Source organism: Scandinavium manionii (assembly GCF_024764775.1).
Taxonomy (GTDB): Bacteria; Pseudomonadota; Gammaproteobacteria; order Enterobacterales; family Enterobacteriaceae; genus Scandinavium; species Scandinavium manionii.
Genome location: NZ_JALIGC010000036.1, coordinates 171487 through 286829 on the forward strand (window position 1 = coordinate 171487; position 115343 = coordinate 286829).

112 protein-coding genes, 1 tRNA gene, 1 other RNA gene and 2 pseudogenes (2 of these 116 only partly in view) are annotated in these 115343 nt (G+C 54.1%); 56 read left to right on the forward strand and 60 right to left on the reverse strand.

Annotated elements, in window-relative coordinates; genetic code table 11:
• The 8 genes from plsY to ureG form a co-directional block, all read left to right on the forward strand.
• A protein-coding gene (plsY, locus tag MUU51_RS08675; protein ID WP_159771817.1) for a glycerol-3-phosphate 1-O-acyltransferase PlsY crosses the window boundary here: on the forward strand, nt 1-6 show its 3' end. The gene continues 609 nt to the left of window position 1, outside the view; only the last 6 of its 615 coding nucleotides appear in the window; its start codon lies beyond the left edge, outside the window; its stop codon occupies nt 4-6.
• Nucleotides 7-148: 142 nt separating this feature from the next.
• Nucleotides 149-973, forward strand: a complete 825-nt coding sequence (locus MUU51_RS08680; RefSeq protein WP_258967603.1) for an urease accessory protein UreD — start codon at nt 149-151, stop codon at nt 971-973.
• A gap of 9 nt (nt 974-982) precedes the next feature.
• Nucleotides 983-1285, forward strand: coding sequence for an urease subunit gamma (locus MUU51_RS08685; RefSeq protein ID WP_159771821.1), 303 nt, complete (start codon nt 983-985; stop codon nt 1283-1285).
• Between the two features lie 10 nt (nt 1286-1295).
• A complete protein-coding gene (locus MUU51_RS08690; RefSeq protein WP_159771835.1) occupies nt 1296-1613 on the forward strand; it encodes an urease subunit beta in 318 nt (105 codons plus the stop codon).
• Nucleotides 1610-3313 carry an urease subunit alpha gene (gene ureC / locus MUU51_RS08695; RefSeq protein WP_258967604.1) on the forward strand — a complete coding sequence of 568 codons (1704 nt, stop codon included), beginning with the start codon at nt 1610-1612 and terminating at the stop codon, nt 3311-3313. The genes MUU51_RS08690 and ureC overlap by 4 nt, the downstream gene beginning before the upstream one ends.
• A gap of 9 nt (nt 3314-3322) precedes the next feature.
• The gene (gene ureE / locus MUU51_RS08700; protein ID WP_258967605.1) at nt 3323-3796 is read left to right on the forward strand and encodes an urease accessory protein UreE; all 474 of its coding nucleotides are present in this window, start codon (nt 3323-3325) and stop codon (nt 3794-3796) included.
• The gene (locus MUU51_RS08705) at nt 3796-4470 is read left to right on the forward strand and encodes an urease accessory protein UreF (RefSeq protein ID WP_258967606.1); all 675 of its coding nucleotides are present in this window, start codon (nt 3796-3798) and stop codon (nt 4468-4470) included. Before ureE ends, MUU51_RS08705 begins: the two co-directional genes overlap by 1 nt.
• Nucleotides 4471-4479: 9 nt before the next feature.
• The gene (ureG, locus tag MUU51_RS08710; protein WP_159771847.1) at nt 4480-5097 is read left to right on the forward strand and encodes an urease accessory protein UreG; all 618 of its coding nucleotides are present in this window, start codon (nt 4480-4482) and stop codon (nt 5095-5097) included.
• Between the two features lie 71 nt (nt 5098-5168).
• Here ureG and tsaD read toward each other — a convergent pair whose 3' ends face one another.
• On the reverse strand, nt 5169-6182 hold the full coding sequence (gene tsaD, locus MUU51_RS08715) for a tRNA (adenosine(37)-N6)-threonylcarbamoyltransferase complex transferase subunit TsaD (RefSeq protein WP_258967607.1): 1014 nt from the start codon (nt 6180-6182) through the stop codon (nt 5169-5171).
• A gap of 227 nt (nt 6183-6409) precedes the next feature.
• Here tsaD and rpsU point away from each other — a divergent pair, with 227 nt between their 5' ends.
• The 3 genes from rpsU (at nt 6410) to rpoD (ending at nt 10532) form a co-directional block, all read left to right on the forward strand.
• Nucleotides 6410-6625, forward strand: coding sequence for a 30S ribosomal protein S21 (gene rpsU, locus MUU51_RS08720; RefSeq protein ID WP_001144069.1), 216 nt, complete (start codon nt 6410-6412; stop codon nt 6623-6625).
• A 161-nt stretch (nt 6626-6786) separates the two neighbouring features.
• Nucleotides 6787-8532, forward strand: a complete 1746-nt coding sequence (dnaG, locus tag MUU51_RS08725; protein WP_258967608.1) for a DNA primase — start codon at nt 6787-6789, stop codon at nt 8530-8532.
• Between the two features lie 155 nt (nt 8533-8687).
• A complete protein-coding gene (gene rpoD, locus MUU51_RS08730) occupies nt 8688-10532 on the forward strand; it encodes an RNA polymerase sigma factor RpoD (RefSeq protein WP_159771853.1) in 1845 nt (614 codons plus the stop codon).
• Between the two features lie 103 nt (nt 10533-10635).
• Here rpoD and mug read toward each other — a convergent pair whose 3' ends face one another.
• Nucleotides 10636-11142 carry a G/U mismatch-specific DNA glycosylase gene (gene mug, locus MUU51_RS08735; protein WP_258967609.1) on the reverse strand — a complete coding sequence of 169 codons (507 nt, stop codon included), beginning with the start codon at nt 11140-11142 and terminating at the stop codon, nt 10636-10638.
• A 126-nt stretch (nt 11143-11268) separates the two neighbouring features.
• Between mug and MUU51_RS08740 the strand changes: the two genes are divergently transcribed.
• Nucleotides 11269-11344, forward strand: a tRNA-Ile gene (locus MUU51_RS08740).
• A gap of 485 nt (nt 11345-11829) precedes the next feature.
• Here MUU51_RS08740 and MUU51_RS08745 read toward each other — a convergent pair.
• The gene (locus MUU51_RS08745; protein ID WP_258967610.1) at nt 11830-12777 is read right to left on the reverse strand and encodes a LysR family transcriptional regulator; all 948 of its coding nucleotides are present in this window, start codon (nt 12775-12777) and stop codon (nt 11830-11832) included.
• Nucleotides 12778-12903: 126 nt separating this feature from the next.
• Here MUU51_RS08745 and MUU51_RS08750 point away from each other — a divergent pair, with 126 nt between their 5' ends.
• From MUU51_RS08750 to MUU51_RS08760, 3 genes are read left to right on the forward strand one after another with little or no spacing between them, the layout of a single operon-like run.
• Nucleotides 12904-14076: a cytochrome P450 gene (locus MUU51_RS08750; RefSeq protein WP_159772416.1), complete on the forward strand. Its 1173-nt coding sequence runs from the start codon at nt 12904-12906 to the stop codon at nt 14074-14076.
• Nucleotides 14077-14081: 5 nt separating this feature from the next.
• Complete coding sequence (locus MUU51_RS08755; RefSeq protein WP_200849682.1) at nt 14082-14405, forward strand: 2Fe-2S iron-sulfur cluster-binding protein; 324 nt, start codon at nt 14082-14084, stop codon at nt 14403-14405.
• A gap of 2 nt (nt 14406-14407) precedes the next feature.
• Nucleotides 14408-15676: an NAD(P)/FAD-dependent oxidoreductase gene (locus MUU51_RS08760; RefSeq protein WP_258967611.1), complete on the forward strand. Its 1269-nt coding sequence runs from the start codon at nt 14408-14410 to the stop codon at nt 15674-15676.
• 57 nt (nt 15677-15733) lie between these two features.
• Here the strand turns inward: MUU51_RS08760 and MUU51_RS08765 are convergent, their stop codons facing one another.
• The 11 genes from MUU51_RS08765 to MUU51_RS08815 all read right to left on the reverse strand — a co-directional run bounded on the left by MUU51_RS08765 (nt 15734) and on the right by MUU51_RS08815 (nt 26939).
• Nucleotides 15734-17170, reverse strand: a complete 1437-nt coding sequence (locus MUU51_RS08765; RefSeq protein WP_159771865.1) for an efflux transporter outer membrane subunit — start codon at nt 17168-17170, stop codon at nt 15734-15736.
• 2 nt (nt 17171-17172) lie between these two features.
• The gene (locus MUU51_RS08770; RefSeq protein ID WP_258967612.1) at nt 17173-19143 is read right to left on the reverse strand and encodes an FUSC family protein; all 1971 of its coding nucleotides are present in this window, start codon (nt 19141-19143) and stop codon (nt 17173-17175) included.
• Between the two features lie 11 nt (nt 19144-19154).
• Nucleotides 19155-20171 carry a multidrug transporter subunit MdtN gene (mdtN, locus tag MUU51_RS08775; RefSeq protein WP_258967613.1) on the reverse strand — a complete coding sequence of 339 codons (1017 nt, stop codon included), beginning with the start codon at nt 20169-20171 and terminating at the stop codon, nt 19155-19157.
• Between the two features lie 16 nt (nt 20172-20187).
• Complete coding sequence (locus tag MUU51_RS08780; RefSeq protein WP_200849683.1) at nt 20188-20439, reverse strand: YtcA family lipoprotein; 252 nt, start codon at nt 20437-20439, stop codon at nt 20188-20190.
• 261 nt (nt 20440-20700) lie between these two features.
• The gene (locus MUU51_RS08785; RefSeq protein WP_159771876.1) at nt 20701-21204 is read right to left on the reverse strand and encodes a protein disulfide oxidoreductase; all 504 of its coding nucleotides are present in this window, start codon (nt 21202-21204) and stop codon (nt 20701-20703) included.
• Nucleotides 21194-21778, reverse strand: coding sequence for a DsbA family protein (locus tag MUU51_RS08790; protein ID WP_159771879.1), 585 nt, complete (start codon nt 21776-21778; stop codon nt 21194-21196). Before MUU51_RS08790 ends, MUU51_RS08785 begins: the two co-directional genes overlap by 11 nt.
• Nucleotides 21779-21780: 2 nt before the next feature.
• A complete protein-coding gene (locus MUU51_RS08795) occupies nt 21781-23793 on the reverse strand; it encodes a protein-disulfide reductase DsbD family protein (protein ID WP_159771882.1) in 2013 nt (670 codons plus the stop codon).
• 48 nt (nt 23794-23841) lie between these two features.
• Entirely contained in the window at nt 23842-24201 is a 360-nt protein-coding gene (locus MUU51_RS08800; RefSeq protein WP_159771885.1) for a copper resistance protein, read from the reverse strand.
• Between the two features lie 207 nt (nt 24202-24408).
• The gene (locus MUU51_RS08805) at nt 24409-25221 is read right to left on the reverse strand and encodes a MetQ/NlpA family ABC transporter substrate-binding protein (RefSeq protein WP_133461266.1); all 813 of its coding nucleotides are present in this window, start codon (nt 25219-25221) and stop codon (nt 24409-24411) included.
• 19 nt (nt 25222-25240) lie between these two features.
• Nucleotides 25241-25909 carry a methionine ABC transporter permease gene (locus tag MUU51_RS08810; RefSeq protein WP_258967672.1) on the reverse strand — a complete coding sequence of 223 codons (669 nt, stop codon included), beginning with the start codon at nt 25907-25909 and terminating at the stop codon, nt 25241-25243.
• Nucleotides 25910-25916: 7 nt separating this feature from the next.
• Nucleotides 25917-26939, reverse strand: a complete 1023-nt coding sequence (locus MUU51_RS08815) for a methionine ABC transporter ATP-binding protein (protein ID WP_159771890.1) — start codon at nt 26937-26939, stop codon at nt 25917-25919.
• 274 nt (nt 26940-27213) lie between these two features.
• On the opposite strand from MUU51_RS08815, the gene MUU51_RS08820 reads away from it, so the two are divergent.
• Nucleotides 27214-28194: a DNA repair protein gene (locus MUU51_RS08820; protein WP_258967614.1), complete on the forward strand. Its 981-nt coding sequence runs from the start codon at nt 27214-27216 to the stop codon at nt 28192-28194.
• Between the two features lie 62 nt (nt 28195-28256).
• On the opposite strand, the gene MUU51_RS08825 is transcribed toward MUU51_RS08820, so the two are convergent.
• Nucleotides 28257-29042 (reverse strand): siderophore-interacting protein, encoded by a 786-nt coding sequence (locus MUU51_RS08825; RefSeq protein ID WP_159771896.1) that lies wholly within the window; start codon nt 29040-29042, stop codon nt 28257-28259.
• Nucleotides 29043-29143: 101 nt separating this feature from the next.
• Nucleotides 29144-30664, reverse strand: coding sequence for a methyl-accepting chemotaxis protein (locus MUU51_RS08830; protein ID WP_159771899.1), 1521 nt, complete (start codon nt 30662-30664; stop codon nt 29144-29146).
• A 370-nt stretch (nt 30665-31034) separates the two neighbouring features.
• Between MUU51_RS08830 and ygjG the strand changes: the two genes are divergently transcribed.
• Nucleotides 31035-32414, forward strand: coding sequence for a putrescine aminotransferase (gene ygjG, locus MUU51_RS08835; protein WP_200849684.1), 1380 nt, complete (start codon nt 31035-31037; stop codon nt 32412-32414).
• Nucleotides 32415-32505: 91 nt separating this feature from the next.
• Here ygjG and lsrG read toward each other — a convergent pair whose 3' ends face one another.
• Genes lsrG through lsrA form a run of 6 tightly spaced genes read right to left on the reverse strand, consistent with a single transcriptional unit; the run spans nt 32506 to nt 38224 of the window.
• Complete coding sequence (gene lsrG, locus MUU51_RS08840; protein ID WP_159771947.1) at nt 32506-32802, reverse strand: (4S)-4-hydroxy-5-phosphonooxypentane-2,3-dione isomerase; 297 nt, start codon at nt 32800-32802, stop codon at nt 32506-32508.
• Nucleotides 32799-33686, reverse strand: coding sequence for a 3-hydroxy-5-phosphonooxypentane-2,4-dione thiolase (lsrF, locus tag MUU51_RS08845; protein WP_159771950.1), 888 nt, complete (start codon nt 33684-33686; stop codon nt 32799-32801). The genes lsrG and lsrF overlap by 4 nt, the downstream gene beginning before the upstream one ends.
• 11 nt (nt 33687-33697) lie before the next feature.
• On the reverse strand, nt 33698-34711 hold the full coding sequence (gene lsrB, locus MUU51_RS08850; protein ID WP_159760056.1) for an autoinducer 2 ABC transporter substrate-binding protein LsrB: 1014 nt from the start codon (nt 34709-34711) through the stop codon (nt 33698-33700).
• Between the two features lies 1 nt (nt 34712).
• Nucleotides 34713-35705, reverse strand: a complete 993-nt coding sequence (gene lsrD, locus MUU51_RS08855) for an autoinducer 2 ABC transporter permease LsrD (protein ID WP_159771953.1) — start codon at nt 35703-35705, stop codon at nt 34713-34715.
• Nucleotides 35706-36740, reverse strand: a complete 1035-nt coding sequence (gene lsrC, locus MUU51_RS08860) for an autoinducer 2 ABC transporter permease LsrC (protein ID WP_159771955.1) — start codon at nt 36738-36740, stop codon at nt 35706-35708.
• Entirely contained in the window at nt 36737-38224 is a 1488-nt protein-coding gene (gene lsrA / locus MUU51_RS08865) for an autoinducer 2 ABC transporter ATP-binding protein LsrA (RefSeq protein WP_159772424.1), read from the reverse strand. Before lsrA ends, lsrC begins: the two co-directional genes overlap by 4 nt.
• Nucleotides 38225-38441: 217 nt before the next feature.
• On the opposite strand from lsrA, the gene lsrR reads away from it, so the two are divergent.
• Together lsrR and lsrK are read left to right on the forward strand one after the other, a co-directional pair.
• Entirely contained in the window at nt 38442-39413 is a 972-nt protein-coding gene (gene lsrR, locus MUU51_RS08870; RefSeq protein ID WP_258967615.1) for a transcriptional regulator LsrR, read from the forward strand.
• Nucleotides 39414-39450: 37 nt separating this feature from the next.
• Nucleotides 39451-41037: an autoinducer-2 kinase gene (gene lsrK / locus MUU51_RS08875; protein ID WP_258967616.1), complete on the forward strand. Its 1587-nt coding sequence runs from the start codon at nt 39451-39453 to the stop codon at nt 41035-41037.
• Here lsrK and MUU51_RS08880 read toward each other — a convergent pair.
• From MUU51_RS08880 to MUU51_RS08905, 6 genes are read right to left on the reverse strand one after another with little or no spacing between them, the layout of a single operon-like run.
• Entirely contained in the window at nt 41034-41939 is a 906-nt protein-coding gene (locus MUU51_RS08880) for a DUF1861 family protein (protein ID WP_258967617.1), read from the reverse strand. The two genes, lsrK and MUU51_RS08880, sit on opposite strands and share 4 nt — an antisense overlap.
• Nucleotides 41940-42998 carry a glycoside hydrolase family 130 protein gene (locus MUU51_RS08885; protein ID WP_258967618.1) on the reverse strand — a complete coding sequence of 353 codons (1059 nt, stop codon included), beginning with the start codon at nt 42996-42998 and terminating at the stop codon, nt 41940-41942.
• Nucleotides 42982-44565 carry an alpha-amylase family glycosyl hydrolase gene (locus MUU51_RS08890; RefSeq protein WP_258967619.1) on the reverse strand — a complete coding sequence of 528 codons (1584 nt, stop codon included), beginning with the start codon at nt 44563-44565 and terminating at the stop codon, nt 42982-42984. Before MUU51_RS08890 ends, MUU51_RS08885 begins: the two co-directional genes overlap by 17 nt.
• A 10-nt stretch (nt 44566-44575) precedes the next feature.
• Nucleotides 44576-45403 carry a carbohydrate ABC transporter permease gene (locus MUU51_RS08895; protein WP_258967620.1) on the reverse strand — a complete coding sequence of 276 codons (828 nt, stop codon included), beginning with the start codon at nt 45401-45403 and terminating at the stop codon, nt 44576-44578.
• Entirely contained in the window at nt 45404-46270 is an 867-nt protein-coding gene (locus tag MUU51_RS08900; RefSeq protein WP_159771973.1) for a carbohydrate ABC transporter permease, read from the reverse strand.
• Nucleotides 46271-46276: 6 nt separating this feature from the next.
• Nucleotides 46277-47563, reverse strand: coding sequence for an ABC transporter substrate-binding protein (locus MUU51_RS08905; protein WP_309582919.1), 1287 nt, complete (start codon nt 47561-47563; stop codon nt 46277-46279).
• 235 nt (nt 47564-47798) lie between these two features.
• On the opposite strand from MUU51_RS08905, the gene MUU51_RS08910 reads away from it, so the two are divergent.
• The 3 genes from MUU51_RS08910 to MUU51_RS08920 are packed head-to-tail and all read left to right on the forward strand — an operon-like array spanning nt 47799 to nt 51264.
• Nucleotides 47799-48797, forward strand: a complete 999-nt coding sequence (locus MUU51_RS08910) for a LacI family DNA-binding transcriptional regulator (protein ID WP_235033645.1) — start codon at nt 47799-47801, stop codon at nt 48795-48797.
• Between the two features lie 15 nt (nt 48798-48812).
• Entirely contained in the window at nt 48813-50219 is a 1407-nt protein-coding gene (locus MUU51_RS08915) for a phosphohexomutase domain-containing protein (RefSeq protein WP_258967622.1), read from the forward strand.
• On the forward strand, nt 50197-51264 hold the full coding sequence (locus MUU51_RS08920; RefSeq protein WP_258967623.1) for an ABC transporter ATP-binding protein: 1068 nt from the start codon (nt 50197-50199) through the stop codon (nt 51262-51264). The genes MUU51_RS08915 and MUU51_RS08920 overlap by 23 nt, the downstream gene beginning before the upstream one ends.
• Before the next feature lie 108 nt (nt 51265-51372).
• On the opposite strand, the gene MUU51_RS08925 is transcribed toward MUU51_RS08920, so the two are convergent.
• Together MUU51_RS08925 and MUU51_RS08930 are read right to left on the reverse strand one after the other, a co-directional pair.
• Complete coding sequence (locus tag MUU51_RS08925) at nt 51373-51834, reverse strand: DUF943 family protein (protein WP_258967624.1); 462 nt, start codon at nt 51832-51834, stop codon at nt 51373-51375.
• The gene (locus tag MUU51_RS08930) at nt 51831-52688 is read right to left on the reverse strand and encodes a YPO3983 family protein (protein WP_374684790.1); all 858 of its coding nucleotides are present in this window, start codon (nt 52686-52688) and stop codon (nt 51831-51833) included. The genes MUU51_RS08925 and MUU51_RS08930 overlap by 4 nt, the downstream gene beginning before the upstream one ends.
• A gap of 258 nt (nt 52689-52946) precedes the next feature.
• Here MUU51_RS08930 and MUU51_RS08935 point away from each other — a divergent pair, with 258 nt between their 5' ends.
• Nucleotides 52947-54968, forward strand: coding sequence for an NADPH-dependent 2,4-dienoyl-CoA reductase (locus tag MUU51_RS08935; protein WP_258967625.1), 2022 nt, complete (start codon nt 52947-52949; stop codon nt 54966-54968).
• Nucleotides 54969-55000: 32 nt separating this feature from the next.
• On the opposite strand, the gene MUU51_RS08940 is transcribed toward MUU51_RS08935, so the two are convergent.
• The 3 genes from MUU51_RS08940 to rlmG form a co-directional block, all read right to left on the reverse strand.
• Nucleotides 55001-55417, reverse strand: coding sequence for a helix-turn-helix domain-containing protein (locus tag MUU51_RS08940; RefSeq protein WP_125355289.1), 417 nt, complete (start codon nt 55415-55417; stop codon nt 55001-55003).
• Nucleotides 55414-55728: a type II toxin-antitoxin system HigB family toxin gene (locus MUU51_RS08945; protein WP_125355288.1), complete on the reverse strand. Its 315-nt coding sequence runs from the start codon at nt 55726-55728 to the stop codon at nt 55414-55416. The genes MUU51_RS08940 and MUU51_RS08945 overlap by 4 nt, the downstream gene beginning before the upstream one ends.
• Nucleotides 55729-55944: 216 nt before the next feature.
• Nucleotides 55945-57081, reverse strand: a complete 1137-nt coding sequence (gene rlmG / locus MUU51_RS08950; RefSeq protein ID WP_258967626.1) for a 23S rRNA (guanine(1835)-N(2))-methyltransferase RlmG — start codon at nt 57079-57081, stop codon at nt 55945-55947.
• 84 nt (nt 57082-57165) lie between these two features.
• Here rlmG and MUU51_RS08955 point away from each other — a divergent pair, with 84 nt between their 5' ends.
• The 4 genes from MUU51_RS08955 to sstT all read left to right on the forward strand — a co-directional run bounded on the left by MUU51_RS08955 (nt 57166) and on the right by sstT (nt 61452).
• A complete protein-coding gene (locus tag MUU51_RS08955; protein WP_159772003.1) occupies nt 57166-57666 on the forward strand; it encodes a M48 metallopeptidase family protein in 501 nt (166 codons plus the stop codon).
• Between the two features lie 72 nt (nt 57667-57738).
• Nucleotides 57739-58737, forward strand: coding sequence for a Gfo/Idh/MocA family protein (locus MUU51_RS08960; RefSeq protein ID WP_258967627.1), 999 nt, complete (start codon nt 57739-57741; stop codon nt 58735-58737).
• 268 nt (nt 58738-59005) lie between these two features.
• Nucleotides 59006-59974: a TerC family protein gene (locus MUU51_RS08965; RefSeq protein WP_159772026.1), complete on the forward strand. Its 969-nt coding sequence runs from the start codon at nt 59006-59008 to the stop codon at nt 59972-59974.
• 233 nt (nt 59975-60207) lie between these two features.
• Nucleotides 60208-61452, forward strand: coding sequence for a serine/threonine transporter SstT (gene sstT / locus MUU51_RS08970; protein ID WP_159772029.1), 1245 nt, complete (start codon nt 60208-60210; stop codon nt 61450-61452).
• Nucleotides 61453-61476: 24 nt separating this feature from the next.
• Here the strand turns inward: sstT and MUU51_RS08975 are convergent, their stop codons facing one another.
• The 3 genes from MUU51_RS08975 to uxaC all read right to left on the reverse strand — a co-directional run bounded on the left by MUU51_RS08975 (nt 61477) and on the right by uxaC (nt 65035).
• Nucleotides 61477-62043, reverse strand: coding sequence for a YgjV family protein (locus tag MUU51_RS08975; RefSeq protein WP_159772032.1), 567 nt, complete (start codon nt 62041-62043; stop codon nt 61477-61479).
• A 73-nt stretch (nt 62044-62116) separates the two neighbouring features.
• On the reverse strand, nt 62117-63604 hold the full coding sequence (locus tag MUU51_RS08980; RefSeq protein WP_159772035.1) for a UxaA family hydrolase: 1488 nt from the start codon (nt 63602-63604) through the stop codon (nt 62117-62119).
• 18 nt (nt 63605-63622) lie between these two features.
• A complete protein-coding gene (gene uxaC, locus MUU51_RS08985) occupies nt 63623-65035 on the reverse strand; it encodes a glucuronate isomerase (protein ID WP_159772038.1) in 1413 nt (470 codons plus the stop codon).
• A gap of 466 nt (nt 65036-65501) precedes the next feature.
• On the opposite strand from uxaC, the gene MUU51_RS08990 reads away from it, so the two are divergent.
• From MUU51_RS08990 to MUU51_RS09040, 11 genes are all read left to right on the forward strand, one after another.
• Nucleotides 65502-66797: an MFS transporter gene (locus tag MUU51_RS08990; RefSeq protein WP_258967628.1), complete on the forward strand. Its 1296-nt coding sequence runs from the start codon at nt 65502-65504 to the stop codon at nt 66795-66797.
• Nucleotides 66798-66916: 119 nt separating this feature from the next.
• A complete protein-coding gene (gene exuR, locus MUU51_RS08995; protein ID WP_159760108.1) occupies nt 66917-67693 on the forward strand; it encodes a transcriptional regulator ExuR in 777 nt (258 codons plus the stop codon).
• Between the two features lie 317 nt (nt 67694-68010).
• Complete coding sequence (gene yqjA, locus MUU51_RS09000; RefSeq protein ID WP_159760110.1) at nt 68011-68673, forward strand: DedA family general envelope maintenance protein YqjA; 663 nt, start codon at nt 68011-68013, stop codon at nt 68671-68673.
• Between the two features lie 2 nt (nt 68674-68675).
• Nucleotides 68676-69062, forward strand: coding sequence for an EnvZ/OmpR regulon moderator MzrA (gene mzrA / locus MUU51_RS09005; protein ID WP_159772044.1), 387 nt, complete (start codon nt 68676-68678; stop codon nt 69060-69062).
• A 149-nt stretch (nt 69063-69211) separates the two neighbouring features.
• The gene (locus MUU51_RS09010; protein ID WP_159772047.1) at nt 69212-69580 is read left to right on the forward strand and encodes a DUF1090 domain-containing protein; all 369 of its coding nucleotides are present in this window, start codon (nt 69212-69214) and stop codon (nt 69578-69580) included.
• 40 nt (nt 69581-69620) lie between these two features.
• Nucleotides 69621-69926 carry an ElaB/YgaM/YqjD family protein gene (locus tag MUU51_RS09015; RefSeq protein ID WP_125355032.1) on the forward strand — a complete coding sequence of 102 codons (306 nt, stop codon included), beginning with the start codon at nt 69621-69623 and terminating at the stop codon, nt 69924-69926.
• Nucleotides 69927-69928: 2 nt separating this feature from the next.
• Nucleotides 69929-70330, forward strand: coding sequence for a phage holin family protein (locus tag MUU51_RS09020; protein ID WP_110510502.1), 402 nt, complete (start codon nt 69929-69931; stop codon nt 70328-70330).
• Entirely contained in the window at nt 70323-70622 is a 300-nt protein-coding gene (locus tag MUU51_RS09025; protein ID WP_159772050.1) for a YqjK-like family protein, read from the forward strand. The genes MUU51_RS09020 and MUU51_RS09025 overlap by 8 nt, the downstream gene beginning before the upstream one ends.
• 221 nt (nt 70623-70843) lie before the next feature.
• Nucleotides 70844-71236: a DoxX family protein gene (locus tag MUU51_RS09030; protein ID WP_159772053.1), complete on the forward strand. Its 393-nt coding sequence runs from the start codon at nt 70844-70846 to the stop codon at nt 71234-71236.
• Between the two features lie 72 nt (nt 71237-71308).
• On the forward strand, nt 71309-72295 hold the full coding sequence (locus tag MUU51_RS09035) for a glutathione S-transferase family protein (protein ID WP_159772056.1): 987 nt from the start codon (nt 71309-71311) through the stop codon (nt 72293-72295).
• Nucleotides 72296-72401: 106 nt separating this feature from the next.
• The gene (locus tag MUU51_RS09040) at nt 72402-72767 is read left to right on the forward strand and encodes a DUF805 domain-containing protein (RefSeq protein ID WP_159772059.1); all 366 of its coding nucleotides are present in this window, start codon (nt 72402-72404) and stop codon (nt 72765-72767) included.
• A gap of 114 nt (nt 72768-72881) precedes the next feature.
• Here MUU51_RS09040 and MUU51_RS09045 read toward each other — a convergent pair whose 3' ends face one another.
• A complete protein-coding gene (locus MUU51_RS09045; RefSeq protein WP_110510506.1) occupies nt 72882-73778 on the reverse strand; it encodes a LysR family transcriptional regulator in 897 nt (298 codons plus the stop codon).
• Between the two features lie 103 nt (nt 73779-73881).
• Between MUU51_RS09045 and MUU51_RS09050 the strand changes: the two genes are divergently transcribed.
• Nucleotides 73882-74583: a pirin family protein gene (locus tag MUU51_RS09050; RefSeq protein WP_159772062.1), complete on the forward strand. Its 702-nt coding sequence runs from the start codon at nt 73882-73884 to the stop codon at nt 74581-74583.
• A gap of 59 nt (nt 74584-74642) precedes the next feature.
• On the opposite strand, the gene MUU51_RS09055 is transcribed toward MUU51_RS09050, so the two are convergent.
• The 11 genes and pseudogenes from MUU51_RS09055 to blaBUT form a co-directional block, all read right to left on the reverse strand.
• The gene (locus MUU51_RS09055; RefSeq protein WP_258967629.1) at nt 74643-75971 is read right to left on the reverse strand and encodes an L-cysteine desulfidase family protein; all 1329 of its coding nucleotides are present in this window, start codon (nt 75969-75971) and stop codon (nt 74643-74645) included.
• Nucleotides 75972-76014: 43 nt separating this feature from the next.
• Nucleotides 76015-77343, reverse strand: coding sequence for an SLC5/6 family protein (locus tag MUU51_RS09060; RefSeq protein ID WP_159772068.1), 1329 nt, complete (start codon nt 77341-77343; stop codon nt 76015-76017).
• Nucleotides 77344-77625: 282 nt separating this feature from the next.
• Nucleotides 77626-78036, reverse strand: a complete 411-nt coding sequence (locus MUU51_RS09065) for a Spy/CpxP family protein refolding chaperone (RefSeq protein WP_159772071.1) — start codon at nt 78034-78036, stop codon at nt 77626-77628.
• A gap of 135 nt (nt 78037-78171) precedes the next feature.
• Nucleotides 78172-78447 carry a YdgH/BhsA/McbA-like domain containing protein gene (locus tag MUU51_RS09070; protein WP_159772074.1) on the reverse strand — a complete coding sequence of 92 codons (276 nt, stop codon included), beginning with the start codon at nt 78445-78447 and terminating at the stop codon, nt 78172-78174.
• 226 nt (nt 78448-78673) lie between these two features.
• Entirely contained in the window at nt 78674-80152 is a 1479-nt protein-coding gene (locus MUU51_RS09075; RefSeq protein WP_258967630.1) for a GGDEF domain-containing protein, read from the reverse strand.
• On the reverse strand, nt 80149-82719 hold the full coding sequence (locus MUU51_RS09080; RefSeq protein WP_258967631.1) for an EAL domain-containing protein: 2571 nt from the start codon (nt 82717-82719) through the stop codon (nt 80149-80151). The genes MUU51_RS09075 and MUU51_RS09080 overlap by 4 nt, the downstream gene beginning before the upstream one ends.
• Nucleotides 82719-85244 carry an EAL domain-containing protein gene (locus MUU51_RS09085; protein ID WP_258967632.1) on the reverse strand — a complete coding sequence of 842 codons (2526 nt, stop codon included), beginning with the start codon at nt 85242-85244 and terminating at the stop codon, nt 82719-82721. The genes MUU51_RS09080 and MUU51_RS09085 overlap by 1 nt, the downstream gene beginning before the upstream one ends.
• Before the next feature lie 546 nt (nt 85245-85790).
• Nucleotides 85791-87806 (reverse strand): alkyl/aryl-sulfatase, encoded by a 2016-nt coding sequence (locus MUU51_RS09090; protein ID WP_159772106.1) that lies wholly within the window; start codon nt 87804-87806, stop codon nt 85791-85793.
• 491 nt (nt 87807-88297) lie between these two features.
• Nucleotides 88298-88676: RNase P RNA component class A (rnpB, locus tag MUU51_RS09095), an RNA gene on the reverse strand.
• Nucleotides 88669-88845 (reverse strand): annotated as a pseudogene (locus MUU51_RS09100) (hypothetical protein); the annotation flags it as partial. The gene rnpB and the pseudogene MUU51_RS09100, both read right to left, overlap by 8 nt.
• A 142-nt stretch (nt 88846-88987) precedes the next feature.
• Nucleotides 88988-90139, reverse strand: coding sequence for a BUT family class C beta-lactamase (blaBUT, locus tag MUU51_RS09105; protein ID WP_258967633.1), 1152 nt, complete (start codon nt 90137-90139; stop codon nt 88988-88990).
• 128 nt (nt 90140-90267) lie between these two features.
• Between blaBUT and ampR the strand changes: the two genes are divergently transcribed.
• The 8 genes from ampR to MUU51_RS09145 all read left to right on the forward strand — a co-directional run bounded on the left by ampR (nt 90268) and on the right by MUU51_RS09145 (nt 97641).
• Nucleotides 90268-91140, forward strand: a complete 873-nt coding sequence (gene ampR / locus MUU51_RS09110; RefSeq protein WP_258967634.1) for a LysR family transcriptional regulator AmpR — start codon at nt 90268-90270, stop codon at nt 91138-91140.
• Between the two features lie 177 nt (nt 91141-91317).
• Entirely contained in the window at nt 91318-92172 is an 855-nt protein-coding gene (locus tag MUU51_RS09115; RefSeq protein WP_258967635.1) for a tagatose bisphosphate family class II aldolase, read from the forward strand.
• Between the two features lie 53 nt (nt 92173-92225).
• Entirely contained in the window at nt 92226-93497 is a 1272-nt protein-coding gene (gene gatZ, locus MUU51_RS09120) for a tagatose-bisphosphate aldolase subunit GatZ (protein WP_258967636.1), read from the forward strand.
• A 13-nt stretch (nt 93498-93510) separates the two neighbouring features.
• The gene (gatA, locus tag MUU51_RS09125) at nt 93511-93975 is read left to right on the forward strand and encodes a PTS galactitol transporter subunit IIA (RefSeq protein WP_159772124.1); all 465 of its coding nucleotides are present in this window, start codon (nt 93511-93513) and stop codon (nt 93973-93975) included.
• A 29-nt stretch (nt 93976-94004) separates the two neighbouring features.
• Entirely contained in the window at nt 94005-94289 is a 285-nt protein-coding gene (gene gatB, locus MUU51_RS09130; RefSeq protein WP_159772127.1) for a PTS galactitol transporter subunit IIB, read from the forward strand.
• A 4-nt stretch (nt 94290-94293) separates the two neighbouring features.
• Entirely contained in the window at nt 94294-95667 is a 1374-nt protein-coding gene (locus tag MUU51_RS09135; RefSeq protein ID WP_159772130.1) for a galactitol-specific PTS transporter subunit IIC, read from the forward strand.
• A gap of 46 nt (nt 95668-95713) precedes the next feature.
• On the forward strand, nt 95714-96757 hold the full coding sequence (gene gatD / locus MUU51_RS09140; RefSeq protein WP_258967637.1) for a galactitol-1-phosphate 5-dehydrogenase: 1044 nt from the start codon (nt 95714-95716) through the stop codon (nt 96755-96757).
• A gap of 110 nt (nt 96758-96867) precedes the next feature.
• Nucleotides 96868-97641, forward strand: coding sequence for a DeoR/GlpR family DNA-binding transcription regulator (locus MUU51_RS09145; RefSeq protein WP_159772135.1), 774 nt, complete (start codon nt 96868-96870; stop codon nt 97639-97641).
• Between the two features lie 212 nt (nt 97642-97853).
• On the opposite strand, the gene MUU51_RS09150 is transcribed toward MUU51_RS09145, so the two are convergent.
• The 3 genes and pseudogenes from MUU51_RS09150 to rsmI all read right to left on the reverse strand — a co-directional run bounded on the left by MUU51_RS09150 (nt 97854) and on the right by rsmI (nt 100245).
• On the reverse strand, nt 97854-98741 hold the full coding sequence (locus tag MUU51_RS09150; protein ID WP_258967638.1) for an RsiV family protein: 888 nt from the start codon (nt 98739-98741) through the stop codon (nt 97854-97856).
• A gap of 198 nt (nt 98742-98939) precedes the next feature.
• A pseudogene (locus MUU51_RS09155) lies at nt 98940-99083 on the reverse strand (LEM-3-like GIY-YIG domain-containing protein); the annotation flags it as partial.
• Between the two features lie 295 nt (nt 99084-99378).
• Entirely contained in the window at nt 99379-100245 is an 867-nt protein-coding gene (gene rsmI / locus MUU51_RS09160) for a 16S rRNA (cytidine(1402)-2'-O)-methyltransferase (RefSeq protein WP_159772144.1), read from the reverse strand.
• A 63-nt stretch (nt 100246-100308) separates the two neighbouring features.
• Between rsmI and MUU51_RS09165 the strand changes: the two genes are divergently transcribed.
• From MUU51_RS09165 to dolP, 4 genes are read left to right on the forward strand one after another with little or no spacing between them, the layout of a single operon-like run.
• Nucleotides 100309-102531: a penicillin-binding protein activator gene (locus MUU51_RS09165; protein WP_258967639.1), complete on the forward strand. Its 2223-nt coding sequence runs from the start codon at nt 100309-100311 to the stop codon at nt 102529-102531.
• Nucleotides 102489-102878, forward strand: coding sequence for a YraN family protein (locus MUU51_RS09170; protein WP_258967640.1), 390 nt, complete (start codon nt 102489-102491; stop codon nt 102876-102878). Before MUU51_RS09165 ends, MUU51_RS09170 begins: the two co-directional genes overlap by 43 nt.
• 26 nt (nt 102879-102904) lie before the next feature.
• The gene (diaA, locus tag MUU51_RS09175; protein WP_110510535.1) at nt 102905-103495 is read left to right on the forward strand and encodes a DnaA initiator-associating protein DiaA; all 591 of its coding nucleotides are present in this window, start codon (nt 102905-102907) and stop codon (nt 103493-103495) included.
• A gap of 9 nt (nt 103496-103504) precedes the next feature.
• A complete protein-coding gene (gene dolP / locus MUU51_RS09180; RefSeq protein ID WP_159760174.1) occupies nt 103505-104080 on the forward strand; it encodes a division/outer membrane stress-associated lipid-binding lipoprotein in 576 nt (191 codons plus the stop codon).
• Nucleotides 104081-104109: 29 nt separating this feature from the next.
• Here dolP and MUU51_RS09185 read toward each other — a convergent pair whose 3' ends face one another.
• The gene (locus tag MUU51_RS09185) at nt 104110-105150 is read right to left on the reverse strand and encodes a permease (protein WP_258967641.1); all 1041 of its coding nucleotides are present in this window, start codon (nt 105148-105150) and stop codon (nt 104110-104112) included.
• A 39-nt stretch (nt 105151-105189) separates the two neighbouring features.
• On the reverse strand, nt 105190-105837 hold the full coding sequence (locus MUU51_RS09190) for an NAD(P)H-binding protein (protein ID WP_258967642.1): 648 nt from the start codon (nt 105835-105837) through the stop codon (nt 105190-105192).
• Nucleotides 105838-105962: 125 nt separating this feature from the next.
• Between MUU51_RS09190 and MUU51_RS09195 the strand changes: the two genes are divergently transcribed.
• Complete coding sequence (locus tag MUU51_RS09195; RefSeq protein WP_258967643.1) at nt 105963-106481, forward strand: type 1 glutamine amidotransferase domain-containing protein; 519 nt, start codon at nt 105963-105965, stop codon at nt 106479-106481.
• Here MUU51_RS09195 and MUU51_RS09200 read toward each other — a convergent pair.
• The gene (locus MUU51_RS09200) at nt 106461-106904 is read right to left on the reverse strand and encodes a YhbP family protein (protein WP_258967644.1); all 444 of its coding nucleotides are present in this window, start codon (nt 106902-106904) and stop codon (nt 106461-106463) included. The genes MUU51_RS09195 and MUU51_RS09200 overlap by 21 nt on opposite strands.
• A 52-nt stretch (nt 106905-106956) precedes the next feature.
• On the opposite strand from MUU51_RS09200, the gene MUU51_RS09205 reads away from it, so the two are divergent.
• Entirely contained in the window at nt 106957-107241 is a 285-nt protein-coding gene (locus MUU51_RS09205; protein ID WP_258967645.1) for a GIY-YIG nuclease family protein, read from the forward strand.
• On the opposite strand, the gene MUU51_RS09210 is transcribed toward MUU51_RS09205, so the two are convergent.
• Nucleotides 107228-107731, reverse strand: a complete 504-nt coding sequence (locus MUU51_RS09210) for a GNAT family N-acetyltransferase (RefSeq protein WP_159772163.1) — start codon at nt 107729-107731, stop codon at nt 107228-107230. The genes MUU51_RS09205 and MUU51_RS09210 overlap by 14 nt on opposite strands.
• Nucleotides 107725-108249 (reverse strand): ubiquinone anaerobic biosynthesis accessory factor UbiT, encoded by a 525-nt coding sequence (ubiT, locus tag MUU51_RS09215; RefSeq protein ID WP_159772166.1) that lies wholly within the window; start codon nt 108247-108249, stop codon nt 107725-107727. Before ubiT ends, MUU51_RS09210 begins: the two co-directional genes overlap by 7 nt.
• 218 nt (nt 108250-108467) lie before the next feature.
• Between ubiT and ubiU the strand changes: the two genes are divergently transcribed.
• From ubiU to MUU51_RS09230, 3 genes are all read left to right on the forward strand, one after another.
• Entirely contained in the window at nt 108468-109463 is a 996-nt protein-coding gene (gene ubiU, locus MUU51_RS09220) for a ubiquinone anaerobic biosynthesis protein UbiU (RefSeq protein WP_258967646.1), read from the forward strand.
• A gap of 8 nt (nt 109464-109471) precedes the next feature.
• Nucleotides 109472-110350, forward strand: coding sequence for a U32 family peptidase (locus MUU51_RS09225; protein WP_445326610.1), 879 nt, complete (start codon nt 109472-109474; stop codon nt 110348-110350).
• 142 nt (nt 110351-110492) lie between these two features.
• Nucleotides 110493-111500, forward strand: coding sequence for a luciferase-like monooxygenase (locus MUU51_RS09230; RefSeq protein WP_258967647.1), 1008 nt, complete (start codon nt 110493-110495; stop codon nt 111498-111500).
• A 94-nt stretch (nt 111501-111594) separates the two neighbouring features.
• Here MUU51_RS09230 and mtr read toward each other — a convergent pair whose 3' ends face one another.
• The 4 genes from mtr to nlpI all read right to left on the reverse strand — a co-directional run.
• Nucleotides 111595-112839: a tryptophan permease gene (mtr, locus tag MUU51_RS09235; protein WP_258967648.1), complete on the reverse strand. Its 1245-nt coding sequence runs from the start codon at nt 112837-112839 to the stop codon at nt 111595-111597.
• Between the two features lie 155 nt (nt 112840-112994).
• A complete protein-coding gene (locus tag MUU51_RS09240; protein ID WP_159772181.1) occupies nt 112995-114953 on the reverse strand; it encodes a DEAD/DEAH family ATP-dependent RNA helicase in 1959 nt (652 codons plus the stop codon).
• On the reverse strand, nt 114946-115023 hold the full coding sequence (gene yrbN, locus MUU51_RS09245; protein WP_110510645.1) for a protein YrbN: 78 nt from the start codon (nt 115021-115023) through the stop codon (nt 114946-114948). Before yrbN ends, MUU51_RS09240 begins: the two co-directional genes overlap by 8 nt.
• A gap of 110 nt (nt 115024-115133) precedes the next feature.
• Nucleotides 115134-115343, reverse strand: the 3' portion of a protein-coding gene (nlpI, locus tag MUU51_RS09250; protein WP_125352435.1) for a lipoprotein NlpI. It continues 678 nt past the right edge of the window; only the last 210 of its 888 coding nucleotides appear in the window; its start codon lies beyond the right edge, outside the window; its stop codon occupies nt 115134-115136.

Below are 115343 nucleotides of genomic sequence, written 5' to 3' on the forward strand. Positions count from 1 at the left end.
AATTAGCACTTCCCTCGCCGCCGTTCGGGTGGCGACATCCATGATTATAATTCCTTAACATCATAAGCGTTTCCTATGACCGCGAAGTACCCCAGTTGATCCATACTCATTAGCGTCTGATTAATCACGCAATTGCAGGGGTGCCACTGTGTCTGGCGCGGAACGGGAGAGTGAAAAAACGGGCTGGCACGCCACGCTTGCCCTGCGGTTTTGCCACACGCCGGAGAAAACGGTACTGGCCTCTGCACGTCATTTCGGTCCATTGACCGTACAACGCCCTTTCTATCCTGAAGGCACCACCTGCCATCTTTATCTGCTGCACCCGCCCGGTGGTATTGTCGGCGGCGATACCCTGGATATCAGCGTCACCCTCGAACCCGACACCCATACACTTATCACCATGCCCGGTGCCAGCAAGTTTTATCGCAGCCACGGCCCACAGGCGCGGCTGAATCAGCGTTTTGAGTTGGCGGAAAACGCCATTCTGGAGTGGCTGCCGCAGGACACCCTCTTTTTTCCCGGGGCGAACGCCACGTTACACAGCGTGTTTCATTTGCAGGAAGGCGCGCGCCTGCTGGCCTGGGAGCTATATTGCCTGGGGCGGCCGGTTATCGGCGAAACGTTCAGTCATGGTGAGATAACCAACCGGCTTGAAGTGTGGAAGAACGGTTCGCCGCTGCTGATTGAGCGCCTGCATCTTACTGATGGTGACCTGAGCGCCGTGGCAGAAAAGCCGTGGATTGGCAGCCTGCTGTTTTATCCCGCCAATGAAACCATGCTCGATGGGGTGCGCGAGTCCCTCACGCCGCTCGACGCTTTTGCCGGCGCCACGCTGGTCGACGGCCTGCTGGCGATACGTTTTTTATCGCACGATAACCTGATTTGCCAGCGCGCGATGCGTGAAATCTGGCAGGCACTGCGCCCGCAGCTGCTGAACAAATCCCCTTTATTCCCCCGAATCTGGCTGACCTGAGAGAACGCTATGGAACTGACGCCCAGAGAAAAAGACAAGCTGCTGCTGTTTACCGCGGCTCTGGTGGCGGAACGCCGCCTCGCCCGCGGCGTGAAGCTCAATTATCCCGAATCGGTGGCGCTGATTAGCGCTTTCATAATGGAAGGTGCGCGCGACGGCAAAACCGTGGCATCGCTAATGGAAGACGGCCGCCACGTGCTGACCCGCTCCCAGGTGATGGAAGGCGTACCGGAGATGATCCCCGATATTCAGGTGGAAGCGACATTTCCGGACGGCTCCAAACTGGTCACCGTCCATAACCCGATACTCTGAGGACACCGCGATGATCCCCGGTGAATACAAGATCCAGAGCGGCAACATCGCCCTGAACGTAGGCCGTGAAACGCGTAAAACCGTCGTCGAAAACCACGGCGACCGCCCGATCCAGGTCGGATCGCACTACCACTTTTACGAAGTGAACCCTGCGCTGAAATTCGACCGGGAAGTGTGTAAAGGCTTTCGGCTGAACATCGCGGCGGGCACCGCTGTACGCTTTGAGCCGGGCCAAAAACGTGAAGTCGAACTGGTGGCTGTCGCTGGCGATAAGCGCATCTTCGGCTTTCGTGGCGAGGTGATGGGCGAACTGGAGACAAAATCATGACCGAAATTTCCCGTCAGGCGTATGCCGACATGTTTGGCCCCACCACCGGCGACAAAGTACGACTGGCCGATACCGAGCTGTGGATTGAAGTTGAAGACGACTTCACCACCTACGGCGAAGAGGTCAAATTCGGCGGCGGCAAAGTCATTCGCGATGGCATGGGCCAGGGGCAAATGGTCGGCGAAGATTGCGTCGATCTGGTACTGACCAACGCGCTGATCGTCGATCACTGGGGGATCGTTAAAGCCGATATCGGCGTGAAAAACGGGAGGATCTTCGCCGTCGGCAAAGCCGGTAACCCGGATATTCAGCCCAACGTTACGATCCCGATTGGCGTGGGCACCGAAGTGATCGCCGCCGAAGGTAAAATCGTCACCGCAGGCGGCGTCGACACCCATATTCACTGGATTTGCCCACAGCAGGCGGAAGAAGCGCTGGTCTCCGGCGTGACCACCATGATCGGCGGCGGCACCGGCCCGGCTGCGGGTACCAACGCCACAACCTGCACACCGGGACCGTGGTATATCAGCCGCATGTTGCAAGCTATTGACAGCCTGCCGGTAAATATCGGCCTGCTCGGCAAAGGCAACGGCTCGACCCCGGAGACGCTGCGCGAGCAGGTTGCGGCAGGCGTTATCGGCCTGAAAATTCACGAAGACTGGGGTGCAACTCCCGCCGCTATCGACTGTTCGCTGACTGTTGCCGAGGAGATGGATATTCAGGTGGCGCTGCATAGCGATACGCTGAACGAATCCGGTTTTGTCGAAGATACTCTGGCGGCGATTGGCGACCGCACCATCCACACATTTCATACCGAAGGCGCGGGCGGCGGCCATGCGCCGGACATCATCACCGCCTGCGCGCATCCGAACATTCTGCCCTCGTCCACCAACCCGACGCTGCCGTTCACCGTTAACACCATCGACGAGCATCTGGATATGCTGATGGTTTGCCATCACCTGTCGCCGGATATCGCCGAAGATGTGGCCTTTGCCGAATCGCGCATTCGCCAAGAAACCATTGCCGCCGAAGACGTGCTGCACGACCTCGGCGCCTTTTCCCTGACCTCATCCGACTCTCAGGCGATGGGCCGCGTGGGCGAAGTGATCTTACGCACATGGCAGGTGGCGCACCGGATGAAGGTGCAGCGCGGCGCGCTGGAAGAGGAACGGGGCGATAACGATAACGTCCGCGTGAAGCGCTATATCGCCAAGTACACCATCAACCCGGCGCTGACCCACGGCATTGCACATGAAGTCGGATCCATCGAAGCCGGAAAAATGGCAGATCTGGTGCTGTGGTCACCGGCTTTCTTTGGCGTGAAACCCGCCGCTATCGTTAAAGGCGGGATGATTGTGATGGCCCCGATGGGCGACATCAACGCCTCAATTCCCACGCCGCAGCCGGTGCATTACCGCCCGATGTTTGGCTCGCTCGGCGCGGCTCGCCATCACTGTCGCCTGACGTTTCTTTCCCAGGCGGCACTCGATAACAACGTGCCGCAGCTGCTGGGCTTAAAAAGCCAGACCGCAGTGGTGAAAGGCTGCCGAACGGTGAAGAAAGCCGACATGGTCCACAACAGCCTGCAGCCCAATATCACCGTCGATGCCCAGACTTATGAAGTGCGGATCGACGGGAAACTTATCACCAGCGAGCCAGCGGACGTGCTGCCGATGGCACAACGCTATTTTCTGTTTTAAGGAGTAACGATGCTGTATCTGACTCAGCGTGTCGATCACGCTCATCAACTGACTGCCAGCGTTACGCTGCCGATTGATGTGCGGGTCAAAAGCCGCGCCAAAGTGACGCTCTGCGACGGACGTGAAGCCGGGTTGATGCTGCCTCGCGGCCTGCTGCTGCGTGGCGGCGATATCCTGGCCAGCGAAGACGGCAGCGAATGTATCGAAGTGATTGCCGCCGATGAGGGCGTATCAGTGGTGCGCTGCGATGATTCATTCCAGCTCGCTAAAGCCTGTTATCACCTCGGTAACCGTCACGTTCCGCTGCAAATCATGCCCGGCGAACTGCGTTTTCATCACGACCACGTACTCGACGACATGCTGCGCCAGTTTGGCCTGTCCGTGACCTTTGCCCATCTGCCGTTCGAACCGGAAGCCGGGGCGTATACCAGCGAAGCGCAAGGTCATCACCACCATACCCACGCGCATTCGCACAGCCACTGATGACTGATACCACGCAGCGACTGCGTTTATTACAACTGGCGAGCAGCAACCTGCCGGTGGGCGGTTACAGCTGGTCGCAAGGGCTGGAATGGGCGGTAGAGGCGGGCTGGATTGCCGATACCGCCGCCTTTGCCCACTGGCAAACGCAGCAAATGGAGCAGAGCTTTTTTCACGTCGACCTGCCGCTGTTCGCCCGGCTGTATCACGCCTGGGAACAGGATGACGTTGAGGCCGCCACGCGATGGACCGCATGGCTGCTGGCGTGTCGGGAAACGCGCGAACTGCGCGAAGAAGAACGTAATCGCGGCCAGGCGTTTTCTCGCCTGCTGTACGACTGGCAGCCGGATTGCTCCGCCGAATGGCGTGGGCTGTTTAACCAAAGTCAGTTGTGCGGCATGGCGTGGCTGGGAGTGCGTTGGGGTATCGAACTGCGAGAGCTGGCGCTGACGCTCGGCTACAGCTGGATTGAAAGCGCGGTGATGGCGGGCGTGAAGCTGGTGCCTTTCGGCCAGCAGGCCGCACAAAAATTGATTATGTCGCTCTGCGAGCAGTACGCCGCAGGCATTGAACGCGGGCTGAACTGCCCTGACGAATTTATGGGTTCGGCGACGCCGCTGTCGGCCATCGCCTCGGCGCGTCATGAAACCCAGTATTCCCGCATATTCCGTTCCTGAGGAGAAGATATGGCAAGTTATAAACACCCTCTGCGTGTTGGCGTCGGCGGCCCGGTCGGTTCCGGTAAAACCGCCCTGCTGGAAGCGCTGTGTAAAGCGATGCGTGACACGTACCATCTGGCGGTGGTCACTAACGATATCTACACCAAAGAAGACCAGCGCATTCTCACCGAGGCGGGCGCACTGGAGCCGGACCGCATTGTCGGCGTCGAAACCGGCGGATGCCCACACACGGCGATCCGCGAAGACGCGTCGATGAATCTTGCGGCAGTGGAAGCGTTAAGCGAGAAATTCGGCAATCTTGAGATTATTTTCGTCGAAAGTGGCGGAGATAACCTCAGCGCGACCTTCAGCCCAGAACTGGCAGACCTGACGATTTACGTGATCGACGTCGCCGAAGGGGAAAAAATCCCGCGCAAAGGCGGACCGGGGATCACCAAATCCGATTTTCTGGTGATCAATAAAACCGATCTTGCGCCGTACGTCGGGGCATCGCTAGAGGTAATGGAGCGTGATACCAACCGGATGCGCGGCGAGCGTCCGTGGACGTTCACCAACCTGAAAGCCGGGGATGGACTCGCGACGATCATCGCGTTTTTGGAAGATAAAGGAATGTTGAAAGCGTAACGGATGTTGGTTGCCCGGCGGCGCTCGGGGAGTTGCAGGCCCGGTAAGCATTGCGCCACCGGGCATCGCAATTACGCCGCAGGCAATTCCGCCAGCGGCCAGCGCGGACGGACGGTAACGCCTAAATCAGCAGTCGCTCCGCTGTTCAGTCGGACCATACCGGCGTAGGCGATCATCGCGCCGTTATCGGTACAAAACTCCGGACGTGCGTAAAACACTTCGCCCTTACGCTTATGCATCATTTCCGCAAGCTTCGTGCGCAGCGTGCGATTAGCGCTCACGCCACCCGCCATCACCAGGCGCTTAAAGCCGGTCTGATCCAGCGCACGACGGCATTTGATCATCAGCGTATCCACCACCGCATCTTCAAACGCACGCGCGATGTCAGCGCGGGTCTGATCGTCGTTTTCATTCGCCCTAATCGTGTTGGCCGCAAAGGTCTTCAGGCCGGAAAAGCTGAAATCAAGCCCAGGACGGTCAGTCATCGGACGCGGGAACACAAAGCGCCCTTCGGTGCCCTGCGCCGCCATTTTCGACAGCATTGGGCCGCCTGGATAATCAAGACCCAGCAGTTTCGCGGTTTTGTCGAACGCTTCACCCGCGGCATCATCAATGGATTCGCCGAGCAGAGCGTACTCGCCAATACCGGTCACGCTGATCAGCTGCGTGTGGCCGCCGGAGACCAGCAGCGCCACAAACGGGTATTCAGGCGGGTTATCTTCCAGCATTGGTGCCAGCAGATGGCCTTCCATATGGTGCACAGGAATGGCCGGCACGTTCCAGGCAAACGCCAGTGAACGACCGATGGTTGCACCCACTAACAGCGCACCGACCAGTCCAGGACCGGCGGTGTAAGCCACTGCATCAATATCTTTTGCCGTCAGATTCGCTTCTTTCAGCGCCGCCTGGATCAGCGGAACGGTTTTACGTACGTGGTCGCGGGAGGCCAGCTCCGGCACCACGCCGCCGTAGTCAGCGTGCAGTTTCACCTGACTATACAATTGGTTGGCTAACAGCCCCTGAACATCGTCATAAATGGCAATGCCGGTTTCATCGCAGGATGTTTCGATTCCCAGTACGCGCATGGTTCGTTTTACCTCATTTCAATACCGCGCAGTTTAGGGTGAATGCGGGTCGATGTATACCCTGGGGGGCGAGTTCGTGTATACTCACACCCCTTACAAAAGTCCCGTTCAAAAACGGCATTGGTGCTTTACAAAGCAGCAGCAGTTGCAGTAAAATTCCGCACCATTTTGAAATAAGCTGGCGTTGATGCCAGCGGCAAACCGAATTTATCAAAGGTGAGAGTTACATGCCGGTAATTAAAGTACGTGAAAACGAGCCGTTCGACGTAGCACTGCGTCGCTTCAAGCGTTCCTGTGAAAAAGCGGGTGTTCTGGCGGAAGTTCGTCGTCGTGAGTTCTATGAAAAACCGACTACCGAACGTAAGCGCGCTAAAGCTTCTGCTGTGAAACGTCACGCGAAGAAACTGGCTCGCGAAAACGCACGCCGCACTCGTCTGTACTAATCTGTTGAGAGCGCACGCTCTCATTCCAGACTGAGTTCAAGCTGTAAAGGCCGTGCTTCCGGAAGGAATGCGCGGCTTATTTTCGTTTATACATCTGCATACGCTATAGCATTCAGGTTGCATCTAAGCTGAAGGATGACGCGTATGAAAATGCGAGGCTTATGGCTGGACGTATCCCACGTGTCTTTATCAATGACCTGCTGGCAAGAACCGACATCGTCGATCTCATCGACGCGCGGGTAAAGCTGAAAAAACAGGGCAAAAATTTTCACGCGTGTTGTCCCTTCCATAACGAAAAAACGCCTTCGTTCACCGTCAACGGTGAGAAACAGTTTTATCACTGCTTCGGCTGTGGTGCGCACGGAAACGCCGTCGACTTTCTGATGAACTACGACAAGCTCGAGTTCGTAGAAACCGTCGAAGAACTGGCGGCCATGCACAACCTTGAAGTCCCGTACGAAGCTGGCTCCGGCCCGACCCAGATAGAACGCCATCAGCGGCAAAGTCTCTATCAATTAATGGAAGGTCTGAGCGCGTTTTATCAGCAATCCCTGAATCAGCCCACCGCCGAACCTGCAAGTCAGTATCTGACGCAGCGTGGTTTAAGCAGCGAAGTCATCGCCCGATTTGCGATTGGCTATGCGCCGCCAGGCTGGGACAACGTGTTAAAGCGTTTTGGCAACAACCGAGAAAATCAGCAATCGCTGACCGATGCGGGCATGTTGGTGACCAATGATAAAGGGCGCAGTTACGATCGCTTCCGCGAACGGGTGATGTTCCCGATCCGCGACAAGCGTGGCCGGGTGATTGGTTTTGGCGGTCGTGTGCTGGGCGATGGCACGCCGAAATACCTCAACTCCCCGGAAACCGATATATTCCATAAAGGCCGCCAGCTGTATGGCCTTTATGAAGCGCAGCAAACTGAAGCTGAACCGCAGCGTCTGCTGGTGGTCGAAGGCTATATGGACGTGGTCGCGCTGGCGCAATACGACATTAATTATGCCGTTGCGTCACTGGGCACCTCCACCACCGCCGACCATATCCAACTGCTGTTCAGGGTGACGAATAACGTCGTCTGCTGTTACGACGGCGACCGCGCAGGACGCGATGCTGCCTGGCGTGCCCTGGAAACGGCACTGCCGTACATGACCGACGGCCGTCAGCTAAGATTTATGTTTCTGCCTGACGGCGAAGACCCGGATACGCTGGTGCGTAAAGAGGGTAAAGCGGCGTTTGAAGCGCGGATGGAGCAGGCTCAGCCGCTCTCCACGTTTCTGTTTAACAGCCTGATGCCGCAGGTCGATTTGAGTACCCCGGATGGGCGCGCGCAGTTGAGTACGCTGGCGCTACCCCTAATCACTCAGGTTCCGGGCGAAACGCTGCGCATTTATTTGCGCCAGGAGTTGGGGAAAAAGCTGGGCATTCTCGAAGACGCCCAGCTTGAGCGCTTAATGCCAAAACAAGCAGAAAGTGGCACAGCTCGCCCCACTCCCCAGCTAAAACGCACGACCATGCGTATACTGATAGGGTTACTGGTGCAAAACCCGGAACTGGCAGGCCTGGTGCCGCCATTAACCGGGCTTGATCCGAAAAAGCTGCCAGGACTTGGCTTATTTTCTGAACTGGTCAACACTTGTGTGTCACAGCCAGGACTGACTACCGGCCAATTGCTTGAGCAGTATCGCGGCACAAATGAAGCCGCCACCCTTGAAAAACTGTCGATGTGGGACGATATAGCAGATAAGGAAATCGCTGAGAATACGTTCACCGACTCACTAAACCATATGTTTGATTCACTGCTGGTCCAGCGGCAAGAAGAGTTGATAGCTCGCGACCGCACACACGGTTTAAGCAGTGAAGAACGCCGGGAACTCTGGACGTTGAACCAGGAACTGGCAAAAAAATGAATTTAACGGCTTAAGTGCCGAATATCAATCGGGACGATCCCGAAGGCCGCACCGAGGCGCAGCGGCAATAATATAAGCAGGCCCTCGCTTTAAAAGTCGGTAACTCGTTTTCGCCGACCGACACCAATCAATGAATTAAGTGTGGATACCGTCTTATGGAGCAAAACCCGCAGTCACAGCTTAAACTTCTTGTTACCAAGGGCAAGGAGCAAGGCTATCTGACCTATGCCGAGGTCAATGACCATCTGCCGGAAGATATCGTCGACTCCGACCAGATCGAAGACATCATCCAAATGATCAATGACATGGGCATTCAGGTGATGGAAGAAGCACCGGATGCCGATGATCTCCTGCTGGCTGAAAACTCGAACAACACCGACGAAGACGCGGAAGAAGCTGCCGCGCAGGTGCTGTCCAGCGTAGAATCTGAAATCGGACGTACTACCGATCCGGTGCGCATGTATATGCGTGAAATGGGTACCGTTGAACTGCTGACCCGCGAAGGCGAAATCGACATCGCCAAGCGTATTGAAGACGGTATCAACCAGGTACAGTGCTCCGTTGCGGAGTACCCGGAAGCCATCACCTATCTGCTTGAGCAGTACGATCGCGTTGAAGCCGCGGAAGCACGTCTGTCTGACCTGATAACCGGCTTCGTCGATCCCAATGCTGAAGAAGATCTGGCCCCTACTGCCACTCACGTCGGTTCTGAACTCTCTCAGGAAGAGATGGACGACGACGAAGAGAAAGACGAAGAAGAAGACGACGATTCCAGCGACGATGACAACAGCATCGACCCTGAACTCGCACGTGAAAAATTCGGCGAACTGCGCACCCAGTACGAACTGGCGCGTGACACCATCAAGGCCAAGGGACGCACCCATGCGGCATCCCAGGAAGAGATCAAGAAACTGTCTGAAGTCTTCAAACAGTTCCGTCTGGTGCCAAAACAGTTCGATTATCTGGTCAACAGCATGCGTGTCATGATGGAACGCGTTCGTATTCAAGAACGTATCATCATGAAGCTGTGCGTTGAGCAGTGCAAAATGCCGAAGAAAAACTTCATTACACTGTTCACCAGCAACGAAACCAGCGAAACCTGGTTCAATGCAGCGGTAGCAATGAACAAGCCGTGGTCTGAAAAACTGAACGACGTCAAAGACGACGTACAGCGCGGCCTGCAGAAACTGCAACAGATTGAAGAAGAAACCGGCCTGACCATCGAGCAGGTTAAAGATATCAACCGTCGGATGTCCATCGGTGAAGCGAAAGCTCGTCGTGCGAAGAAAGAGATGGTGGAAGCAAACTTACGTCTGGTTATTTCGATCGCCAAGAAATACACCAACCGTGGTCTGCAGTTCCTCGACCTGATTCAGGAAGGTAACATCGGCCTGATGAAAGCGGTTGATAAGTTCGAATACCGTCGTGGTTACAAGTTCTCCACCTACGCAACCTGGTGGATCCGTCAGGCTATCACCCGCTCCATCGCGGATCAGGCGCGCACCATCCGTATTCCGGTGCATATGATTGAGACTATCAACAAACTCAACCGTATCTCCCGCCAGATGCTGCAGGAAATGGGTCGTGAACCGACGCCAGAAGAACTGGCTGAGCGTATGCTGATGCCGGAAGACAAAATCCGTAAAGTGCTGAAAATTGCCAAAGAGCCAATCTCCATGGAAACGCCAATCGGCGACGATGAAGATTCGCATCTGGGTGATTTCATCGAGGATACCACCCTCGAGCTGCCGCTGGATTCTGCGACCACTGAAAGCCTGCGTGCTGCAACGCACGACGTGCTGGCGGGTCTTACCGCGCGTGAAGCGAAAGTCCTGCGTATGCGTTTCGGTATCGATATGAACACCGACCACACGCTGGAAGAAGTGGGCAAACAGTTCGACGTTACCCGCGAACGTATCCGTCAGATTGAAGCGAAGGCTCTGCGCAAACTGCGCCACCCAAGCCGCTCTGAAGTGCTTCGTAGCTTCCTGGACGATTAATTCCAGGTAAACGTAAAAAGCTCCCGACCGGGAGCTTTTTTTATGCCTGAAATTTGTATAATTTCTCGCTCTCCTTGAGGGAAGGCATCATAGCGAAGAAGATTTACCGTCCTCTCACCACCAGCGCCTGGTCCAACTCGCGATACGCCTCAACCAGCTTATCCAGCGTAATTCGGCTTAAACCGCTCGGGTTCGGCAAAATCCACACTTCGGTGTCCCCTATCGTCACCTCTTGCTTGCCCCATTTCGCACCGCGCTGGCTGAACGCCTGTTCAAACGCCTGCTTACCCAAAATGGCCAACGCCCTCGGCTGATAATCCTGCATTTTCGTAATCAGCCCACGCCCGCCCTCACGCAGCTCGTGCAGTCCTACCTCGCTAGCCTGAACCGTTGGCCGGTCTACGAGTTTGGTCACGCCACAGCCGTAATCAAGCATCTGCAGCGCTTCCTCAGGTTTGAGCTGCCTGTCGGTAAACCCAGCCAAATGAAGAACCTTCCAAAAGCGATTGGCGGGGTGCGCAAAGGGCATCCCCAGGTGCGCAGAGGACTTGCCCGGATTAATGCCGCAGAACACAACCCGCAGCCCCGGCTGAAGAATATCGCTAACCATGACATGACTCGCCTAAATGGATCATGCGTGAAGTATAAGAGATTGATTAGCCATTGTTTATAAAAACAGCACCCGTAGCACATTTACTGGATTGGCACCCGGAGTTCCATTATAATTCCCGCCCACGGCCCCTTAGCTCAGTGGTTAGAGCAGGCGACTCATAATCGCTTGGTCGTTGGTTCAAACCCAACAGGGGCCACCAGACAAAACAAGGAGTTAGATGAGAAATCATCTGACTCCTTTTTCATTTGATACGAATCGGGTCAGGTAAGGAATTGCCTCCCTGCCCTCTTCATCTCGCTGCCACATCACTAACTGGCAACACAGCCCGGCTTTAGGTATTTGAGTCGCTCATTGTGCACTACGGGAACTTGTCGTTCATTAGCAACCACGGTCGTCCATAGCACCTTGCACCAGCCTACGACATTCTGCCTATGTGGTTCGCTCCCAGAACGGGTGGCGCAATCGTGAACGCGCTGCGACCGGCATCACTACCGGAAGTCATTAGCAGGATATCTGGCTGGGCCTGGCTGAGTACGTCTTTGTTATAGCCAGCTGTTGTGAGCGTTTCTACGCCAATTTCGCCCCATGCCTGACGACATTACGCCATCATCTTGATTGAAGCCAGATAGCGTATCGCCCGTATGGGATAAAAAGCGATCTCAACTTTACTGGCCCGCTCATATTTTAAAATCCATCTTGCGGAATCAGCGTATTTTCAGCTTGCCGTTGAAAACAGTTAATAATAAATTCACGAAGGATCCTGCTTCGCCGGGAGCCCTGTAACGAGGAGGACTGCGCCAGTACAACATCATATTGCCGCTGGACGCCTTTTATTTCTCTGACGACCAGTTGGCGGCCGGTATAACTTTGCTGCATGGCCGAGGGGTGAAGTAAAACAGAGTAGCCAACGCCCTGGGCGACTAATGAGCGGACGGTTTCAATATTTTTTATCTTTGGCCCATAGCGTGGTGTTAAACCTAAATCAGAGAATATGCTGGCGGTATTTTTTGCAGAGGGCTCAACGGAAAATGAGATAAAATTCTCAGTGATTAAATTCGCGAGATCGATTTCCTTTTCCGCAGCGAGTGGATGATCGGAAGATAATAAAACTTTAGGTCGAACGCAATACAGAACATCATATTCCAGGACAGGATTAATATTGTAGGAATACATCACCGCAAGCTCACACTCTCCCGTCTGTAGCAGAGCATCCAGCTCTATACCTGATCCCTCTTTCAGTTCGATTTCAGCTTCGGGGTGCTGCTGCATTAATGCTTCGACCAGTCCAGGTAAAACAAAGGGGGCCAGGGTGCTGTAACAACCCAGAGTGATCTTGCCTGTTAATTGTTGATCACAGCGGCCATTAGCAAGGTTTTGAATGTCTTGTGCGGCTTCCAGCAGTGAACGGCAGTAAATCAACAAATCTTTGCCGCTATCGGTCAGCGTGATGCCCTGCGCTCGTTTGCGCACAATTAACCGAACATTCAGCTGCTCCTCAAGTGTATCAATCGCCTCACTCAGTGCACTTTGCGAGATCCCGGCTTTACTGGCGGCGTCACTTAAAGAACTGGTTTCAGAAAGGGTAACAAAGTAGTTGATCTGCTTGATGGAGAATCGTGGGTTGTATTTCATCGTAGCCCTTTAGCGGAAAAACCTGACATCAAGCCGGAAATTCACGTTTTACAACTTAATCCCTCTATCGGTACTCTGCCTTGCAACCTGCAATATATTATTGTACGTGGAGGAATATCTGTGGATATGTTAGCACGCCCGTTAGGTGAAAACGTTAAACTCAATGAGTTACTCAGCGATCCTTATCCCATTTATGCGCGTTTACGTGAAGCAGAGCCAATAAGCTGGGTGCCCGCCGCGCAACGTTATTTAGTGACCCGTTATGACGATATTGTGACGCTAGAACGAGATAAAGAAAATTTCAAGGCGGATGAAGACGGCTCATTAATGAAACGTGTGATGGGTCACACAATGATTCGTAAAGATGGCGCGCAGCACATGCGTGAGAGAATGGCTTGCGAACCCTCTTTAAAACCACTGGTGATTAAAAATTACTGGCTGCCACAATTTCATCAGATTGTTGCGGAGACGATAGCCGAAATAAAAGAAAAGGAGTCGGCTGATTTATTTTCTGAATTCGCCTCGCCGGTTGCTTCGCGTGTGCTGGCGGTACTGCTGGGGCTGACGAATGTCGCGGCGGAAAATCTGGCGATATGGTCGCAGGCAATGATGGACGGCACCGGAAATTACGCCAACGATCCGCAGGTCTGGCAACGCGCACAGGCGGCATCCCATGCGGTGGATGAGGCCGTCGATGCCATCATCCCGTGGCTACGGGCTCACCCTGATCCTTCGTTAATTTCCTCCATGCTGCACGCTGACAACCCGCTCAGCCGGGATGAAATTGTCGCCAACGTCAAGGTTATTATCGGCGGTGGTCTGAATGAACCCCGGGATGCGATGCTCACGGCTGTAGTGGGTTTACTGGAAAACCCGGCTCAGCTTGCGGACGTGAAGGCCAATCCTGAACTGTGGCGCAGCGTATTTGAAGAGACGATCCGTTGGGTTGCACCGATTGGCATGTATCCACGACAGACGATCCGGGAGGTTGAACTGGGGGGAATGCTGTTACCCGCAGGTGCGAAGCTGGGGGTGGTACTGGCTTCCGGGAACCGCGACGAACGCATATTCACCGTGGCCGACCGTTTTGATATTCACCGGGAAAAGAAGCCTCACGTTGCCTTTGGTGGCGGAGCGCATTATTGCCTTGGCGCCTGGGCTGCCCGTGCGCTGGTAGGACAGATAGCCCTTCCGGCGTTGTTCGGGCAATTGCCGCAACTGGCATTTAGCCGCGCGCCGCAGTGGTTCGGCTGGGTCTTCCGTGGGCCGGTGTCGGTCGCAGTAACCTGGAAATTGTGAGGGATATGATGAATACGATTATCTACAAATTAGCCAGCGGGCAAGAAATGCGCGCCAGTGCCGGGGCAGGCGTTTCCCTGATGCAAGCGGCGATCCAACACGGCGTTCCTGGGGTTGTCGGGGAATGCGGCGGTTCAGCGAGCTGCGGGACCTGTCACCTGTACATTGAGCAGGGTGGCGATGGCTTTCCCGCCCCCGATGAAATGGAACTGGGGATGCTGGAGTTCACCGCAGCGGCATTGAAAGCGGAGAGTCGGCTGGGATGTCAATGCATTCTTCAGGAAGAGATGCCATTGATTATCGTTCAGGTACCGGATACGCAGGTGTAACAATGAACAGACAGCACATTATCATCCTCGGCGGTGGTCAGGCTGGGCTACAGGCCGCGCTATCACTACGGGAGTTAGGGTTTTCCGGCACGGTAAGCATCATCACCAATGAACCCGGATTACCCTATCAACGACCGCCGCTGTCGAAAGGCTACCTGCTGGGTAAAATGCGGGCCGGCGATCTCGCTTTGCGCCCGGCGGATGTTCTGGCGCAGCAGAACATCGCCCTGATAGCCGGTGAAGCCATTTCAATTGACCGACGCGCGAGGCAGCTAGCGCTTGCCGATGGCCAGCGGCTGACCTATGACCGGTTGATTATCGCCACCGGCTCTCGCGGGCGAATGTGCCCGCTTCCTGGGGCTGATTTGCCGGGGATTTATACCCTTCGCAGCAAGGCCGACGCCGATGCATTGGGCGCCGGGCTTGCACTGCTGGCTCAGGCCGGACATAAAGCCCCGGTCTTGATTATGGGCGGCGGCTTTATTGGTCTTGAATTTGCCGCTGTCGCCACCGAATCTGGCTTTGCATGTACCGTTGTTGAGAGAGGGACGAGATTGCTCGAACGGGCGCTATCGCCGGAAAGTGCGGGTTATCTCCAGCAGTATCACGAGCAACGCGGCGTGCGCTTTCACTTGGCGACACAGGTTGCCGGGTTCTGCGCCGGGGAGCAGGGTCGGGTAGGCAGCGTGCGGTTGACTGATGGGTCAACGCTTGCGGCTCAGTTGGTACTGGTGGGGATCGGCGGTATTGCTAACGATGAACTTGCGGCCGCAAGTGGGCTGGCCTGCGATAACGGCATCCGGGTTAACGCCTGTCTGCAAACGTCTGATGACGCCATTTTCGCGATTGGCGACTGTGCGCGAGCGCCCCATCCTCTGGCGCCAGCAGGACTTCGGCTGGAGAGCGTCGGCAATGCGATTGACCAGGGGCGCCTGGTGGCGGCAAACGTGCTGGGCGAAGGGAAAGTCTGGCAGGCTACGCCCTGGTTCTGGAGCGATCAAGGGCGCGAAAAAATACAGATGGTCGGCCTGGGGGCCGCCTGTGAACAGTCGGTGATTCGCGGTGAAGTCGGGCAGGGGCGCTTTTCCGTTTTCTGTTTCCAGAATGAACAACTGCGTGCCGTAGAGAGTATCAATCGTCCCGTGGATCATATGATGGCGCGCAAATGGCTGGAGCAGGGTCTTAGCCCAACCCTGGAGCAGCTTGCCGACCCCAACTGGGATCCAAAATCTCTGGGCAAGTCTTCAGCCACACCGCCCGTGCCAGGATGACGCTGCGCCGGCAACCAGACGGCCTGAATGCAGGCGGTCTGGTTGCCGAAGACGCAACTACAGCTTCCCGCCGCCCAGCGCTTTATTCAGCACAATATCTTTGCTGACCAGCTGTCCCTGCATTTCAATCTGCTGGATCTGCGCACTCAACCACTGGCGCTGGGCTTCGTTTGCCATCGCTTCGCTGATAAGTCCACGCTGATAGCGGGCTTTCGCATTGTTCATGCCCGCCGCCGCAGAGCTGACTTTCTCATTTTGCAACGTCTGTTCTTCCTGTAAAGACTGAAGAGCCGACCCCGTCACCACTACGTCTTTCACCGCCGTCAGCACCGCCTGGTTGTATTGCGAAATCAGCATATCACGCTGATGACGGGTCTTATCGAGGTTGGCTTCAAGCTGCCCACCGGAGAAGATAGGCAAATAAAGGCCAGGAACAATATTGGCCTGCTGGCTTGAGTGATCAAAAAGATCGTCCAGATGCAGAGCGTCAAAGCCAAAGAACGCTTTGATATCGAACTTCGGATAGAACGCCGCTTTTGCCGCATCTATTTGTTTCATCGAAGATTGTACATACCAGTGTGCCGCCTGGAGGTCCGGACGACGCGCCAACAATTGATAGTTAAGCGACGACGGTAATTGCGTTTGCGCTACCGGTAACGGCATTGGCGTGATTTCCGCCAGCTCACCGCCGCCAATCAATGCGCGCAGCGACTCACGGAACGCCACACGTTGCTGTTTCGCCATAGAGAGCTGTTGCTCAATAGTCAGCAGCATGGCTTTCGCCATTTCAGCATCCGAATGGGATTCAAGCCCTCGCGCCGCACGCGCTTCGTGGGAATTAAGCACGAATGTTTCGGACTGCTTTAACGCTTCCAGGCGCTGCGTTACCTGGTCAGTAGTTTGAATGCCGTAATAGAGTTGGGCCACGTCAGCGGAGATCTCTAACTCCACCGCTTTCTCTTCGAGCTTGTGCGCATTTTCCACCCCCATCACGGCATCGAGGCGATCGCGATGTTCGCCCCACAGGTCGATATCGAGCGTGGCACCTAAGCCCACGATCCCTTCGGTATACCACGGGCCTGTGGTTCCCAGCCGTGGCCGGTCTTCCGCAAATGGGCCGAGATAACCATTCGACGACACATGCGCCTCGTTGATTTGCGCCATCGCATTCACTTTCAGCTGGGTGCCGGATTCAATCAGCGCCACATCAGAACGTGCCTGAGCAACGCGCGCATGCGCCACGGCTATCGAGGGGGACTGCTTTAAGGCACGGTCGATCAGCGCGTTAAGCTGCGGATCGTTGTAGTGTTTCCACCAGGTCGCGTCAGGCCACTGCTGAGAGGTTAATTTGATATCTTTCGGCAGCACGATTTCCTGCTGCGAAATCGGCTTCACGATTGACGTGTCGTCTTTCATCGGCGCACAGGCCGCGAGCAGCGCACAGCACAGCAGTGCCAGCGGTTTGACTTTATTGACTCTTTTAAGAGAACGCATGGTTATGCCATTCCAGTTGCAGCCTGCCGGGTTCGCAGGCTGAGATTAAGCTGATCGATTTCGTAGAACAGGGTCTGCAAACGCCCTTCATTGACGTTTGTCATCGGGGCCGCGTCATCCGACGGCTCGCCCGACGCTGCCAGCGCCGCACAATTTTGCAATAATTCTGCCGCCTGTTGGCGTTCTGCGGCGAAGTCCGTGTCTCCGTGCTCCGCTCTGAGGTGTTCAAACTGATAGATGATCTCACTGAGATGGCTCAGCACCTGTTGAGCGGCCAGAATATCGCTTTCTGACTGACGATGGTCTGATGACCAGCCCGGCTCCATCGCCACCCTGGCGGCAATCCCCTGACATCCGGCCAACGAACGACGCAGGGCGATTTCCGTCCCCGCCCCTTCGGCGTGCGTTTTCACGCGCTGGGCCAGAGCGTTGATTAAGCCGCTGACGCTACTCCAGAACAGTTTGCCTTCACGTTCAGGCCATAAAAAGAGATGGAAACAGGTTGCTATCAGCACCCCGAGCAAAATACCGATGATCCTGTCGCGTATTTCCACCAGTTCAAAGGTTGGGCCAAAGCTTTCCAGCAGAGCCAGCGCGAAAGTGAACATCATCTGAATACCGGCGTAGCTGATCTTCTCGGAGCCAGCATAGATCCAGGCGCCAAGGCCAATAACCGGCAGCGACATCGCCAGCAAACCGACCACGCTTTCGATATGCGGCATGACCAGAATCACCATCAGCAACGCCGCCAGGCTACCGAGCACCGCGCCAATCACACGCAGCAATCCTCGCTGGGCGGTCGATCCCAGGCTCGACTGCGCCACAATGATGCAGCTAAGCATAATGGTATGAATCCCCTGCCAGTCTGCGGCGATATAGATGAGATAGCAGACATAGGTTGAAAGCAGGGTTTTGAACGCGAAAGTACACCAGCTCTGGTTCATTACCAGCCCATTGCTACGGACTCTTTCTTTCGATTCTGCCTCAGACTCCACCGCGACATGTTGGTAGTGCGAAAATGCCGTAACTGATTCCATCATCCGCACCAGCGTTCCCGATGTCGCGCCCTGGAAGACGTCGGTCTCATCGACCGCAAACAGTTTGTCTTCTGCAATGGCGGCGGAAAATCGCTTGCAGGCTTCGAGCAGTTTCTGCGCCAGCACAATATCAGCCGCATCGGGGTTAAGGGGCAGTTGTTGCACCATCAAATATAATCCCGACACCGTACTGATTCGCGCCAGATGCCAGGCTTCATCCTGGCGATAACGCTTATCGCGCATTACCGAAAAGGCCAGCATGTGCTGGAGCATCAGCGTTTTTTCCTGAATGACCGCCGCCGGTAAAGGCTCAGGTAACGTTTCTCCGTGAATAAAGCGCTCTGTGCGTTCGATAATGTCGGCTAATTGCGCCCGCAACGCCCCACGAAGTTGGGCGACCGGCTCCTGAGGAAGAAACAGCAGATTCACAATAAGCGTCAGAATGATGGCGTAATTGATAGCCACCCACAGCCACAGAATCAGGCGTACCACGCTGTCTGCCTGATCGGTCAGGTCCGCGAAGGTTTGGGTATAAAAAATAACCAGACCGCTCAGGAAGAAGATAACGCCATATTTGGTGGCCCGCATCAGATAGACGCAACCGAAAAACAGCCCGCCCGCCATCATCAGGCGCAGCATAGGATATTCCCAGGTCAGTTTTAAGGTCAGAATCGACAGCCCTACCGCCAGCGTCGTCCCGAGAAGAAACAAGGTACCGGTCAGTTTTGACAGCACAATATTCTTTTGCGTGACATAAAAAACGGCTATCAGAGACAGTGCCAGAAAAGGGATCTGTAGCGTCAATGAGATAACCATCACCAGCGAACAGGTTATCAGACAACGCAGCATCAGGTTGCCGCGCCCTGGATAAGGTCGCAGCAAATTGGCTAACTGTTGCAACCTGTTGGGGGTCGCGGTAATCGTTCGTGAAACCATACGGCCTCCGCTTAGCGAGGTTGCAGCGTTGCTACCGCAGAGGCGCCGACGCGGAACAGGTGCGGATCAGGATTCGTGACCCGAATTTTGACCGGGAAGCGTTGTGAAACATGCACCCAGTTAATGTTCCTTTTCACCGACGGTAAGCCTGCAATAATGCTGCCGCCATCGTCTGGCAACACCCCGTAGCTAATGGAATCAACCTGACCGTCAAAGGTTTTGCCGGTGTCGCTCATCAACCAGACACGTGCCGGTGTGCCTTCCTGAATATTCTTCAGCTCGGTTTCACGGAAATTAGCGATGACATACCAGTGCGTGGTGTCAATCAGGGTAAATACCGGTTTTCCTGCCGAGACAAATTCACCAATACTGGTTTTCAGAGATGCCACGCGCCCGGTAAACGGCGCACGCACTTCGGTATGTTCGAGATTCAGTTTAGCGATATCAATCTGCGCTTCGATTTCTGCTCGTTGCGCCACCAGCGCATCGACACCGCTGACAGCGGCTTCGGCCTGTTTCGCCTGTAATTGCAGACTTTGCAGACGTGATTGCGCGCTGGCATTCGCCGCACGCGCCTGGTCAACTTCTTCTGCCGAAGCAAAGCCCTGAGAAAGCAGCGGTGCAAGACGGCGTAAGGTATCAGCGGCTTTTTTCGCATCGGCCTGCGCGCTGGCGATAGAGGCTTTTGCCGATCCAGCACTGAATTTCTGGGCATTGACCGAGCGCTGGGTCAGCTCAATCTGACGATTCAGTCCTGCAAGTTTCGCCTGTGCCTGCTTCAGCGCGGCTTCGTAAGTGGCGGGATCAATCCGGAATAGGAGGGCATCTTTTTGCACCAACTGGTTATCACGCACCGGTTGTACAAGGATCCGGCCGCTCACTTCGGGTGATACGGTGATGGTGTCCGCGTAGGCATAGGCATCATCGGTCCGGGGCCGGGCATCAATGCGCCAGACAACCAGAGCGAGGATAATCAGCGCCGCAACCGTCAGCACAATTAACGTTGTTTTTTGCTTATTTTTAAACATGATAATGGCCTGTCGGTTAACTAAAAATAAATAACCAAATAATCATTGAAAGGATTGCCGCAATTAATAACCATCCAGCAATAGTTAATTTGAAGCGCGCGTGCAATTTATCGCCCGTCAGGCTAAAAATAAGCCCGGTCAGAATCGAGCCGCCCGCGATGCAATAAAGCCAGTCAGGAAAAGCAGCCCCCAAAAAAGGCAATGACGGAGAAAGTGAACATCCCGACAGGGAAAGTATTGCAGGCAGCAGTACCAGCAGTGTATGCAATCTTATTCTCATGATGGCAGATGACCATTGAATGTAAAAAGCGGAAGATGACCGCCCAGAGCGCGGCATCAGATATAAGCAGTGGATACCCTGATTATATCATCCAAAATCATAATTACACTGATGACTATTAGCTTGCTAACTGCTTTGGTGCTTTTTTTTGTCCAAAAGTAAATTATGTTTAATGATGAATCAGCCACACAGATGACAGAACAGAAATGAAGACCTGCTTTAAGGCAGGTCTTTTTATTTACCTGTGCTTCACCATCCCGCCCACCATAAACGCAGCCTCATTCCCCAACTGCTGGTCAATCCGGTAGTGATACTTTTCACCTCACCCCTCTCGATAAACAGCAGCGTTGGCGTGACCTGTACTTGCCAGTCGCGGGCCAGTTTGCCCTCCGGATCATTGATGGTCGGTAATGCATAGTGCTTTCGCGCCAACCACTGACTAAGCGTAGCAGCATCACCGGAACGCAGCGCGACGGATATCACGTTGGCACCCTCTTCGGCCAAATTAGCCACTGAAGGCGTGGTGTAGCGACATACGCCACACCACGTCGCCCAAACGTACACCAGCAACGGGCGCTCCTGGCTCATCTCAGACAGCGATACCGGCTTGCCGTCCAGGGTCTGCAACGGCGCGCTAACCAACGTCGAGGGCAGCGTGGGCTGGCGAAACTGGTCCATCACCAGCATCGCCGCCGCCGCAATCAGCAACAGTACTACACCTTCGCGCAACCAGCGTTTGAGCTTAGCCCACATCGGCTTTCGCCAGTTCTTGTTTCACCAGCGCCTCCAGTTCATCGTACGGAATGGCACCCGCGACCATCGTTTTCCCCACCATCGTCGCCGGAGTGCCCTGCACGCCCAGTACCTGCGAGAGGATCAGGTTCATTTGCAGCGTCTCGCCGCTTTGTCCGTCGGCTTTGATGTTCGCGGTCCCGGTTTTTTGCTGCGCCGCCAGAATAGACGCGTCATCGTGATAGCCTTTCTTCGACATCAACCGTTGATGCAGCGCCCAGAACTGCTGCGGCTGCTGACGCCACGCGGTGAGCGCGATGCGGGCGGAGTTAGCAGAACTTTCACTGCGAAACGGCAGCAGTTTTATCACCAGCTTCACATCCGGATATTTATGGACGATTTTCTCCAGTTCCGGATCGAACTGTTTGCAGTACGGGCAGTTGTAATCAGTGAATGACACCAGCGTCAGCCGCGGTTTTTCCGCGCCCATCGACGGCGTATTCGGGTCGTTCCAGAGCACGTTTTCCAGATCGGGTTCAGCAGCAAAGCTGAGAGTCGAGAAGCAAAACAGCAGGATAAAAGTCAAAATGCGCATGGTTATTTTCCTTTAGCGTCGGACAGGGTTTGCAGCACGTCATCACGGCTCAGCAGAGGCGACATCACGCGCCCCTGCTCCAGTCCGGGTCCATAAATCTGATTGAAAGGCACGGCCACGCTGTGGCGAGTACGAAGAAACTGGCTGATGGTGTCCGACGGGCGGCTCCAGTCGCCGCGCAGCGCCACCACATCCGGCGCAATGAGCGCGTCCTGGACCTCTTCGCGCAGCAGTACGTTGTATTTATTGGCTTTGCAGGTCACGCACCAGTCGGCGGTAACATCGACAAACACGCGTTTGTTGTCTGCCAGCGCGGCGGTGATGGCCTGTTCGCTCAGTGGCTGCCAGTCGATCCTGTCCGCGACAATGCCCTTGTCACCGGCATGCCACAGCGGGACCGCAATGGCGATAGCCAGCGCCGTTGCCAGCGTGCTGATGCCCGCCACGCGCCATCCCCAGCGCCGACCCGTCGCGAGCAGCAGAATGCAGGCGAGTGCCGCGAACAACGCGAGCGTCAGAGTCAGCCCGATATGCACCGCCAGCAGGCTGGCAAGCCACAGCGACGAGCCGAGCATCATTAGCCCGAGCAGGGTTCTGACCACGTTCATCCAACGGCCTGGACGCGGCATGTGCTGCGCCAGCCCAGGCCAGGCGGCAATCAGCAGCCACGGCAGACTCATGCCTATCCCCATGGCGAAGAACAAGCCCCACAGCAGCGGCAGCGGCGCGACCAGCGCCACCGACACCGCCGTGCCGAGAAACGGCGCAGTGCACGGCGTCGCCAGCAGCGTGGCAAACGCGCCCTGCCAGAAATGACCGGCCAGACCGTTCCCGCCGCGCGTCGCAAGGAATGTTGATAAACCCGAGGAGAGCCGGATTTCAAACAGTCCGAACAGGCTGGCGCTGAACAGCACCATCACCAATGCCATCGTTGCAATAAACCACGGATTCTGGAACTGAATCCCCCAACCCAGCGCCTGATTGCTGAGACGCAGCACGGTCATCATCAGCGCCAGGGCGAGGAACGAGGTCACAATCCCGACCACTGATGCCATAAACTGCCGGCGCACGCGACGTCGATCGGTGGATTGCGTTTGAACCAGCGTGCCGAGCTTCATCGCCAGCACCGGCAGCACGCACGGCATCACGTTGAGAATAAGCCCGCCCGCCAGCGCCATCAGCAGCACCCAGCCCAAAGAAAGCGTCGATTCACTGGCGGGAGATTCCCCAACGGTGACGCGGCTTTCCTGCGCCTGACCGCTGTCCGCCAGCACCAGTGAAATCGCTTTCCCACGCAGGTCCGGTGCCGTTTCGCCCCAGCCATCGCTGACCGGTAGCGTGGCGGTCAGCGTTTGTCCGTCAATTTTATAGCTGGGTTTGCCAAAATTGGTGTCGGCCAGGGTGTCGATGAACAGTTCAGGCTTCTGCCAGCCTGCATCACGGATGGCGGTGACGGTCAGTTCCCCGGAGCGATAACCGGCATCCAGCTGTGACGTCAGGCCATCTTTGAGCGGAAGCGTGCCCGTTGCGCGGGTGAAATCGTAGCTAAAATTCGCCCCGGCTGGGGTGGTCAAATCCAGGGTAAACGGGTAGTCGGTCAGAATGCAGACGTTGCTGCAGGTCGACAAGGTCAGCACGCCTGACAATTTTTCAGGCAGCTTGCCGTGCAGCGTTATCGGGAACGTGACGTTACCGTGATAGCCCTGGGTAGAAATTCCAGCCACCTCAAAACGCTGCGGTACCGGCCATCGCCAGTCCATCTCCAGCGGCGTCTGCCATTTTATCGCAGGGGCAATTCCGCCTTCTCCCGGCGAGCGCCAGTAGGTTTTCCAGCCTTTTTCAAGGCCTACATCCAGCAACACCTGCGTGTCACCGTTCTGCTGAGCCTCGGCCCGCAGCCTGACGCTGGCATGATCGTTATCGGCGGCGCGTAGCCAGCCCGTATCGGCTGCATGGCTGACGGGCAGCCATAGCCAGAACAGGCAGAGCATAAGCTGCCTGAAAATAATTCGCATAAATTTTCTCCGTAAATGATTGATTAACCTGTAATGCCAGGCGAACAATCATTCACGGAAGACGCATAATCGCAGATGCACCCGTAGCCGGGGGGGAGAAATGACCCGCGGCGGCCATCGGCGCTCCGGGCGTTGTGGTACGACGGCCAGCACGGCCAACAGCAGTGTGATGGCAAATATCGCGCCTTCAAACATCACCGGTGGCGTCGCAAACAGGGATTTCGCGCTCAGCTCGCACGGCGTCACCGGCGCGTCGCTGTCCTGATGTTGTTGAACGGATTGTTGAGCAACCGGAGAGGCGTTCATCATCAGCGCGTGCAGCCCCGCCATGCGCTGCGCGGTGCAGATAAGCACCACCAGACATGCCAGAGCGACAAGAAGCAAAGCTTTACGCTGACGTGGGATCATAAACGCCTCAATGAAATTCGAGGCTTATCTTAACGGCAGAATGCGCGGCATGCTGTAAAGAAGTGTCTTGAAAGGGGTGTAACGCTGGATGCGTGTCTTATGCGTTCTATGGAACGGTTCCGTTCACCCGATGTTCGGCAGGTTCCGCAACCTGTGCAGAACGCGAACGGAACAATTCCACCGTTCCTGGCACGCGCGCGCCTACGATCAATTATTAACCGGAATTACCGCACCTTTATATTTCGTACGGATCCAATCCTGAATAGCTTTGGAATGCAGCACGTTCACCAGCGCCACGATATCCTTTTTCTTTTCGTCGCCGCGATGGACGGTAATAATGTTGGCGTACGGGTTGTTCTCACCGCTCTCGACCGCAATCGGGTCATGCACCGGGTCCAGACCCGCGTCGATGGCGTAGTTAGCGTTAATCACCACCGCTGCGCCTTCGTCGTTGTTGTACATCTGCGGCAGCAGCGAGGCTTCAACGTTAGGCAGGAACTTCAGTTTTTTCGGGTTCTCGACGATATCGCTAATGCGCGCGGTCACTTTATCAATCCCCGGTTTCAGCTTGATCACACCCTCTTTCTCGAAGATTGAGAGAATACGGCCTTCTTCAGACACCGCATCACGCATGATGATTTTGCCGCCTTCCGGCAGGTCTTTCAGCGACTTGTATTTTTTGGAGTAAATACCAATTGGCTCGATGTGAATCGCACCCGCACTGACGAAATCATAGTCTTTATCGCCCGCATGGTCTTTCAGCACGCTGTTCAGATACGGAATGTGCTGGAAGTAGTTAGCGTCGATTTCACGCCCGGCCAACGCCGTGTTCGGCAGGATATAGTCCTGGAAACGTTTGATTTCCAGATCGATGCCTTCTTTCGCCAGAATCGGCTTCGCCTGCTCCAGAATTTCAGCATGTGGCACATTGGATGCCCCCACGGTCAGGGTGTCGGCCCAGGAAGCAAAGCTCAGGGCGCTCAGGGTTGCAGCGGCAATCAGTGTCAGTGTTTTTTTCATGATGTGTGGTCCCAAAGAATTATCGTTTATCTAAAAGTGAAGTCACAACGTCGCCGCAGAACTGAATGATGAAGACGATGATCAGAATGGTCACCGTCGCCACCAGCGTGACGTCGTTATGGTTACGCTGGAATCCTTCCAGATACGCCAGATTGCCTAAGCCACCTGCGCCGATCACGCCAGCCATCGCGCTGTAGCTCACCAGCGCAATCAGGGTGACGGTAATGCCCGAGACCAGCGCCGGAGAAGACTCCGGCAGCAGGACGCGAAAAATCAGCGTCGACAGGCGTGCGCCCATTGAACGCGTGGCCTCAATGACCCCTTTGTCCACTTCACGCAGGGCCATCTCCACCAGTCGTGCATAAAACGGAGCCGCGCCAACAATCAGGGCGGGCAGTGCCGCATCCGCGCCGAGAATAGTGCCGACAATCGTCTTGGTGAACGGGATCAGCAGCACAATCAGGATGATGAACGGGATGGAACGAAAGACGTTCACCAGCACTGAAATCACGCTGTACACCGCGCGGTTATGGAACAGGCCACCTTTAGCGGTCAAAAAAAGCGCTAGCCCGAGCACGATGCCGAGTACAAACGTCGCCACGCCGGACAGCGCGGTCATGTACAGCGTTTCCTGCGTCGCAGCCCAAAGTGAATCCAGGTCCAGATGCGGGAACCATTGTGCAGCCAGATTGAGTTCAGCCATGTTTAATCACCTCGCTGTCGATATCGCTGCGTTGCAAATCCGCGAGGATGTTGTTCAGCTGATCTTCTGTGGCCACCACGTGCAGCCAAAGTTGGCCAAACACGCCGTGCGCCGTTTGAGTCATCTTGCCGTGCAAAATGTTGAATGGCAGGCCGTAGCGCAGCGTTAGTTCGCCGACAATCGGCTGATGGGTGCTGTGCCCGGTAAACGTCAGTTTGATAACGCTGCCCTGTAAATCGTTCGCCAGTTCCGGGTTGAACGCCTCGTCTTCGGCATACTGGCTGACCTGACGCACAAATTGCTGGGTAATCGGCTTCTGCGGATGGGTGAAGACACGGATCACCTCGCCTTCTTCCACCACGCGACCGTTTTCCATGACCGCCACCCGGTCGCAAATCTTGCGTACCACGTGCATCTCATGGGTGATAAGCACGATGGTCAGGCCGAAGCGACGGTTAATGTCGAGCAGCAAATCCAGAATTTGGTCGGTGGTCTGCGGGTCGAGAGCCGAAGTTGCCTCATCGCACAGCAGAACGTCCGGACTGTTCGCCAGCGCACGTGCAATACCGACGCGTTGTTTCTGGCCGCCGGAAAGCTGCGACGGCCAGGCATTTTCGCGACCTTTCAGCCCAACCAGATCGATAAGCTCCGCCACGCGAGTTTTGATCTGTGCCTTCGGCGCCCCGGCTATTTGCATCGAAAAAGCAATGTTCTCGCTGACGGTACGCGACCACAGCAGATTGAAATGCTGGAACACCATGCTGATTTTCAGTCGTGCACGACGCAGGGTTTCGCCCGTCGCAGCCGAGATATCCTGACCGTTAATCAGCACATTGCCGGAGGTCGGTTTTTCGAGCCCGTTCAGCAGGCGAATCAGGGTGCTTTTCCCTGCGCCGCTGTAACCGATAATGCCGTAAATCTGCCCCTGCTCGACCGTCAGGCTGACGTCGTCGACCGCGGCGATGGGCGCTTTACCGTTATCAAAAATTTTTCGGATCTGGTTTAGTACAATCATTATTTTTAGATGTATAGAGCTATAGACGTCCAGACGGTAACATTACTTTCATGAATAACTCAACAACAAAATTCTCATATGGTTATGCCGCAATGCGATAACGACACCCTTTGCGATTTATCACTGGTAGTTGCGGTTAAGTTTTTAGATTGCTTTGAATAGTTAACACCATGAAATAACGAGACTTATAATCACGCTTAACCGCTGACAGTCGCCAGGTCGCAATGGTACTCTGCCTGCCACTCCGCAGGCCTGGAAGCTGAGCAAACGCATCATGAACAAACCCATTAAACGGCTGGAAATCATTAAAAATGCGATTGAGCTGGAGGACGATGAGATTGTCCACGGCCAGCTTGCGCAGCTAAAAAAAGAGCCGCTGGATGAGGGACTAAAGGCCATCGTGCAGGCACTTGAAGCCCAACGCTATGCGGATGCTATCGCCGCCATCACCGTCTGGTTGCAGAATCAGCGAGCGCTGACAACCTGGCAAGACCCGCGCATTGCTGCCAGCAAGCTCGAATTGAAAACGCTGGAAGCCGAACTGCAGGAATTGCTCGATCGGCGCAGCGCACGCATTCAGCGGCTGGATGAATTCAACGAGTTGTACATGACCCGTCTCGGCCCGCTGATGACCGAGATTCTGCGTTTACGTAAAATACTTGCCGAGAAAATGCTGCGCCGGCAGCTGCGTGAGGGCAACCGCAGCGAACCGGTGGCCGAAGAATCTGCGCGTCAGGCCGATGCCGCCAGCCAGGATTATGAATCGTACCGCCAGCGCCATCAGGAAGCCCAGCGTCACCAGGCCGCGCAGCAGCGGCTGGCAGAATCGGAGCGCCATGAGCTGAAACGCCTTTGGCGACAGGCCAGTAAACTGTGCCATCCCGATCTGGTGGATGATTCGCTGAAAACGGAGGCCACCACACTGATGGTACGGCTCAATCAGGCCCGTCAGCGCGGGGATCTCGCCACGGTGCGCACTATTCTTACCCGCCTGATGCAGGGTCAGCAGCCAATGCTGGCCAGCAATCGTTTGAACGATCTTGAGCCTTTACGCCAGAAGATAGCCGAGATTCGGCTGCAAATTCGCACGCTAAATCTGGAACTGACAGGGCTGGAGAAAGAGGGCGCATGGCAACTGGTGACGACGCTTCGCGACCAGGAAGGGTATTTTCAGCAGCAGGAAAAAGCGATGAGCAATACCCTTCGCACGCTGGAAAAACAGATTGTAGATGCGGGTTTTGATGAGGTGGCGTGATTGTGGCCTCATCAAAACCATGTTGTATGCCCGCGCAAACGCAGTGCCGCCGGGCAATGATTTTAGCGCGATGCTCTGATTGATGACTTCTTATGCCAATACGCCTGCGAACGCAGCAGTTGCGGGTCAATCGCGTCGGTCACAAAACCATCCTGCCATGATTTTACCACCGCACCTTCGCCGGTCAGCCAGAGGAAATAATCTTCCTGCGGCACATTCAACGCCGCCAGTTTGTCCGCCACTGCCTGCTCGCTGTGACCGATGACCCAGTCGATTTCAAACCCGCAATCAGCCAGATAATCCTGATACGCCGCATCGGCGACGGTCACAATGGCTTTCACCTGCGGACGTTCCGGCAGTTCACGCAGCGCGGTTAAACGACGCAGCAACGCAGGCATACCCGATTCATCGCACACATACAGCTGCCAGGCGTAATCTTCCGGCACCACCAGCGATCCGCGCGGGCCACCGATAGTCAGCGTGTCGCCCACCTTCGCTTTCATCGCCCACTGGCTGGCAAGACCGCCGTCGTGAATGAAGAAATCGTACGCCAGCTCATGGCGTTCGGCGTTGTACAGCGGCGTGTAGTCGCGTGACTGCGGCCGCGCGCCTTCGCCCCAGACAATGCCTTCCTCGGTGATTGTCGGCGGTGAAAAATGGCTGCCCGGCTGCGGGAAAAACAGCTTGGTGTGGTCGTCAAAACCGGCAGAGGTGAACCCCTCCAGCGACTCGCCGCCCAGCACGATACGCTGGAAGGCCTGGCTGATGCGCTCTACGCGCAGGACGGTCAGCTCGCGGAAACGCAGTTCATTGCGCACGCGCTGCGGATATTTTTTCTGATGGCTCATTGGGGCATCTCATCGTTTATTCGGGTTGTCATTAATCGTAAATGATAATGATTTACAACAAAACCAACAGTGCATGATGTGCTTTCTGCCCCATAACAGGATTAATGCAGCACCGTGACCGCATCCTGTAAGCGCCCGGCGCGGTGTTTGACCATTTCCGACACCTGAGCGCTTTCCTCCACCAGCCCGGCGTTTTTCTGGGTGATGGCGTCCAGCTCCGCGACCGCGCGGGTCAGGTCTGACAGCCCCGCGGCCTGCTCAGACGTCGACAGGCTGATTTGCGCAATCAACCCGGTGACGTTGCGCACCTGGCTGACGATATCGTCCATCGTTTTTCCCGCCGCATGAACCTGATCGGAACCCGACTGCACCTTACTGGCGCTGGCATCGATCAGCTTGCGGATATCGTTGGCGGCGCTGGCGCTGCGGCTGGCCAGGTGACGTACTTCTCCGGCGACTACCGCAAAACCTTTGCCCTGCTCGCCCGCGCGAGCCGCTTCGACCGCCGCATTCAGCGCCAGAATGTTGGTCTGGAACGCAATATCGTTGATAAGTTTGGTGATGGAGCCGATACGCTGCGTGCTGTCGGCAATCTCATCCATAGTTTTGACCACCGCGTGCATCGCTTGACCACCATGCGTCGCCGCCGCGCTGGCGGCATTTGACAGTGTGTCAGCCGCCGTCGCCGTTTGTGCATTGTTCTGCACCGAGGCCGCCATCTGGCTCATGGTCGCCACCGTTTGCTGGACGTTCGCCACCGACTGACGGGTGCGTTCATTCAGGTCCTCATTGCCTTTCGCCAGCGTTTCGCTGCCCTGACGCACGCTCGCCACCTGGCCGGAAACATCATGAATAAGCCAGCGACACATCAAACCGAGCTGCCCTACCGAGCGCAAAATCAACCCGAGTTCGTCGCTGCGGTTGAGATGAGTCACGCTGTTGCGCGCGCCGGTCGCCACGTTCAGCGCCTGACGGGCGACATTTTCCACCGGACGCACAATCTGCCATTCGATAAATGCCGCCCCGATAAGCAACATCAACGTGCTGACGCCAATCGCCAGCCAGTGCGAACCGGTCACCAGCAGGGAAGCGATAAGCAGCAGCCACATCAGCGTCATCAGCGCCCGCACTCGCCAGCGCAGCGCCATTGCCGGTAATGTGCCCCACCAGCGCTTGCTCACCACCAGTCCCTTACGCACGCGTTTCGTGCTACGGCCTTCGTTCAGCGCTTTATAGAGCGGCTCCACCGCCGCAATGTCTTCCGGTTGGGCTTTGGTGCGAATTGACATGTAACCGCTGATTTTGCCGTCGCGTACCATCGGCGCCGCGTTGGCCCGCACCCAATAATGGTCTCCGTTCTTGCGGCGATTTTTGACAATCCCGCTCCACGGCTCGCCCTGCTGAAGTGTGGCCCACATATCGGCAAACGCCGCCTTCGGCATATCCGGGTGACGCACCAGGTTGTGCGGCTGCCCGGTCAGTTCATCCAGGCGATACCCACTGACCGTCACAAACGTGTCGTTGGCGTGGGTGATGTGGCTTTGCAAGTCGGTGGTAGACATCAAAGTGGTGTCATCATCAAGCGCATAATCACGCTGCGTGACGGTAAAGTTGAATGACATTTGCGCGTCCTTTGCAGGTTTAATGGTTATTACTTTTTCTCTTAATTGTTATTTCGGCGATAACCACTTTATCTTTAATTGTTAAAGTTGATACAGATCGCAATTTGGGTTTAATCCCTAATATTGGTAGGCCTTCACCCGAACGGTGCAATGGCTGCACCAGCATGATCCACCCGTTCAATAAAATGAACGTTCTGGCCCTGAAGTCTCAGGAGTAAAAACCGCCGAAATGTTATGGGAATGATTAAATTTTGTAACCAGAGGCTCCGCACAGGCATTTATCCCGATTTTTACGTTCCGCTCCTGGCTGGCGTAATCCCTGCAATACTTAAATCAGTATCATGTGATACGCGACGTCCAGGAGCATATTTTGAACAGGTTACCTTCCAGCGCCTCGGCTTTGGCCTGCAGCGCGCACGCACTGAATCTCATTGAGAAGCGCACGCTTGATCATGAGGAGATGAGAGCCCTCAACCAGGAGGTCCGGGAGTACTTTAAAGAGCATGTGAATCCAGGTTTTTTGGAGTATCGCAAATCTGTAACTGCAGGCGGGGATTACGGAGCCGTAGAGTGGCAAGCGGGCAGTCTGAATACGCTTGTCGACACCCAGGGACAGGAGTTTCTCGATTGTCTGGGTGGCTTTGGTATTTTCAACGTGGGGCACCGTAATCCAACAGTGGTTTCCGCCGTACAGAATCAACTCGCAAAACAACCGCTTCACAGCCAGGAGCTGCTCGATCCGCTTCGGGCGATGCTGGCGAAAACGCTTGCCGCGCTGACGCCGGGCAAACTGAAGTACAGCTTCTTCAGCAACAGCGGCACCGAGTCCGTCGAGGCGGCGATTAAGCTTGCCAAGGCGTACCAGTCACCGCGGGGCAAATTTACTTTTATTGCCACCAGCGGCGCCTTCCACGGCAAATCGTTGGGCGCACTGTCGGCGACGGCGAAATCGACATTCCGTAAACCGTTTATGCCGCTGCTGCCGGGCTTCCGTCACGTGCCATTTGGCGATATCAGCGCCATGCGTTCCGTGTTGAGCGAATGCAAGAAAACCGGTGACGATGTAGCGGCGGTGATCCTTGAGCCGATTCAAGGCGAAGGGGGTGTGATTCTGCCACCGCAGGGTTATCTGCCCGCCGTGCGTAAGCTGTGCGATGAGTTCGGCGCGCTGCTGATCCTCGACGAAGTGCAGACCGGCATGGGGCGTACGGGCAAAATGTTCGCCTGCGAGCACGAAAACGTGCAGCCCGACATTCTGTGTCTGGCTAAAGCGTTGGGCGGGGGTGTGATGCCGATCGGGGCGACAATCGCCACTGAGGAAGTGTTCTCGGTGCTGTTCGACAACCCGTTCCTGCACACCACCACCTTTGGCGGTAACCCGCTGGCCTGTGCGGCTGCGCTGGCAACCATCAACGTGCTGCTGGAGCAAAACCTGCCCGCGCAAGCGGAACAGAAAGGCGACATGTTGCTGGACGGCTTCCGTCTACTGGCGCGTGAATACCCGGACCTGGTGCAGGAAGCGCGTGGGAAAGGGATGCTGATTGCGATTGAGTTTGTCGATAACGAAATCGGCTATAACTTTGCGAGTGAAATGTTCCGCCAGCGGATCCTGGTGGCCGGTACGCTCAACAATGCCAAGACCATTCGCATTGAGCCGCCGTTGACGCTGACTATCGAACAGTGTGAACAGGTGATTAAAGCCACCGGTATTGCGCTGGCCGCGCTGCGGGTTTCCGTGGAGCAGGCCTGAAGATAGTTGCGTAAATCATTGCCCGGCGGTACTACGTTTGTACGGGCCTACAAAACCCCGTAGGCCCGTACAAACGTAGTGCCGCCGGGCGTCACACCTCCGGCAGCAACCCGACAAAGCTGCGTTTTTTGCGTGGCTCCGACATCATCTCGTCAAGCTTTTCCACACACGCCAGATAGTGCGGGGTCTTCTTGTGTGCCAGCACCGCCGCGTCATCCTTATACGCTTCGTAGATATAAAACCGCGTGGCGACGTCCGGGTCCTGCAACACATCAAAGCGCAGATTTCCCGGCTCGGTCAGCGCCCCTTCGTGGTTGGCGCGAAACACATCGAGAAACTCATCCACCCTTTCCGGTTTGATGTTGATCTCCACCAGCGTCACATTCATGGCTGTTCTCCCTGTTTTTCTTCCTGCCAGAACTGATACGCCTCACGGGCGTTCATGTTCTCATGCACCACTTTTTTCACCGCTTTGAGCATCGCCAGCGGCGCGCTGGACTGGAAGATATTGCGCCCCATATCCACGCCGGATGCCCCCTGGTCGATTGCCCGCCAGCACATATCCAGCGCGTCATCTTCGGGCAGCTTTTTGCCGCCTGCAATCACAATCGGCACCGGGCAACTGGCGGTGACTTTTTCAAAGCCCTCTTCCACGAAGTACGTTTTGACGAAAGTCGCACCCATTTCTGCCGCGATTCGGCTGGCAAGCGAGAAGTAACGCGCATCGCGGGTCATCTCTTTGCCGACGCCGGTGACGGCCAGTACTGGCATGCCGTAACGGTTGCCCGCGTCCACCAGCTTGATGATGTTGCTGATCGACTGATGCTCATATTCGCTGCCGATATACACCTGCGCCGCCACCGCCGCGACGTTGAGCCGTAGCGCATCTTCCATCGCTACCGCCACGCACTCGTTCGACAGTTCGCTTAAGATAGAGTTACCGCCGGACGCCCGCAGTACCACCGGTTTATTGGTCGCCGCGGGCACCTGACTACGCAAAATGCCCCGGGTGCACATCAGCACATCGGTTTCAGCAAACAGCGGCGCAATCGACAAATCTATCCGCTCCAGTCCGGTGGTCGGCCCCTGAAAATAGCCGTGGTCAAACGCCAGCATCACCGTGCGGTTACTGTGCGGATTAAATATCCGCGCCAGACGCGACTGCATCCCCCAATCCAGCGAACCGCAGCCTTTCAGGGCATAAACCGTATTCTTCTGCGGGCGGTCGAGCCCGAAATCTTTCCCGTCTTTGATATCGTCTAAATCAGCCATTTTCCCCTCCCTCAGAAATCGTATTTGCCAATGTTCTCTTTGGTGAACACCACGCGCTCTGGCAGCAGCACGATACCGTTGCCCTTGGCCTCATACTGGTAACCTTGCACGCTGTTCGGCTCGACTTTCAGGTCGCCAATGCCTTTCACCGCCACGCTGTCGCCCACGTTCAAATCGCCTTTTTTCAGCAGGTGATTGGCGACGTTAACCGCAATATTGCCCTGCTCGACCACATCCCACAGGCCAAAGGCTTTCACCGTGCCGCGCTCGACGTACGGACGCATCACGTTCGGGGTGCTGAAGCCGACAATCGCCACGCCCTGACGTTTGAGGTTTTCCGCCGCCTGGGCCGCAGCCGGCAGCGCATTGGCGTCCGGGGCGATGATCGCATCGAGATCCGGATACGCCTTCAGAATGCCTTCGGCTGTTTGCAGCGATTTGGTGGCATCGTTATAGCCAAACTGAGTCGTGACCACTTGCCATTGCGGATGGTCTTTGGCGATTTTGGCCTTCGCCTCTTTCACCCACTGGTTCTGATCGGTGACGGTTGGGCTGGAATAAAAGAACGCCACTTTGGCATTCGGTTTGGTGACTTGCTTTCCAGCCATATCCACCAGCAGGCCACCGAGCTGTTCCGGCGTGCCCTGGTTGATGTATATGCTGCGGCATTCCGGCTTGGTGTCGGAATCCCAGGTCAGTACTTTGACGCCGCGCTGCATCGCACGTTTCAGCGCCGGGCATAAGCCGTCCGGCGAGACGGCGGAAACGATAATCGCGTTGTAGCCCTGATTAACGAAGTTGTTAATAAGCTGCACCTGGCCGGAGACACTTGGCTCCGTTGGGCCATCGTAGGTGACATCCACGCCGAGCTGTTTGCCCGCCTCTTTCGCGCCGTTGCCGCCGCTGGTGAAGAAACCGACGCCCACCAGTTTCGGGATAAACGCAATTCTGTCCGCCGCCTGTACGACAGCCACGCTCATTGCCAGCGCCAGGGCGCTCACCTGCACACACCGTTTTGCTTTCATCTCATGCTCCGATTGATTTGCGCGAACTAAGCCGACGCCACACCGTGCGTACCCCTTCACGATGCAGACTCAGCGAACGTCCCATGACCACCACAACCAGCAGCGCTCCCGAAAGCGCGCTCGACACCTGGTTGGGAATACCGACCATCTGTAAACCTTGTTGCAGATACCCCACCAGCAGCGCCGCCAGGGCCGTACCGATAACCGAGCCAGAGCCGCCATAAATATTGGCCCCACCGAGCACCGCCGCGGTCAGCGCGGGCATCAGTAAATCGCGGCCCAAATCCGAACGGGCCGAGCCGAAATAAGAAACCAGCACCAGCGCCGCAATGGCCGACGCCAACCCGACCAGACCGTACAACACGTACGGCATACCGTTGACGGAGAGCGCCGCATAGCGTGCCGCGCGCGGGTTCTGCCCGAGTAAAAAGAGATGACGCCCAAAGCGCCCGCGATGAGCGAGCAGCCAGAAGAAAAAGGTGATGACGATAAATAGCACCAGTGGGACGGGCAGGCCGAACAGCGTCAGGTTGGCGAATGCAGTAAAGCTATCCGGGAAGCCACCGATACCTTCGTAGCCCGTCGCACCCGCCATGCCGGAAAGCAGCAGCGCCGCACCGCCATAGAGATATAGGGTGCCGAGCGTAATCACCAATGGGCTAATGCCGGTGTAATGAATCAGCGCCGCGTTCACCAGGCCGCACAGCACACCAAGCAGCAACGTCAGCGGAATGGCGACGCTCATCGGCCAGCCCGCCTGCATCATCACGCCAAGCGCGATAGCGCACAGGCCAATGGTCGAGCCGAGCGAAATATCAATACCGCCGCTGATGATCACCAGCGTCAGCGGCAGCGCCACGATGCCGATGCAGATAAAATCGCTGGTGCTGAACAGCAGCATATTCACGTCGAGCATCCGCGGGTTCAGCGCTCCGAACAGGCCAATCTCCAGCACCAGTAAAATCAGCAGCGCGCTTTCCCAGTTGAGCTTCATTTACGCCACCTCTTTGTTTTTACGTTTCGGAAAGGAGGCGATGTTCTTTCCCCCTTTATTGCCCGGCTGGAAACGGCTGTATTTGAGCGCGCGCTGGTGACGGGTCAGCGCCTGACGCAAACGCCCGTCGAGCACCAGCACGCCCAACAGCACCAGTCCGGCGATGAAGTCGTTCCACCAGGCCGGGAGCCTGAACAGCACCAGCACGGTATCGATTTGGGTCAGGAAAAAGGCGCCGAGAAATGCGCCGAGCAGCGTGCCGGTGCCACCCAGCAGCGACACGCCGCCGAGCACGCAGGCGGCGATGGCTTTCATCTCCAGCCCGCTGCCGGTCTGGTTCGGCACGAAGCCAATCTGCGCGGCAAAAATAATCCCGCCGCAGGCGGCGAGCATCCCGTTGAAGGTGAAGGCCAGCATCCGGGTGCGGTTGACGCCAACCCCGAGCTGGCGTGCAGCGGCGAGGTTATCTCCCACCGCGTAGAAATCACGCCCGAATGTCGTACGGGCCAGCAGCCATGCGCCCGCCAGCAGTATCAGCAGCACCAGCCAGCCGAGCGGCGACACGCCAACGAATGCCGGTTCAGAAAGGGATTTCAGGCTGTCAGGCAGCCCTTCAATCCACTTCCCGCCGGTCCAGAGCAGCATAATGCCGCGATATAACCCGAGCGTGCCGAGCGTCGCGACAATCGCCGGAATACGCAACCCGACCACCAGCAAGCCGTTGAACGCCCCGGCCAGCGCGCCAATCGCCAGTGCGAACACAATGGCGACCGGCAAACCGTAGCCGCTGTTGAGCGCCACGCCGACCGCAATCGCGCTCAGCCCAACGGTCGACCCCACGGAGACGTCAATGTTACGCGTGAGCATCACCATTGCCGCGCCGATTGCCAGCAAGCAAAGGATCTGCGCACTGGAAAAGATCATCGCCAGGGTCTGCAAGCTAAAGTACGACGGATTGAGCGCAACCAGCACCGCGAACAGTGCCAGAATGGCGAGGAACGCGCTCAGCTCGCGGTTCTTCAGCAACGTTTTCATACCTGCCCTCCGAACGCTAAGGTCATCATCCGATCGACGCTGACCGCCTGTTTGTTCAGTTCCCCGCTCATTCGCCCCTGATGCATCACCAGCACCCTGTCGGCAAGGCCCGGGAACTCATCCAGATCGCTGGAGATCATCAGCACCGCGACGTTTTGCGCCGCCACGCTTTTCAGCAATTGGTAGATGTCGGCCCGGGCGGAAACGTCCACGCCGCGCGTCGGCTCATCGACAATCAGCAGCAGCGGATTCGCCTCCAGACAGCGCGCCAGCAAGACCTTTTGCTGATTACCGCCGGAAAGCGTACGCACCGGCTGATCCGCGTGGTTGAGTTTGATCCCCAGCGCCCGGTGATAGCGCTCCACCACCGCCGCCTCGCGTTTGCCTTCCTGCCACAGCGACGGCTGGTTGAACATCACCGTGTTCCAGCGCACCGGCGCATCAAGAAATAGCCCGGATACCTGCCGGTCTTCCGGCAGATATACCAGGCCGCTCGCCAGCCGCGCACGGGTGCTGTCCTTGCTGATTTCACGATTTTCCAGCCACACGCGCCCGGCCCTGACGGGGCGCAGGCCGTACAGCGTTTCGGCAAATTCAGTGCGCCCGGATCCCACCAGGCCCGCAAGACCTAAGATCTCCCCGGCGCGGATCTCAAGACTCAGATCGATAAACCCTTCGCCGGTCAGATCCTCGACGCGCAATACCGGGAAATCCTGCGGCTGAGTACGCCGATTGCCCGGCAGCGCCAGCCACAGCTTTTGCGTATCGCTCAGGGCATTATCACGACAAGCGGGCGTCATCGCGGCGATCAACTCGCCGTCGGTGTGATCCGCGGTGTCGCCACTCAGCACGATTGCGCCGTCGCGCATCACTGAGACATGGCTGGCCAGCGCGCGGATCTCGGGCAATTTGTGGGAGATAAAGACGATGCCGACGTCGAGCGCCTGCAAAGATCGCACCTGGCGGAATAGCCGTTCCGTTTCACCGGGCGTTAATGACGCAGTGGGTTCGTCGAGGATCAGGATCTGCGCGTCGCGCATCAGCCCACGTAAGATCTCCACCATTTGTTGATCCGCCACCTCCAGAGTACTGGCCGCGGCCTGCAGGTTTATCTGGCAGTTCAGCTGCTGCAATTTTTCCGTCAGCCGGGCTTCGGTATCCGGTTTGCGCGGCAGGCGAAAAAGGATGTTTTCCTGCACCGTTAGGTTGGGAAACAGCATTGGCTCCTGCGGCACCAGGTAAATGCCAAGTTGATGCGCCTGGCCCGGTTTCAGCCGCGCAAAAGGTTTGCCGTTTATCCGAAGTTCACCGTCGTCCGGCGTTTCCACCCCGGCAACAATCTTCATCAGCGTCGATTTCCCGGCCCCGTTGCCACCCATCAGCGCATGCACCTGGCCAGAAAATAGCGTGAAATCAATGCCCTTCAGTACGGCGACACCGGAAAACTGCTTGCGGATGTTATGGGCTTCAATCAGTGGCTTCATCATCACGCCTCGGTTGAACAAATGATTTTTAGAATTAATAATGTTCAAAAGCGTAGACCGTGAACTATATTTACAACCGTGCAAGGATCACAGTTTTACCCTTTCGATCGCTTAGCACAGGCTGTAAGTAAAGAATGATCGGTTTTGCCAGTGGCTTCACATTTTCAGTCCGCGCAACTGCGAACATATGATCTAGATTTTTATAAGAGTTCAATTTATGAGCGAAAAACGCATTACGGAAGAGAGCCGTTACGCAGGTCTGGCGCTGGCGGAAGAAGAGCTGGTGGCACGTGTGGCCTGGTGCTATTACCACGACGGCCTGACCCAGAACGATATTGGTGAGCGGCTTGGGCTGCCGCGACTCAAGATTTCACGGTTGCTGGAAAAAGGCCGCCAGTCCGGGGTTATCCGCGTGCAGATCAACTCCCGCTACGAAGGTTGTCTGGCGCTGGAAACCGAGATCCAAAAGCGCTTTAACCTGAAAATGGCCCGGGTTCTGCCCGCGTTAAATACCTCGCCGATGAACGTGCGGCTAGGGATTGGCGCCGCGCAGTCGCTGATGGGCGTGCTTGAGCCTGGCCAGCTGCTGGCGGTGGGGTTTGGTGAGGCGACCATGAGCTGCATTCAGCATCTGAGCGGGTTTATCGGCTCGCAGCAAATCCGTCTGGTGACGCTGTCCGGCGGCGTCGGGCCGTATATGACCGGCATCGGCCAGCTGGATGCGGCATGCAGCGTGAGCATGATCCCGGCACCGTTACGCGTTTCCTCGCCAGAAGTGGCGGAGATCCTGCGTCGTGAGTCCAGCGTGCGCGATGTGATACTCGCGGCGAGTGCAGCCGATGCCGCTGTGGTTGGGATCGGTGCTATCGATCAGCGACGTGATGCGACGATCCTGCGATCCGGCTACATCAGCGAGGGCGAACAGCTGATGTACGCGCGCAAAGGCGCGATCGGCGACATTCTGGGCTATTTCCTGCAAGCGGATGGCGAACGGGTGGAAGGGCTGGAAATCCACCGTGAATTGCTTGGCGTGACCCTTGATGAACTGGCGCAGTTGCCGACCATCGTCGGTGTCGCCGGGGGTGAAGAAAAAGCGCAGGCCATTTACGCGGCCCTTATCGGTAAGCGGATTAACGGCCTGGTAACGGAAGAGACAACAGCACGCGCGGTGCTGTCGCTGGCGGGATAACCGCCGCGCGCCGCGCGATAACAGCGAGGCGCACGTCATGAGTTACCTTTTAGCGTTGGACGCAGGCACCGGCAGTATTCGGGCGGTGATTTTCGACCTGGCAGGCCGTCAGATTGCCGTCGGTCAGGCGGAATGGAAACACCTGAGCGTGGAAAACGTCCCCGGCTCGATGGAGTTTGACCTCAACACCAACTGGCTGCTCGCCTGTCAGTGCATCCGTCAGGCACTGGAAAACGCCCACCTGAGCGCCGCCGATATTCAGTCCGTCGCCTGCTGTTCCATGCGCGAAGGGATCGTGCTGTATGACCGCAACGGCGACGCCATTTGGGCCTGTGCCAACGTCGACGCGCGCGCCAGCCGCGAAGTCTCTGAGCTGAAAGAAATCCACAATTACCGTTTTGAATCCGAAGTGTATGACGTCTCCGGTCAGACGCTGGCGCTTTCCGCGATGCCGCGCCTGTTATGGCTCGCCCATCATCGCCCGGATATTTATCGCAGTGCCGCCACCATTACTATGATCAGCGACTGGCTGGCGGCGAAGCTTTCTGGCGAGCTGGCGGTCGATCCGTCTAACGCGGGTACCACCGGGATGCTCGATTTATTCAGCCGCGACTGGCGTCCGGCGCTGCTGGACATGGCCGGGCTGCGAGCCGACATTCTCTCCCCGGTGAAAGAAACTGGCAGCGTGCTGGGGGCCGTCACTAAACAGGCGGCGCAACAGTGCGGCCTGCGCATCGGCACGCCTGTGGTCATGGGCGGTGGCGACGTTCAACTGGGCTGTTTAGGATTAGGCGTGGTACGCCCCGGCCAAACCGCGATACTTGGCGGTACGTTTTGGCAGCAGGTGGTCAATCTGCCGGAGGTGCGCACCGACCCGGAAATGAACATTCGCGTTAATCCGCACGTGATTCCCGGCATGGTGCAGGCCGAGTCGATTAGCTTTTTCACCGGGCTGACGATGCGCTGGTTCCGTGACGCGTTTTGTGCCGAAGAAAAGCTGATTGCTGAACGGCTCGGGACCGACACCTACGCCCTGCTGGAAGAGATGGCCAGCCGCGTACCGGCGGGCTCCCACGGCGTAATGCCGATCTTCTCCGATGCGATGCATTTTAAACAGTGGTATCACGCCGCGCCGTCGTTTATTAACCTCTCCATCGATCCAGAAAAATGCAATAAAGCCACGCTGTTCAGGGCGTTAGAAGAAAATGCGGCGATAGTGTCGGCCTGCAACCTGGCGCAGATTTCGCAATTTTCCGGCGTCACTTTTGACAGCCTGGTCTTCGCGGGCGGCGGCTCTAAAGGCGCGTTATGGAGCCAGATTTTAAGCGATGTCACCGGGCTGCCAGTACGTGTGCCGGAGGTCAAAGAAGCCACCGCGCTGGGCTGCGCGATTGCCGCCGGAGCCGGTGCGGGATTGTACCCCGACATGGCGAGCGCGGGCGAAAAGCTGGTCAGCTGGAGCCGGGTCTTTACCCCGAACCGCGCCCATCGCGAGTTGTACGACGGCATGAAAGAAAAATGGCAGGCGGTGTATGCCGACCAACTGGGCCTGGTCGACAGCGGTTTGACCACCTCAATGTGGCAGGCGCCTGGACTTGGGAAACGCGCGCCAACCTCGCCCTAAAAAGGAGCCGCGATTTCGCGCCAGTGCACTTCGCAATCACTGGTGCCGCAGAACAGAAGATGACGCTGCCCATCGCGGGTTAACCCGCCGGGGAAAATCACATCGCGCAAGTCATCGCGCTTGCTTTCTCCTGGCTGAAAATCGTCTCTGCTACAGATAATGCGCAGGGGCGTGATGTGCCCGCTCATCACGTTAAAACGGAAGGAGGCCGCGTAGTAATGACGGTTTCCGGATGCATCAAAACAGGCCACGTGGCCCAGCACGCCGACCCATTGTTGATCGAGAACGTGCGCTTCGTTGACCCCGCACCAGCTGTCATCATCAAGCTGAAGCAGCAACCTGCCCTGCTCAAAACAGGATGGTTTCAACTCGCTCAGGCTGTTAAGGATAAGCCAGCCAATTTTGCCGCGCCCGCCGACCACGCCCTGTGGCCGGGTGAACATCAGGATCCGTTTATCAGGTAGCTGTAGCAGGCGAATATCTTTCATGCCCCACGGTCCAACGGCGAGGGGGCGAAGCGTAAAAATTGAATCGCCCTGCCAGAACTGCGTTCGCCATCGCCATCCGTCGTGTTCAGGATTGGCGCTAATTTCCACGCCGCCAAACACCCAGCCGTTGTCGATTCGACAGAGAAACGGGTCCTGCAAATTGAACGCTGGCGCGTCTTCCGCCAGCCTCGCTGTGCCCTGACCATCCCAGTGAAAAAACCGCACCTGTGCGTTTTCACTGTCCCGGGCTTCGACCCGGGCGGCAATAAAATGCTGTTCATCTTCGCGAAACGGCGTGGTCGGGTTGTAGACATCACACCCCGGTACGCCGATGAACGTGACCTTACCGCTGGCCTCCGATTGTCTTCGCAGGCAGTACTCGCGATAAAGCGCATCGGTGGTGGGCAGGATCATTTACACGCGTTCCAGATGCTGCCACAGAGCGGCCATCGGCAGGGTTGCCAGCGCGATGCTTTCGTCTGCCGCGCCGTACCAGACATACAGCGTCTGCTCCCGGATTAATGCGCCGCAGGTGAACACCACGTTGCCGAAAAAGCCTTCCCGTTCGTACGGGGCGACAGGTTCCAGCAGCGGAATGGCGGATTTGGCGAGGATCTGCGTCGGATCGTTGGCATCCAGTAGCAGCGCCCCCAGGCAGTAGCGCTGCTGGGCATCAACGCCGTGATAGATTTCCAGCCAGCCGCGATCGGTTTTCAGCAACGGCGCGCCGCCACCGGATTTCCGGACATCCCATGCGTCACCGGAACGCCCCAGCAAATGCCGATGGTTGCCCCAGTGCAGCATATCCGGCGATTCACAGATCCAGATTTCAGGGTGACCAAAATGGCTCGGTGCCGGGCGGGTCAGGGCCATAAATTTGCCGTTAATACGCTCCGGGAAGAAGCACACATCGCGGTTATCCGGGCAGAAAATCAGCCCTTTCTTTTCCACGCTGACAAAATCACGTGTCACCGCAAGTGCGGTGGAAATCCCCAACGGCGACACCGCAGAGTAATTGATATACCAGGCGTCGCCGATACAGGTGATGCGCGCATCTTCACAGCCAAACTGTTCGTACTGGGTATCCGGCGTAATGAACGCCTGTTCATCTACGGTGAAATTCACGCCGTCGCGGCTGCGGGCCAGACGTAAATGTGACATTGAGGTGAGCCATAAAACGGCCGGGTCGCTTTTCAGCCCAATGGTGCGTGGGTCGCTGAAGTCGTAACGCTCATCTGCCCTGTTGAACGTTTTTTCCGAGGTTACCCACGCCCCACCCTGCAAGCTGAGAAGCGGAACCACGATGTTGTCAGCCGTATCACTCAGGATACTTTCCGCTACCCGGACCAGCAGTATGATTTCACCGTTAACCTCAGCGGCCCCGGCGTTAAAGACGCAATCCACGCGCCGACCAGGCTGGGAGGGTTTGACATCTGCTGGGGTGATGAGCGGATTTTTACTGTGCCTTTCCATGAAAACTCCTTTTAATTACACACTGATTTTTACCCAGCCATTCGGCATCGACCCCGTAAAGCGTCTCCGCCGGGATCTCGTGCCAGGGATTCCTGACCGGCTCGCCAAAGTTAATCGCCACCCAAACCTGCTCCTGCGCGCCTTCACGCAGAAAATGGATGGCGTTGTTCTCTTGCGCCAGCAGTCGGTATGTCCCCTGTCGTAGCGCCAGAGAAGAGGCGCGGATCGCCAGCAAACGCTGGTATTGATGCCAAAGCGACGAGGGGTTTTGTTGCTGCGCGCTGATATTGACGGTGTCGGCATCACCACACACGGGCATCCACGGCGCGACCGTTGAGAAACCGCCATTTGGCAGGCTTTCCCAGGCCAGTGGCGCACGCGACGCATCCCGCGAATGGCTGATGGCCTGTTGTAGCGCATCGTGGTGAGAAGCCCCTTCGGCAAGCGCCGAGCGGAACCAGGACTTGCCCTGCACGTCATGAATATCGGCTTCGGTAAGAGGGGCATAATTGGATAACCCGGCTTCTTCACCCTGATAAATAAAGGGCACGCCTTCCGCCGTGAGTTGCAGCGCCGCCACCGCTGCCGCGCGGTCGGTATCATGTGCATGCTCACCAAAGCGGCCAATCATGCGCGGCATATCGTGGCTGGAGAAAAACAGCGTCGGTGGGCCGCTCAGCTGTTCGCGCATCGCCTGCAGCTGAGTGAAGATTGCCGTGGCATCAAACGTTTTCTGGCTACCCAGATTAAAGTTGAATACGACGTCCATCAGGTCTTCGCGCTGGTAGCGTTGCAGGACATCCAACGATTCGCTGCCGATTTCGCCAATCAGAAAATAGTCGCCGCGTTGGCGAATATAACGGCACAGACGCTGGAGCGTTTTCTCGATCCCCGGCTGATTGATATCGTGAAGGTGTTCCTGCTCGCCCTCCGTCTCCGGGTTATCAACGCCTGGCCCATCAGTGGACAGAAAGTTGATCACGTCAAAGCGGAAACCGTCCACGCCCTGGGCGCGCCAGAAATCCACGATCTGATAGATTTCGTTTTCAACCTGCGGATTACGCCAGTTGAGGTCGACCTGCTCAGGCGCAAATTTATGGTAGTAGTATTCGCCGGTATCCGGCTCTGCCGCCCAGGCGCTGCCTGAGAAAAAGGACTGCCAGTTGTTCGGCTGCGCGGAAAAAATGAAATAATCGCGGTAACGACTGGCGGGATTATTCCACGCGTCGAGAAACCACGGATGCTGCGACGAAACGTGATTGAGCACCAGGTCGATGACCACGCGGATCCCCCGTTGGTGGCAGGCCTCCACGACGCGGGTGAAATCGGCCAGTTGCCCAAAGCAAGGATCGACCGCGCAGAAATCGCTGATATCGTAGCCATTATCGACCAGCGGCGACGGGTAGAATGGCGTTATCCACACCCCGCCAACGCCCAGTTCAACCAGGTAATCAAGTTTTGTCAGCAGCCCGGCGAAATCCCCCAGACCGTCTCCATTTCCGTCACAAAACGACGGCAGATACACCTGATAAAACACGGGGTCTCGCCACCAGCGCTGAGTCTTCAATTACTGCTCCTTATTTCAGTGACAACGACATGCCCTGGAGGAAATATTTACGGAACAGGATGAAGAGCATGACCACGGGTAGCATCTGTAGCACGGACCCGGCCAGTACCGGGCCGAGATAGACGCCATAGGATTTACTGAAGGTCGAGAGCAGGACCGAAAACGGCATTTTATCGACGTCACGCATCACGATAAGCGGCCAGAGAAAGTTGTCCCAGGAACTCGAAAAGGTGAACAGCGCCACGATGGCAAGGATCGCTTTGTTCAGCGGCATCATCACATGGCGCAAGATTCCCCACAGGCTGGCGCGGTCCAGTTTCGCGGCATAAATGTAGTCATTCGGCGTGCCTTTAAAACTTTGCGAGACCATGAAGATCCCCCATGCACCCATGGCATACGGCAGGATCATCGCGCTGTAGCTGTTGATCAGACCCAACTCACGCATCAGCACAAACTGCGGAATGATGAACATAAATGCCGGGAACACCATCTGGGCTATCAGCAGATTTTTAAACACGCCTTTGCCGAAGAAATCGGTCTTCGCCACCGCATAGCCCACCAGCACCGAACTCAGCGTCACGGTGAGGGTGATGGTCAGCGAGACAAACAGCGAGTTGCCCAGCGTGCGGAAAAACGGCTTATTGGCACGCTGGCTGTTATCCAACAGGAAGCTGTAGTTTTCCAGCGTCCAGTGGCCGGAGAACAGTGATTCGGTGTAGATCTGCGCGGTCGGCTTCAGTGAGGAGAGCACCATCCAGATAAAGGGATACAGCCAGCTCAGCGCCAGTAATAGCATCACGGCATGAACAATCAGGCTTTGAGGCGTTAATTTTTGCATTCACACAATCTCGATATTTTTTTCGCAAAGGCGTCTGAACAACCAGATAGTCAGGAAACTGCACGCCGCAACGATGATCGACATCATCGCCGCCCAGCTCGGTTTCATCTGCTGGAAAGCCACTTCATACATCACCACCATTGGGCTGGTGGTGCTGTTCAATGGCCCGCCGCCGGTTATCAGATACGGCTCGGTGAAAATGCTGAACGCGACGGTTATCGCCAGCACCATCACCATCACGATTTGCGGATTCATCATCGGGACGGTTATCGACCACACCAGGCGAAAGCGCCCGGTTTTATCCAGCACGGCGGCGCTGTAGATATCTTTCGGAATTGCCTGCATGCCGGAATAGAGAATAAGCCCGTAGTAGCCGACAAATTTCCAGGTCACGATCAGCGCAATGGACAACATCGCGCAGTCAGGGCTGGTAAACCACGGCACGGTGATACCAAACATCTCGCGCAGGAAGGCGTTAACCGGCCCGTATTCGCTGAACATTTTGGAAAAAACTATCGAATAAGCGACACCAGACGAGATATTGGCTAACAAAAAACTCAACGCAATAAACGCTTTGCCATAACGTATTTTCTTCAACCCGGCAGCAAACAGCATTGAGGCAATAAATACGATGGGGATGTAATAAAGCAAAAAACGAAACACGTTGAGCATCGAACGCCAGAACAATTTATCCTGAATAACGCCAATAAAATTCCCCAGCCCGATGAATTTAGGCGTTCCGATAAATTGCCATTGGGTGACACTCAGTACCAGCAACCAAATTAAAGGATAAAACCAGAAGACTGCGGAATATCCTATCCACAAAGAGGCCAAAAAGCCTCCGGTGCGTGCGTCGCTACGTCCCATTATTTTTTACCGTTGCAGTATTTGATTAATTTCCGTGCCCGACTGCTCCAGCGCGCTGGCAGGTTCTTTCTGATTAAAAATCACTTCTTCCAGCATTTGCGTCATGCTGCGCTGTATTTCGGTGGTTTTGGTGGTCGCCATCGGTGGCAATGCCACGTCGACATACGCCGCAATCTGTTTTTCAATCGGGTTGCTGTCGAAATACGACACAAACAACGGGTTACTCATCAGGTCAGAACGGGCGGGTGGCATCCCTGTGGTTTCCAGCCAGAGCCGGTCGTTTTCGACTTTGCTGAACACCCATTGCATAAAGGCCCAGGCCTCGGCTTTATGTTTGCTGGTGCTGAAAATCACCAGCCCTTTACTGTCGCCGAAGGTATACGGATGGGGAGACCCCGTTTCGGTCAACATTGGGCCAATCTCTATTGATTTCAGCACGTCTGGATACTGCTTACGGTAACGGGCGATATCCCACGGCCCGCGTGCAGAGGCCAGTACCAGTCCGCTGGCTAAGGGGTCATCGGCCGAGGTGAAGTCGTAACTGCTCCAACCCTGCTGAAAAACGTGGCCCATAAACGTTAATACTTTCTGGCCATCAGCGGTGTTCATGCTGGCCTGATTGCCGTTGAGATAAGGCTTGCCCTGACTCTGTGCGTAGAACAGCGGAATGAGATCAAACCAGCGTTCCCACCAGTTTTTTCCGGCGGTCAGCTGCATGACATAACCATTCTTATCCGCTTTGCGAAGCTTCGCCAGGTGATAAAGATCGTCATAGGTCCGCGGGGCATGGTCGTAGCCATACTGCTTGAGTAAATCACTCCGCCACCACCAGACAATCGGGTTAACGTAGAGTGGCAGGACGCTTTGGTGACCGTTTATTTTCCAGGCGGGCATAATGGATGACATCTTTCTGCCGTCGATCAATGTATCGAACCCTGGCATTGTCGCTAAATCTTCCACCATCCCTTGTTCAGTGAGTTGGCTGGCGAAGCCAATAAATATATTGCTGGAAATATCTGGCTCAGTGCCTGAAGCCAGCGCATTCATTATCGCTTCTTCTGAGCTGCTGGCCGCAGGAATTGGGGTAAATGCAATGGGTGTATGACTGGGGTCCTGATTCCACTCTTTGACTATTTTGCTCCAGAAGGCTTCTTCATTTTCATTGGGCGCAACCCACATTTTTATAGTAGGTCGAGCATTCGTATTTTCTATTTTTTCATCCGGACCACAGCCGATAAGGGTTGTCGTAATAAAGACAGCCATAATCCATTTAATGAATGAGCATATATTCATGACACCCTCGTAATTAATACCGTTATTTTAATTTTTCACACAAAGATATTGAACGGTGAGGAGAGTAGCACCGGTTATTTTTGTTTAACGTTAAACTCATCACAAAACTTGTTGTGCTTCCCGCTAATATTAACCGCAGTAAAATAACTAAAATATATAATAATCGAATGGGTACGCGGCAAATATAATCATGGCAAATACAATAAACACTAAAAATAAAATAACCATAAAATCATTGGCAAAATTATTAGGGGTTTCACATACCACGGTCTCTAATGCCTGGAATAATCCAGAGAAACTCTCCCGCGAATTGCGGGAGCACATCCTTAACTACGCCCAAAAAAAGGGATTTCAGGGTCCGGATAAACTCGCGCGGGCACTGCGTATCGGGCGGGCCAATGCGGTCGGGGTTATTTTTAACGACGCAATGAGCTATGTCTTTGTTGATACGCACGACATCAACCTGATGCGTGGCATCGCCAGCGCCTGTGAAAAAGAGGGTCTGAATCTGGTCCTGATCCCCCTGAATCATCAACCGGGAAAGGCCTTTTCTCCCGTCACGGCGCTGGTGGATGGTTACATCCTGAATGCCACCTATCAGCACGACGCGATCATTCAGCAAACACTGGCACGAACGTTGCCCATCGTGACGCTCGATTTCGCTTTACCACAGTACAGCAGCGTCTCTATCGATAATGCCCGCGCAATGCAGGATGTCAGCGAATATCTGCTGGCGAAGGGCCATCGGGATTTCGGCATTATTGCCTTTCCCTCCCGCAAAGGCGCTGAGGGTTTGCAGCCCTTAACGGCGCCCATTTCGGGTGATAACGCAGTAATGCTCACCCGGGTTAATGCCTGCCATAAAACCCTGGCGGCCCATGACCAGAGCACACAGTGTTGGCTGTATCAGACAGAACATGATGAAGACCATGGCGCACTGGCCGCCGAAGCACTGTTACAGAAATACCCACAGATTACGGCGCTGATTTGCCTTTCCGACCGATTTGCGGCCGGTGCCGTTCGTTACTGCACCCAAAACAACCTATTGATCCCGCAGCAGGTCGCCATTACAGGGTTCGATAACACCACGGCAGAGAGTCAGGGCATTGGCCTGACAACCATCTCACAGGATGCAATGAAAAAAGGCCAGCTCGCGCTGGAACTGTTGTTGAGCGACGGCCCGGTGGCCCATGTTGAGCTTGAACACCAGTTCATTATCCGTGAGTCGGCGTAACGCTAAAGGGAATTTATGAACGAATTAACCTGTTTTAAAGCCTATGACATTCGCGGTGAAGTCGGTATTTCGCTCAACGAGGAGAGTGTCTTTCGCATTGGCCGCGCCTACGCCCAGTGGCTAAAACCCCGACGGGTGGTGGTCGGAGGCGATGCCCGTTTGACCTCACCGCTGTTCAAGGAGGCCCTCAGCCGTGGATTAGTGGCCAGCGGCGTTGACGTCATTGATATCGGGATGTGCGGCACCGAGGAAGTCTATTTTGCTACCCAGTATTTGCAGGCCGATGGCGGAATACAAATCACCGCCAGTCATAACCCGGCCCAATATAACGGCATGAAACTGGTGCGCGAACAGGCCATCCCTGTGCATGGCGAAAATGGGTTACTGGAGATTAAACGTCTCGCCGAAATCGGGGATTTTCCGCCCGCCCCACACCCCGGCAGTGTCAGCCAGGTGGATTGCCGCCCAGCCTGGACTGAACACCTGATGGGCTACCTGCAACACGCGCCATCACGCCCGTTACGCATCGTGGTCAATTCCGGACACGGCGCGGCAGGCCCGGCGCTTGATGCTCTCGATGCGGCATTAACCGCCCGAGGTATTCCCGTCGATTTTATCCGTCTCTGTCATCAACCCGATGGCGCGTTCCCGGCTGGCGTTCCGAACCCCATGCTTGCCGAAAACCGCCAGCAGACGCAGAAAGCGGTTATCCGTTATCAGGCCGATTTTGGCGTGGCCTGGGATGGGGATTTCGATCGCTGCTTTTTCTTCGATGAGTGCGGCGAATTTATTGAAAGTTACTATCTGGTCGGGCTGTTTGCCCGCGAGTTTCTGCGGCATCAGCCTGCGCAGACCATCCTGCTCGATCCACGCCTGACCTGGAATACCCTCGACAGCATTCATGACGCCGGAGGCCGGGCCATTATCTCCCGCACCGGTCACGCTTTTATCAAAGCGCGCATGCGCCAGGAGGACGCTCTGTATGGCGGCGAGATGAGTGGGCATCACTATTTTCGCGCCTTCGGCTACTGCGACAGCGGCATGATCCCGCTGGTAGTGATGCTGCAAATCCTCGACGGCGCTCCCCTGCCTTTTTCACATCTGATCCGTGAGGCACAGGCCCGCTATCCGGTGTCCGGGGAAATTAACCTCGATGTTGCCCAACCCGAAGCTCTGTTGCAGCGCGTGGCTGAACATTATGTCAGCCAGGGCGGCGGCCGGGACGATACCGACGGTGTGAGTATCGATTTTCCTCAGTGGCGCTTTAACCTGCGCGCCTCCAATACCGAGCCCCTGCTGCGGCTCAACGTCGAGAGCCGAAACAGCCCTGACCTGCTCAAAAATAAAACCGATGAACTGCTCGCCCTTATTGCGTCTTATCATTCTCAGGAAAGAAATCATGTCGGCACTCACGCTTTGTAATATCCATAAAAAATACGATAAAACCACCATCATCGAAAACCTGTCATTAGAGATAGCGTCCGGCGAATTTATTGTGCTGGTCGGCCCGTCAGGATGCGGGAAGTCAACGCTACTGCGGATTATTGCCGGGCTGGAAACGCCTGATGGCGGCACCCTCAAAATGGGTGGGCAAGACGTGACCCATCTGGCTGCGGGCAGACGCAGTCTGTCGATGGTATTTCAGTCCTATGCGCTTTATCCGCATATGACCGTGCGCGAAAACCTGGCCTTTGGCCTGAAGAACATGAAAACCGCCGCCGAGGAAATCGACAAGCGCATTGCGCAGGCCGCCACTATGCTGAAGCTTGATGAGATGCTGGATCGTCTGCCACAAAACCTCTCTGGCGGGCAGCGCCAGCGCGTGGCGATCGGCCGCTCTATCGTCCAGCAGCCTGAGCTTTTCCTGTTTGACGAACCGCTTTCAAACCTGGATGCGTCGCTGCGTGTCGAGATGCGCCAGGAGTTACAGGAACTTCATCATCAGCTACGTAACACCATGATTTACGTGACGCACGATCAGGTGGAAGCCATGACGCTCGCCGACCGAATCGTGGTGCTGTACAAAGGAAAAATTGAACAGGTGGGCACCCCGCTTGAGCTGTATAACCGGCCCGCGAATTTGTTCGTCGCCGCGTTTATCGGCACCCCGAAAATTAACGTGTTGCCCGCAAAATGGCAGCAAAATGGCGTCCTGCTCAGCAGCAATCATTTTATTCCGCTTAAAGCCCGGCCTGCCGGGTTAAGCGACGGGGACAGTCTTTTCATTGCGGTGCGTCCGGAACATCTGCGGCCCGGTGATGAGGGTGAGATTAAACTGAACGTCACCACCAAACTCTGCGAACTGCAAGGCGATTCAACGCTAGTGTGGTGCAAACTCGACGAGCAGAATCTTTGCCTGAAATCGTTCAGGCAGCTGAGCTATCCGCCGCGCAGTGAGATGACGGTCAGTATGGATGAAGCCTGCCTGCATTTTTTTGATGGCTTAGGAAAACGCATTCCCGCCTGACGGCCTCTGAAGGGAAAATGGCCGGCGATGTACGCCGAGCGGCTTAGGTTGGCTGACAGCCCGGAGGAATATCCGGGCTGGATAATTGCCAATAAAAAAGGGAAGGGGTTAATAAGACTTGGTTTCAATTTTACCATCGTCAGATATTCGATATGTGAGGCCATTTCCTGTTTGGAAATCGACTACGCCGGGTACATGAATCTCGATCTCAAGAACAATATTTTTTTGAACACACCTTTTATCTGACTTAATACTATCGAAGCAATACAGATCCTCCTGAGGATAGTCCTCAAGCCTAAAGAAACCTCCAGCAGCATCAATCACATCAATACTCGTTGTCAGCTCAGTTATAATCCCATAATGCTTTTTTATTTCATTTTCATGATTCAAAAACCAGTTTATACGATCTTTGTCAGTCAGAGGGAAATGGTCTACAACAATGACAGGTGAGCGCCAGTCAGCCTCGACATACAGAATACTAACGGGCCGTAATGTCCATAAATTATACCCTGCAATACAGAATATAACTGCACTTACCAGAAACACTGTTGTTCGCCATTTTCTTTTCATATATATTGGTTAACCATAACAATGGATTTAAAATTGGTAAAAAATGGTCTAAATGCAAAATCTCTGTGTCGTTGAAGAAAAAACCAGATCCGAAAAAAACGAAAATTTCGATATAAAGGATTGCGAATATCCACGACATCCAAACCAAAATGGTCCTGCCCTTCAAAGTAAAACCATGCACTCCAGCCAGTGGCATATTTCTGAATACGAAGAAGCTTTATTCTTTGCGCACAAACATCATGTACAGTTATTCCTAAACCATTAAAACGATCTTGCGTACGATTAAATTTTGGTAGTATTGATTTTCTTAACTCAAACTGGAGTTGATATTCCAGTGGCATATACGAACTGAGAGCATTACCAGTCAATGAATTGTTAATGGTTTTTTTTATCACTGTTAATGAACTTTTAAACCCTGCCTCCAGAATGCATTTTTGATAAGCATCGTCCAGAGAAGAATCCGAATAAGGTGAACCCTTTCCATCCCTAAGGTGATCAATCATTTCACCAATAAGATGCGAATACTTACCCCAAAAAGAAAACATCCCGGAAAGTTCTTTCATCTCATCAAATAAAATATGTGCGCACTCATTATGACCGATTTTTCGCCCCTGAACGGACTCAGAATAAAAGGGATTATGATACTGAGTGTCATATTCAGACTTTGGGTAGTCATAACATATCAAGCGATAAGGGTCGACTCTGGTCGAAATGTCATCCAGACCCAGTGCACGTAATTGTTGCTCATCCATATCACCGTACTGCATATCATCAGCCGATACATCATTAAATTGATGCATCGTTTCAAAAACAGTGCAAGGTAAATTCATTGATAAATACCAATTATTATTCAATTACATTTCCCCCATGAATAAATATTCTCGATAATAAAATCACTGTAAAGAATTAATTTATTAAAAAAGCGCAACCGGCTCACACTCCTATTAACTTTGTCCTCAACGATCGGAATCCCTCTTTCCGTCACGATGCCCATCAGATCTTTGACCCCTATCACAATCGTCGCATGCCCCCTTTTCCCTTTTACGCCGTGAGCGCTAGATTAGTAACTCATCCGACCACATAACAATAATTTTACATTTGGAAGCGCGATTATGAGCCACTACCCGTCGTTATTCGCCCCGCTTGATCTGGGTTTTACCACGCTGAAAAACCGCGTCCTGATGGGCTCGATGCACACCGGGCTGGAAGAACGCCCGGACGGAACCGAACGGCTGGCGGCCTTTTATGCCGAGCGCGCCCGTCATGGCGTGGCGCTGATTGTGACCGGCGGCGTGGCCCCTGCCCTTTCCGGCGTGGGAATGGAAGGCGGCGCGGTGCTTAACGATGCAAACCAGCTGGCCCATCATCGCCCCGTGACCGATGCGGTGCATCAGGCTGGCGGTAAAATCGCGCTGCAAATTCTCCATACCGGGCGCTACAGCTATCAGCCGCGTCCGGTCGCGCCGTCAGCGTTGCAGGCCCCGATCAACCGTTTTATACCTCACGCGCTAACGCATGACGAAATCCTGGTGCTGATTGACGACTTCGCGCAATGTGCGCTGTTGGCGCGGGAAGCCGGTTATGACGGCGTGGAAGTGATGGGTTCGGAAGGCTATTTAATTAACGAATTTCTTGCCGCCCGCACCAACCAACGTGACGACCAGTGGGGCGGAGACTGGACGCGACGCATGCGCTTTGCTGTGGAAGTGGTGCGTGCCGTGCGCGAACGCGTGGGCGAGGAATTCATCATCATCTATCGCCTGTCGATGCTCGATTTAGTGGAAGGCGGCGGTAATTTTGACGAAACCGTCGAGCTGGCGCAGGCCATCGAAACAGCTGGCGCGACGATCATCAATACCGGGATCGGCTGGCATGAAGCGCGGATCCCGACCATTGCTACGCCGGTTCCGCGCGGGGCATTCACTTGGGTGACGCGCAAGCTGAAAGGCAAGGTGACGATCCCGCTTATCACCACCAACCGCATTAACGATCCGCAGGTCGCAGAAGACATCCTCAGCCGTGGAGATGCCGATATGGTGTCGATGGCGCGGCCATTCCTTGCCGATGCCGAACTGCTTTCGAAAGCGCAAAGTGGCCGGGCAGATGAGATCAACACCTGTATCGGCTGCAATCAGGCCTGCCTCGATCAGATTTTTGTCGGCAAAGTGACGTCCTGCCTTGTGAACCCGCGCGCCTGCCATGAAACGCGGATGCCGATTGTCGCGGCGGTAACGAAAAAGAACCTGGCCGTCGTCGGGGCCGGTCCAGCCGGTCTGGCGTTTGCGGTTAACGCCGCCGCGCGCGGGCATCAGGTCACCTTGTTTGACGCCGCGGGGGAAATCGGCGGCCAGTTCAACATTGCCAAGCAGATCCCCGGCAAAGAGGAGTTTTACGAAACGCTGCGCTATTACCGCCGGATGATCGCGCTGCATGGCGTGAAACTGGAACTTAACCGCTTTGTCGGCGCAGAAGATCTCGCCGACTTCGACGAAACCATTCTCGCGACCGGTATTGAACCGCGTATGCCTGCTATCGCAGGCGTTGATCATCCTAAAGTGCTGAACTATCTCGACGTGCTGCGGGACAAAACGCCCGTAGGGAAGCGCGTGGCGATTATCGGCTGCGGCGGTATCGGCTTTGATACGGCGATGTATTTAAGCCAGCCCGGCGAAGCCACCAGCCAGAATATCGCCGAGTTCTGCGTGGAATGGGGGATCGACACCAGCCTGCAGCTTCACGGCGGGTTACGTCCGGAAGGGCCGCTGCTGCATAAAAGCCCGCGTCAGATTGTGATGCTGCAACGTAAGGCCAGTAAACCTGGCGAAGGGCTCGGCAAAACCACCGGCTGGATCCATCGCACTACCCTGCTCGCCCGCGGCGTGAAAATGTTCCCGGCGGTAAGCTATGAGAAGATCGACGATAACGGATTACATGTGACGATTGGCGGTGAACCGCAGCTGCTGGCGGTGGATCATGTGATTCTCTGTGCCGGACAAGAGCCGCGCCGGGATCTGGCGGATCCATTACGCGCCGCAGGAAAACTGGTGCATCTGATTGGTGGCTGTGACGTGGCGATGGAGCTGGATGCTCGCCGGGCTATCGCCCAGGGCACGAAGCTGGCGCTGGAGATTTAGTGTGAATGGCTGACACCTCGCGTTTAAAGGTGTCAGTCGATAAACATGGCGGGCGAAATGCCAAAGCGCTTCGCCAGCTTTTTCGCGTGCATCAACGTTAGCTTTCTTTTTCCGTTCAGGACACGAGAGACCATCGATTTACTGCCAATCTCCGGGAAATCGGAAAGGGTGAGGTTGTGCTGAGACATCAGGGTGCGGAGAACCGCAACGCCAATGGGGATTGCGTTCATGCGGGCAATGAAATCTGCCGTTTCAGGAAGCAAATTTTCATAGGCTGTTATGTGGTTACAGGCAGTATCCAACAAAGGGTTCGTAGGATCGTTAAGCAACAAATACTCCACGAACTCAAGCGCTTCTTCATACTGCTGAGGTGTATGGATTCCGGCCAGAAACGGGGCTGCCGCAGATAGCGCTTTTCCTGCTTTCAGGATGTCGGCAATCACCATCATTTTTTCCCCTTTGTACGGTGCATAGCTGTAAACATGTCATATTCCCGGTGCGTAAAAATGTGCCGGACATAAAATTTCTGGCTTTCAAAAAAGATGAGTGCGACCAAACGAAGCTCGTTATGCCCAAGGTTAAGCACGTAATACTTATCCAGATATTTAAAATTATCCAGCGATGGAAACAACGTTCTAAGGCTTTGCGGCGTTTTAAAATATCCTTTATGGATCATTCCGCCCAGCTCCAACAACTCCTGTTCATGCTGCGGAAATTTTTTTGCGGCATCCGTTAAAGCCTTAAAAGCGATTAAGTGCATTCTTCATCACATCCGTTGACGAATTGAGTAAAGAGTAACCACAAGTTGCCATAATGGCAACTTGTGGTTGCCTAAAAGATGCGCCTAACGTAAGCCTGCGGGTGGGTGGGTTACCAGCGAATTTGCAGAAAGTCGCGAGAGAATTTGAGGTTTTGCGAGAGTGCTTCAGGAAAAACCCGACAGCCGTGCGGCTATCGGGCTATAGGTGTGTCGCGTCTAGCGATTACGCCCTAACTTCACCGCTTTGAGGATCACAAACTTCTGATTAGTGGCGACGGTAGTGCAGTTGCCAAAAATCTTCTTCAGTTTATGGAAATAGTCGAGGTGACGGTTGGCCACAATCACCAGCTCGCCGTTGATTTTCAGACAACGACGCGCGTGGTGGAACATTTCCCAGGCGATGTTATCGGTCAGCGCGTGCTGCTGGTGGAACGGCGGGTTGCACAGAATTGCGTTGAAGCGGAACGGCTCGACGCCCGACAGCGCGTTGTTGATCATGAACTCGCAGCGGTCCAACGCTTCCGGCATGTTGCTTTCGACGTTCAAACGGCTTGAAGAAACCGCCATCGGCGATTCATCGACAAACACGACGTTTGCCAGTGGATTACGCTCCAGCAGACTCAGGCCAACGACACCGTTACCGCAGCCGAGGTCGACAATTTCGCCTTCCAGATCTTTCGGCAAATGCTCCATAAAGAAGCGCGCGCCGATGTCCAGCCCGGTACGGGAGAAAACATTCGCGTGGTTATGAATGGTCCAGTTGGTGCCTTCCAACGGCCAGCTGAGTACCTGCGGGACGTCTGCCAGCGCTGGCGCGCTGAAGGTGCAGTTAATCAGACGCGCTTTCTTCCACGCCAGGGTGGTGGTGGTCGGGCCGAGGATTTTTTCGAACAACTCCAGCGTGGAGTTGTGTACGTCACGCGCCTTCGCCCCGCCGATAATACGGGTTTCCGGGGTCACCACTTCGCGCAATGCACGCAGTTGCTGTTCCAGCAGTGCCAGCGTTTTTGGGATTTTAATCAGCACAACGGCCGGCGCCGGCGGGTATTCCCCGGTGCTGTCGCGGAACGTGACGCTGTTTTCTGCGATATCGTTGTGGCGCAGGTTTTCGCGGGTCGCGAGCTCGCTTAAGTACGAGTCGCCGATGCTGTACGGCTGGTGCGCCGCCAGCGCACAGGCCAGCGCGCCGAAGGTATCGTTAAAGACGAGAACCGGGCCGCTGATGTCGGTGCCGTCCAACTGTTGCAGCAGATACTCGTCTGCCGCTTCCCACGCTTGCAGTGGGCTAACGTCGTCCGTTTCCGGGAAACGTTTTAGTGTCAGTGAACGAAAACCGTTGTCTGATTGGCTCATCGGCCCTCCTGGATGGTAAAATTCGGTGATATCCCCTGATTGGGGGCGTGAGTATACCTTTTTTTCGTGGAATTCGAGACAAGCATGAGCGAACTGACGTATTTAAGCGGTTATCCCGAGCATCTTCTTAGCCAGGTTCGCACCCTTATTGCCGAACAACGTCTCGGCGAAGTGCTGGAAAAGCGCTATCCCGATACCCACGGCATCACTAACGATAAGGCGTTGTGGGAATTCACGCAAAGCCTGAAAAACCGCTATATGCGCAGCGCGCCGCCGATCAATAAAGTGGCGTTCGACAACAAAATTCATGTGCTGAATAACGCCCTTGGGCTGCACACCGCGATTTCCCGCATTCAGGGCGGCAAGCTCAAAGCCAAAGCGGAAATTCGCGTCGCCACCGTTTTTCGCCAGTCGCCGGAAGCCTTTTTGCGGATGATCGTGGTCCATGAACTGGCGCATCTGAAAGAAAAAGATCACAACAAAGCGTTCTATCAGCTCTGCTGTCATATGGAGCCGCAGTACCACCAGCTGGAGTTTGATACCCGTCTGTGGCTGACGCAACTTTCGCTGCCGGGTTCTGCGTAAGCGCGCACTGGTTTTGTCATCATGGCGTGCTAAAGTGGCAAAAGGCCCCTTTTTCGGAGTACGTCAATTCTCATGATACGTTTCGCAGTCATTGGCACAAACTGGATCACCCGCCAGTTTGTCGATGCCGCCCATGAAACCGGCAAATACAAACTCACCGCCGTTTATTCCCGCAGTCTCGAGCAGGCCCAGGGCTTCGCCAGCGATTATATGGTTGAACATCTCTTTACCTCTCTCGATGAGATGGCGCAAAGCGATGCCATTGATGCGGTGTATATCGCCAGCCCAAACTCCCTGCACTTCCCGCAAACCCAACTGTTTCTCAGCCACAAAAAGCATGTGATTTGCGAGAAGCCGCTGGCGTCAAATATCGCGGAAGTGGAAGCGGCTATCGCCCTGGCGCGTGAAAACCAGGTGGTACTATTCGAAGCGTTCAAGACCGCCAGCCTGCCGAATTTCCTGCAGTTACAGCAGTCGCTCGGCAAAGTGGGCAAAGTGCGTAAAGCACTTATCAACTACTGCCAGTACTCTTCGCGCTATCAGCGCTATCTCGACGGTGAAAACCCGAACACCTTTAATCCGGCGTTCTCGAACGGTTCGATTATGGATATCGGTTTCTACTGCCTCGCCTCGGCCGTTGCCCTGTGGGGCGAACCGCACGGCGTTCACGCCAGCGCCACATTGCTGGACAGCGGCGTCGATGCGCATGGCGTGGTCGTGCTGGATTACGGTGATTTCAGCGTGACCCTGCAACACTCCAAAGTGAGCGATTCGGTGCTGCCGAGCGAAATCCAGGGCGAAGAAGGCTCACTGGTTATCGAGAAAATCTCCGAGTGCCAGAAAGTTTCGTTCGTGCCACGCGGCGGCAAAGCGCAGGATCTGACTCAGCCGCAGCATATCAACACCATGCTGTACGAGGCGGAGCTGTTTGCGCGTCTGGTCGAAGAGAATGAAGTGAATCATCCGGGGCTGGCGGTGAGCCGCACCACTTCAAAGCTCGCCACCGAAATTCGTCGCCAGACGGGCGTCGTGTTCCCGGCGGACGGAGTGAACGAAACGCTTCCCGCGTAAAGCTGTGTAAAACAGAGGTTATGGGCCATTGACGCCATCAATGGCCTGTAATATTTTGTCACACGCAAAGGGGAGTAACTTGTTTGCCGGTGGATCGTCATGACGATGCGAAAGCATCCGGTTGCCGGGCAACAGAAAAGAAATTTACTGTAGATTTCTTTTTTGTTGTAAGTGAGACCTTGCCGAAAGGCGAGGTCCGAGCAAAAAATCCTGCAACGGCTATCGTCTTTTGGACGTTAGCCGTTTTTTTTTGCTTATGGGATAGATTATGAATACTGTTGGAACACCGTTACTTTGGGGCGGATTTGCTGTTGTGGTCGTCATTATGTTGGCGATCGATCTGCTGTTACAAGGGCGGCGCGGCGCACAAACCATGACCATGAAACAGGCGGCGACCTGGTCGCTGGTATGGGTCACTCTGTCGCTGCTGTTTAACCTCGCTTTCTGGTGGTACCTCGCTCAAACCCAAGGCCGCGCGGTTGCTGACCCGCAGGCGATGGCGTTCCTTACCGGTTATTTGATTGAGAAAGCGCTGGCGGTCGATAACGTCTTCGTCTGGCTGATGCTGTTTAGCTACTTTGCAGTGCCGCCTGCGTTGCAGCGTCGGGTGCTGATTTACGGCGTACTGGGCGCGATTGTGCTGCGTACTATCATGATCTTCACCGGAAGCTGGCTGATTTCCCAGTTCGAATGGCTGCTGTACGTGTTCGGTGCGTTCCTGTTGTTCACCGGAGTGAAAATGGCGCTGGCGAAGGAAGACGACGCAGGCATTGGCGACAAGCCGCTGGTGCGCTGGATCCGCAGCCATCTGCGCATGACCGATAACATCGAGAACGAACACTTCTTCGTTCGCAAAAACGGCCTGCTGTTCGCTACGCCACTGCTGCTGGTGCTGATCCTCGTCGAACTGAGCGATGTGATTTTCGCGGTAGACAGCATTCCGGCTATCTTCGCGGTGACCACTGACCCGTTCATTGTGCTGACCTCGAACCTGTTCGCAATCCTTGGCCTGCGTGCGATGTACTTCCTGTTGGCAGGCGTGGCGGAGCGCTTCTCGATGCTGAAGTACGGCCTGTCGATTATCCTGGTATTTATCGGCATCAAGATGCTGCTCATCGACCTCTACCACATCCCAATCGCGATTTCGCTGGGTGTGGTGTTCGGTATTCTGGTGCTAACGCTACTGATTAACATGTGGGTCAACCACCAGCACGACAAAAAGAATATCGCTAATTAAGCCCTAACTATGTCAGGTGGCCCGATTTACTCGGGCCGTTTTTTTGTGGTTTATGTCAATGAAATGTTAAATGTCAGTTAAAAAATAAGATCCACCCGAAATATTCAGTAGGTTCCCCTTCCCCGAAGCCAGAACATCCTTATACTCATCCATGCAAACATTTGTTACATCCTGTCAAATGCGACCAAAGAGCCGCCGGGATGGAACCACATTACGACTGAAGGAAAAGTAAAATGACTACGCAACGCCCCTCTGGCTTGCTTCAGCGTCTCGCTGAAGGCAGCCTCGTAAAACAAATTCTGGTGGGTCTGGTTCTGGGTATTCTGCTGGCCTGGGTTTCTAAGCCTGCTGCGGAAGCCGTGGGCCTGTTCGGGACGCTGTTCGTCGGCGCATTGAAAGCCGTGGCCCCGGTGCTGGTTCTGATGCTGGTTATGGCGTCTATCGCTAATCACCAGCACGGTCAGAAAACCAGTATTCGCCCAATCCTGTTCCTGTATCTGCTGGGTACTTTTGCCGCCGCGCTGACCGCAGTGCTGTTCAGCTTCGTGTTTCCGTCCACCCTGCACCTGAGCACCGGCGCGACCGATATCACGCCGCCGTCTGGTATTGTTGAAGTGCTTCGCGGCCTGCTGATGAGCATGGTGGCCAACCCGATTGACGCGCTGCTGAACGCCAACTACATCGGTATTCTGGTGTGGGCCGTGGGCCTGGGCTTCGCGCTGCGTCACGGCAATGAAACCACTAAAAACCTGGTTAACGACGTATCCAACGCGGTCACCTTTATGGTGAAAGTGGTGATTCGCTTTGCGCCGCTCGGGATTTTCGGTCTGGTTGCGTCTACGCTGGCAAGCACCGGTTTCGAAACGCTGTGGGGTTACGCCCGACTGCTGGTCGTGCTGATTGGCTGTATGCTGCTGGTGGCGCTGGTGATTAACCCGCTGTTGGTGTTCTGGAAGATTCGCCGTAACCCGTATCCGTTGGTACTGATGTGCCTGCGTGAAAGCGGCGTCTATGCCTTCTTTACCCGCAGCTCTGCCGCCAACATTCCGGTGAACATGGCGCTGGCTGAGAAGCTGAATCTGGATCGCGATACCTATTCGGTGTCGATTCCGCTGGGTGCGACCATCAATATGGCAGGCGCGGCGATCACCATTACCGTGCTGACGCTGGCGGCGGTGAATACGCTGGGTATTCCGGTTGACCTGCCAACGGCGCTGCTGCTGAGTGTGGTTGCGGCCTTGTGTGCCTGTGGCGCATCGGGAGTGGCGGGGGGTTCTCTGCTGTTGATCCCACTGGCGTGCAACATGTTCGGCATCCCGAACGATGTGGCGATGCAGGTTGTAGCCGTCGGCTTTATCATCGGCGTACTGCAGGATTCCTGCGAAACGGCGCTGAACTCGTCCACCGACGTGCTGTTCACCGCCGCGGCCTGTATGGCTGACGACGAGCGTCTGGCAAAAGACGGATTGCGCGGTTAATCCTCTGCTATTCCAGCCCTTCTGCTAACGAGTGGAAGGGCTTTCCTCCTGCAATTCTGTCTGTAATGTTGTTTCTACTTTAAACGGATCGATGCCACGCTTTTGCATTCGCCAAAAACGAATGATGTTCAGCCCGTTCATCACCAGAAAACTCCCCTCAATCAGCGTGCCACCGATAGAACCGAGCCAGAAGTTATGCGCCACCCAGCAGGCCGTTGAGCACCAGATGATGCAGCGCATCGTCAGGCCCTGACAGCGAAACAACGCCCAGGTGCTGACCAGCGTACCGGCGACGGGCAGCAGTTCCATTGGATGATGAAACTTAGCCAGACCAATCCCGGCGGTCAGCACGATAAATAGCGTCATGACCCACAGGCTGCGGGTGCGCAGGGTGATCAGCGTTCGGATGGCGTTCAGCATGGCGCTGGAGCCCGCCGGAAACGCGCCCATCAGGAAGAAATGCACGCCGATAATGGCGCTATAGACGGAAAGCTGCTTTTTGAATCGGCGCTCATCGCGGTTGATAAACGTCGTGATACCTACCAGAAAGGCGATGACTCCAACGCCCTGGGCTAGCCAATACGCGGTCATGGTAAATCCTTTGGATGACACAGAAAAAGAAACGGCGCTTCATTTATGAAACGCCGTTTTAGCTTAGCGAGGATTAGAGCGTGACGCCAGACTTAAAGATAGCCAGTTCACGGAAATCATTCTTTTCATTACAGGTCTGCTTGCCATTGGCGAATTCCACGATGGTATCGACAAATTCAGTCAGCACCTCCGGCATTGCTTTGCCGTGGATGAGCTGCCCGGCATCGAAGTCGATCCAGTGCTTTTTCTTCGCCGCCAGCTCGCTGTTAGTGGCGATTTTCACCGTCGGCACAAAACCACCGTACGGCGTGCCGCGCCCGGTGCTGAACAGCACCATGTGGCAGCCTGCCCCGGCTAATGCGCTGGTCGCGACCGCATCGTTACCCGGGGCGCTCAGCAGGTTAAGACCGTGGGTTTTCAGGCGCTCGCCGTAGCGCAGTACGTCAACCACCTGGCTGGAGCCTGCTTTCTGCGTGCAGCCCAGCGATTTCTCTTCCAGGGTCGTTATCCCGCCCGCTTTGTTGCCCGGCGATGGGTTTTCGTAAATAGGCTGGTTATGCGCGATGAAGTACTGTTTGAAATCGTTGACCATAGTGACAGTCTTTTCAAACGTGGCTTCGTCGCGGCAGTGGCTCATTAGGATCTGTTCGGCGCCGAACATTTCCGGCACTTCGGTCAGAACGGTGGTGCCGCCGTTACCAATCACATAATCAGAGAAACGCCCCAGCATGGGGTTGGCGGTGATGCCGGAAAGGCCATCGGAACCGCCGCATTCCAGTCCAAACTTCAGCTCGCTGAGTTTGCCCGGTTCGCGTTTGTCGTGACGCATGACGTCGTAAAGCTGATGCAGTTCTTCAAGGCCCGCTTCCACTTCGTCGTCCTGCTTCTGACAGATCATGAAGTGCACGCGGTCGGCGTCAAATTCACCCAGCGTTTCACGGAACGCATCGACCTGGTTGTTCTCACAACCGAGGCCAATCACCAGCACTGCCCCGGCATTCGGATGACGCACCATGTTTTGCAGCATGGTGCGGGTGTTGATGTGATCGTCGCCCAGCTGCGAACAGCCGTAGGTGTGGCTGAACAGGAACACGCCGTCGGTGCCTTCGGCATCGTTAGTCTCTTTGAGAAAACGATTCTGAATTTGACGCGCGATCCCGTTGACGCAGCCCACGGTCGGCAGGATCCACAGCTCGTTACGAACGCCAACTTCACCGTTTGCACGACGATAAACCTGCACGTCGCGATCGCCTGCCTGGCTCAGTTCCGCCTGCAGGTCTGGTTGATAGCTGTACTCGTCCAGATCACTAAGATTGGTGCGCGTGTTGTGGGAATGAATGTGTTCCCCTGGCGCAATGTCCGTAAGCGCATGACCAATCGGCAATCCATATTTGACGATGTTTTCACCCTTCGCAATCGCGAACAGAGCAAACTTATGCCCGCGCACGACGTCAGACTGCAGGCGTACCGTCTGACCTTCCACGGTCACTTCCTGCCCCGCGGCGATATCAGTCAGCGCGACGACGACATTGTCCAGCGAATGGATTTTGATGTATTGCATATCAACCAACCTCGGGCATTAGTTCAGTTCAATGGCGAAGTAATCACGCGCATTGTTAAAGCAGATATTTCTCACCATCTCGCCCAGCAGCTGAATATCCGCCGGCGCTTCACCCGCAGCCACCCAACGGCCAATCATCTGGCACAGGATGCGACGGAAGTATTCGTGGCGGGTATAGGACAGGAAGCTCCGGCTGTCGGTCAGCATGCCGACAAAGCGGCTCAGCAGGCCGAGCTGTGCCAGCTGGGTCATTTGACGTTCCATGCCGTCTTTCTGATCGTTGAACCACCAGCCGGAACCGAACTGCATTTTGCCCGGCATCCCTTCGCCCTGGAAGTTGCCGATCATGGTGCCGAGCACTTCGTTATCGCGCGGGTTCAGGCAGTACAGAATGGTTTTTGGCAGCAGGTTTTCTTCGTTCTGCTTGCTTAGCAATTTTGACAGTTCTTCCGCCAGCGGACGGTCGTTGATGGAGTCGAAGCCCACATCCGCGCCCAGCAGTTTGAACTGACGCTGGTTGTTATTGCGCAGCGCACCAATGTGGTACTGCTGCACCCAGCTGCGACGCGCATATTCGCCGCCAAGCCAGACCAGTACTGCTGTTTTGAACTGCGCGACTTCATGCTCACTCAGCGTTTCACCGGACAGACGACGCGCCAGAATAGCGTCGAGTTCCGCGTCGGTGGCGTCAGCAAACAGCACGACGTCCAGCGCGTGATCCGACACTTTACAGCCGTGAGCGGCAAAATGATCCAGACGACGGCTCAGCGCCGTTTGCAGATCGCTGAAGCGACGGATGTCAGTGTCAGACACTTCGCCCAGCTTCGCCATGTAATCGTTGAAGGTCGCCTGTTCGATATTGAAGGCTTTATCCGGGCGCCAGCTCGGCAGCACTTTCACGTCAAAAGAGGTGTCTTTCGCCACGGTAGCGTGATGTTCCAGAGAATCAATCGGATCGTCGGTAGTGCCAACCATCTTCACATTCATCTGTTTCATGATCCCACGGGCAGAGAACTGATCCTGCGCCAGCAGATCGTTGCATTGATTCCAGATCTCGTCGGCGGTGTTTGGCGACAGCAGTTTGCCAGTAATGCCGAATGGACGACGCAGCTCGAGGTGTGTCCAGTGATATAGCGGGTTACCAATGGTGTGCGGCACGGTGGCGGCCCATGCATCGAATTTTTCACGGTCAGAGGCATCGCCGGTACACAGACGTTCAGCCACGCCATTGGTACGCATTGCGCGCCATTTGTAGTGATCGCCTTTCAGCCAGATGTCATACAGATTTTTGAAACGGTAATTTTCGGCAACCTGCTGCGGTGGAAGGTGGCAGTGGTAGTCGAAAATCGGCTGATCTTTGGCGTAGTCATGGTACAGACGGCGGGCAAAATCGGTGTCGAGCAGGAAATCTTCGGTCATAAACGGAGTCATTATCGTCTTCCTCTAAAAGAGTGCGTCAGATGCTTAACTGCAATGCTGCAAAGTTATCACACCAATTTCCAGTTCCTGAAGATTTTTTCGTGAGTCAGATCAATAAAAGCCGACAAAAAAATTACCCAAAAAGAAGTAAACCCTTCGCCAGGCCGCACCAGTACTGGCTCTTCTCAGCGCAAATAAAGACCCCACGGTTATTCCAGCATTTGTGACGGTTCTCACCTTTTAAAGTTGTATGACAAGTTATCGTTTGCCCCGTCGCGACCTATAAGCCGAAGGAATGCATCACCGATGATTCAGTCATCGGAATTACCGGTACGGATACCGAATTCGCAGAATTATTAATGGCAAGGTTCGGGCCGTTACAGAAAATCTGTTACGCCCCCCCGTTACTTAAACATCCTCCTCCACTCAGGAAGATGACCGCGCAGCGCGCGAATAAAACAAAATGACGAGGTTTTACATGCGTAAGATTAAAGGGTTACGTTGGTACATGATTGCACTGGTGACGCTGGGCACCGTGCTCGGTTACCTCACTCGTAACACCGTGGCGGCCGCTGCGCCGACCTTTATGCAGGAACTGCATATTTCCACACAGCAATACTCTTACATCATCGCCGCCTATTCCGCGGCGTATACCATTATGCAGCCGGTTGCAGGCTACGTGCTTGACCTGTTAGGTACTAAGGTTGGCTACGCGATGTTCGCCGTTCTGTGGGCATGTTTCTGCGGCGCGACTGCGCTGGCAGGCAGCTGGGGCGGTCTGGCCGTGGCGCGTGGTGCTGTTGGTGCGGCAGAAGCGGCAATGATCCCGGCCGGTCTGAAAGCCAGCTCCGAGTGGTTCCCGGCAAAGGAACGTTCCGTTGCCGTCGGCTACTTCAACGTCGGTTCCTCCATCGGCGGGATGATTGCGCCTCCGTTGGTGGTGTGGGCTATCGTCATGCACAGCTGGCAGATGGCGTTCATTATCTCCGGTGTCCTGAGCTTCGCATGGGCAATGGCCTGGCTGATTTTCTACAAACACCCGCGTGACCAGAAAAAACTGACCGAAGAAGAACGTGAGTACATCATCGGGGGCCAGGAAGCGCAGCATCAGACCGATAACGGCAAAAAAATGTCGGCCTGGCAGATTATCCGTAACCGCCAGTTCTGGGGTATCGCGCTGCCACGTTTCCTGGCGGAACCGGCGTGGGGTACTTTCAATGCCTGGATCCCGCTGTTCATGTTTAAAGTCTATGGCTTTGACCTGAAACACATTGCGATGTTTGCGTGGATGCCAATGCTGTTTGCTGACCTGGGATGCATCGTCGGCGGCTATCTGCCACCGCTGTTCCAGCGTAAGTTCGGCGTGAACCTGATTGTTTCCCGTAAGCTGGTCGTCACCATGGGTGCAGTCCTGATGATTGGTCCTGGCCTGATTGGCCTGTTCACCAGCCCGTACGTTGCAATTGCCCTGCTGTGCGTCGGCGGCTTTGCTCACCAGTCACTGTCCGGTGCGCTAATTACCCTTTCTTCCGACGTCTTTGGTCGTAACGAAGTGGCTACGGCGAACGGCCTGACCGGCATGGCGGCATGGACAGCAAGTACATTGTTTGCACTGGTTGTCGGTGCGCTGGCCGATACTCTGGGCTTCAGCCCACTGTTCGCGGTACTGGCAGTGTTCGACCTGATTGGTGCCGTTGTTATCTGGACTGTGCTGCAGAACAAACCAGCAGCCGAAACCACTCACGCCGTGGGCGGGACAGCTACGCAGAGCTAACCCTTACTATACCTGCTTTAAAGCCGCCTTCCGGGCGGCTTTTTGCCGTTAAGAAAGTGGTGAGTTTTCCGTAAAAGTGGTATAACAAATCCTCATGCCGTACCCTGCCTGGAGCGAATATGGAAATCACGGAATCACGCCGTTTATATCAACAGCTTGCCGCTGATCTGAAAAATCGCATCGAGCAAGGCGTTTATCTTGTGGGCGACAAACTGCCTGCGGAGCGTTTTATTGCCGACGAGAAGAACGTCAGCCGCACTGTGGTTCGTGAAGCCATTATTATGCTGGAAGTCGAAGGCTACGTTGAAGTCCGCAAAGGCTCCGGTATTCATGTCATTTCCAGCACCGCGAAGCACTACCACGCACCGGACGAATCCCTTGAGTTTGCCAATTATGGCCCGTTCGAGCTGTTACAGGCCCGCCAGCTTATCGAAAGTAATATTGCTGAGTTCGCCGCCACACAGGTGACGAAACAGGACATCATGAAGCTGATGGAAATCCAGGAGAATGCGCGCAAGGAGAAGTGCTTCCGCGACTCCGAATGGGATCTCCAGTTCCACGTCCAGGTTGCCCTGGCGACACAAAACACCGCGCTGGCGGCGATTGTCGAAAAAATGTGGACCCAGCGCGTGCATAACCCGTACTGGAAAAAACTCCACGACCACATCGATCTGCGCACGGTGGACAACTGGTGTGACGATCATGACCAAATTCTGAAAGCGCTGATCCGCAAAGACCCACACGCGGCAAAACTGGCAATGTGGCAGCATCTGGAAAACACCAAACTGATGCTGTTTAACGAAACCAGCGATGATTTCGAATTCAATGCCGACCGTTACCTTTTTGCAGATAATCCGGTGGTTCACCTCGATACCGCCGCCAACGGCGCGAAGTAAGATTCCCCCCCCCCCCCCGACCTCTCATCGGGGGTAAGTAAATCCACTATAGTGTCAGCCTGTGTAAAATCTCTCGCCTCTCCCCTCTTCAGACAGCAAAATCAATCGCAACAAACTGCAATTTCTGTGACGTTAAACCAGAGCCTTTGTTACACTTAGATGCATTTTGTCGTTGACGAGTCAGGCGCTCCTGATTCGCGTAAAACATGGATAAGTTCAGAGCGTGTTGCCAGTGTCCATAATCAATCAATAACAACTGACGTCCGGCAGAAAAACGCGTTCAGGCATGACATTAATCGATGTACCAGGAATCGTGAATGGAACTGTTAACCCAATTACTCAATGCCTTGTGGAGCCAGGATTTCGAAACCCTCGCCAACCCCTCCATGATAGGCATGCTCTACTTCGTGTTGTTTATGATCCTATTCTTAGAGAACGGATTATTACCTGCCGCCTTTTTACCGGGCGATAGCCTGCTGGTGCTGGTTGGCGTGCTGATTGCCAAAGGTGCGATGGGCTTCCCGCTAACGCTGCTGCTGCTGACCACCGCCGCCAGCCTCGGCTGCTGGCTGAGCTACATTCAGGGCCGCTGGCTCGGGAATACGCGCATTGTGCAGAACTGGCTTTCGCACCTGCCCGCCCATTACCACCAGCGCGCACATCACCTGTTCCATAAGCACGGTTTATCCGCCCTGTTGGTCGGACGCTTTATCGCCTTTGTGCGCACGCTGCTGCCAACCATCGCCGGTCTGTCCGGTCTGAGCAGCACCCGTTTCCAGTTCTTCAACTGGATGAGCGGCCTGCTGTGGGTGCTTATCCTGACGTCGCTCGGTTATCTGCTGGGGAAAACCCCGGTGTTTCTGAAATACGAAGATGCGCTGATGTCCTGCCTGATGCTGCTGCCTGTCGTGCTGCTGGTGATTGGTCTGGTCGGGTCGCTTATCGTACTGGTGAAGAAAAAATACGGTAACCGGAGCTAGGCATGGGATTGCGCAACGTTACCCTTCGCCGGTTCAGTATCAGTCTCGGCGCATTGCTTATGCTGTGCGCCCTGCTTTGGTTCTGGGCGGCGATTCAACAACGCGAGTCGTCGCTGGCCATTCGTCCGGTCAGCGCCAATATCAGCATGCCTGACGGCTTCTCTGTCTGGCATCATCTGGATGCTAACGGCATCCGCTTTAAGAGCATCACCCCGCAAAATGATGCTTTAGTGATTAAGTTTGAATCCAGCGACCAGAGCGCCGCCGCCAAAGTGGTGCTGGACAGAACCCTGCCCCACGGTTACATCATCGCTCAGCTTGATGATGAAGACTCGCTGGCCCCACAGTGGCTCTCCCGCCTTCGCGACACGCCGCACCGGTTTGGTTAAACCCTTCCAGGATTCTGAATCTTTTCACAGGCTTTGGTGATTTCGCGTTTACTTACTATCATTGAGTAAGCGGAAGTCACCCGCATCATCTCGTCGATTGGGTGGGGCACTGTCATAACGAGCCCACAACACAAGGGAAGGTTTAACCGATGAAATACCGCATTTTTCTGGCTTTGGGCCTGGTGACAATGAGCGCTGGCGCGTTTGCCTCAACGCCGTGTCAGGAAAAGGAACAGGACATTCAGCGAGAAATCCACTATGCCGAAAAACACAACAACCAAAGCCGCATTGACGGTCTGAACAACGCGCTGCGGGAAGTAAAAGACAACTGTAGCGACAGCAAGCTTCGGGCCGATCACCAAAAGAAAATTGCCGAACAGAAAGAAGAAATCACCGAACGTCGCCACGACCTTGATGAAGCTAAAACCAAGGGCGACGCGGACAAAATCAGTAAGCGTGAGCACAAGCTCACTGAAGCGCAGCAACAACTGAAAGCGCTAGAGTCTCGTGACTATTGATTCAATGGAAGTCTAACAAAGTACACTGGAGAACAAGATCATGGCGAAAGATAACACCTCAGAACATCTGCGTGACGAACTGAAATCCCTGGCGGATACCCTGGAAGAGGTGCTGAACTCCTCCTCAGACAAATCGAAAGAAGAACTTGGCAAACTGCGCAGCAAAGCAGAGCGCGCGCTGAAAGATAGCCGTCACCGTCTGGGTGAAACCAGCGATGCCCTTGCCAAACAAACTCGTGAAGCCGCTGCACGCGCTGACGAATACGTGCGTGATAACCCATGGACCGGCGTGGGTATCGGTGCGGCCGTTGGGGTGGTGCTGGGTGTGCTGCTGTCGCGTCGTTAATTATGGCTGACTCACATCACTCAAACGGGCCAGGAAAAAGCGTTTTCGGCATCGGCCAGCGCATTGTCACCATCATGGTCGATATGGTGGAGACACGCCTGCGACTGGCAGTCGCTGAGCTGGAAGAGGAGAAAGCGAACCTTTTCCAGATGCTGCTGATGCTCGGCCTGACCATGCTGTTCGCGGCATTCGGGCTGATGAGTTTGATGGTGCTGATTATCTGGGCCATCGATCCGCAATACCGGCTGAACGCCATGATTGCGACTACCGCCGTCCTGCTCCTGTTGGCGCTTATCGGCGCCGTCTGGACGCTGCGAAAAGCGCGGCGCTCAACGCTGCTGCGCCATACCCGCAACGAACTGGCGAACGATCGGGCGCTACTTGAGGATGACGAACGTGAGTAGCAAAGTGGAACTGCAGAAGCGCAAAGCCTATCTGCTGAGCAAAATCCAACAGCAACGGCTGGACCTGTCCGCCAGCCGTCGTGACTGGATAGAAGCCACTGATGTCTACGATCGCGGATGGAACACGCTGCTGAGCCTGCGCGCCTGGGCGCTGGTCGGCAGTAGCGTAATGGCTATCTGGTCAGTACGCCATCCACGCTTCCTGGTGCGCTGGGGCCGCCGCGGATTCGGCGTCTGGAGCGCCTGGCGACTGGTGAAAAGTACGATGCGCCAGCAGCAGTTACGCCACTGACAGCACTCTGCCCGGCGACTCCCTGTCCGCCGGGCAATCTTGCCAATTTCCCTTTCCCGAATAAATACTCAATATCTTTGAAGAAGATCGACAGTTTTCCTTGCTAACAATCCCCCTCCGTCACGATTACACTCCTTTCCATCGACAGCAAACCCGCGGTATCCCTGCGAATTTGCACAATAAATGAATAAAGCCGCCTGCGTGGTTTGATGGAGAGTAAAATGAAAAAATTAGAAGATGTTGGTGTTCTGGTCGCTCGTATTCTGATGCCAGTCCTGTTTATCACTGCAGGCTGGGGCAAAATCACCGGTTATGCGGGCACTCAGCAGTACATGGAAGCGATGGGCGTTCCGGGTGCACTGCTGCCACTGACTATTCTGCTCGAATTCGGCGGCGGTCTGGCAATTCTGTTCGGCTTCCTGACCCGCACCACCGCGCTGTTCACCGCTGGTTTTACCCTGCTGACCGCGTTTATTTTCCACAGCAACTTTGCGGAAGGCGTTAACTCTCTGATGTTCATGAAAAACCTGACCATCGCTGGCGGTTTCCTGCTGCTAGCTATCACCGGTCCAGGCGCGTTCAGTATTGACCGCGTGCTGAACAAAAAGTGGTAAGCCCGCTATACTGATTGAAGCGTAAAGCGAGGGAAATCCCTCGCTTTTGTCATTTTTGAAGGAGAGAGAACCATGGGACAACTGATTGACGGCGTCTGGCATGACACCTGGTACGACACCAAATCGACCGGGGGACGATTCAAACGTTCTGTTTCGGCTTATCGTAACTGGCTGACCGCCGACGGCGCGCCAGGCCCCTCCGGAGAAGGCGGTTTTGCGGCTGAAAAAGACCGCTACCATTTATACGTTTCCCTCGCGTGCCCGTGGGCGCACCGCACGCTGATCATGCGCGCGTTAAAAGGCCTGGAATCGTTTATCGATGTGTCGGTGGTCAACCCGCTGATGTATGAAAACGGCTGGACCTTTGACGACAGCTTCCCCGGCGCGACCGGCGACACGCTGTATCAGAACGAATTTCTCTATCAGCTGTATCTCCATGCCGATCCGCAATATACCGGACGCGTCACGGTGCCGGTGTTGTGGGACAAAAAGAACCACACCATCGTCAGTAACGAATCCGCAGAAATCATCCGTATGCTGAACACCGCGTTTGACGGTCTCGGTGCACGAGCCGGTGATTATTACCCTGAAGCACTGCGTCCACAGATTGACGAGCTGAATGGCTGGATTTACGACAGCATCAACAATGGTGTCTACAAAGCCGGGTTCGCCACCAGCCAGGATGCCTACGACGAAGCGGTGACGAAAGTCTTCGAAGCGCTGGCTCGCGTAGAGCAAATCCTCGGCCAGCACCGTTATCTGACCGGCAACCAGTTAACCGAGGCGGATATTCGCCTGTGGACCACGCTGGTACGTTTCGATCCCGTGTATGTCACCCATTTCAAATGCGATAAGCACCGCATCAGCGATTACCTGAATCTGTATGGTTTCCTGCGCGATATCTATCAGCTGCCTGGCGTGGCGGAGACGGTGAACGTCGACCACATTCGCCATCACTATTATCGCAGCCATAAAACCATTAACCCGACGGGGATCATCTCTATTGGTCCGTGGCAGGATCTTGATGAGCCTCACGGTCGCGACGTGCGTTTCCGCTAATTATTAAGGACATCAATGGATGTCCTTTTTTAATTCATAGTTTGCATCTATCCTTACCTCGATCCCTTAGAAAACAAGTGATTGACTGATTACAGAGGCAAGGAAAATGGACTGGTATCTAAAAGTACTCAAGAATTACATCGGGTTTGGTGGCCGGGCGCGCCGGAAAGAATATTGGATGTTCGTGCTGGTCAGTTTCGTACTGGCCGGGGTGCTGAGTATTATCGATAAAATACTCGGTCTGGAACGCGTCAGCGGTGAAGGCGTACTGGCGAGCATTTATGGTCTGCTGGTACTGATCCCGACATGGGCAGTGCAGTTCCGTCGTCTGCATGATACCGATCGTTCAGCGTGGTGGCTGTTGCTGTTACTGATCCCAATCATTGGTTGGGTGGTGATCCTGGTCTTTAACTGCCAGAACGGCACGCCGGGTGAAAACCGCTTCGGACCTGATCCTAAACGGATCCCGTAAAGTCAAAACGCCTGGCGGCGCTACGCTGACCAGGCCTACGTTTGGATCAATTTAAATCCGTAGGCCCAGCCAGTTTACGCCGCCGGACAATTCACCGATTGCCCAACTCTGGCGTTATTTTTTAGCAAACAGCTTTGGAATTTCACGCAGGCACCAGGCTTTTGCTTCACCCATGCTGTCGCGTCGCCACGCCATAATAATATCGACTTCATTCGTATATTCCGGGCTCACCACCCGTAATCTTCCTTCGGCAATATCCTGCTCGACCAGCGGATACGGCATTGTCGCTACGCCAAGCCCCGCTAACAACGCCTGACGCTTATCTTCGATAGTGCTGACCGTCAAACGCGGCTGCTTGTCCAGCAGCTGTACGGTGAGCACCGGGCGTTCACGGGCAGTATCCGCCACCGCCACGCCGCGATATTTCACGCGCGTCACTTCTGATAAAGGCTCCGGCTCCTGGTGAATGGGGTGATCCGGCGCGGCAACGTAAACGTTCAGGATCGAATACAGCTTGCGGGAGTTTATCTCGGACGACGAACGAAAATGCATATCCGGCGCGATAACAATATCCGCGCGCCCCTGCTCCAGACGCTCCCAGGCGCCAGCCAAAACTTCGGTGATGATCGACAGCTGCGTGTTGGCTTTCAGCCCCAGCTTTTCAATCAGCGGGAACAGCTCCGGGGTCGGCACCAGCGCTTCGGCGACCAGTGTCAGATGCGTTTCCCAGCCACGCGCCAACGCTTCGGCGTCGGTGGTCAGTTTATCAGCAGCTTCCAGCAGCACACGGCCGCGTTCCAGCAGCATTCGGCCTACGTTGGTGAATTTTGTGCGATGACCTGAGCGGTCAAACAGCACCACGTCGAGCTCTTCTTCCAGCTTCTGCATGGTGTAGCTCAACGCAGACGGGACGCGCCCTAGCTCATCGGCGGCGGCGGCAAAGCTGCCGCGCCGGTCAATCGCGTCCATTACTCTTAACGCTTCAAGCGTCAATGCTCTCTCTTTAGCCATGGCGTTCTCATTCAGGAAATTTGAACATACCCGGCAGAATATCTGGCTAACAATGCAGCGTCCATAGCTTTACCATTGTTTAGTGTAAAGAGAGGTCAAGAATATGATTACTACCCGAACAGCCAAACAGTGCGGACAAGCCGATTTCGGCTGGCTGCAGGCGCGATACACCTTCTCCTTCGGACACTATTTCGACCCAAAACTGCTGGGGTATGCATCCCTGCGCGTACTGAATCAGGAAGTTCTTGGGCCAGGCGCGTCGTTCCAGCCGCGCACGTATCCGAAGGTCGATATCCTGAATATTATTCTGGAAGGGGAAGCCGAATATCGTGACAGCGAAGGGAATCACGTTCAGGCTAAAGCGGGCGAAGCGCTGCTGATTGCCACGCAACCGGGCACCAGCTACAGCGAGCACAACCTCAGTAAAGAGAAGTCGCTGACGCGAATGCAGCTCTGGCTCGACGCCTGCCCGCAGCGGGAAAATTCATCGGTACAAAAGCTCGAACTCACCGACACCGCGCAGCAGCTTATCGCTTCACCCGACGGCAGTCAGAATAGCGTTCAGCTTCGCCAGCAAGTTTGGGTTCACCACATTCAGCTGAATAAAGGCGAACAGCTGAGCTTCCAGCTGCATGGGCCGCGCGCGTATCTGCAATCTATTCACGGCACCGTTCATGCGGTGACACCGCAGGAAGAGCGCGAAGGATTAACCTGCGGCGATGGCGCATTTATTCGTGACGAGGCTAACATTACACTGGTCGCCGATACGCCTCTGCGCGCTTTGCTGATAGATTTACCGGTGTAAAAGCTGAAGCCAGGCTAGCGCATAAGGCGAGCCTGGCTTCATTTCAGTACCAAAAGACGTTACTGCCGCCCTGCCCGCTGAGTGACTTTATGCGACATAATGTCGATGACCTGCTGGTCGGTGTGCTGCATCGCCTGACAGGCCAGCGCGCAGAGATTGGCTATCGAGTCCTCCACATCATGCGTCACAATCCCCTCATTGCCGGTGACCGCGGTGTCATCCAGTGCCATCAGCACCGCCTTCCACGCCGATGATGCGCTGGTGGAAACTTTCATTGCGCAACTGTTTGATGCGCCATCGCAGATAATCCCGCTAACATCACCAATCATACTGCTGATGGCCTTCGCCAGCGTGGCATAGCGCCCGTCCAGCAGCCAACTCATTCCCGCTGCCGCCCCCATCGATGCCGTGGTAGCAGCACAGAGCGCGGACAAACGCGGAAGCTGGGCATGAATGTATATGGCGGTGAGATGAGAGAGCATCAGCGCCCTCGCCAGGCATTCGTCGTCGGCATGAATATGTTCGGCCACCACCATCACCGGCAAGGTGGCGGCGATCCCCTGATTCCCTGAGCCAGAGTTGCTCATCGCCGGAATCGATGCGCCTCCCATCCTGGCGTCCGATGCGGCAGCCGTTCTGATCACAATCTCTGACGCCAGGTCGTATCCCATCAACCCGCATTGGCGCTGTTTCTCCAGCGTCGCGCCGATGTGTAATCCCCATCGTCCCTGCAAACCTTCTTGAGAAAGCGCACCGTTAAGGGTCGCCGCATCAAGGATGAAACGAATCTCCGCCAGCGGAACATGCTCAATAAAATGGAGGATCTCAGCCAGCGAAGTCCGGGACATCATGTCCAGTGGCTCGTCTTCCGTTTGTTTTCCGGCAACAGGCTGAGAAGAAAAGAGCGTTTCACCCTGCTTTTCGACCGCGACAATACGGGTATGTCCACCGGCAATGGTGGCGCTGGCCCAGCGATCCTCGCGCCATACTTTAGCCTTCGCATAGAGTAAATCGTCGCAGGGTTCCTGCACGTGGAGACAGACGCTGCCCGCCTCCAGCAATCGCTTTGCCCGCACAATATCAGCCTGCCCGGTCTGTTTCAGCACCTCCAGCCCGGCCTGCGGATCGCCACCAATGGCGCCCAGTGCCACTGCAATCGGCAACCCGACCATGCCCGTTCCCGGTACGGTAACGCCCATGCCATTTTTCATCAAGTTTGGGGAAACCCAGGCTTCAATGCGTTCAACCTCGCCTTCCAGTTGAGCCGCCGCGACGGCCCCCGCCAGCGCCAGCGATACCGGCTCGGTGCATCCCAGTGCTGGCTTCACTTCTGCACGCACAGCGTGGATAAACTTTTCCCATAACGCAGAACATTCAGGGTTCAACATATTTTCAACCTTCATTCTTCCTCAGGAAATACACAGACTCGTCTCAGGAGAAGGCGAGAAATGGCGATACACACAACAGTAAACCGGTGATGATAATGGCCTTCAGCGCCAGCCCTTTATATTTATGCAGTGCAGGCACTTTATAGACCAGCCAGGCTGGAATAAGACAACCTACCATGCCGAAAATGGGGCTACAGATAGAGGTAAAACTGAGAACCGGCGCATTAAGTACGATTGCGCTCCAGGAAAGTAAGATGGCAAACACCATAATTCCCCCCTGCACGTATTTTTCATTGATGCAATCAGCCGGATATTTACGGCGCAGCAGGTTCATAACTATCCCCTGTGTCGCTTCACGAAAACCCAGATAGACGCCAAAGAACGCGGTCATCACAGCGAAAATATTGAGAATAACGCTGACTATTTTTACCCAACCGGCCCCCTCACCACTAATAAACTGTGCCGCAATTGCCAGCGCAGAAATATTCTGCTCATACGCTTTTACCGCCTCCTCGTGTCCCATTGCGAGGGTAAATGATACAGCGTAGAAAAAGACCGTGACGAACAGAATACCAAATGCAATATTCATCGCTCGCAACGCTTTATAACGCGCCACTTCGCGTGATTTTTCCCGGGAACGGTAGGAAATCACCATCGGACTGAGCGTCTGAATAAACAGAATCGAAGTCAGTGTAAAAGGTAAGGTAATAATGGCGTTTTTAATCAATAGCCCCATCGGTGGCAGTGATCCGGCGTTGTAGAGATGCCAGAGACCTATCATCGATATCCCCAATGCGGCGACGACCAACAGCTTGGTCAGCACCATCAGGCTCGACACTTTAAACAACAACTGCTCACCACGGGACGAAATCGCCACCAGGACACAGATAAGTATTAGCCCGTAGAAAGGATTATCAGAGAGTAAACCGTCGGTTACGCCAAAAGTATGCAAATACGAAGCGCTGTCATTGGTGATGGCGGTGGCATACACAAACATCCAGATAACCAGCATCACAAAATAGAGCGCCCCTAACAGAATGCCCCAATTTTTACCCAGATAACCACTGATCACACTTGGATAGTCTTTGCATTCTGGCGATTCAGCAAGAGTGTTGATGAATAATCGCTGAAATAAATACATTGCCGGATAACCAATTAGAGAAGAGAGCAGAAATACCCACAACCCCATTAATCCAACCTGAACCGGCAAAAAAACAATTCCGGCACCGATGGCCATACCGATACTCATAATGACCCAACCGGTATCGGTACTGTCGAATTTAATGGCTGCTTGCCACTCGCTTTCCGTCATATTGCCCCGAACGGGCATAATGCTGTCTATAACGACGCTATTGTTGGTAGTCGTTTTCATAAAGATCTCGCATCCAGGTAGAGGTTTTATTATTTTTCAGAACCGTATGAGTGCGATATACGGTGCGTAGTGCAGGCGAGCTTTTAGAATGAAGAAATCATACTCGAGGGACTGGAGAAAAAAATCGCCATTACGGGATTAATCATCGACTAAAAGGGAAGTTTTTTTAGCCATCAATGCAAATAGAGAAAAGTATTCTATCACTGGTGCATGTGGGAGGCAGATCACATTGGTTTTTTTTGGAAAAAAAGACCCCGGCTATGGCTAACCGGGGCTGTATTTTTAGTTATTGATGGACTGAATCAAATCGTCCTGGATCTGCTTACGCTGTGCTGGCGTCAGAACCTGGTTCAGGTCGAAGTAGTACTTCACACGGTAGTAGCGGGTCTGCTGCTCAACTTTGCTGAACGCTTCGAGCTGGGTTTTCACCGCCTGCTCATCCCATTTGCCAGAGTGGATAACATCAATCAGCGCGCCATCTTTCACGTCTTTCATTGATACCTGTTCAACGCTTTTTTCCATTTCGTCATGCAGGCTTTGGATTTTTGCGACCTGATCGTTGGTCAGCTTCAGATGCTGAACGATTGGATCCTGAGAAGGCGCCGGAGCAACCTCGGTGTTTGCAGCCTGGGCAACGCCAGTGAAACCAATCAGGGAAGCAGTCAGCAGTGCAATGCGGGTCATTTTGTTCATCGTTAATATCCTTTAAGTAGACAGAGATATTATTTCGCGATGGACAGTAAAGAAGTATGACACTTCATGAATACATGTTTGAATGTAAATGAAAAAAAAGACCGCATCACAGGCGGCCTTAGGCAGGAATATCGCTTATTTATAGATAATGGCGGTGCCGCCCCACAGGCTGGAATCGCCAGAATTACCGAGTCCGACAATTTGATAGTGGCCGGCATTTTCCTGCGCCGCTTTGGCTTTCAGGGCATGAACAGCATCATCAGAGGAGCCCGCCAGGCCAGAAACCTGCACGGTGCCCATCTGTTGCAGCGTGCTTGCCTGATCGGAATCAACCTGTTTAGGGCCCGCAGCCAGAGCGGTAGCGGAAAGTAACATAAAGACAGCACCTGTCAGCAGAGAAGTTGTTTTCATTTTTTAATCCTCTCGGAATTAATGTAGAAGCGTTCACATCAATAAGTATGTCGCCCGCTCCGTCAGGCGATATAGGACAAATGCAAAGTCAGTTAATCATTGTGACAGGATTGTGGAGAAAGCATGTCGGGTTATGGCGGTAGAAACAGCTGGTAAAATATAAGCGAAACGGCGGCATCGCTGCCGCCGATTATGTTACTAAATGCGCGTTTCAACGTCTCAAAAGTTAAACGGCAGGCTGCAGCTCTGCCATTTGGCTTTTGCGCTGCTTTTTCATTTCATACAGTTCTTCATCCGCTCTTTTATAGCTCTCAGTAAAGCCATGCGTCAGTTCACTGATGCCGTAAGAGAACGATAATGGCAGCGTTGTATTTTCAAAGGGGAAACAAGAAAGCTCCGCAACCCGCTTCGCCATCATCTGATGCGCCTGTGCAAGTGTCATATTTTGTAATAACAAAACAAACTCATCACCGCCCATTCGGATCAGATGATCACCCTGACGAACGGATTCCAGTAGATATTGAGCAAAGAAGATAAGGGCCTCATCTCCTGCATGATGGCCCCAGGTATCGTTAATAGTTTTGAAATCATTTAAATCCATCGCAACCAGAATAGTATTGCGGCTGTTAGGAATATTTTCCGTCACGATTTTCCCGCCTTCCCGCGACAATGCTTCGGTCAGCGAATCGGTGGTGAGTTTATCCATCATCAGCTCAATTCTTCTGTGGGAGCGCGTAAAGACCATAAAGAAAAACAGCATGATGATATTAGCGAACATAAAACCTGCAAGCTTAATGCGCAGTAGTTCGGTAAAGCTCACTCGAGTTCTCAGGCAGAAGCCATTTACCAGTTTGATATCCCCGAGATTAAAATCGAGCCACGAACCGTTATCCGGGAAGATATTCATGTCGATATCATTACCTTTCAGGCTATGAATACGAATGTCATACCCGGAATTGGCGATACTCAGTTCATTAAAAGCATCACGGAATAGAGAGGCAAGGTCGTTTCGGGTGTAATCGATAGCGATAATCCCAGACATTCGACTTCCCTGACCGACGAAGTCCTTAATCACCACCGGGCTACCGATAGTGATCGTCGGTAATTTCGAAATGGCATCCTGGTAAACATTGCTATAAAACAGTTCCGGCACGACATACCCACGATTGCTTCTCAGCAGCGAAGATGTGGCTTCTATGTAGCCAGAAAGACGAAAGTGTGGATTAGCGCCCTGTATTTCAATGGCTTTTTCGGTGTTAAAAACGTAATAGTAGCCGGTGTCACCGTCGGTATAGTAGGTCGTAAATCGGGACTTATTGGCATCGCTAAAATTGCGCCAGAACGAGCGCAAAATGGTGAATTTCTTACGGTGAGCATCATCAATATCCGCTTTCCATGCGGGAAGCTCGCTGTCGCTCAGTCGTTCATTCACTGTGCCTGCGAATTTATTGCTGTCGATTCCCATGCTTTGGTTCAGCATACTGTCCGGCAATTGCAGCATCGAACTCAGGTCAGATGCCATGCTTCTGTTATTTTGCGTGTCTTTCGTAATCAGGCGCACCACACGCGAGGTGACCAACTCAACATTGGTTCTGGCGTTAGAAAACGAAATATAAAAAGTGAACGCATTCACGATGACGACCATCACTGAAAGCACGATCAAAAAAAGCTTCTTTTCTGATTTTAGCTGATGCGAATTTTTCATAGCACGGACCCGTTAGCCTTCACTGTTATCACCCCATTCTGCGGTACCCAGGCCGAGAAAAGCTGTGGGCGCGAGTAGTAATAACCCTGCGCTTTCACACATCCCATCGACTCGAGTTTTTCGCCCATCTCCACGGTCTCTATCCCTTCGGCAACCAGCGGTACCCCGAAAGATTGCGACAGCATAATCACCGACGAAATGATGGCCTCACTCTTACGGTCGTCCAGCACGCCTTTCACAAAATCGCGGTCGATTTTCAGACAATCGAAAGGCAGCAAATGCAGATATGACAGGCTTGAATAGCCGCTACCAAAATCATCAATCGCAACAGACAGCCCCAGACGGCGCAGATAATTGAGCGTTTCAATGACCTTTTGACTGTTTTGCAGTAGCACGCTTTCGGTAATTTCCAGACAAATATTGCTGTTAATCAGCCCGTTATGTTGAATACAGGTCAACAGATGCGAGGAGAAATCGGTCTGCTGAAGCTGTACCGCCGAGATATTGATGTGCAGCTTAAAATCGTCCGGCGCGCCGCGAGCGATAAACGCCGCCAGTTCACGACAGGCTTCTTCGATAATCCATCGACCCAGACGGATAATGGTACCGGTGCGCTCTGCCAGGCCGATAAACACATCCGGCGGAACAAAACCGAGTTCGGCAGATTGCCAGCGAATAAGGCATTCACCTTCCGTAAACGTGTCGCTATTATCCAGGTCGACGATGGGTTGAAGTACCAGATGGAATCCATCATTCAGCAGGTCTTCACGCAGTGCCTTGAACATGCGGATATTGTTGAGTTCACTTTCCCGCATCTCTGGGGTGAACAGGACATATTCGCGGTTCGAGCCCGTGCGGATTTGCTGCAGCGCCAGGCCTGCATTCATCATGCAATCGGCCAGATTACCCGTGGTGATTGTCTCCAGCACAGCCCCGCCCTGACCGGTGAAAACATGTGACGCATCTTCCGGATCGTTTTGGATTTGTCGGGCTGGCGTGTCATGGAACAACGACGAGATCAGTCCCCAATAGGTATCGAGATCTTTTTGCTCGTTGTGGCCAGGGAAGGTCACAATGAACAAATCCTCAGAGTAGCGACAGAAAATACTCTCCGCAGGCGCCAGCTGAATAAGGCTTTCAGCAAAGAAACGAATAAACCGCCTGGCATATACGTGGCCAAGCGTACTGCGCATATCACGGAAATTAGTCACGCGGATCATCACTAATAAATTGCGACCATCATACAGTGACGGCTCATTCAAAAAGCCTTCGCGCGTCAGAATGCCGGTATCTTTATCTTTTTCAATGCGCTGTTTCTGCTCATTCAGCATGCCGGTTATCAGGCCAGACGCCTTGCTGAGTTCCTCTTCGAGCACGGCTATTTCCGTGAATAACGTCCCCTGTTCTGCCGTTTCCCACGACTGTTTGCCGAGCCAGCGGGTTTTCTGGACCAATCGTTGCAACGGATAGAAAAAGTTTCTCACCAACATAATCATCAACAGCATAAAGAACAGCGCCAGCGTCGACAGCATAATGAGAGTCATGAAATGAGACGTTTTATATCGGGTGTAAGGATGGAGATTCGGCGCAATCAGCACCAGTGAACCATTAAACTGACCCGACAGGTCGCGAACCGGATGCATTATCACAAAATAGTCTTCGCCCTTATGGGTAATGATTCGCGATGATGTGGACTGTTCGTTTTCACCCTGCAGCAGGGCTTTAAGCATCGGGAAAGCGTAAATACTTCGCAGTTTGACGTGCTGTCCTTTCTGGTTTTCGTCGCCCGACGCGAGATATTGAGGGCGAGAAGACGAAATAATTTGCTGCTGATCGTCCAGCAGTAGCAGCGTGCTATCCGATGACGGCGCCGATTTTGTAAGGTAGTTGCTGATAACCGTAGGGTTAATATCGGCAAAAACAACGCCCTTGAAAGCCCGGCTGTCGCCGTATAAAGGCATGCGCCAGCTCATCGCCTGGCCATTGCTGGTCGACATGTGATAATAATTTTTGGTCCAGAAAGGCCGGGTTTGTGTCATCGCTTTGACAAACCAGTGACGCGAGAAAATGTTGTAGTGCTCAACGTGTCCGACGATGTCCGAATCCTTCGATGCCGTGCGATAGATATCTAATCTGTCTCTGACGGTAGAAGAAGTTTTGATCGGGAAAATCGCCCCTGTCGCCTTATCTCTTTCATACGCGACATACTTCCCGTCCGCCGTCGCCAGACCGATCCGTGAGATCGTATCAGAAGAGACGAAGTCATGGCCCAGCACATGTTTCAGCTGCTGCTCAACGGCAGGAGAATCAATGCCCGAAGAGGCATTGACCAAATCAGATATCAACTCGGCCGCGCGCTGAGGCTCGTTCAGATACATATTGATTCGATGGCTGAGATACTGGCTTTTTTGGGTCAGCGTTTTTTGCGCTATTTCCGTATACCAGTTGCTAATGTCCCGGCGCTGGAGGAAGAAAAATAGCAACAACATGATGACCGTGCAAACCATCAGGCTGAGGATGAGCGTACTCGCGAAGGATATCGAGCGTTTTTTAAGCATGCGGAACATCAGAGAGTCTCCTGACCGGCGCTGTCATGTTGAGCGGTCAGCGCTGCAGCGTCCTTATCGCTGGCGACCTGTTCAGAACCATAAAACAAAGAGGAAAACGGAGCCGGATGGGCAAGATAGTAGCCCTGCACCTGATCGCAGCCGAGGGCGAAGAAATGTTTCCGGGTATCTTCATCCTCAATGCCGATAGCAATCAGCGGCACCTGGAAACCTTTCGCCAACGTTAACAATGAATTAAAGACACAAATGCTCTTCTCATTATTCAGTCGATTCGAAATCAAATGCTTTGAAATTTTGATGCTGTCGAACGGAATCGAATGCAAATAAGACATGCTGGAGAAACCGGCGCCGAAGTCATCCAGGCAGATGCAGATCTGGTGGCGTCGAAGATAGTTCAGTACCTGGGAAGCCTGAGCCATATCGCGATCCAGACCGACTTCCGTAATCTCGATGCAGATGTTTTCATTTTTAAGGCCATGCAGCTGGATGGTATCCATCAAATGCCAGGCAAAACCGTTTTGCAGCAGCTGAATTGCCGAAATGTTGATGTGCAGTCGGAAATCCTTCGGCGCCCCACGCTTAATCATTGCGGACAGTTCGCGGCACGCTTCTTCAATAATCCAGCGACCCAGCGGAATGATCAGCCCACTTTCTTCGGCAACGGGAATGAAATCCTCTGGCGGAATTTCACCCAGCTTTTCAGAGTGCCAGCGCACCAGACACTCACCGGCCATATACGTTGCGCTGTCATCCGGTCCGGCAATCGGCTGAATCACCAGGAACAGCTCATTGCTGGCCATCGCGCTGCCGAGAGAATCATGCAGGCGGATATTGGTCAGCTCCGTTTCCAGCATTTCAGGCAGATATAACCGCGTTTGTGCATTGCCCGATTTTTCAGCGTGACGCAGGGCTATCCAGGCATGCATTAAGATATCGGTTATCGTCTCTGGCGTAATATCCTGCAATACCATACCCGCGTTACCGGCAAAAAGAATATTCCCCGTTCCGTTTTTGCCTGATTTATTATTCAACGAGAATAGCGAGTTAATAATACTCTGATATTTTATGTAATCGCTCTCCTGGTTTACACCCGGAAAAACAATAATGAATTTATCAATATTATCGCGCGCCACAATAATATTGGTTGGCAGAACGGCTTCTGCCTGCCGCATAAACTCAGTAATAAACGCATCCGCATACTTATTACCCAGCGTGTTCATGATCGACTTCATATTGGCCACATGGACCAGCGCGACTAAGTTATGATGGTAATAAATCCGTTCATCATTTAATAAGCCACTGCGAGTGTAAAGACCGGAGGACGGGTCAAATTCGATTTTCTTACGCATCTGTTCGAAGCTGTCAGTCAATCGCTGCGACAAATGCTTAAAACCGGATTCGAGCTCGGCGATTTCCTGAAACTGGTAGCGATCGCTGCCTTCTGACCACTGCCCAGATTCCAGCTCTTTGGTGCGCTGTGCAATCTGACGTAACGGCGAGGTAATGCGGGTAAGCACCACGTGGACCAGCGCAGCGCTGAGCAGGAAAGTCAGGATCAACGCCACAATCATGAATTTATCATGTAGCTTTACGGTCGCGATAATTGCCGACGCCGGGATGATGACCACCGCCTGCCATTTCAATTCACCGGATGCATCGTTAACAGGAAAACGCGTGGCGTAATAACGGTCACCATCTAGCTTAAGATTAATCACCTCATTCGGGCTAGCAGCCAGAAGTGCCTTTCCGATTTTCTCAATCATCGGGGAAGTATTTTTGGTCAGCGTTGGCAGCACCATTTCTGAATTAACGTGCGGTGCGAGGCGGTGCGACGATGAGGCCACAATCTGCTCGCGCTCATCCAGAATGAGTAAATGACTCTCCCGGTAAGGGCGCTGGCGGCGCAGCATTTTGCTCAAATTTTGCAAATGCAGTTCACTGGAAATCACGCCAATATACTGCCCCTTGCTATTAAATGCGGGCACACTGTAGGCAATACCGACCTCTTTTTCGGTACTGAGGTCACGATACACCGGCGTCCACAGTGGCTTCTTATACTCATTCACCGGCTGATACCATGGCCGGTTATGTATCGTGTAATGCGGGTTCTGCATGACCACCGTCGAACGCGTTGTCGACCCGGCGTACGAGACCAAAACGTCGTGCGTAGAGGCGTCTTTTAAGGTCAGATACTCTTCTTTACCACCATCGCTTCGGTGGCTGATGCCGATGTAATCACCCTTAAGATTGCCAAACTGCAGCACATTCAGGTCGATATTGCTCTGGAAGACATCGTTCATCACGTTCATGATATCGTCATATACATCGCTGACTGCGATATTGTCAGTCTGATAATGTTTGAACGTATCTCTCAGTACCGAATCGGCCTGACGCGGAATATTAACGTAGTCCTCAACCGCCGATTTAAGCAGGCTGGTCTTGGAAACAAACAGGTTGTGGCTGATGGTGTCCAGCAGACTCTGGCGGTCGAGATAGACTACCGTTGAAACAATAGCAAACACCATGCAATAAAATGCAATAAAGAGGGTTCTGACAGCTCCGGTCAGAGAGGATGATATTTTAAAATAACGAAAAATCATAGGGGACCATGGGGAGCTGTCGGAAGATACAGGTAATTAACGAATAATAGGGTTACCGCCAGGGGAGGAATAATGCACGTGGCAAAACCTGATGGTATTTCATCAATAAGATTACCACGCACAAAAAAATACGCCATTAGTAAGTCGTTTAATAATAAACCGGCGTTATCGCTTTATGGCTGAAAGTATTAATTTAAATTTTCGCGAGTGTGTTTGTTATATACAGATGGCGATCCGTGCGTTTTTTTCCGATGGCGCTAACGCTTACCCAGCCTACAAATCCTAAGTAGGTGGCGGTGCCTGAGGGCTCAGGTTACTAATGTAAACCGGCACGCACTTGGCATGACCTTAGAGACGAACTTTGCAGGTATCGAGATCATACGCCATAGCGCAATCGAATTAAAATAGAGTAACAATAAAAACGGGCAGCTTATGCCACCCGTTGTTTTATACTTTATAACTTCACGATTACTACTGAATCTGATTAGCCTGTTGCAGTGGCAGAACCAGGTTCATATCATTCTTGATTTTGGTATCAAGCGTGGAAGCAATCTGCTTCAGCACTTCACGATCACCTTCAACCTTCGCTTTGCCGTTGTTGAGCAGATCGTCCATTTTCTCTTTACCTGCAACAACTGCAATAAGATCAACTTTCGAAATCTGAACATTAACATCAGCTTTCTGCGCTGGCATATCGTCAGTCAGCTCAACATAGTTAAGCACACCGTTATGCAGATCAAGCAGGAACTTATCACCATCCATATTCAGAGCAATAGTATGGTTACCCAGTTTCTCCGCCTTGATCTGATCCGAAATCATACTGATATAAGACATCAACAGTTTTGGTGGCAAATTAGCAATAACTTCCGGAGAAGCGGTGCTTAACTTGTTCGGTACACTTCCGCCCACACGCAGTTCGTGAGCGCCTGACAGATAGAGGTTACGGGTAAGTGCCGTTTCTTCCTGATAACCAATCTGTTCCAGGGCATCAGCCAGCAGATAGTTGGCATCTTTGTTCGATGCATCGTAGGAAACAATATTGTTCAGGAGATCAGCCGCAAAGCGATAATCACCTTCTTTATAACTCTGAACAGCCAAATCAACGACTTTACTTTCACCACCCATTGCTTTCACATAGCGTTTGCCACGCTCAGCGTCAGGGTATTTCGCTAATTCCACAGCGTTGCCACTGAACCAGCCAAGGTTTTTGATATAGGTCGATTTCAGGTTGTTACGGGTATTACCGTAGTACGGACGGTTGTCCCACTTGTTGAACACTTTTTCAGGCAGCTTTGCATTCTCAGCGATATCATCCGGACGGTAACCGTAGTTGGCGTAACGAATGGTGGTGTTGTAAAGAGACTGATAGGCGTCACGCTGATCTTTCAGATACTCAACAACGTTCTTGTTGCCCCAGACAGGCCAGGTATGTGGGCCGAACTGGACTTCAACATCATTGCCCCAACGCGCAATCGCGGCATTGATGTAGGATGCCCATTCACTTGCATCACGAGTCTTGGCACCACGCAGGGTATAGATGTTGTGTTGCAGGTGGTTAACTTCTTCTGCCATAGACAGTGCTTTCCACTGCGGGATATACACGACCATTTCCGCTGGTGCTTCTGCACCAGGCGTCAGGTAGAAGACAAAATCCACACCGTCAATGGTCGCTTTTTCACCATCTTTAGTGATGAAATGGTTTGGAATAGCCAGGGAGGAAGCACCATTCGCCAGTACTGGACCCAGCGCAGCGGTAATAGTGCCGGATGCATCTTGCTTCAGAACGTTACCGTACTGGTAGCCAGCACGACGCGCCATGATGTTACCCGCCATCACGTTCTCACTGACAGCTTCTTCGACAAAGCCTTCTGGTGCGTAGAACGGAATTTTGCCGCTTTTGATGTCTTCAGGCGTTGCAAGACCTGCCGCGTAAATCCCGGCAAAACCACCAAAGTGGTCAGCATGGCTGTGGGAAATGATGACGCCCTTCAGCGGTTTTTTACCACGCTCTTTTTCATAAAGCTCAATGGATTTTTTGAACGAATCCACGGAATACTCTACGTCATACAGAACGATGCCGCTGTTGGTTTCGATGATGGTGAGGTTGGAAATATCCTGCCCACGAACCTGATAAATATGATCAGAAACTTTATACAGCCCACCACGGTTAACCAGTTGAGCATGGCGCCACAGGCTTGGGTTCACTGATGCAGGGGCTTCTTTGTTCTGCATAAAGTTCATGCCAGTCGCACTGATCACGCCAGGGATGTCACCGTTATTGAGCAGTGGAGCGATAAACCCTTTATCCACGTTTTCGAAATCAGTTTTGCTGGCAAAATCGAGTTGCTTATACACAGCTTCGTTTTTAGTTTTAGTCACATCAGTGGCTGGTTTGCTGTCAGCAGAAAACTGATAGTCGGCAGCTAAAACAGAACCTGAAATCATCAATCCGGCACATAACAATGCCAACGGTTTTATCTTCATCATTTTTGTATCTCTCTCTTTCCAATCCGTGAGGTATTTTTTGACCTTAAAAAAACGAATTTCATGACTTTAATTACTTACCCAAAAAGGATAGTACCAAATGAGATTTTTGGTAGGAGAGGAGCGTTCAAAAATAAATTCATTTAGTTAGAGCGATTGTAACCTGCTCCCTGTGGAATAGCGGTGCCAAAGGGCCTTGTTGCGGTTTTACCCTTATTTCCGTGTGTAGTCATGGATAATGACATGAATATCCAATGGCGCAATTGGAGAGGGTATTAAGCAAGTTTTTTGACATGCACCGCTTTGAGCTGACAAGCGTCCCAAATATCAGTACCAGTCGTGGCTTACCGTCTCGTTTGGGTATCTGAGGTAGGCGTAAAAAACGCCGTTACGCTGAAGCGTATGAGGTAGGTAACAATCGTTGATGTATCCCATTCCGTATCTCATTTATGCGTCTAAGTGCCTGAGATACATCAACTTATTGTTTTCAAAGAAGTTGAAGCTGACCGATAAGCCGGGTTCTGTCGTGGACAGTCATTCATCTAGGCCAGCAATCGCTCACTGGCTCAAGCAGCCTACCCGGGTTCAGTACGGGCCGTACCTTGTGAACCCCTATTTGGCCTTGCTCCGGGTGGAGTTTACCGTGCCACGAACTGTTACCAGTCGCGCGGTGCGCTCTTACCGCACCCTTTCACCCTTACCTGATCCCGCTTGCGCGGGCCATCGGCGGTTTGCTCTCTGTTGCACTGGTCGTGGGTTTCCCCCCCAGGCGTTACCTGGCACCCTGCCCTATGGAGCCCGGACTTTCCTCCCCTTCGCCCGTCTCCCCCCGAAAGAGGACGACGACGAAGCGGCGACTGTCTGGTCAGCTTCGGCGCGAAGTATAGAGGGTTTGCGCGGCAATGTCACCCTTCGAGCGCATCCCTATTTGCAGCGTCGCGGCCACGTTACGCGAGGTGCGCTGGATATTGTCGAATGCGCCACGAAACGCCTCGTCAAGCGTGCCGATTTGCGTCAACACACTGAACACTGCATCAATGCCAATGAGTAAGCTGGCATTTTCTGGCATGGGCTGCCTTCAGGCTATAGCCTCACAGGGACCATCGCCACCTCCCAGGTAGGTGGTTTAAAGCTGACAACAAATAACCCGGCAATGAACGCACCGCCGGGCGTTTTTTATCGGCTTATTGCAGCGTACTGAGGAGGGTATTTGCCGCTTTCACCCGCTCGGTATTCGGGTACATTTTGTTGGCCAGCATCACGATGCCGATGTGTTTTTCAGGAATGAACGCCACGTACGCGCCAAAACCGTTAGTCGACCCGGTTTTATGCACCAGAGAGGCTTTCACCGGCGCAACTGGCGGATCAATCGCCGTCACTGGCGAAGCCGCCAGCGCCACTTTATTATCGCTGCCGTTAATGACGGTCGCCGCCGCAACCGGCCAGTTCAGCATTTCCCAGCCTAAGCCCTGATACATACTGCCGCTGCGCCAGTAGCGCGACTGCGCAAGCTCCAGCCCCTTTTGCAGCGTCGGCTGTTTTACCTGCTGCGGGTTCATGTTGTATTGCACCCAGCTCGCCATATCTTCGATGGTGGATTTCACGCCGTAGGCTTCGGTATCCAGCATGCCCGGCCCGACGTGCATGGCTTTGCCATCACGATATCCCCAGGCGTAATGATTTTCTTCACTGGCCGGAACGGTGAGCCAGGTATGTTTCAGGTTCAGCGGTTGCAGAACGCGCTGACGCATCGCATCGTTAAACGTCATCCCGGATGGTTTCACCACCAGCGCACCAAACAGGCCAATGCTCGAGTTGGCGTACTGACGACGCGTTCCCGGCGCCCAGTCCGGCTGCCAGTTCTGGTAAAACTTCAGCAACGCGGCCTGATTATCGACCTCATCTGGCACCTGCAGCGGCAAGCCGCCAGCGGTGTACGTCGCCAGATCTAACAGAGTGATGCCCTTCCACTGCTTACCCGTCAGTTCTGGCCAGTATTTCGTAGCCGGGTCACTCAGCTTCACTTCCCCGCGCGCCACGATATCGCCGCCCAGCACGCCGGTGAAAGTTTTACTCACGGAGCCCAGCTCAAAAATCGTCTGCGTCGTCACCGGCTGTTTTTTCGCGATGTCGGCCACGCCGTAGGTAAAGTAGTGCGGCTTGCCCTGATAAATCACCGCCACCGCCATGCCTGGAATGGCCTGTGCTGTGATCATCGGTTTGAGCGTTTGATTGACAGCCTCTTCTAACTGTTTGTCACTCAATGTTTTTTGTGCGGAAAAGGCGGAAAAGGAGGCGCTCAGAACCAGCGCGCAGCAGAGTGTTTTTTTCATCATTGAAATTCTTCCATAAGTAACATGACAGAGAGTCTGGCACATCAGACGGGCTCAGTCTGCGGGAATTGACTGTGGCGAACAAACGATTAAATTTAGCAGTAGCCTTAAGATTTTCTAACGGAAAAAACATGACACGTAGCTACATCCCGCTAAATTCGTTGCGTGCGTTCGAAGCCGCGGTGCGACACCTTAGCTTTACTCACGCCGCCATCGAGCTCAACGTCACCCATTCGGCCATCAGCCAGCAAGTCAAAGCGCTGGAAGAACATCTGAACTGCCCGCTGTTTGTCCGCGTTTCGCGTGGATTACGGCTGACAACGGAAGGCGAAAACCTGCTGCCAGTACTGAATGATTCGTTCGATCGCATCGCGGGGATGCTGGACAGGTTCGCGGTTTCCCATGAGCGAGAAAAACTGAAAGTCGGCGTGGTGGGTACGTTTGCCACCGGATTTCTGCTTCCCCGGCTGGAGGATTTCCGGCGTTGTTATCCGTATATCGATTTGCAGTTATCCACGCACAACAACCGGGTAGACCCAGCCGCTGAAGGGCTGGACTACACCATTCGCTACGGCAACGGCGCCTGGCACGATACCGACGCCACGTTTTTATGCTCGGCCCCGCTGGCACCGCTGTGCAGCCCCGAACTGGCTGCGGCGCTGCGCACGCCGGGCGATATTCTGCAATTCACGCTGCTGCGTTCATATCGACGCGATGAATGGAATTCCTGGTTCGAGGCGGTAGGCGAACAATCTCCGTCGCCCACGCATCGGGTGATGGTTTTTGATTCGTCGGTGACGATGCTGGAAGCCGCCCAAGCCGGAATGGGTGTTGCCATCGCGCCGGTGAATATGTTCACCCACTTGTTCAACAGCGAGCGCATCACGCAACCCTTTGAATGCGAGATTAATCTCGGAAGTTACTGGCTCACGCGTTTGCAGGCCCGACCACAAACCCCGGCGATGGATGATTTCGCCCGCTGGCTGGTGAATCAGAGTTTGTAATCCCCCTTCATCAAGGGTGAACATGATTTGCCCTTTATGAATCTCCTCAACGTGAACACTTTCAAAACCCTTCCATTACTTTCGATTATTTCGTTTATTCGATCTAAATCACAAAACAACATTCCGAAAGCCTATATTTTATTTCGAAGAAAACAAACGAAAGAATTCGGAGGAAGAATGTTCATCATTTCGACCAAAGCGATGTTAAAGAAGGCCCAGCGTGAAGGATATGCCGTCCCTGCTTTCAACATCCACAATCTCGAGACGCTGCAGGTGGTGGTTGAAACCGCATCGGAGCTCCGCTCTCCGCTGATTGTGGCCGGTACCCCGGGAACGTTCAGCTACGCAGGAATTGGGAATATCGTGGCGATCGCCGCAGAACTCGCCAGAAGCTACAACCATCCTCTCGCAGTCCACCTCGATCACCATGAAAGCGAAACTGACATTGAACAAAAGGTGAAAGCAGGCGTGCGGTCGGTGATGATCGACGGTTCCCACCACGCATTTGCCGAAAATATCGCGTTAGTGAAAAGCGTTACCGACGACTGCCATCGCTATGACGTCAGCGTGGAAGCTGAGCTGGGGCGCCTGGGCGGTCAGGAAGATGATCTGACCGTTGACGCCAAAGACGCGCTGTATACCCATCCGATTCAGGCACGAGAATTCGTTGAAAAAACCGGTATTGATTCACTGGCGGTCGCCATTGGTTCCGCCCACGGGTTGTACGTTGGTGAACCCAAACTCGATTTTGATCGTCTGGCAGAAATTCGTCAGCAGGTCGATATCCCGCTGGTTTTGCATGGCGCATCAGGGCTTCCGACAGAGGATATTCGCCGCGCTATTGCGCTGGGTATTTGCAAAGTAAACGTCGCGACCGAGCTCAAAATGGCGTTCGCCAATGCTCTTAAAGACTATTTGAGCATTCACCCCGATGCTAGCGATCCTCGGCATTACATGATCCCCGCCAAATCAGCGATGAAGCAGGTCGTGCAGAAAGTCATTTTTGATTGCGGCAGTGAAGGAAAGCTGTAGCACCTGAACTTAATCATTTCATTTTAAAGACTTAACCACTTTCGGAGAACGTAGTGAAAGAGATAATTGCTCGACATAAACGCGGTGAACATTTGGGGATTTGCTCCGTTTGTTCGGCGCACCCGCTGGTCATTGAGGCCGCCTTACGTTTCGATCTGTATAGCGACAATAAAGTGCTTATCGAAGCAACTTCGAATCAGGTAAATCAGTTTGGGGGTTATACCGGAATGAAACCCGCTGACTTTCGGGACTTTGTCTATGCGATTGCGAAAGACATCGGTTTCCCATCTGAAAGGCTGATCCTCGGCGGCGATCATCTGGGGCCTAACTGCTGGCAAAACGAAGCCGCCGCAGTCGCCATGGAAAAATCCGTTGAATTGATTAGGGCCTATGTCGCGGCAGGGTTCAGCAAAATCCACCTTGATGCGTCGATGTCCTGTGCTGATGACCCTACGCCGCTCGATCCAATGGTCGTCGCTGAACGTGCAGCCATCCTTTGCAAGACCGCAGAAACCACAGTCACGGAAGAACAAAAACTCGCTCTGACGTATGTCATCGGCACCGAAGTTCCCGTTCCCGGCGGGGAAGCCAGCACCATCGGAACGGTTCATGTCACACGCGAGAAAGACGCGGCCCGCACCCTCGAAACCCATCAAATCGCCTTCCGCGCATTAGGGCTGGAAGACGCACTCAGCCGGGTGATTGCGATTGTCGTGCAGCCTGGGGTGGAATTCGATCATACCCAGATCATTCACTATCAGCCGCATGCCGCCGAAGCGTTGTCTGGCTGGATAAAGCAAACCCCGATGGTCTACGAGGCTCACTCTACGGACTATCAAACCCGTCAGGCATACCACGCGCTGGTTCGCGACCACTATGCAATCCTGAAAGTTGGCCCGGCGCTCACCTTTGCATTACGAGAAGCCATCTTTGCGTTGGCGCAAATGGAAAACGAACTGGTCTCTCCTGAGCGTCGTAGCCACGTGTTGGAAGTGATTGATGAGGTGATGCTCAACGAACCGGGTTACTGGAAGAAGTATTATCACCCGACCTGGAGCCAGGCGATGGTCGATATTCACTTCAGTCTCTCCGACCGGACCCGCTACTACTGGCCTCATCCGCGTATCAGACAGAGCGTAGAGAAACTGACTGCCAATCTGAATGAGGTCTCTCTTCCACTGGGATTAATCAGCCAGTTTATGCCGGTTCAGCTTGAACGCCTGTCCGAAGGTTCTCTCACTCTGACCCCGCACAACCTGATTATCGACAAAATTCAGGACGTACTCAGGGCCTATCGTTTTGGCTGTACGGCACAAGCAGCCTGAATCCGGAGATTTTATGAGCCAACTCTTTGTTCGAACCGGAATTAACTTCAGCTCGCGCCAGCAGGTGTTGGCGCATATTGGTGAAGAAATGCTGGCCAAAGGTGTCGTGCATGACACCTACCCAGCGGCATTGCTGGAGCGCGAAGCCGTGTACCCAACCGGCATTGCGCTTGAACATCATGCCATCGCTATCCCTCACTGCGAGGCTGAACATGCAAAATCACCGGCGTTGTATTTGATTCGTCCCACCAGCCCGGTGAAATTTCAGCAGGCTGACGATGACACGGAGATCCACGCGTCCTTAATCATCGCCCTGATCGTTGAAAACCCGACGGCACAGTTGAAGCTGCTGCGTCGTCTTTTTGGTGAGCTGCAAAACCCGGACACCCTTGAAGCGTTGCTAAGCGCCCCTGATACCGAACTGGCCACGCTATTCCGGGAAACGGTTCTGGAACCTCAACTCTGCGTTCAGAACTAATAAGAAACTGATAATAAAAGGAATACCCTATGAAACGTAAAATCATTGTGGCCTGCGGTGGTGCAGTAGCAACGTCAACCATGGCGGCAGAAGAGATTAAAGAGCTTTGCGAGTCGAACAATATCACTCTCGATTTAGTGCAATGTCGGGTAACGGAAATCGAAACTTATATGGATGGCGCAGATCTTATCTGCACCACCGCACGCGTTGATCGTACCTTTGGCGATATCCCCGTGATTCACGGTATGCCGTTTGTTTCCGGCGTCGGTATCGAAGCCCTGCAGCAAAAAATCCTGAACATCCTCGTGGGGTAACGCCATGTTTAGTGAAATAATGCGTTATATCCTCGACTTAGGCCCAACGGTGATGCTACCTCTGGTGATCATCGTTTTCTCTAAAGCACTGGGGATGAAGCTCGGCGACTGCTTTAAATCAGGGCTGCATATCGGCATTGGGTTTGTCGGTATTGGGTTGGTGATTGGTTTGATGTTGGATTCCATTGGACCTGCGGCAAAATCCATGGCGGAACAGTTCCAGATAAACCTGCACGTAGTGGATATCGGCTGGCCGGGTTCATCTCCGATGACCTGGGCCTCGCAAATTGCGCTGGTTGCCATTCCGATTGCGATTGGCGTTAACATCGTCATGCTCGTCACCCGCATGACCCGCGTCGTCAACGTCGATATCTGGAATATCTGGCACATGACCTTTACCGGCGCGATGTTGCACCTGGCTACCGGTTCATACTGGATTGGTATTCTCGGGGTCGTCCTTCACGCCGCCTTTGTCTATAAACTGGGCGACTGGTTTGCGAAAGACACGCGCGACTTTTTCGAACTCGACGGCATCGCGATCCCACACGGGTCTTCTGCTTATCTCGGGCCAATCGCCGTACTGGTCGATACGATCATTGAGAAAATCCCCGGACTTAACCGCATCCACTTCAGCGCCGATGACGTTCAGAAACGTTTTGGCCCCTTCGGCGAACCCGTCACCGTCGGCTTTGTGATGGGCCTGGTAATCGGGCTGCTGGCGGGTTATGACGCCAAAGCCGTCCTGCAACTGGCGGTGAAAACTGCAGCCGTCATGCTGCTGATGCCCCGAGTCATCAAACCGATTATGGATGGCTTAACGCCGATAGCGAAGCATGCACGTAAACGTCTGCAGGCGAAATTTGGCGGTCAGGAATTCCTGATTGGTCTGGATCCTGCGCTGCTATTGGGGCACACCTCGGTGGTCTCTGCGAGCCTGATTTTCATTCCACTGACCATTCTGATTGCCGTTCTGGTTCCGGGTAATCAGGTCCTGCCGTTTGGCGACCTGGCAACTATCGGTTTCTTCGTGGCGATGGCGGTTGCGGTTCATCAGGGCAACCTGTTCCGCACGCTAATTTCAGGCGTCATCATTATGGGGATCACGCTGTGGATTGCCACACAAACCATCGGCTTACATACCCAGCTAGCGCAAAATGCCGGAGCATTGAAAGCGGGAGGCATGGTGGCCTCAATGGACCAAGGCGGTTCGCCGATTACCTGGCTGCTTATTCAACTCTTCACCTGGCAGAACATCATCGGCTTCGTCATTATCGCCGTGGTTTACCTGACCGGCGTGCTGCTGACCTGGCGTCGGGCGCGTAACTATATCGCCTCTGAAAAAGCTGCAGCCCTTCAACAGGCCGAAAACCTCTCTTAATACTTTGGGGGGGCCTGCGCTCCCCCGCATCTTTCTGGAGAATCGTATGAAATCAGTGGTAGTCCACGCTGAGGGAAAAGTGCGCGTTGAAGAACGCCCTATTCCACAGTTAAAAACAAAGGATGACGTGCTGGTCAAAATCGTGAGTTCCGGGCTTTGCGGGTCAGATATTCCGCGTATTTTCGCCCAAGGCGCGCACTATTATCCGATAACGTTAGGACATGAATTTAGCGGTTATGTTGAATCTTACGGCTGTGAGGTGAGCGACCTGCTGCCCGGCGACGCCGTTGCCTGCGTGCCTCTCCTGCCGTGCTTTACGTGTCCGCAGTGCAAACACGGATTCTTCTCACTCTGCAAACAATATCAGTTTATCGGCTCACGCAGTGAAGGCGGAAACGCTGAATATGTGGTGGTTAAACGCGCGAACCTCTATCGTCTACCGTCGACAATGCCCATTGAGGATGGCGCGTTCATCGAGCCTATCACCGTCGGCTTGCATGCCTTCAACCTGGCTCACGGCTGCGAGGGGAAAAACGTGGTCATCGTCGGGGCAGGAACCATTGGTTTGCTAGCGATGCAGTGTGCACGTGAATTGGGTGCGAAAAGTATTACCGCGGTGGATATCAACCCGGAAAAACTTGAATTAGCCAAAACCCTGGGCTCGACTCACGCATTGAACAGCCGTGAAATGAGTGCGGCTGATATTCAATCTGTGCTCGCAGAGCATCAATTTGATCAACTGATTCTCGAAACGGCAGGCACACCGCAGACCGTCTCATTGTCGATAGAAATTGCTGGGCCACGGGCCCAGGTTGCACTGGTTGGAACACTGCATAAAGATTTGATGCTGGCATCCACCGTCTTCGGACAGATTCTCCGGAAAGAACTCACTCTGCTCGGCAGTTGGATGAATTACTCTAGCCCGTGGCCGGGGACAGAATGGGAAACAGCCACCAGGCTGTTGACAGAGAAACGCCTCCAGCTTGATCCGTTGATTGCTCATCGGGGCAATATGGAAAGTTACGCCAGCACGATTGAAGCGTTAAACGGTACAGCGATGCAGGGAAAAATTTTGCTCAGCTTGCCTTAAAAACAGGAGCCAGCTCTCAAGGCTGGCTCACGTTCACTTTCGAAATTTATCGTTCACCTTTCACAACCCTTCGATTACACTAGCCATAATTAATTGTCAGGCACATCAAGATGAACTCATTTGAACGTAGGAACAAAATAGTCGAACTGGTTCACTCTCAGGGAAGCGTATTGGTTCTGGATCTTTCGAATGCCTTTGGAACCTCAGAGGTGACTATTCGTGCAGACCTGCGTTTGCTGGAAGATAAAGGGTTAGTCACACGCTTCCATGGCGGAGCGGCGAAACCCGGAAGCAATTTAGCTGAAGCGGATACGCAGGAAGTCATGCTGGAAGATCGCTACAAGCTCGCCAGCGATCCCAAAAAGCGTATTGCGCAAGCCGCAGCAAAAATGATTACCGAAGGTATGACGGTCATTCTCGACAGTGGAAGTACAACCCTGCTGATTGCCGAAGAGCTAGTCAAGAAAACTAATATCACTGTGATCACCAACAGTCTGCCAGCCGCGTTTACCCTGGCGGAAAATAAAGACATCACACTGGTCGTGTGTGGCGGCACCGTCAGACACAAAACCCATTCGATGCACGGCACCGTTGCAGAACAGTCATTACTAGGCATTAGCGCCGATTTGATGTTTGTTGGCGCTGACGGCATTGATGCCACCAACGGCATCACGACCTTCAACGAAGGCTATTCCATCAGCAGCGTAATGGCCGCTGCCGCGCATCAGGTTATTGCCGTGCTGGATGCAACCAAATTCAACCGCCGTGGCTTCAACCAGGTGTTGCCGATGAACAAGATCAACTGTGTCATTACAGACGATAACATTAGCAAACAAGATAGAGCTGCACTGGAAAAGGCTGGTGTCGAATTAAGGACTGTTTGATTGACCGGGTGACAGGCTCGAGGAATAAGTTATTAGCCCGGTGATGTGATGATTGCCGGGCTAATGGGATCTGATGTTTCAAGAAAACTGAGTTGGATAATTTTTGTAAAAGATGGCCTGCTATGAGCGAACAACAGAATTTCTTAATCGAGTCGCCATGGGTATTAATAGCACTGCCGTGTATTAATCAGCGGGGAGCAGATCACAGTGGCTCAAAGAATATAAGCCAAGGGACCATTTTTGCTAACTACACCCCTTATGTCGTCAAGCTTAATTGGGACGTTAACAATGCCCTCTGAGCCGGGGGCAACCTCGTATTCTGAAAAGCAAAGATACATATAGTTTCCGCTGACATAGAAACACTGGTCATCGCTGACGCTTTCAAAATCGCTGGTGTAGTCCTGTATTGAGAACCAGGATTTTGCCAGCGAATTTATTGTGTTGGTGTATCCAGCCCGGAATAGATCTTTGAACTGAATGACCTCACCATTTTTTACGTTAATGTTTATGCTAGCGATGATGTTTGTGGCGCCAGCGGCACCATGTACAAACAATGATCCTTCAGCAAGAGCACTAAGCAAATTATCATCTATGGAAGATTTTACTATCTCCATGTAATAATCCTCAGTGCCATCGTACATGGTATCAACGCCAATAACTCCTTTGATGCGTTCATTGATTTTCTTTTCAATGAGGGGATCTTTTAATCCTGTAACTTCTACGTAAGTTAAATGAATATCTGCTGTTTCAAAATCCGATCCAGGGGTGTAATCAGGAATGGTTTTGTTCACTGATTTTTCAATCAGTAAAGGACGTTCGAGTTTTGCCTGTGTTTGAGTGTTGCTGCCTGCCTGGACTTTTTGTTTTCCAGATTCATGTATTTCATAAATGCTGATCCCCCCCCAAAATAAAGCCCCGATCATGGCTATAACCCCTACAAAGGTTATTATCCTGTCAAGGACTTTGTAGCTGTGTTCTTGGGTTAATTTTGACAGAATCTTTGCTTTTATTATGTTCCTGAAAATGAGCATCAATACACCAAGACTTGCGATACCGAATTCAGGAGTTGAAAGAACGGCTTTCAGCAGAGATAAAACCATACAATTCCATTTAAAATGTGATAAGAGGCACCATGAAGTTTGGCGTTATGGTTGCTCTTGGAAGGCTCTGAAGTTAAAAAAGGATTACAATATTATATTATTTAGAATTTTAATCGATAGTTTAAATTTCTTTACTTTTGCATGTTTTTATTTGATGGAATTCTGTTTCTGAATGGAACAGGATTTTGGGTCAGGGTCAACCTCACCGCGCATATGAGCAAATACGCGATTACCTTTTCCCTTACCCACGTAGAAGGTACTTCCATCTCTGGGATCGATCAGCCTGTATACATACCAGCCAAGATGTTCGATTACTCCCGGTGGAAACTCATTAATGTCCATATCGTGACTCCTATCACTAAATCATGAAGTATAAGTTATTCACAGTGCTGTCGATAAATACCCCCTACAGGCTGTAAAAAGAGGCTAACTGAAGGGTGTACTGCAATGCTACAGGGACGGTATTAACCGAAAGCATTACCCGATCTCTTCCGACATTTCTTCCGACATTTCTTCCGACATTTCTTCCGACATTTCTTCCGACATTTCTTCCGACATAGTTGTCGGAAGAAATGCTTCGGCTGGCAATACATTATTGTTTTAATCGCTACCCAGGCAAGGGTAGCGGCTCAAAACATCACTCCCCCTGCTGCTCCAGCGCGTATTTATACAACGCGTTTTTCTTCACGCCGTGGATTTCAGCGGCGATGGCAGCGGCTTTCTTCAGCGGCAGTTCGGCTTGCAGCAGCGCCAGGGTGCGAAGTGCTTCAGCGGGCAACGCGTCGTCGCTCTGCACTTTGAAACCTTCAATGATCAGCACCATTTCGCCTTTGCGGCGGTTTTCGTCTTCTTTCACCCACGCCAGCAGCTCGCCAATCGGCGCGCCGGTGATGGTTTCCCAGGTCTTTGTCAGCTCTCGGGCCAGCACCACGTAGCGGCTTTCACCCAGCACCGTGCAGATATCTTCCAGGCTTTCCAGCAGTCGATGGGTAGATTCGTAGAAAATCAGCGTGCGGGGTTCGTTTTCCAATGCACGCAGTGCATCGCGACGGCCTTTTGATTTGGCTGGCAGGAAGCCTTCGTAGCAGAATTTATCGGATGGCAGGCCCGCCGCACTCAGCGCCGCGATAGCCGCACATGGGCCTGGCAGCGGCACCACACGAATGCCCGCTTCACGACAGGTACGCACCAGGTGATAACCCGGATCGTTAATCAGCGGCGTTCCGGCATCGGAAACCAACGCGATGTTCTGCCCTTCTTTCAGCTTCGCCAGAAGTGTTTCAGCCTTTTGCTGTTCATTGTGGTCATGAAGGGCAAATAAACGGGCATTAATGGCAAAATGTTGCAGCAGTAAACCGGTATGACGAGTATCTTCCGCAGCAATGAGATCAACAGCTTGCAGTATTTCCAGCGCACGTTGGGTGATGTCGCCAAGGTTACCGATTGGCGTGGGTACAATATAGAGCTGACCCTGAGAATTGTCCGCTGATTCGCGTTGTTTCATTGTTTAGTCCGTATTGCCGATTTAATATTGAGCATTGAGCTAAAAAAATATCACTGGATACGTATGGTACCGTCAACATTTCTTCGTTCTAAAGCCGCGCGCTGTCTGCCTGTTGTGCTGGCCACGTTACTTTTCGCTGGCTGTGGCACCCAGCATAGCGCCGATCAGAGCACCGCTCACCTCGAAGGGAGCGCGCAGGCCGATTCCGGTTACTACCTGCAGCAGATGCAGCAAAGTTCAGATGATAGCAAGACCACCTGGCAATTACTCGCCATTCGTGCACTGCTGAAAGAAGGCAAGAGCCAACAGGCGCTGGAGCTGTATGGTCAGCTGCCGCAGGACCTGAACGCCTCTCAGCGTCAGGAACAGTCGCTGTTGGCACCTGAAATCAAGCTCTCGCAGAAAGACTTTGCCGGTGCGCAAGCGCTGCTCGCTAAGATTGAAGTGGCAAACCTTGATAGCAACCAGCGGGCCCGTTACTGGCAGGATGTGATTGTCGCCCAGCAAGGCCAACCATCGCTGACGCTGCTGCGTGCCCTGATTGCTCAGGAGCCACTGCTGGCTTCCGCGCAGGATAAGCAAAAAAATATTGATGCCACCTGGCAGGCGCTCTCATCCATGACCAAAGAGCAGGCCGCGACGCTGGTGATTAACGCCGACGAAAACGTGTTGCAGGGTTGGCTGGATCTCCAGCGCGTGTGGTTTGATAACCGTAACGATCCGGACATGATGAAAGCCGGGATCCAGGACTGGAAAACCCGTTACCCGCAGAACCCTGGCGCGAAAATGCTGCCAACTCAGCTGGTCAACGTGCAGAACTTTAAACCCGCTTCTACCGCGAAAATCGCCCTGTTCTTACCGTTAAACGGTCAGGCGGCAGTGTATGGTCGGACTATTCAGCAGGGCTTTGAAGCCGCTAAGAATGGCAGCGCTGGCGCAGTCAGCGGCAGTGCGGTGCCGGAACAAACGGCGCAGGCGGCATCCGTTCAGGACAGTAACGCCGTAGTGAGCCCTTCCCAGGCAGAAGTGAGCGATTTAACCGCCAGCCAACCGGCGGCGGACGCGCAGGCTCAGCCAGCCATCGGTTCGCAGGCAAGACCGGTACAGGCGCCGGGCACCGGACAGGACGCAGCACCTGCTGCGACTCCGGCCCAACCTGACGTCCAGGCTCCAGTCACTCAGCAGCCTGTCAGCACGCCAGCGGCAACAACGCCAGCAGAAACTGCACCTGTCAGCACAGATGCAGCCGCTGCGCCTCAATCCGTAGCGCAGCCAACGGCACAACCCGCAGTAGCCGCTGTTCCGGCGAATCCGTCAGCGAACATTAAGGTTTACGACACCACTACCGCCCCGCTGGATCAGCTGCTTAATCAGGCTCAGCAGGATGGCGCAACGCTGGTTGTCGGCCCGCTGCTGAAAAATGAAGTGGAGTCGCTGACCAAGAGCAACACAAGCCTGAACGTGCTGGCGCTCAATGAGCCTGAAAGCGTGCAGAATCGCGCGAACATTTGCTACTTCGCCCTCTCCCCGGAAGATGAAGCGCGCGATGCGGCGCATCATATTCACGATCAGGGCAAACAGGCGCCGCTGGTATTGATTCCACGCAGCGCCTTTGGCGATCGCGTGGCAAACGCCTTTGCGCAGGAATGGCAAAAAATCGGCGGCGGCGTGGTGCTGGAGCAGAAATTTGGTTCGGTGAATGAACTGCGCGGCAACGTGAACGGCGGCGGCGGTATTGCCCTGACCGGCAGCCCAATCAGTGCCAGCCTGCCGCAGCAGCAAGCGGTGACTATCGGCGGCCTGACGATCCCGGCGCCACCGAGCGATGCGCAGATCTCCAGCGGCGGTAAAGTGGATGCGGCGTATATTGTCGCCACGCCGGACGAAATCGCCTACATCAAACCGATGATCGCCATGCGTAACGGCAGCCAGAGCGGCGCAACGTTATATGCCAGCTCGCGCAGCGCGCAGGGTACCGCAGGCCCGGATTTCCGTCTGGAAATGGACGGCTTACAGTTCAGCGAAATCCCAATGCTGGCAGGCAGCAACCCGGCATTGATGCAGCAGGCGCTTGGCGCGGTACGTAACGATTACTCACTGGCTCGTCTGTACGCAATGGGCGCTGATGCCTGGGCGCTGGCGAATCACTTCTCACAGATGCGTCAGGTGCCAGGCTTCGAGCTGAACGGTAACACGGGCGATCTGACCGCCACTCAGGATTGTGTGATCAACAGGAAGTTGTCATGGCTCAAATACCAGCAGGGACAGATGGTGCCGGCAAACTAAGTCGGAAGCAGACCGGTGACGCGTGGGAACAGGAAGCGCGTCGCTGGCTGGAACGCAAAGGACTGCGCTTTATCGCCGCCAATGTGCGTTCGCGCGGCGGCGAAATCGACCTGATAATGAAAGACGGTGCGGTAACGGTGTTTGTTGAAGTCCGTTATCGCAGCAGCGCGCATTATGGCGGCGCAACCGCCAGTGTGACACGCAGCAAACAAACAAAATTATTACAGACGGCGCGCTTGTGGCTTGCCCGCCACAACGGGAGTTTTGAGACTACGGATTGTCGGTTCGATGTGATAGCCTTCACCGGTAGTCAGATCGAATGGTTAACAAACGCCTTTGGCGAATAGCGTCACTCAAGAATTTAAGGGACATCGTGCTCGACAGAATCAAAGCCTGCTTTACGGAAAGCATTCAGACCCAAATCGCAGCAGCAGAAGCGCTTCCGGACGCTATTTCCCGGGCCGCCATGACGCTGGTGCAGTCCTTACTTAACGGCAACAAAATCCTCTGTTGTGGCAACGGCACGTCAGCCGCCAACGCACAGCATTTTGCTGCCTGCATGATTAACCGTTTTGAAACAGAACGCCCTGGTTTACCTGCCATTGCACTTAATACCGATAATGTGGTCTTAACGGCGATTGCAAACGATCGTCTTCACGATGAAGTGTATGCAAAACAGGTACGTGCGCTGGGTCATGCGGGTGACGTGCTGCTGGCGATATCCACGCGCGGAAACAGCCGCGATATCGTCAAAGCGGTCGAAGCCGCTGTGACGCGCGATATGACTATCGTGGCATTGACGGGCTATGACGGGGGAGAGCTGGCTGGCCTGTTGGGCCCGCAAGATGTGGAAATCCGCATCCCCTCACACCGTGGCGCGCGCATTCAGGAGATGCACATGCTGACGGTTAACTGTTTATGCGATCTGATTGATAACACCCTTTTCCCACACCAGGACGATTAAGGAGTACTCATGAAGGCATTTTCGCCCCTCGCGGTCCTTATTTCCGCGCTGCTGCTTCAGGGATGCGTTGCTGCGGCAGTGGTCGGTACGGCTGCGGTCGGCACTAAGGCCGCCACGGATCCACGCACAGTGGGCACGCAGGTCGATGACAGCACGCTGGAACTGCGCGTTAATAGCGCCCTGAACAAAGATGAACAACTGAAGAAAGAAGCGCGCGTGAACGTTATGGCCTGGCAAGGTAAAGTCCTGCTGACCGGCCAGGCACCGTCTACTGATTTGGCATCGCAGGCCAAGCAGATAGCGATGGGTGTCGACGGCACGACGGAAGTGTTTAACGAAATCCGTCAGGGCCAGCCGATTGGGCTGGGCACCGCGTCTTCAGACACCTGGATTACCACCAAAGTCCGTTCGCAGATGTTGGGCAGCGACCAGGTGAAATCCTCTGCAGTGAAAGTCACAACCGAAAACGGTGAAGTGTTCCTGATGGGGACATTGACCGACCGTGAAGGCAAAGCCGCGGCGGATATCGCCAGCCGCGTCAGCGGCGTGAAACACGTCACTACCGCCTTTACCTTCATCCAGTAAAGACCAAGCCCGGCACCTGCCGGGCCTTTTTATATCAACGCTATCCCGCCGGTTATCACCCCACTCAACACCACCAGTCCACCCGACAGCCACAAGGCTTTAGCCGGGAATGCTTGACGCAGCATGACCAGTGACGGAAGACTGAGTGCAGGCAGCGTAATCAGTAACGCCAGCCCTGGCGCTACGCCCATTCCAGTGAGCATCATGGTCTGAACAATCGGGATTTCCGCCGCCGTCGGAATGACAAACAAACAGCCCGCCACCGCCATCGCAATCACCCAAAACAGCGTGTTGCCGACGATGCCATCCGCATGAGGGAACAGCCAGACCCGGGCCGCACCGAGAATAAGCACTGCAATGATGTACACCGGGATGGTGTTCCAGAACAGCGTCCACAAGGCTTTAACCCAGCGGGAGAAGAACGGTGCGGAATCGGTCTCTGTCGGCATATCAACCGGAACCGACTCGGCGCTGGCCGGCTCTTTCACCCATTTTTGAACCAGCGTTGCGACCATCAGCACCGTCGCTAAACCGGCCACCAGTCGAATCAACGTGAACTGCCACCCGAGCACAAAGCCCATGAACACCAGCGTCGCCGGGTTCAGCAATGGGTTTCCCAGCCAGAAAGCCAGCGCACCGCCCATGGAAACCTGCTGACGGCGCATTCCCGCCGCCACCGGTGCGGCGCAGCAGGTACACATCATTCCGGGAAGAGAAAAGAGCGTGCCGAGCAGCGTGCCGCGAAAACGCGGTTGTCCGAGTGTACGCAACAGCCAGTCGCGCGGGATCAGCACCTGAATCAGCGAGCCGAGCAAGACACCCAGCACCGCGGCTTTCCAGACCGCAAGAAAGTAGACCATCGCGTAATCCAGCGCGGCCTGCCACGGGCTGTCTGCCGCCTGCGCCAGAATCGATTTACCGATGTTGTGCGTATCCGCTGCGGTGAATGCTTTGCCGTAATACGGCTGCCATTTCACATACCAGAGGCCGACGATGACGACGAGGAAAAAAAGTGCAGGCTTCCACCACGCCAGTGGGGAAGATGCCTGTGAGGAAGACTGACCAGCCATACCATGCTCCAGGAAGGACAAACGATGTGACGCAGGATGTTACGCCTGGCCCGCCGCCATTTCACGTAATTTTGCTGAGGTGATGATGTTCACCCCCTGTTTTGCGGGTGAGAACGCATCTATCAGCATGGCTTTGGCGACGTCGCGTGCGTCGATGGATTTCCAGTTTCCGGGCAAAAACGCAAACAGCGGCGCCATCAGCGATTCATTCAGGCGTCGATTTTCCCTGTCGCCCAGCAGCATTGACGGACGCGCAATGGTGAGATGCGACCAGTTCTGCGCGATCAACGCCTCTTCCATTTCGCCCTTCACGCGATTGTAGAAAAACGGCGACCGGGCGTTTGCGCCGATTGCGCTGACCACCAGCATGTGGCGTGCGCCCAGCCGCTGGCCGGTGAGCGCGGTATCGACCACCAGCGTGTAATCAGCATGCACGAACGCCTCTTTGCTGCCAGCTTCACGCCTGGTGGTGCCGAGGCAGCAAAACACGATATCTACCGGGGAAGTGACCGTTGCCAGCGCATCCGTGAGTTGCGGATCGTGAGGGTTAATCACACCGTCGGGCACCTCTTGCAACGGGCGGCGGGTGGCGGCGGTAATCTGCGTGATGCGCGGCTCCAGCGTCATCATCCGCAGTAAGTGCCCACCAACCAAACCAGTCGCACCCGTAATCAATACGTGACTCATAGGAACCCCTTTGCAGATTTATCCGTATGGTGAATGTCGGTGTATGAACCAGACTTAATATTCTGAGTCATTATCGACCATTACTGGAGAATTTACGTCTCTGAAACCAAAACAACGGAGGAAACATGAGCAAGAAAATTGCAGTCCTGATTACCGACGAGTTTGAAGATTCAGAGTTTGCCTCGCCTGCCGCAGAGTTCAAAAAAGCGGGCCATCAGGTTATCACCATCGAAAAACAGGCCGGTAAAACGGTCAAAGGTAAGAAAGGCGAAACCAGCGTCACCATTGATAAATCCATCGATGAATCGCGTCCCGCTGACTTCGATGCCCTGCTGCTTCCCGGCGGCTATTCGCCTGACCAGCTGCGCGGTGACGAGCGTTTTGTCACCTTCACCCGCGACTTTATTAACAGCGGCAAACCGGTCTTTGCCATCTGCCACGGCCCGCAGCTTTTAATCAGCGCGGATGTCATTCGTGGGCGTAAATTGACCGCCGTAAAACCGATTGTGGTGGACGTTAAAAACGCGGGCGGTGATTTTTACGATCAGGAAGTGGTTGTGGATAAAGATCAGCTGGTAACCAGTCGGACACCGGATGATCTTCCGGCGTTTAACCGCGAAGCGTTACGCCTGCTCGGCGTCTGACCCGCGTAACCAGTTCAGTTTCTTACCAAATCCCAGGGTGTTGTCCGTGAATTTCAGTTCATCAAGACGAATTTCCCACACCGGGGCGGGCATCATTTTGGCGACGGGAAAACGGCGGTTATAGCGCTGACGAGCATTTTCGCTTTCCTCTCCGGAAAGCAGACGGATTTCACCGCGAAACTGCACGCCACGAATTAACGCCACCATTTTGGGCTGGCCATTGACGGTGCCTGCAACGGGTGCGCAATGGCCGCTCATTTGCGCGTGGCGGGTGGTTTCTTCGCTAAGAAGGTAGAAAGCGACCTTTTCACTGTCGTAGAGATAAAATGCACAAGCAGCCCACAACTCGCCGTCCTTCGCTACGCTCCAGCTGACAACATGCTGTTTTTCCAGCCATCGACTGATAGCGGCCAGTGACTCCATTTTTGCTCTCCCGCGTGCTATGGTGCGCTCACCTTAACACAGGAGCAGGAACGTGTGCTGGTTTGTCTATTTGATTCGAAGCCCTGATAACCGTCTCTATACAGGCATTACAACCGACGTTGAACGCCGTCTGGCGCAGCATCAGAGCGGTAAGGGTGCGAAAGCATTACGGGGAAAGGGAGAACTGGCGATCGCCTTCTCCAGAGAGGTTGGTGACCACTCACTTGCATTACGCGTGGAATATCAGATTAAACAGCTGACGAAGCGCCACAAAGAGCGCCTCGTCGCCGGGGATGCCTCGTTTGAAGCGCTGCTGGAGCGCCTCAGAGACGATTAAAGTGGTCGCAGTATTCTACCTGGCCGTGCACGCCGTTCAGCGCGTCATCCGCCAGCGGGCGCAGTTGGAACGCAGCTTCAGTACCCGGCCAACGGCAGCGTAAATCATAACGGGCCGCCGGTTGAAAGCCCAGTTTACCGTACAGTGCCGGGTCGCCAAGCGTGACAACGGCGGCATAGCCGAACTCGTTCAGTGAATCGAGCCCTTCGTAGACCAGCTGGCGGCCAATGCCCTGCCCCTGATATGCTTTATCAACGGCCAGCGGCGCCAGTCCGACCCACTGCAACTCTTCGCCTTCGATGCTTACCGGACTGAAGGCAACATAGCCGACAACCCGTCCTTCGTCATCCGTGGCGACCAGACCCAATGTAATCAGGCCATCTTCCCGCAGGGATTGCACCAATTCAGCTTCACCGTCGCTCTCAAACGAACGGCGCAGCAGGGCATCAATGCCCGGTGCGTCTATCCCAATTTCCACTCGAATCAGCATGGCTCACCTACCGATGTGTGTCTGGTTTGTGACGGGTTCTGCTGCCCCGCCTCAACAAAGTCCGCCAGTTGCAGCAGCATGATACGCAGTGCCTTTGGCATCTGCTCAAGCTCAATGGCGTCCATCAGGTTTTTGACGTACAGCCCTAATTCCGTGTCACCCTCAATCACTAAGCGGCGCTGGAAAAAGAGCGTATCCGGATCCTGCTTGCGTGCCGCAATCATCAGCAAATCGCTGGCGTCTGCGCTGAAGCTCACATCGGCATCTGCGGAATCGCTGACAATCAGGCGGTCATTTTCTACGGAGGTGAACCAGCGCAGGCCAATATCGCGCACATCAATGCTTAACCAACGGCCTTCCAGAAAATCCAGTTCGCCTTCCGCTAACGCCTGGCGGAACTGCCAGCTTAGCACCTGTTCCAGTACCTGACGTTTTAAGGCGAACGGGGTGACTTTCACCGGGACGCTCATCAGAGTCGGGCCCATCTGTACCAGGCGTGAACGCAGTTTATCCAACACGAGCTTTACTCCCTCAATGCAACAGTCCGGTTATTCTGCCACAACCGCGAAACAACATAGCGGCGTAAATCAACAATTCTGTAAGAGGCTATGCCGCATTATTGGCAGCATCATTCCGCTTTTAACTGCCTCAAATCAAAAATAGTCGACGATGGGTTAACTAAAATCCCAGTTCGTTAACAATCGCGGCCCTGCGGGTCGCTGCCTCAGGAAATATTATGGAGCTGCTCTGCCCTGCCGGAAACCTCCCGGCGCTTAAGGCGGCCATCGAAAACGGTGCCGACGCGGTATACATCGGACTGAAAGATGACACCAACGCCCGTCATTTTGCCGGCCTTAACTTTACCGAAAAAAAACTGCAGGAAGCGGTCAGCTTTGTACATCAGCACCGCCGGAAGCTACATATCGCCATCAATACTTTTGCGCATCCAGACGGTTATGTTCGCTGGCAGCGCGCGGTGGATATGGCCGCACAGCTCGGTGCCGATGCGCTGATCCTCGCGGATATCGCGATGCTGGAGTACGCCGCCGAGCGCTATCCGCACATTGAGCGTCACGTTTCCGTGCAGGCTTCTGCGACCAATGAAGAGGCGATTCGCTTCTATCATCGTAACTTTGACGTCGCCCGCGTGGTGCTGCCCCGCGTGTTATCTATCCATCAGGTTAAGCAACTGGCGCGCACCACGCCAGTTCCGCTGGAAGTATTTGCCTTTGGCAGCCTGTGTATTATGGCTGAAGGCCGTTGTTTTCTCTCCTCCTGGTTAACGGGGGAGTCACCGAATACTGTGGGTGCGTGTTCTCCGGCGAAGTACGTGCGCTGGCAGCAAACACCGCAGGGGCTGGAGTCTCGCCTCAACGATGTACTGATTGACCGTTATCAGGACGGTGAAAATGCCGGTTATCCGACGCTGTGCAAAGGTCGGTACATGGTCGACGGGCAACGCTTTCACGTGCTCGAAGAGCCGACCAGCCTCAATACGCTGGAACTACTGCCGGAACTGCTCGCGGCAAATATTGCGTCGGTGAAAATCGAAGGCCGCCAGCGCAGCCCGGCGTATGTCAGCCAGGTGGCGAAGGTGTGGCGTCAGGCCATTGACCGCTGCATGGCCGACCCGCAAAACTTTGTGCCGCAATCCGCCTGGATGGACACGCTCGGCGCGATGTCCGAAGGCACCCAGACCACGCTTGGTGCATATCACCGTAAATGGCAGTAAGGAACGTGATGAAATATTCATTAGGGCCAGTGCTCTATTATTGGTCAAAAGAGACACTGGAAGACTTTTACCAGCAGGCAGCCCACAGCAGTGCCGATACCATTTATCTCGGTGAAGCAGTGTGCAGCAAACGTCGCGCTACCAAAGTGGGCGACTGGCTGGATATGGCGAAAAGCCTGGCGGGCGCCGGCAAACAGGTCGTGCTGTCGACGCTGGCGCTGGTTCAGGCCTCTTCCGAACTCAATGAGCTGAAACGCTACGTTGATAATGGGGATTTCTTGATTGAGGCCAGCGACCTTGGCGTGGTGAACCTGTGTGCCGATCGTAATCTGCCGTTCGTCGCTGGACACGCCCTGAACTGCTATAACGCCGTGACCCTACGCCTGTTGCAAAAACAGGGCATGATGCGCTGGTGTATGCCAGTCGAGCTTTCCCGTGACTGGCTGGTGAACATGCTCAAACAGTGCGAAGAACTGGGCATTCGCAATAAGTTTGAAGTGGAAGTTTTGAGCTACGGCCACCTGCCACTGGCGTACTCCGCCCGCTGCTTTACCGCCCGCTCGGAAGACAAGCCGAAGGACGAGTGCGAAACCTGCTGCATCAAATACCCTAACGGGCGCGATATGCTGTCACAGGAAAATCAGCAGGTGTTTGTGCTGAACGGCATTCAGACCATGAGTGGCTACGTTTACAACCTCGGCAATGAGCTGAAATCGATGGACGGCCTGGTGGATATGGTTCGCTTGTCACCGATGGACACCGATACCTTCGCGATGATTGATGCCTTCCGCGCCAATGAAAACGGTGCCGCTCCGCTCGCGCTAGAAGCGCACAGCGACTGTAACGGCTACTGGAAACGTCTGGCTGGACTCGAACTGCAGGCATAAAAAAAGCTCACTTTGTTAACGACGGTTATCGGTTTGTAATGCAGTATTAAAGATGCAGCTTTTCTGGCCGGCGCAATTCTCCTGCGCGAGGCTGGAAGAAGACCTTCAATCTGATGACAATGCTGTAGCAAAGTGAGCCGTTATGACTGACAAAAATTGTGCATTCTCGGTGCTGGATCTGGCGCCGATCCCTCAGGGTTCTTCAGCGAAAGAAGCCTTTTCCCATTCGCTCGACCTCGCCCGCCTCGCGGAAAAGCGCGGTTACCACCGTTACTGGCTGGCAGAACACCACAACATGAGTGGGATAGCCAGCGCCGCGACCTCGGTGCTGATTGGCTATCTGGCCGCTAACACCTCGACACTTCATCTCGGGTCTGGCGGGGTGATGTTGCCCAACCACTCTCCATTAGTCATTGCCGAACAGTTCGGCACCCTGAACACGCTTTATCCAGGCCGTATCGATTTGGGGCTGGGGCGTGCGCCAGGTAGCGATCAACCGACGATGCGCGCCCTGCGCCGTCATATGGGCGGTGATATTGATAATTTCCCGCGCGATGTCGCCGAACTGGTTGACTGGTTTGACGCGCGTGACCCTAATCCGCAAGTGCGTCCGGTACCGGGCTACGGTGAAAAAATTCCGGTGTGGCTGTTGGGCTCAAGCCTGTACAGCGCCCAGCTTGCTGCACAGCTGGGACTGCCGTTCGCCTTCGCCTCGCACTTCGCGCCCGATATGCTATTCCAGGCATTGCAGCTCTATCGTACTCAGTTCAAACCGTCAGCGCGTCTGGAAAAACCGTATGCGATGGTCTGCATCAATATCATTGCGGCCGACAGCAACCGGGATGCGGAATTCCTGTTCACGACCATGCAGCAGGCGTTTGTGAAACTGCGTAGGGGCGAAACCGGGCAACTGCCGCCGCCGATTCAGAACATGGATAACTTCTGGAGCCCGGGCGAGAAGTACGGCGTCGATCAGGCGCTCGGTATGTCTTTGGTGGGGGATAAAACGAAAGTTCGCCATGGGCTGGAATCGGTGCTGCGTGAAACGCAGGCTGACGAAATCATGGTCAACGGACAGATTTTCGATCACCAGGCGCGTTTGCACTCGTTCGATTTGGCGATGCAGGTAAAAGAGGAGTTGTTGGGATAATTTTTGTTTGTTGCCCGGCGGCACTGCGTTTGCCAGGCCTACAGATTTATTGCCACACAGGCCCGGCAAGCATTGCGCTGCCGGGCACTAACGATTATTGATACACCGGCAACAGATTGAAGCTCGACAGGAAATGCACCACCGCATTACCCACGCCGAAGACCAGAATCAGGGCAATCATCGGCTTACCGCCCCATACGCGGAACTGCGGGCTGCCAAAGCGCTTGCGTGATTTACGTGCCAGCAGCGCAGGCACAATCGCCGCCCAGATGGTCGCCGCCAGACCGGCATACCCAATCGCATACAGAAACCCGTTCGGCCACAGCAGGCCACCAATCACCGGTGGAACAAAGGTCAGCAACGCGGTTTTAAAACGTCCGAGCGGCGCATCGTCAAACTTGAACAGATCCGCCAGGTAGTCGAAGAGGCCCAGCGTCACGCCGAGGAATGAACTCGCGACGGCGAAGTTTGAGAACACAACCAGTAACAGATCCAGACTGCGGCTGTTCAGCACGCCGCTCAGCGCCTGCACCAGCACATCAATGTTACCGCCCTTCTGCGCAATGCCGATAAATTCCGGACGCGGGATATTCCCCATCGTCCCCAGCAGCCACACCACATACAGGCCCAACGCCAGCAGCGTGCCATACACCAGGCACTTCACGATGGTCTTAGGATCTTTACCGTAATACTTCATCAGGCTTGGCACATTACCGTGATAGCCGAACGACGCCAGACAGAACGGCAGCGTCATCAACAGATACGGCAGATAGGTCGCGTGCTGTTCCGCCACGTTAAACAGCGTTGGGGACTCGACGTGGCCTAGCAGGCTGCCAAAGGTCAGGAAAAAGGTGATCACTTTCGCGCCGAGGACAATCGCCGTCATTCGGCTGACGGCTTTGGTACTGAGCCATACCACAAACGCGACCAGAAGCGCGAAGCCCAATCCGGCCAGACGCGGCGGTACATTCAACGACATTTCACTAAACGTGTGGTGCAGAATCGAGCCGCTCGCCGAGATGTAGGCGTAGGTCAGAATGTAGAGCACAAACGCAATCGATAGCCCGTTGATGATGTTCCAGCGCTTGCCGAGCAAGTCTTTGGTGATGGTGTCGAAGCTCGAGCCAATGCGATAGTTGAGGTTGGCCTCAAGGATCATCAGCCCGGAATGCAGCATGCAGAACCAGGTGAACACCAATGCCGCCAGCGACCAGAAGAACCACGCTCCGGACATGACCACCGGCAGCGAGAACATCCCTGCGCCAATAATCGTTCCGCCGATAATCACTACTCCGCCAATCAATGACGGCCGGGTTGCTGTGGTGGTCAATGTCGCCATAGCGCCTGCTCTCCAGAAGAAAATAATCTAATTAGGTTTTATGCGCAGCACTGTACCAGTACACGAGTACAATTGAAATAAAAAAAGCCCCGATAATAAATACCGGGGCTGTATCGTTTACTTTACGTCAGTAAACGCAGTTTTTTATCTGGCAATTACGCTTCGGTAGGACGACGACGCACTGGCGCATCATCACGACGTGGCGCACGGCCACCTTCGCGACGCTCACCGCTGAAACGGCCTGCACCACCTTCACGACGTTCACCGCTGAAGCGACGACCTTCACCACCGCGACCGCCTTCACGACGCTCGCCGAAACCGCCACGACCACCAGCAGGACCACCACGACGCTCACCACCACCGGTGTGCGGCACTGCATCACCGACCAGCTGCATGTTCATCGGCTTGTTCAGGATGCGGGTGCGAGTAAAGTGCTGAAGAACTTCACCCGGCATACCTTTCGGCAGCTCGATAGTAGAGTGGGTACCGAACAGCTTGATGTTACCAATGTAACGGCTGCTGATGTCGCCTTCGTTAGCGATAGCGCCAACAATGTGACGAACTTCAACGCCGTCATCGCGACCCACTTCAATGCGGTACAGCTGCATATCACCAACGTCACGACGTTCGCGACGTGGACGGTCTTCACCGCTACGCTCTGGACGGTCGCCACGTGGGCCACGGTCATTACGATCGCCGCGCGGAGCACGGTCATTACGGTCGAAACGCTCGTCACGATCGCGGAACTCACGCTTAGGACGCATCGGTGCATCTGGTGGCAGGATCAGAGGACGTTCGCCCTGAGCCATTTTCAGCAGTGCTGCGGCCAGCGTTTCCATATCCAGCTCTTCTTCAGCAGAAGGCTGAATTTTTGCCAGCAGACCGCGGTAGATATCCAGATCGCTGCTTTCCAGCTGCTGCTGAATTTTAGCGGAGAACTTAGCCAGACGACGCTCACTCAGCAGTTCACGGGTCGGCAGTTCAACTTCTGGAATAGTCAGCTTCATGGTGCGTTCGATGTTACGCAGCAGACGACGCTCACGGTTCTCAACGAACAGCAGTGCACGGCCAGCACGACCTGCACGACCGGTACGGCCGATACGGTGGACGTAAGACTCGGAGTCCATTGGGATGTCGTAGTTAACAACCAGGCTGATACGCTCAACATCCAGACCACGGGCCGCAACGTCGGTCGCGATCAGGATGTCCAGACGACCATCTTTCAGACGATCCAGAGTCTGCTCACGCAGGGACTGGTTCATGTCACCGTTCAGCGCGGCGCTGTTATAGCCACTCTGTTCCAGCGCTTCAGCCACTTCCAGGGTCGCATTTTTGGTACGTACGAAGATAATCGCCGCATCAAAATCTTCTGCTTCCAGGAAACGCACCAGCGCTTCGTTCTTACGCATGCCCCAGACAGTCCAGTAGCTCTGGCTGATGTCAGGACGGGTCGTTACGCTAGACTGAATGCGTACTTCCTGCGGTTCTTTCATGAAGCGACGGGTAATACGACGAATCGCTTCTGGCATGGTTGCAGAGAACAGAGCGGTCTGATGACCTTCTGGGATCTGAGCCATAATGGTTTCAACGTCTTCGATGAAGCCCATACGCAGCATTTCATCAGCTTCATCGAGGACCAGACCTTTCAGGCTGGACAGGTTCAGCGTGCCACGTTTTAAGTGATCGAGCAGACGACCTGGGGTACCGACAACAATTTGTGGTCCCTGACGCAGGGCGCGCAGCTGTACGTCATAACGCTGGCCACCGTAAAGGGCCACAACGTTTACGCCGTGCATATGTTTAGAGAAATCCGTCATGGCTTCAGCAACCTGAACCGCCAGTTCGCGGGTCGGTGCCAGCACCAGAATTTGTGGTGCTTTCAGCTCTGGATCAAGGTTGTGCAGCAGCGGTAAAGAGAACGCTGCAGTTTTGCCGCTACCCGTCTGGGCCATACCCAGTACATCGCGGCCACCCAGCAGATGTGGAATACACTCTGCCTGGATTGGAGATGGTTTTTCGTAGCCCAGATCGTTCAAGGCTTTAATGATGGAGTCGTTAAGACCCAGATCGGAAAAAGTAGTTTCGATAGTAGTAGTCTCGATGGTATCAGTCATGTAGTACACGTGCCTCGTAGATGGCGGCCAGTCTACATAACTCATCGTGAAATTGACCTGCAATTTTCATTGAAAAGTGTGAACCGGCTCAAATTTGGGTAATTAACGAACAATAAAGCCCTCACCCGTGAAGATGATGGCAATCAAAAAAGAATATGGTCTGATTTGTATGTTCGTCAGCTATTGCTGGTCCGATTCTGCCAGGTCATCTTGCTCCTGGCCCAAGAGCGCTAATTCCAACAATGCGTATCGGTGCTCAACAAAGTTATGAACGTTGTTAGCGACCGCCAGTTTGAACAGTGCCGTAGCGCTGTCCTTGTCCCCCAGACTTAGGTAGTACTTACCTAAATAGAAGTTTGTTTCACTGAGATGTTCAGCGAGCGAGGTGTT

Coding starts and splice junctions, on each gene's coding strand:
- MUU51_RS08685 (WP_159771821.1), top strand. CDS start 983: ATGGAACTGACGCCCAGAGAAAAAGACAAGCTGCTGCTGTTTACCGCG.
- MUU51_RS08690 (WP_159771835.1), top strand. CDS start 1,296: ATGATCCCCGGTGAATACAAGATCCAGAGCGGCAACATCGCCCTGAAC.
- ureC (WP_258967604.1), top strand. CDS start 1,610: ATGACCGAAATTTCCCGTCAGGCGTATGCCGACATGTTTGGCCCCACC.
- ureE (WP_258967605.1), top strand. CDS start 3,323: ATGCTGTATCTGACTCAGCGTGTCGATCACGCTCATCAACTGACTGCC.
- MUU51_RS08705 (WP_258967606.1), top strand. CDS start 3,796: ATGACTGATACCACGCAGCGACTGCGTTTATTACAACTGGCGAGCAGC.
- ureG (WP_159771847.1), top strand. CDS start 4,480: ATGGCAAGTTATAAACACCCTCTGCGTGTTGGCGTCGGCGGCCCGGTC.
- tsaD (WP_258967607.1), bottom strand. CDS start 6,182: ATGCGCGTACTGGGAATCGAAACATCCTGCGATGAAACCGGCATTGCC.
- rpsU (WP_001144069.1), top strand. CDS start 6,410: ATGCCGGTAATTAAAGTACGTGAAAACGAGCCGTTCGACGTAGCACTG.
- dnaG (WP_258967608.1), top strand. CDS start 6,787: ATGGCTGGACGTATCCCACGTGTCTTTATCAATGACCTGCTGGCAAGA.
- rpoD (WP_159771853.1), top strand. CDS start 8,688: ATGGAGCAAAACCCGCAGTCACAGCTTAAACTTCTTGTTACCAAGGGC.
- mug (WP_258967609.1), bottom strand. CDS start 11,142: ATGGTTAGCGATATTCTTCAGCCGGGGCTGCGGGTTGTGTTCTGCGGC.
- MUU51_RS08745 (WP_258967610.1), bottom strand. CDS start 12,777: ATGAAATACAACCCACGATTCTCCATCAAGCAGATCAACTACTTTGTT.
- MUU51_RS08750 (WP_159772416.1), top strand. CDS start 12,904: ATGTTAGCACGCCCGTTAGGTGAAAACGTTAAACTCAATGAGTTACTC.
- MUU51_RS08755 (WP_200849682.1), top strand. CDS start 14,082: ATGATGAATACGATTATCTACAAATTAGCCAGCGGGCAAGAAATGCGC.
- MUU51_RS08760 (WP_258967611.1), top strand. CDS start 14,408: ATGAACAGACAGCACATTATCATCCTCGGCGGTGGTCAGGCTGGGCTA.
- MUU51_RS08765 (WP_159771865.1), bottom strand. CDS start 17,170: ATGCGTTCTCTTAAAAGAGTCAATAAAGTCAAACCGCTGGCACTGCTG.
- MUU51_RS08770 (WP_258967612.1), bottom strand. CDS start 19,143: ATGGTTTCACGAACGATTACCGCGACCCCCAACAGGTTGCAACAGTTA.
- mdtN (WP_258967613.1), bottom strand. CDS start 20,171: ATGTTTAAAAATAAGCAAAAAACAACGTTAATTGTGCTGACGGTTGCG.
- MUU51_RS08785 (WP_159771876.1), bottom strand. CDS start 21,204: ATGTGGGCTAAGCTCAAACGCTGGTTGCGCGAAGGTGTAGTACTGTTG.
- MUU51_RS08790 (WP_159771879.1), bottom strand. CDS start 21,778: ATGCGCATTTTGACTTTTATCCTGCTGTTTTGCTTCTCGACTCTCAGC.
- MUU51_RS08795 (WP_159771882.1), bottom strand. CDS start 23,793: ATGCGAATTATTTTCAGGCAGCTTATGCTCTGCCTGTTCTGGCTATGG.
- MUU51_RS08800 (WP_159771885.1), bottom strand. CDS start 24,201: ATGATCCCACGTCAGCGTAAAGCTTTGCTTCTTGTCGCTCTGGCATGT.
- MUU51_RS08805 (WP_133461266.1), bottom strand. CDS start 25,221: ATGAAAAAAACACTGACACTGATTGCCGCTGCAACCCTGAGCGCCCTG.
- MUU51_RS08815 (WP_159771890.1), bottom strand. CDS start 26,939: ATGATTGTACTAAACCAGATCCGAAAAATTTTTGATAACGGTAAAGCG.
- MUU51_RS08820 (WP_258967614.1), top strand. CDS start 27,214: ATGAACAAACCCATTAAACGGCTGGAAATCATTAAAAATGCGATTGAG.
- MUU51_RS08825 (WP_159771896.1), bottom strand. CDS start 29,042: ATGAGCCATCAGAAAAAATATCCGCAGCGCGTGCGCAATGAACTGCGT.
- MUU51_RS08830 (WP_159771899.1), bottom strand. CDS start 30,664: ATGTCATTCAACTTTACCGTCACGCAGCGTGATTATGCGCTTGATGAT.
- lsrG (WP_159771947.1), bottom strand. CDS start 32,802: ATGAATGTGACGCTGGTGGAGATCAACATCAAACCGGAAAGGGTGGAT.
- lsrF (WP_159771950.1), bottom strand. CDS start 33,686: ATGGCTGATTTAGACGATATCAAAGACGGGAAAGATTTCGGGCTCGAC.
- lsrB (WP_159760056.1), bottom strand. CDS start 34,711: ATGAAAGCAAAACGGTGTGTGCAGGTGAGCGCCCTGGCGCTGGCAATG.
- lsrD (WP_159771953.1), bottom strand. CDS start 35,705: ATGAAGCTCAACTGGGAAAGCGCGCTGCTGATTTTACTGGTGCTGGAG.
- lsrC (WP_159771955.1), bottom strand. CDS start 36,740: ATGAAAACGTTGCTGAAGAACCGCGAGCTGAGCGCGTTCCTCGCCATT.
- lsrA (WP_159772424.1), bottom strand. CDS start 38,224: ATGAAGCCACTGATTGAAGCCCATAACATCCGCAAGCAGTTTTCCGGT.
- lsrR (WP_258967615.1), top strand. CDS start 38,442: ATGAGCGAAAAACGCATTACGGAAGAGAGCCGTTACGCAGGTCTGGCG.
- lsrK (WP_258967616.1), top strand. CDS start 39,451: ATGAGTTACCTTTTAGCGTTGGACGCAGGCACCGGCAGTATTCGGGCG.
- MUU51_RS08880 (WP_258967617.1), bottom strand. CDS start 41,939: ATGATCCTGCCCACCACCGATGCGCTTTATCGCGAGTACTGCCTGCGA.
- MUU51_RS08885 (WP_258967618.1), bottom strand. CDS start 42,998: ATGGAAAGGCACAGTAAAAATCCGCTCATCACCCCAGCAGATGTCAAA.
- MUU51_RS08895 (WP_258967620.1), bottom strand. CDS start 45,403: ATGCAAAAATTAACGCCTCAAAGCCTGATTGTTCATGCCGTGATGCTA.
- MUU51_RS08900 (WP_159771973.1), bottom strand. CDS start 46,270: ATGGGACGTAGCGACGCACGCACCGGAGGCTTTTTGGCCTCTTTGTGG.
- MUU51_RS08905 (WP_309582919.1), bottom strand. CDS start 47,563: ATGAATATATGCTCATTCATTAAATGGATTATGGCTGTCTTTATTACG.
- MUU51_RS08915 (WP_258967622.1), top strand. CDS start 48,813: ATGAACGAATTAACCTGTTTTAAAGCCTATGACATTCGCGGTGAAGTC.
- MUU51_RS08920 (WP_258967623.1), top strand. CDS start 50,197: ATGTCGGCACTCACGCTTTGTAATATCCATAAAAAATACGATAAAACC.
- MUU51_RS08925 (WP_258967624.1), bottom strand. CDS start 51,834: ATGAAAAGAAAATGGCGAACAACAGTGTTTCTGGTAAGTGCAGTTATA.
- MUU51_RS08935 (WP_258967625.1), top strand. CDS start 52,947: ATGAGCCACTACCCGTCGTTATTCGCCCCGCTTGATCTGGGTTTTACC.
- MUU51_RS08940 (WP_125355289.1), bottom strand. CDS start 55,417: ATGATGGTGATTGCCGACATCCTGAAAGCAGGAAAAGCGCTATCTGCG.
- MUU51_RS08945 (WP_125355288.1), bottom strand. CDS start 55,728: ATGCACTTAATCGCTTTTAAGGCTTTAACGGATGCCGCAAAAAAATTT.
- rlmG (WP_258967626.1), bottom strand. CDS start 57,081: ATGAGCCAATCAGACAACGGTTTTCGTTCACTGACACTAAAACGTTTC.
- MUU51_RS08955 (WP_159772003.1), top strand. CDS start 57,166: ATGAGCGAACTGACGTATTTAAGCGGTTATCCCGAGCATCTTCTTAGC.
- MUU51_RS08960 (WP_258967627.1), top strand. CDS start 57,739: ATGATACGTTTCGCAGTCATTGGCACAAACTGGATCACCCGCCAGTTT.
- MUU51_RS08965 (WP_159772026.1), top strand. CDS start 59,006: ATGAATACTGTTGGAACACCGTTACTTTGGGGCGGATTTGCTGTTGTG.
- sstT (WP_159772029.1), top strand. CDS start 60,208: ATGACTACGCAACGCCCCTCTGGCTTGCTTCAGCGTCTCGCTGAAGGC.
- MUU51_RS08975 (WP_159772032.1), bottom strand. CDS start 62,043: ATGACCGCGTATTGGCTAGCCCAGGGCGTTGGAGTCATCGCCTTTCTG.
- MUU51_RS08980 (WP_159772035.1), bottom strand. CDS start 63,604: ATGCAATACATCAAAATCCATTCGCTGGACAATGTCGTCGTCGCGCTG.
- uxaC (WP_159772038.1), bottom strand. CDS start 65,035: ATGACTCCGTTTATGACCGAAGATTTCCTGCTCGACACCGATTTTGCC.
- MUU51_RS08990 (WP_258967628.1), top strand. CDS start 65,502: ATGCGTAAGATTAAAGGGTTACGTTGGTACATGATTGCACTGGTGACG.
- exuR (WP_159760108.1), top strand. CDS start 66,917: ATGGAAATCACGGAATCACGCCGTTTATATCAACAGCTTGCCGCTGAT.
- yqjA (WP_159760110.1), top strand. CDS start 68,011: ATGGAACTGTTAACCCAATTACTCAATGCCTTGTGGAGCCAGGATTTC.
- mzrA (WP_159772044.1), top strand. CDS start 68,676: ATGGGATTGCGCAACGTTACCCTTCGCCGGTTCAGTATCAGTCTCGGC.
- MUU51_RS09010 (WP_159772047.1), top strand. CDS start 69,212: ATGAAATACCGCATTTTTCTGGCTTTGGGCCTGGTGACAATGAGCGCT.
- MUU51_RS09015 (WP_125355032.1), top strand. CDS start 69,621: ATGGCGAAAGATAACACCTCAGAACATCTGCGTGACGAACTGAAATCC.
- MUU51_RS09020 (WP_110510502.1), top strand. CDS start 69,929: ATGGCTGACTCACATCACTCAAACGGGCCAGGAAAAAGCGTTTTCGGC.
- MUU51_RS09030 (WP_159772053.1), top strand. CDS start 70,844: ATGAAAAAATTAGAAGATGTTGGTGTTCTGGTCGCTCGTATTCTGATG.
- MUU51_RS09035 (WP_159772056.1), top strand. CDS start 71,309: ATGGGACAACTGATTGACGGCGTCTGGCATGACACCTGGTACGACACC.
- MUU51_RS09040 (WP_159772059.1), top strand. CDS start 72,402: ATGGACTGGTATCTAAAAGTACTCAAGAATTACATCGGGTTTGGTGGC.
- MUU51_RS09045 (WP_110510506.1), bottom strand. CDS start 73,778: ATGGCTAAAGAGAGAGCATTGACGCTTGAAGCGTTAAGAGTAATGGAC.
- MUU51_RS09050 (WP_159772062.1), top strand. CDS start 73,882: ATGATTACTACCCGAACAGCCAAACAGTGCGGACAAGCCGATTTCGGC.
- MUU51_RS09055 (WP_258967629.1), bottom strand. CDS start 75,971: ATGTTGAACCCTGAATGTTCTGCGTTATGGGAAAAGTTTATCCACGCT.
- MUU51_RS09060 (WP_159772068.1), bottom strand. CDS start 77,343: ATGAAAACGACTACCAACAATAGCGTCGTTATAGACAGCATTATGCCC.
- MUU51_RS09065 (WP_159772071.1), bottom strand. CDS start 78,036: ATGAACAAAATGACCCGCATTGCACTGCTGACTGCTTCCCTGATTGGT.
- MUU51_RS09070 (WP_159772074.1), bottom strand. CDS start 78,447: ATGAAAACAACTTCTCTGCTGACAGGTGCTGTCTTTATGTTACTTTCC.
- MUU51_RS09075 (WP_258967630.1), bottom strand. CDS start 80,152: ATGAAAAATTCGCATCAGCTAAAATCAGAAAAGAAGCTTTTTTTGATC.
- MUU51_RS09080 (WP_258967631.1), bottom strand. CDS start 82,719: ATGTTCCGCATGCTTAAAAAACGCTCGATATCCTTCGCGAGTACGCTC.
- MUU51_RS09085 (WP_258967632.1), bottom strand. CDS start 85,244: ATGGTGTTTGCTATTGTTTCAACGGTAGTCTATCTCGACCGCCAGAGT.
- MUU51_RS09090 (WP_159772106.1), bottom strand. CDS start 87,806: ATGATGAAGATAAAACCGTTGGCATTGTTATGTGCCGGATTGATGATT.
- blaBUT (WP_258967633.1), bottom strand. CDS start 90,139: ATGATGAAAAAAACACTCTGCTGCGCGCTGGTTCTGAGCGCCTCCTTT.
- ampR (WP_258967634.1), top strand. CDS start 90,268: ATGACACGTAGCTACATCCCGCTAAATTCGTTGCGTGCGTTCGAAGCC.
- MUU51_RS09115 (WP_258967635.1), top strand. CDS start 91,318: ATGTTCATCATTTCGACCAAAGCGATGTTAAAGAAGGCCCAGCGTGAA.
- gatA (WP_159772124.1), top strand. CDS start 93,511: ATGAGCCAACTCTTTGTTCGAACCGGAATTAACTTCAGCTCGCGCCAG.
- gatB (WP_159772127.1), top strand. CDS start 94,005: ATGAAACGTAAAATCATTGTGGCCTGCGGTGGTGCAGTAGCAACGTCA.
- MUU51_RS09135 (WP_159772130.1), top strand. CDS start 94,294: ATGTTTAGTGAAATAATGCGTTATATCCTCGACTTAGGCCCAACGGTG.
- gatD (WP_258967637.1), top strand. CDS start 95,714: ATGAAATCAGTGGTAGTCCACGCTGAGGGAAAAGTGCGCGTTGAAGAA.
- MUU51_RS09145 (WP_159772135.1), top strand. CDS start 96,868: ATGAACTCATTTGAACGTAGGAACAAAATAGTCGAACTGGTTCACTCT.
- MUU51_RS09150 (WP_258967638.1), bottom strand. CDS start 98,741: ATGGTTTTATCTCTGCTGAAAGCCGTTCTTTCAACTCCTGAATTCGGT.
- rsmI (WP_159772144.1), bottom strand. CDS start 100,245: ATGAAACAACGCGAATCAGCGGACAATTCTCAGGGTCAGCTCTATATT.
- MUU51_RS09165 (WP_258967639.1), top strand. CDS start 100,309: ATGGTACCGTCAACATTTCTTCGTTCTAAAGCCGCGCGCTGTCTGCCT.
- MUU51_RS09170 (WP_258967640.1), top strand. CDS start 102,489: ATGGCTCAAATACCAGCAGGGACAGATGGTGCCGGCAAACTAAGTCGG.
- dolP (WP_159760174.1), top strand. CDS start 103,505: ATGAAGGCATTTTCGCCCCTCGCGGTCCTTATTTCCGCGCTGCTGCTT.
- MUU51_RS09185 (WP_258967641.1), bottom strand. CDS start 105,150: ATGGCTGGTCAGTCTTCCTCACAGGCATCTTCCCCACTGGCGTGGTGG.
- MUU51_RS09190 (WP_258967642.1), bottom strand. CDS start 105,837: ATGAGTCACGTATTGATTACGGGTGCGACTGGTTTGGTTGGTGGGCAC.
- MUU51_RS09195 (WP_258967643.1), top strand. CDS start 105,963: ATGAGCAAGAAAATTGCAGTCCTGATTACCGACGAGTTTGAAGATTCA.
- MUU51_RS09200 (WP_258967644.1), bottom strand. CDS start 106,904: ATGGAGTCACTGGCCGCTATCAGTCGATGGCTGGAAAAACAGCATGTT.
- MUU51_RS09210 (WP_159772163.1), bottom strand. CDS start 107,731: ATGCTGATTCGAGTGGAAATTGGGATAGACGCACCGGGCATTGATGCC.
- ubiU (WP_258967646.1), top strand. CDS start 108,468: ATGGAGCTGCTCTGCCCTGCCGGAAACCTCCCGGCGCTTAAGGCGGCC.
- MUU51_RS09225 (WP_445326610.1), top strand. CDS start 109,472: ATGAAATATTCATTAGGGCCAGTGCTCTATTATTGGTCAAAAGAGACA.
- MUU51_RS09230 (WP_258967647.1), top strand. CDS start 110,493: ATGACTGACAAAAATTGTGCATTCTCGGTGCTGGATCTGGCGCCGATC.
- mtr (WP_258967648.1), bottom strand. CDS start 112,839: ATGGCGACATTGACCACCACAGCAACCCGGCCGTCATTGATTGGCGGA.
- MUU51_RS09240 (WP_159772181.1), bottom strand. CDS start 114,953: ATGACTGATACCATCGAGACTACTACTATCGAAACTACTTTTTCCGAT.
- yrbN (WP_110510645.1), bottom strand. CDS start 115,023: ATGAAAATTGCAGGTCAATTTCACGATGAGTTATGTAGACTGGCCGCC.